We start from the raw sequence: 115343 nt of genomic DNA, 5'->3' as shown, positions 1-115343 counted from the left end.
AGCCTTCATCCCGTCTTCATCTGTAAAATCAGCCTTCATATAGATTGCGTCTTTTTCTTGCATAACTTCAAAAAGTCTTTTGTGACCCATGATTACCACTTTTAACACTTCGTGCTCTTCAAACTCATAGTGATTTTGTTTTAAAACGGCAAGTCTTTCACCAGGCCCTAAATGAACATTACCTGTTTGCGCTTCAATCTCACCAGATAAGATTTTTAAGAACGTAGATTTACCGGCACCGTTTGCACCGATAAGTCCATAACAGTTACCAGGTGTAAACTTAATATTTACTTCATCAAATAATTTTCGGTCACCATATCTTAAACCAACATCAGTTACTGTAATCATTTTTATCCTCCAAAAAAGCAATATGTTTCGATTATAACATTTACAAGACATGAAAGGGAATGTTTTTAATACCAGTACTAGTAATTCAAGACAACATATTCGAATATAATATTTATATATTATTTTCGGAAAATTTTAATTTTTTAACAAGGAAAATTGAAACGAGGTAGAGAATTACTAAATTACATAAGGGGGTTAGAAAAGCGAATGGAAGTATTAATAGAAAAACGTAAGAAAAAAAGAAATGTAAAAAAAATAGCCGTGTGGACATCGGTTTCAATTTTAGTATTACTATTAATTGCAGTTATCGTTGTAAGCGCATACATAACGCGGTCACTTCCAAATATCGACGGTGAAGTGGACTTAGGGGTGTTAATTGAGCCAGTTACCGTAATAAGAGACGAAATTGGCGTGCCACACATTAAAGCTGAAAATGAACATGATCTATACATTGCACAAGGGTATACGCAAGCTCAGGACCGCTTATTTCAAATGGACCTTAGCAGAAGGCAGGCTTCCGGTCGTTTAAGTGAAGTAGTAGGTGAAGCTGCTGTTGATCGAGATAAATACTTCCGCACACTAGGGTTGAGACGAGCAGCAGAAAAGTCATACGCTGCTTATTCCGAGGAAGCGAAGAAAGTAATGGAATTATTTGCACAAGGCGTTAACTTGTATATGGATGAGCTAAGGGAAAATGGGAAATGGCCAATCGAGTTTACGATTCTTGGCTATGAACCAGAGGAATGGACACCTGTTGATTCCTTAACAATCGGAAAATTCATGGCATATGATTTAGGTGGGCATTGGGAGAGTCAAGCCTTCCGTCATTATTTACTACAGAACTTCCCAGAAGACAAAGCTTATGATCTATTCCCATCCTACCCGAAGGATGCACCATATATCATTAGCAAGGAAGACTTAAATATTGAAAAAAGTTTCGCTACTGTCATTACTCCACACGAGTTTAATGGGAGTAACAACTGGGTTGTCTCAGGGGAAAAGACCAAATCTGGAAAGCCTATATTAGCAGATGATCCACATTTATCTTTGGCAACTCCATCTATTTGGTACCAAATGCATCTGCAAGCCCCAACGGTTAATGTAAGTGGAGTTATTTTTGCAGGAATTCCTGGAATTATCCTCGGACATAACGAGCATATCGCTTGGGGAGTAACCAATACAGGACCGGACGTACAGGATTTATATATTGAAAAAAGAAATCCAGATGCCAAGGATGAGTTTTTATATAATGATAATTGGGAAAAAGCAGAAGTCATCAAAGAACCGATTAAAGTCAAGGACAAAGAAACCATTGATTATGAGGTCGTAATCACTCGTCACGGACCAATTGTATCAGAGTTTGCAGCTGAAAGTGGACAGGACACAGCCTTATCATTGCAATGGACAGCTCTACAACCTTCTAATGAACTTGAAGCAGTTTTAAACATGAACAAAGCAACAAACTGGACTGAATTCGAAAAAGCTCTTGAACAATTCCATACACCTGCACAAAATTTTGTTTTTGCATCTACAGATGGAACCATTGCTTATAAGGCAAATGGAAAGATTCCTATCCGTAAAAAAGGGGATGGACTTCTACCTGTTCCTGGTTGGACGGATGAATACGAGTGGATTGGCTACGTACCTTACGATGAATTGCCTAGAACCGTGAATCCAAAAGAAGGCTTTATCTCAACAGCTAATAACAAGGTCATTAACGACGAATATCCTTACCATATTAGTCACAACTGGGCACAGCCTTATCGTCAAATGCGAATCCAAGAGTTCTTAAAAGAACACAATGATATTACAGTAGAAGATATGCAAAAGTTACAAATGGATCAAATGAACCTACAAGCTCGTGAGTTTGTTCCTATTTTCTTAGATCAATTAGAAGCTAGTGATAACAAGAGAGTAAAAGAGGCATTATCCCTACTTGATGAATGGGATTATAAAGATGACAAAGATTCTCCTGAAGCTCTCATTTTTAATATTTGGATGAGAAACATACCGAAGATTCTTTTTGATGATCAAATATCCGTTGAAATGCTTGACTTATTTAAAGGGCAAAAACAAGTCATTGATGAACTCATAAGAAGAGCAGATGAGGGAAATCCTGGTCCATGGATAGAAGATAAGGGTGGTTTAGTAAAAGTATTAGAAAACGCTTTGACGCTTACTTTAACTGAGATTGAGTCTAGCCAAGGAAACAAAATGTCTAGTTGGAAATGGGGAGATTATCACCAGGTAGCATTTGCGCACCCTTTAGCTGGTGTAAAACCACTCAATTACTTGTTTAACCACAAGGGGCCTATCGCTGTTGGAGGAAGTAGCGTAACGGTTCAAGCAGCAGCTTATCGAGCAGACGGAACGGTTAATCACGGCGGCTCCTGGAGATTTGTCATCGATACAAATGACATGAACACGGGATACCATCTTGTTGGTCCAGGGCAATCTGGTCATGCACTAAGTAAATGGTATGATAACCAAATGGACGATTGGGTGAATGGAGACTACCATATGACGAAACTAAGTGAATATAACGGAAAAACTCTTACACTAACTCCTTAAAAAATTATTAAATGTGAAAAAATTCATAGTTTTTTCACATTTATCATGTAGAATAGAGTTAAATAGTTAGTAGAGAAGGAGTTTTAGTCATGGCTAAGAAACAATTAATTGATTTAGTAAATCGTCTTAAAAATTCCGGCATTAAAGTTAGCTTTACAAAACCAAGACCTAAATCCTTAATCGCTCTTCAACAACATGAAAAGTTAACATCTTCTACAAACTAGATTTTATAAATAAAGGAAGCGGTTTTTATACCGCTTCCTTTATTTAATTTCCTTCATAATCGTATCGAAAGCTTCATTACGATCAAACTCTTCTCCCATAGGAAACTTTTTAATAAATTTATTATTTTCATCAACTAAAAAAATGAATGATGAATGGACAAAGAATCCGTCTCCTGGGTCACGATATTGGAATTGAAAGGTTCCTGCAAGCTCTGCAATTTCCTGCTGGTCCTCCTTCAATGTAGCGTGGTCACCAGTAATATATATCCAATTTCCATCATCTTCAACTTCGAATTTATCCATGTACTCTTTCAACACCTCTGGAGTATCACGGTAAGGGTCGATGGTGATGGTTAAAAATTGAATATCCTTTCCAAAAACACCCTCTTTTTGTAGATCCTTTTTCAACATATTCATTTTTAAGGTAGTGGTTGGACATATATCAGGACAATGAGTATAGATAAATTCAACTAACTTTAATTTTTCATCAGACTTACTAAAATCATATTCTTCCTTATTCATGGTAATAAGCTTAATATCATCTGGAATGGTTGCATTTGCGTCTCGAATAATAAAGAATGAAATACCTGCAGTTATGCCAAAAACAACTAAAAGTGTACAAATCAAGTAGATTTTTTTCATTATGTTCGGTTCCCTCCTAAACTAGGCTGCCTCGTTGTCCTTGTTCCGTAATCAATTACTAATAAATCTTTACTTTTACGAAATAAGCCTAATATTAAGATAATGAATCTTGGAGGAAATTCCTATGGACATATTGTGAACATATTTAAATCAACGATTTTTATTTTAGAAAAAATGCCCGTATTACAAACACCCAAAATTACTTATTATCATGATGGTTAACTATACTCATAAACTTTTCTAGAATAGGATGTTAAAGAGTAAAAAGTAAAGGAGGTTTTTTAATGAGTGGTGGATATGGTGCAGGCTTTGCTTTAATCGTTGTTCTGTTTATCCTTCTAATTATCGTAGGTGCTGGCGGATTTGTAGGTGGCGCTGGATACGGTGGAGGATACGGCGGTGGCGGTGGATTTTACTAAAATCCTATAATTTAAAAAGCTTTTCAACTTGTGATTTCCCTCTAATATCATAATGAAGTTTTTGAAAAGCTTAGTTTGTTTAAAAACAAAAGCGAGAGTGCGCTTAGGCATACTCTCGCCTTTTTTTTGGATAATGTTTTTAGCTCATCGCGATCCAAACGCTCTTAACTTCTGTATAGTTGCTTAGAGCATAAGATCCCATTTCACGTCCGATACCGGATTGCTTATAGCCACCGAATGGGGATGCCGCATCAAAAGCATTGTAGCAGTTCACCCAAACTGTTCCAGCACGAAGATTGTTTGCGATATAATGTGCTTTTGCAACATCCCTAGTCCAAACTCCAGCAGCTAGACCATACTCACTATTGTTTGCACGAGCAATTAACTCATCTAGATCTTCATATGGCATTGCAGAAATAACTGGACCAAAGATCTCTTCCTTCGCGATTGTCATTTCATCATTTACATTTGCAAAGATAGTAGGGGAGACAAAGTAGCCTTCTTCATATGGCTTAGTTCCACCAACTAAAAGCTCAGCACCTTCGTTTAATCCTTTTTCAATATAGCCAAGAACGCGCTTTTGTTGTTCTGTCGAAACAAGCGGTCCAATTTCAGTATCCGCATGAATTCCTGAACCCTGTTTGATTTTTGAAGCATGGCTTACCATGTCTGCCACAACATTATCAAACTGTTTCTTTTGAATGAATACACGAGATCCAGCACAGCATACTTGACCTTGGTTGAACATAACTCCATTTAAAGCACCTGGAATCGCTTGTGATAAATCAGCATCAGGTAGAATAATGTTCGGAGATTTCCCGCCTAGTTCAAGCGTTACACGTTTTAGTGACTTTGAAGCTCTTTCCATAATTAACTTTCCAACTTCAGTTGATCCAGTAAATGCAACTTTATCAACTTGAGGGTGGTCAACAAGTGGTTGGCCCGCCGTTTCACCAAAGCCAGGGACAATGTTTACAACACCTTCCGGGAATCCAGCTTCTTGAATTAATTCTGCTAAATATAAAGCGGAAAGTGGCGTTTGCTCAGCAGGTTTTAAAACGACTGTACAACCAGTTGCTAGAGCTGCTCCTAGCTTCCACATTGCCATAAGTAATGGGAAGTTCCAAGGAATAATTTGTCCAACAACGCCAACCGCTTCATGGCGAGTATAGTTGAAGAAAGGACCATTTACAGGGATGGTTTGACCTACGATTTTCGTAGACCAACCAGCGTAATAACGCATATGTTCAACAGCTAGAGGAATATCTGCATTCATAGTTTCACGGATTGGCTTACCATTATCAAGTGTTTCTAATTGAGCTAAGTCTGCTCCGTGTTCTTCCATTAGGTCAGCTAGTTTGTACATAAGGCGACTTCTTTCAGCCGTCCCCATTTTAGACCAAGGACCTTCATCAAATGCTTTACGAGCTGCTTTAACAGCAAGGTCTATGTCATTAGCATTAGCTTCATAAACAGTTGCTAGTACTTCACCAGTAGCAGGGTTATATGTGTCAAATGTCTTTTGAGAGGTACTTTCTACAAATTCACCATTAATAAAAAGCATTTTTTTACCATTTAGAAAGTTTTGAACTCTTTCTCTTAATTGGACCGTTAATTGACTCATAAAATTCCTCCTCATAAGTTTACTATGTACACTAGTCGACACAACAAAAATGTAAGCATATGATGATAACGCTTACATAGATAATGTTAACACTCTATAAATCTAGCAACAACCAAATGTTGTCCCAATTTTCTGATATTTTATGACAGCAATTTTCGACTCTCTTTGAATCTAATTGATTTATATAAAAAAAGAAACCCCCAATCCTTGTGGACGGGGGAGTGTTGAGAGTTTATTCAATATTGCAAAACTCAATAGGGCAGTTTTCACAATCAATCTCTTTTTTTATAAAATCAATATTATGAACGGTGATAATCTTTTTATTTACTGAGATCACGTTAGCTTTTCGTAAATCAGCAAGCATACGACTTACGCTTTCTCTAGCAGTACCACAAAAATTGGCTAAATCTTGGTTTGTTAGAGGAATGTTTATTTGGATTCCATCTTCTCTAACTACCCCGTAACTATGACAAAGTCGAATAAGAGTGGAATATAAGGCACCTTTTTTCCCGTTTAAGACAAGATCTCTAAATTTAGTAACCGTTTTTCTAATATGGTCATTCATCCATTTGAGAAATTCAGCAGCTAGTTTTGCATTTTTAAAAAGAGCTCTCTCTAAATCTTGTAAATTCATCACGGCAACTTCCCCATTTTCGATTACCTTAGCATTAAAAATGTACCTAGGATCTTGAGTAAAGAGGGTAAGCTCACCAACAATATCATTACTACTACATAGCCTAAGACTCAGTTCATTACCTTCTGCGTTCGTTTTAGAAATTTGTACTTTTCCAGACAAAACAATGTACATCTCTTTCGCCGGTTGTCCTTCTTGAAACAGATAGCTACCTTTTTTTATGGTTATGACTTTTTCTGCTGAATTTAGCAATTCACTAAGTTCGTAAGATAAATCATCCTTGTATTTAGTGAAAACCATCTAATCAACTCCCAACCCAGCTGAACTTAATTTATTCTATATTAACACTAGGAACATAGAGAAAAATTCCTTCTTCTTTAACATTCTGTGACAAATTTCACTTCATCTATGAGTAAAAGAGTGTAGTAAAAATGAATTGACAAGAGGGTCCCATATAACATAATCTAGAAGAGTAAATAATTAACAGGCATTTTAAAGGAGTATGTTTTATGTTAGGTGTTGTTCTTAACTAAACCGTAACTTTATACGGTCATTCCAAGACCCTTCCAAAGAAAATTATTCTATTGGAGGTCTATTTCGCATTGTCTTTTTTGGAATGGTGTTAAGAACAATGGTCATAGCAAGCATACAGTTAAGATAACTGCTATAGCTGTGTTTATGCACGGCTTTTATTTTGCAGTTTATTAGTTGCTTCCTACCTTCAAGACCGTGATGACATTGTTCATTGTGGTCTTTTTTGTTTTCCAAATAACCTTTCCTATAACATTGCGTCCTGAGTGGCCAGTAATTTTCGGTTTAGTTCAATGTAAAGTGTCAAATTTTAAAAAAACATATTATTGGAGGATAAAACATTGAATTTAGAAACCATACAAGGACTTGAATTTACTCATATTAAAGAAAGAATCGCCCAATTCGCCTTATCTGAATTTGGAAGAAAAAAGGTGTTTGAGCTCGCTCCTTCATTCAACCAGAAACAAATCCAATCATGGCTAGATGAGGTTACGGAAGGGGTTCAAATCTTAAAGAAAAGTTCAAGTGTTCCTGTTCACGGTCTTGACGGAATTGAAATAGTCCTTAAGACGATTAACAAAGGAGTTCCCTTAAAGCCCGAATTATTATCAAAGCTAAATGAATTTCTAGATTGCTGCGAAAAAATGAGAAGGTTTATGAAGGATAAGGAGTTCCTAGCACCACGTGTAACATCTTATATCTATTCAACTGAGTCCTTGCCTCAGCTTTCATCAGAAATCAATCGTTGTATTCGAAACGGGCAAGTAGATGATTACGCAAGTAAAGAACTATCAAAAATACGAAAGCAAATCAGCATCCAAGAAGAGCGCTTAAAAGAAAAATTAAATCAAATGATAAAATCATCTAAATATAAATCCTATCTTCAAGAAAGTGTGATCAGTCAAAGGGATGGAAGATTTGTAATTCCAGTTAAAAAGGAATATAAAGCTAAGATAAAAGGGGCCATTTTAGATCAATCGGCATCAGGGTCAACCGTTTATATTGAACCCGAGGAAATCACTAGCTACCAAGAGCAGCTTTCATGGTTAAGATCTAGTGAAGAAGCTGAAGTGGATCAGATATTGTTTTATTTAACCGGTTTAGTTGAAGCAAATCAAAAAGAAATAAATCTGGCAGTGGAAATTATGGTTCACTACGATGTCCTTTTTGCAAAGGCTAAATATAGCAAACTGATTAATGGAAAGAGCGTCAACCTTAATCAATCACACTATATCCACTTAATTAAGGCAAAGCATCCCCTCTTAGGCGAAAGTGCAGTCCCACTAACCATTGAGTTAGGACGTAACGATCAACACGCCCTTGTTATTACGGGACCCAACACTGGCGGTAAAACCGTGACCCTAAAAACAGTAGGCCTTTTAACATTAATGATACAATCTGGAATTCATATCCCTGTTGAAGATGGAAGTTCAGTTAGTATCTTTCAAAATATCCTTTTGGATATTGGTGACGGACAGAGTATTGAACAAAATTTAAGCACGTTTAGTTCGAGAATTAAAAATATCATTAACATTCTAACAGAGACAAATGACCGTTCCCTAGTTTTGTTAGATGAGTTAGGTTCAGGTACGGACCCAGCAGAGGGAATGGGGCTTGCAACCGCCATTTTAGAGCAAATCTATGATAAAGGCTCTACACTACTTGCCACCACACACTATAGTGAGATTAAAGAATTTGCCAATCAACATAGTGGTTTTGTAAATGGCTCCATGGAGTTTGATCTTGAAACCTTAAAACCAACGTATCGATTGATTATAGGAAAGGGTGGTGAAAGCCAAGCCTTTGCGATAGCCTTAAAACTTGGCATGCATCCGAAAATCCTGGAAAAGGCACATTTCATCACCTACAAAGAACAGAAGAGCTATCAGCTAGATGAATTCATACCAACTAAGGAATTGGAAAAGCAAATTATTATTAATAAACACCTAAAGAGAAAACAAGAAGTTGAAAAAGAACGAAATGAAAGTATTACTTTGTTTAACAAAGGCGATAATGTCGTTATCACTCAATCTGGTGAATATGGTATCGTCTATAAGGGGCCTGATTCCAAAGGATTCTATGTCGTACAGGTGAAAGGTGAAAAGCAAACTTACAATCATAAAAGACTAAAGCTAAATATACCGGCAGCTGAATTATATCCTGAAGACTACGACTTTGATATAATTTTCGAATCAAAAGAAAATCGAAAAATTGATCATGCCTTAAAAAGAAAACATATTGAAGGTCTGACCATTAATCGAACTGAAGAAATATAAAAAGTTAGATCCCTTTTGGACAATACCAAAAGGGATTTTCTATTTATTTACCATATTCAATCGTTACATAATTAAGGACCACTATTGAAAACGCTTTATAAACTGTCAAATTTCGTTCATATGTGAATGCTTAACAAACGGGGTATACAGGTATATGATTACACTATACTTCACTTTGTGAAAAACATCACATAAAACATCCGGGATGCAATCTAATGGAAAAGAGGGAATAGAATGATTGGTCAGCCTAAGCCACTTGATGAGGCCATACAAATGGCATTAAATAAGCGAGATATCTTATCAGAGTCCAGAATAAAATATCTTCTGAAATCTGCACTAGCAGGGATTTACATTGGATTTGGAATCATGATTTCGTTCAGATTAGGGGAATATTTTCACGATGGAACTTCGCCAGCAACCATGATGATGGTAGCGATCTTCTTTGGAATTGCATTAGTGTTAATCATGTACGGAAAAGCAGAGCTATTCACAGGAAATACCATGACTTTTACAATGAGTTCGTTAAAAAGAGCAACTTCTTGGAAGGACACCTTAGAAAATTGGTTATACTGCTATTTTGGAAATTTAATGGGGGCCTTTTTCTTTGCCATCATTATTCTACTAACCGGATTATTTTCATCACCAGATAAATCTCAGCTTTTGATGGAAGTAGCCAGCTATAAAATGAATACGAGTATCATAGAAGTTTTTTTCCGCGCCATACTATGTAACTGGCTCGTTTGTTTAGCGGTTTGGATTCCGATGCATGTAAAAGGGGACGGCGCTAACATAGCTGTAATGATGCTATTGGTGTTTGGATTTGTTATTTCTGGATATGAGCATAGTGTTGCGAATATGGTTCTTTTTTCGATTTCTTTAGTTGTATCTCATCCGGAATCTGTGACGCTCCTAGGCGCTATACATAATCTTATTCCTGTTACGTTAGGAAATATTATTGGGGGTAGCCTATTTGTTGGTGCTTTATACGTTTATATAGATACTCTTCCAAATAAAAAAAATACTACCGTTGAACCACCATTAGAACAAGAGGTGTCCACTAGAATCATAACTAGATTAAAATAAAGTAATTAAAATAAGTAAAATTATTACAACGTTCCAGAGGATTAGTGGTACAATAAGGTTTGTTTTTTAATGCTAGGGCGAACCGCATCTTATAAGAGTAATGATCACGGGTTACTCTATTAATAGGTGTCGCAATCATTTGGGGGATACATAAGTGGGAAAAGAAGTTAAGAAAAATATAAAGACCTTGCAATTTTTTTACTTATTGGTCTTTTTTGCTATGGGGGGCCTATATCCTCTTCTAAGTGTTTACTTAAGTGAAGTGGAAGGATTAAACGGTTATCAAATTGGGATGATTATGTCGGTTGGTCCAATTATGATGATTTTCTTTCAACCACTTTGGGGAATTTTTTCAGATGCATCGAATTCCCCAACAAAAGTATTGTCTGCTACAACTTTGATAGCAGGGGCAAGTGCTATAGGATATATTGTATTTGATCAGTATTATTTGTTTTTAGCCGTCGCGATTATGGTGGCAATTTTTCAAAGTGCTATTATACCAATATCCGATAGTATCTCTTTGAAATACTCAACAAAAGTTAAATACAATTACGGCAATATTCGGTTATTTGGATCACTCGGTTTTGGGGTTGCTGTCTTTGTGATGGGACGCGTATCTGAAAATAATCCAAGTTTCATTTTTTACGCATTTTTTATTTTTTTAGCAGGAGCCTCTCTTTTAGCGATTAAGTTGCCAAAAGAAAAAGCATCTGGACCAAAAAAGTTATTATCAGGAGTAAAAGAGATTATTACATTAAAGAAGTTTTTGTTCTTTTTAGCAATTACCTTATTAATTTTTGGCCCTAATTTAGCAAATAACACTTATTTCGGCTTGTTTGTTGAAGATAACGGTGGAACATACACAGGAATCGGCATTGCCTTTTTAGTGGCGGTCTTATCAGAAATTCCGTTTATGAGATTTGCGAGTAGTTGGATTCATCGACTCGGTTTACTTCAAGTCTCTGCGATTGCTGGAATCGTTTCACTCGCTCGCTGGCTTTTTTATTTTACAGAACCTAGTATTACTTTAGTTTATGCAACAGCAATTCTACAAGGCTTTTCGATTGGACTATTTATTCCTGCAGGCCTTCAATATATACGGGATATCACCACTCCACACTTAGTGGCAACGGCCATCACTTTATATTCTGCTATTGGGAATGGATTAGGAAACTGGTTTTGTACATTTGTTGGCGGTATTATTTATGAGGAATTTTCGATATTTAGTGTTTATTTGTTTTTTGCAATCCTTTCTGCTATAGGGGTTACATTAAACCTATTGCTTATCAAAGAGGAAAAGAGCAAAGCTAGCCTCGAACATGCACATGCAAGGTAGTATATGTGGCACACCCTAAATGGTATTAATGGGTGTGCTTTTTTTATGTTCTGAAAACTTCATTGCTTGTAGCACCGGGCGTAATGTTGATAACTGTTTGAATTTTTTATAGTCTACACAGTTCAATTTTTAGAACTTCCTTGAAAAAGAAATTCCACTTATGCCCTCAACGTTTGTCCATTCGTTTCCCATTAGACAAACATACAATGGTAATGGACAACAGCATGGAGGTGAACCGAATGAATTACTATAGAATGTGTTGCGACGGAATTGGAAGACCGGTGAGAATTAGAACGCATGATGGAAGAATGCATGTCGGAATTATCGATCGAGTAACTCCTTCAAGAGTTTTTTTAAGACCAATGGGTGGAGCACGAAGAAACTATGGTGGTGCAGGTTATAATGGCGCAGCTTATCCTTATGGTGGATGGGGATTAGGCTGGGGCTTTGCTGCTGGTATCGCTATAGGAGCAATCGTGTCTCTAGCGTTCTTTTGGTGGTAAGATTAAAAAACTCTCTTTTCTAAGTTGTTTATAAATAGACAAGGATTTTTTTGAAAAACATGGAAAAAGCTTTTATGCTGTTTTCCATGTTTTTTCTATACATACATCATTTCTTTTTACTAAGTTTTTCAAAAAACTTTTACATTCGCCCATGCGAAACAATCTATGCCTTCATAAAATACCCATAGATGTCATAGGAGGTGGAGTTAAATGAGCGGTGGAGCTTATGGTGGCGGTTTTGCTTTAATCGTCGTATTGTTTATCCTATTGATTATCGTAGGTGCTGCTTACGTTGGTTGGGGTTATTAATTAGTGAATAAAGCGTAATGAAAGGAAGTGTTAGAATGGGTTACGGCTATGGTGGCTTTGGTGGCTGCGGATATGCTGCGCCTGTTGGAGGAGCTGGATATGGCTACGGTGGAGGCTTTGTACTAATCGTAGTATTATTCATCCTATTAATCATTGTAGGTGCCGCTTGGTTATAAAAAGCAATGGAAAAACCTGTTTCAGAAAAGAAACAGGTTTTTCTTTTTTAAAGCATGGAATGATTTAATTTCTTTAGTAAAAAATAAACAAAGAGCCAAAAGAAAGGGGACTACATATGGATCAGAAATCAAATAAGGACAACCTTAAAGTCGCTAACCGTTATTATCAGCCTGAAGATTATAAAAAGAAGGATGAGTTGTCATCAGGTCTAGCAACCACACACGAACAAGTAAGCGACACTTGGACTGAGGGAGAAATCCAACCAGTTATTGATGATGTTAATGGAGAAGACATTCCTATTGAGCGTAAAGGTTACGACAAATAAATTAAAAGGGAGGAACCCAAATGTCACCAAAAGAAGCACAACATGATATGGATCAGTATAAGATGCCCAATGCACTAAAACAGAAAAGGACAGAGTCTTATAGAGTTGGCTATACTGCATCAACAGGGAACCAAACAGATGGAGAACCTGAGTTAGGGAAAAGATCTGATTATAAAAATTAAACCAAAAAAGAAGTTGCTACTAAGGCAACTTCTTTATTTTGCTCTCGCTATTACCCCGTTATGAACTTTAATGTACCCGTGTTTTAATATATCCAAGCCATTTTCATACATATAAAGGCCCATTTGTTCGATAGTCATCAGCTCGCGATACGTATGGTTCATGACATCTGCCATGATTTCATAATAGATTTTCGATCTAAGTTGAACCCTTGGTGTTGTCATAATAATATACCCAGAAGGTTTTAAAAACTTTCTATGCCAATCAACCACTTCTGATTTTAATTCATCTGGAAAATGTTCCAATAATCCTACACTAATAACAATATCAAAATCATTACCAAACGGAAGTTTTCGAATATCTTCAACTATGTAATCAATCTCAAAATCACTTTTATAATAAACCTTATGGCCACCCGTCTGAGGATTGGTACCTAAAAATGGGTACGATTCTGGAAAATCACCAAATCGTGTATCTTTACAAAACGGATCATAATCGACCATCACAATTTCTCCGCCAGGATACATAGCGGACAATTGCATCGCTTCATAACCTTCTGCAGCACCAAGGAAAAGAATCTTTGGCTTTTGAACATCCAATCCTTCAAATAATGCTCGTTTACCACGTGGATCCCAAATTCCATCTTCAACACGATGAGCATAGTTCCAAAGGTGAATTCTCACCATCTCGCCAAGAGCGGATTTCGTTTCATTTAGCTTAAATTTTTTAAGACTATTCATAAATTCTTTTTTGGAGCGATCCATTTCTGTAGGAACATCCTTAACAAACCAATCATGAAACGACTTATTAAACATAGTCCAAGATGTATGCGCAGGAAGGGGTTCATTGTTTTTTTGTTCCCATTCCTTCTTTTCTTTTGCAAATGATTTAACCTCAAAAGGTCTCCCGACATCTTTCCATGAGAGCTGCGACCAATCATTTACTGTATTAAGCTTAACAAATTTGTTATATTCTTTTTCTGAAAAGCGAGTTCGAAGATCTACACGAAAAGAAGGCTGTAATCTAGTTTCCTCCATCGTTAATTCTTCAAGGTTTGGAGCCAATTCCAAAGTTAAATCACCTCTATTGAAAGCGTTATCATTTATGTATTCACCAAAGGTAAGGTATATACCTGCAAATTAGTATTAATTTTCTTAATTTTCTATAAAAAATTCTAAAATAGTATGGTATCTATAGCGTGAGATTATAGCTTTCTGGGTTTCGGATAAGAGTTGGAAAACGTGGTAGGTGTGTATGGAGTTGGGCTATGTTCTGACTCGGGCAAGGGGAAAGAGGTGGGTTGTTGTCAGAAGTGGGGTCTTGTTCTGACTTGAGCAGCTGGATTTGCAAGGGTCCTGTCAGAAGTGGGGGCTTGTTCTAACTCGAGCAGCTAAATTTGGAAGATTATTGTCAGAAGTTGGACCTTGTTCTGACTCGAGCAGCTGAAGTTGCAATGATTCCTGTCAGAAGTTGAGTCTGTTCTGACTCAACCAGAAGAATTTGCTTGCTTACTGTCAGAAAGTGGACCTTGTTCTGACTCGAGCAGCTGAATTTGCAAGGGGTCCTGTCAGAAGTTGAGTCTTGTTCTGACTCAAGCAGAAGAATTTGCTTGCTTACTGTCAGAGGTTGGACCTTGTTCTGACTTGAGCAGTTGAATTTGCAAGGGTTCCTGTCAGAAGTTGAGTCTTGTTCTGACTCAAGCAGAAGAATTTGCTTGCTTACTGTCAGAAGTTGGACCTTGTTCTGACTCAAGCAGAAGAATTTGCGTGCTTACTGTCAGAAGTTGGACCTTGTTCTGACTCGAGCAGCTGAAGTTGCAATGATTCCTGTCAGAAGTTGGGTCTTGTTCTGACACAAACAGATTGAATTTGCTTGCTTCCTGTCAGAAGTTGGTCCTTGTTCTGACTCGATCAGCTGAATCTGCAAGGGTTCCTGTCAGAAGTGGAGTCTTGTTCTGACTCGAGCAACTGAATCTGCAAGGGGTCTTGTCAGAAGTTGAGTCTTGTTCTGACTAAAGCAGAAGAATTTGCTTGCTTACTGTCAGAAGTTAGACCTTGTTCTGACTCGATCAGCTGAAGTTGCAATGATTCCTGTCAGAAGTTGGTCCTTGTTCTGACTCGATCAGCTAAATCTGCAAGGGTTCCTGTCAGAAGTGGAGTCTTGTTCTGACTCGAGCAACTGAATCTGCAAGGGGTCTTGTCAGAAGTTGAGTCTTGTTCTGACTAAAGCAGAAGAATTTGCTTGCTTACTGTCAGAAGTTAGACCTTGTTCTGACTCGATCAGCTGAAGTTGCAATGATTCCTGTCAGAAGTTGGGTCTTGTTCTGACTCGAGCAGTAGAATTTGCTTGCTTACTGTCAGAAGTTGGACCTTGTTCTGACTCGAGCAGCTGAATTTGCAAGGGTTCCTGTCAGAAGTTGAGTCTTGTTCTGACTCGAGCAAAAGAATTCGCTGGCTTACTGTCGGAAGTTATTTCTTAATCTAACTTGTACAGAAAAGATTAAAGAAGCCTCTTTGTCTATAATTTAACGTGTTTTCAGACAAAATAGCATACCAGTTAGATCCCAGATTGGTACGCTACTTTATCTACACAAAACTACTATTTCCAAAAATCTAACTCTTCTCTTTTAACATTTTCCTAGCAAGTAATTGCTTAACCTCGTTATAACTTAGCCCAGAATTAGCGTTTAATTTTTTCACTTCTTCAATATCTGTTCCCGCCACTGTGTATTTTTTATTTTCGTTCTGCTTCATAACCATCATCACACTCCTATTGTTAATATCAACTTTGAGGATATAAATGTATACATAGTCCCACTTATTACTATGTGAACTAGTAGTACCCTAGTAAAATAAATGAATTACCACCAGAAAAATGTTTTTTTAAAAGAAGGCTATAGAATTAGAAACAATTGCCCATACTAATAAAAAAAGGGGGCGGTTCCAATTTTTTTTAACCGAAAAGCACAAGAAGAAAAACCAGAAGATATCATGATGGAAATAGAGGTGTATACATGCAGTGATGATGCATGTATCGGTTGGATGAGAAAGGATTTTGCTAGCTCTGATTTAAAATGTCCTTTATGTGGAAACGAAACTGCACTTGAGGTTCGTGAGTTACCAAAAATCTAATTTTAATAACAAGCGTACAAACAAGGCTTACTCATTATGGTAAGCCTTGTTTCGTTATTCCATATTTTGATCTCCATAAAAATTATCAAATGCATTCATGGCTTCTAGCTCAGAAGTAAATAACGCATCATCATCTTCAATAACGTGAAATGTTTCATTCAAAAAAAGTGCTACACGGTTCGGATCCTTAGGATGCTGCACAATCTCCGCTGCTTTCACGTTAGACACAGAAGGGGTATGGGGATTATTGTAAATCACGTAAACTTCATCTCCAATTTTTACATCTTTCGGATCTATTGTTTCCACTTTGATCACCTTTCTTTGTAACCTCTATAGATTCTCTCTTTGCTGCCCTATTTCTCCTTCAGCAATAATCGCATTAGCTGTTTCTAGTTGTTCATGTTCATTTACAGAGTCTCCTGGATAATTCTTTTGATTTGGAAATCTCCCATCATTTTCTATCGTAAATTGTTCTTGTTTTGGTGCTTGTGTTAAATAATCCTCACTCGTCTTCTTCTTCATGAAAATCATCTCCTTACGTTAAAGTTTCTCTCTAATGATGAAGCTTATTCATTGAATAAATCTTGTTCCCAACATGAAATATTAATCCTCCTTGTGGTAAAAATAAAACGACCATTCCGGTAAAACGAAGAAGGAGCACATTCAAAAATGAATAATACGTTGATACAAAATATCGAAAAATATGCACTACCTTTTAAGAATAAAGAAGATTTACAAGCGATTGTAGATTCAGTTGGGGATTCAAAGTATGTCCTACTAGGTGAAGCCTCTCATGGGACATCTGAATTCTATACAATTCGTGCAGAACTATCTAAGATGCTGATTGAACAGAAAGGCTTTAATGTAATCGCTGTTGAGGGAGATTGGCCTTCATGCTTTTCCATTAATGAATATATTAAAAGCTACAAACAAACCACATCTATGGACGCATTAAAAGAATTTAACCGATGGCCTACATGGATGTGGGCCAATGATGAAATTAAAACCTTTATTGAATGGTTACACGATTATAATAAAAAAGCTCAATCAAACGTCGGCTTTTATGGAGTTGATGTTTATAGTCTTTGGGAGTCGATGGATGAGATATTACACCTTCTTGAAAAAAATGAATCTGCGGATTTGGAAGCTGCGAAAAAAGCATTTTCTTGTTTCGAAGCTTTTGATCGAAAGCCAGAATATTATGGTGTTTCTGCAGCTTTTTACGGCGAAGACTGTACGGATGAAGTTGTAGAACTGTTACTAAAGATAAGAAATAATCGCCATCAATATAAAGAGGGACCCGAGACTTCGCTTAATTTAGCTGTCAATAGCTTAGTAACAGTCAATGCTGAAGCATACTATCGCTCGATGGTAAAAGGTGGGCCAGAAGATTGGAATATTAGAGATCATCATATGGTGAGCACCATTGATGAGTTAACTAATTTTTACGGACCTGAAACAAAAGTAATTGTTTGGGAGCATAACACGCATATTGGTGATGCAAGGGCCACAGACATGGAGAAAGAGGGACTTGTAAATGTGGGGCAAATATTAAGAGAAAAATACGGGGAAGAAAAAGTATTTGCTGTTGGATTTGGCACTTATAAAGGGACAGTTACTGCGGCAAGGGAATGGGGGAAGACAGTTGAAGTTATGAAAGTTCCAGAAGGGCAGAGCGGCAGTTGGGAGGATTATCTTCACCAAGCTGAAGGCATAGATAAGATACTTATCTTCAATAACGAGAATAAAGAACTATTCAGAGACTGGATAGGCCACCGAGCTATTGGTGTAGTATACAATCCTGAATACGAACAGTATGGCAACTATGTACCTTCCCGTATTTCAGAACGATATGATGCATTTGTATTTGTTGATGAAACGAAAGCCTTATCACCAATTGAAATGGGACAGCCAGTTATATAAAATGTTTTAAGACATGATATCAACCTCAGATACATGTCTTTTTTTATTAAAAATGCATTCATATTAACGGTAAATCATGGTACGTTAGTGTAAGTACAATTAAGTGAGGTGCTGGAGAGATGGAGAACACGAAATTGGTATTAGGCAGGTCTATTTCTTCATGGATGGAAGAACACCCCCTATTAGTGGACATGATTGAAACGAAGGAAGTCCTTTGGGAGAATGAGTGCCTTCAAGCTTTTGTTGAAGGAGATATAACCTATGATCATATCACTGAAGCAGCGGAAAGATTAAACCGTTTTGCACCATTGCTAAAAGAGGCTTTTCCGGAAACAATGAAAAATGACGGGATTATCGAGTCATTCCTTATCCCAGTAGAAAACATGAAGAATAAGATTACCGAGGAATATAGCCCGATTGTTGGAAAGGTATATTTAAAAGGGGATCATGATTTACCCATTGCCGGATCGGTAAAAGCACGTGGAGGAATATATGAGGTCCTAAAACTTGCAGAAAATCTAGCAATGGACAATGGACTATCTGTTTCAGATGATTATAGTGTGTTATTAACAAAAAGATATAAAGAGCTATTCTCAACCTACTCCATCTCAGTGGGATCAACAGGAAATTTAGGCTTAAGCATCGGTATTATTAGTGCAAAGCTAGGGTTTAACGTCACTGTACATATGTCCCACGATGCTAAACAATGGAAAAAGGATTTGTTAAGAGATAACGGAGTACAAGTGGTGGAACATGCTTCAGATTATAGCAAAGCTGTAGAATTGGGAAGAGTGGCATGTCAAAAGGACCACAAATGTTTTTTTATCGATGATGAAAATTCTATTGATTTATTTCTAGGATATTCTGTCGCAGCCATGAGACTTAAAAAGCAGTTAACGGAAAAGAATATTCTCGTTGATGAGGATCATCCTTTATTTGTATATCTACCTTGTGGTGTGGGAGGGGCTCCTGGAGGCATTGCCTATGGGTTAAAAATGTTTTTAGGAAATCATGTTCATGTCTTTTTTGCTGAACCCACACACTCTCCATGTATGCTGCTGGGACTTATGACAAAGCAGTACGAAAAAATTAGTGTACAAGATTTTGGAATTGATAATTTGACGGATGCAGATGGTTTAGCAGTTGGAAGACCTTCCTCTTTTGTGGGAAAAACGGTGGGACCCTTTTTAACTGGTATATTTACGGTACAGGACGAACAACTTTATAAATTGCTATTTTTACTTTCTCAAACTGAACAAATCAATCTTGAACCTTCCGCTTTAGCTGGAATGTATGGACCAATCCTATTAAATAGATCAAACTGGTATGATGCGAACTTTTCAAGAGAACAGTTACAGAATAGCACTCATATCGTTTGGGCAACAGGTGGTAGTTTAGTCCCGAATAAAATGATGATTCAGTATATTGAGCAAGGAAAATCCATATTTTCAAATCAATAAATGTTAGCAGAGAGAGCTGTTTGCTTCTCTGTTTTTCTTTTTTGTGAAAACGTTCACAAAATGATCAAATTCATTCCGTGTATTCAGTTACCATGGTGATATACTAAGAGTGTAAAGGAAATACAATAAAGAGAGAAAGAAAAGTTAACATCTTAGGAGACTCAACCATATAGTGTTCGTTCCGAAAAAGCTGAAAAGTTAGCGTGAACGAAGAAACTATAAATTCCTTTACAACGGAAGCGAATAAAGAGAAAGGAGAGAGCCGTTACTCTGTTAATCAAATTTGTAAGGTGAATGAAACGAATGTAATAACGCTTTAAGTTCAAAATGCTGTATCTCTTCTAATACCCAATAATCCAGAGGGAAGAGAAAAGCTCTTCAGCCTACATGAGAATATTAAAGTCGAATCGTACGCTGTAGAATAATTCTCAACCAAAAGATCTTCCTTCAGAGTTAGAAAAAATAGAAGAATTGGGATTATTTAAAAACGAGCAATTGAATGTGACTATAAACATTTGTGTAATAAAATCTAAAATTGGTGCAATTTTTACAGCAGATAACGCTCACAATATCCTTTAATAGTCTAAGTAGAGCTTCCAGATAGGAATGTGTGTGGAAATAGAGTCAAATTAAAATTGAATATGTTTGTTTGAATGAAGGAATTACCTCTCACAATGGTATGAGGGCATCCAACGTAATCCTTTAATATGTCGGAACAAACGCACATTAGCTAAAGAATAGTCATACAGGCAGTAAATAACCTTGGTGTAGTAAGAAAGTAAGAAAATGATTGTAGCTAATGTCATGGTTGAGTCCCCTAAGGTGTTAATACTAACTCTCTACTAAGGTAGAGGGTTATTTTTTTAACTTTATAAAAAAGAAATATGAAATTTTTAAATTTTCCTTTAAAATAGACAGGAATATCATGGAGATAATGGAGGAAAATATGACGATTCATACGATTAAAACAGAAAATAAACATATACATGGTTCATTTAGTAAAGACTACGAGCCTATTTTGACGATTAAATCGGGAGATACCATTCGCTTTAACTCCCTTGATATTGGATGGGGCTATTCCTCTAATAAAAAGGAAGAGAGAAAACGTTATCAATCTAGAGAAATGGAAGAGGAGTGGGGACATCCCATCATTGGCCCTTTTAAAATTGAGGGAGCCAAGCCTAACATGACTTTAGAAGTTAAAATTAATGATTTAGTGCCTGGATGGTATGGTTGGAACTGTGCTGGAGGTTCAGTTAACTGGCATAATACGAAGCTTGGCTTAACGGATGTGGAACAAGTTACTTTAAATTGGGAATTGGATCGTGAGAAGAAAATTGGAAGGACCGTTCTTAATGATCAAACTTTAAGTGTACCTCTACAGCCTTTCCTTGGTCTCATGGGAAATGCCTTTGAAGTAGAAGGAGTGCACTCAACTATTCCGCCACGAAATGTCGGTGGGAATATCGATTGCAAAGAATTAGTTAGAGGTAGTAACTTATATTTACCAATTAAAGTAGATGGAGCGCTTTTCTCAGCAGGAGATGGTCACGCCATGCAAGGTGATGGAGAAGTATCTGGGCAGGCGATTGAATGTCCCATGGATTTAGTTGATTTAACTCTAGTCGTTCATGAAAATTTCTCTCTACAGTCACCAAGAGCAAACACACCTTCAGGATGGATTACATTTGGATTTCATGAGGATTTAAACGAAGCGATGTTGCTTGCACTAGAGGACATGATCGTTCTTATACAGGAGCAGTATAACGTAAATAAAACAGAAGCAACGGCATTAGCAAGTGTCGTAGTAGATTTAAGAATTACGCAAATCGTAAATAGAGTAAAGGGTGTTCATGCCATTCTCCCTCATGGAGCCATTAGATAAATAGAAAAAACCCGACTAAAATTAGTCGGGTTTTCATGATTATTCGTAGCTCTTTTCTAATTCATCTACTAATGAACCAACATAAGCAACAGCCTTGCGGATAGGTTCGGGTTGAGACATATCAATACCAGCCATTTTAAGTAGTTCTAGAGGCTTCATTGTTCCACCAGCCTTTAAAACATCTAACCAACGGTCCACTGCTGGTTGGCCTTCTTCTTTAATGTTCTGAGCCATTGCGGTAGAAGCTGTTAAGCCTGCTGAATAGGTGTATGGATATAATCCCATGTAGTAATGAGGTTGTCTCATCCAAGTAAGGCTCGCACCTTCATCCATCTCAACCGTGTCTCCCCAGAATTCAGAAAGAACATTTCCTTTTAGCTCACAAAGTAGTTTTGCTGTAAGAGGTACGTTTTTGTCAGCCAAGTCATATACTCTTCTTTGGAATTCACCTTCTAATAGGTGAGTAACAAAGTTGTGATAGTACGTACCTAAAAGTTGTAATACGACCCAACGCTTCATTTGCTTATCATCTGTATTAGACAACAAGTAATCGCCTAATAGCATTTCGTTCATTGTTGACGGTGCTTCGACGAAGTAAGTAGAAGGTCTTGTGTTCACAATTCGTTGGTATTTATTTGCAAGATAGAAATGGCCTGCATGACCAAGCTCATGTGTAAGGACAAATGCACCCCTCATTGTATCTGTCCAAGTAATTAAAATGAATGGGTGAGAACCATAAGGACTTGAACAGAATGCACCTGTTGACTTTCCTACGTTATCAGCTAAGTCAACCCATCTTTCTGCAAGGCCTTTTTCCATGATTTCCATATACTCAGGACCCATTACTTTTAAAGACTCAAGAATGACTTTACTCGCTTCTTCATATGTTGTGCTCGGATTGAATTCAGGGTCTAAAGGTGCTTTTAAGTCACAAAACGACATCTTATCAAGTCCAAGAACTTTTTTCTTAAGTTGAGCAAAACGGCGCATATGTGGAGCAAGTTCCTTTTGGATAATGTCTAATTGGTTATGATACATTTCAGTTGTTACCTGTTGAGGATGTAATAACATCTCTGTAACAGAATTATACTTCCTTAGACGAGAAATGGTAACTTGTTTTTTCACCTCAGTTGCGTACGTTGCTGCATACGTATTTTTATATTGCTTTAAGGTAGCTACGAAAGATTCGTATGCTTTACGACGAACGTTCGTGTCAGGTGAAAATTCATATCGATCTTCAAATAGTGCAAATGAGTTAGGTAATTCATTGCCTTTTTCATCTTCAAAAGAAGAAAATTGCATATCAGATGATTTGCTTGTTTGATAGATGTTATAAGGAGCACCATGAACTTCTCCTAGTGCTGCTAACACCTGCTCTGTTTCTGACGAAAGCTTATGTTTCTTAGTTTCTATAAGATCTGAAATATTCTTTTTATATACAACTAAACGGTTTTCCGAATTAACGCTTTGTAAAAGCTGTTCTTCAGGAATTGCTAAAATTTCTGAATCAATAAAAGAAAGCGCGGCTCCAACCTTTGCTGTAAGAGAACGGAACTTAGCAGCATTCGCTTGATTTTCAGGGTTTGTCCCATCCTCAGACTGACGAAGGGAACCATATGTAACAACCAGAATTAATTTTTCCATTAACTTTTCACGAGCCTCTAAGCAATCAGCCAGAATAGAAGGACTCTCTTGTAGTTTTCCTTCAAACGAAGAAAATTGAGGTAGCTGATTCTCGATATCTACTATAGCAGCTTCCCATTCCTCATTAGAACGAAATAAATCATCTAAATTCCAAGTTAAATTAACTGGGACTTCATCGCGGTTCAGACGTTTCTCAACTGTTTTTTCCACTTCAATTCCTCCTTAATAGTAAAAGGGCATTTATTTCGAAACCCTAATTAAATTTCATTATAAACGATTTTAATAGATTTTTCTAAATATTTTTAACAAAGATTTTTTAAAGCGGACTTACTGATAAAACGAGAAACTGTTATAAGACAGAAAAAGAGCAATGAGTACCGACCGCTCATTGCTCTTTACCTTTATTCTGATTTCTTAGATAGACAGTAATCACATTCCATTAAATAAGATTCTGCTTGTTCATTTACAGTCTGACCACACTCTGGACAAACCTTCTTAGGTAGATTTCTAAAAAACTCAACTGGACTTTGTAACATCATAATTCCTCCTTTTTATATTACAGTTATTATTTTGTTCATCTGTTATAGTACAGTATACACAATAAAATTAAAAAAGTGTACCTTTTTTTAAAAAAATATATAAATTTTTTATGTTTAACATTAGAGTAAATAAGAAATTAAAAAAAAGAGACGGATTTTACTTGAACTCGAAGAAAGGTAATTCAGGAAATATTCACCTGATTTTATAATTATTCTTCCATGTCTCGGAACTTTCCATTACAATCATAGGAGTAACACTCGTTAACAAAGGGGAGGCTTCAATTTATTAATGCAAGAAATTTTTGTGACTTATAATCCAGTCTTAATTGTATCTGCAATCCTTTTAACGATTATGTCGTCGTACACTGCCCTGGATCTATTTACGATTTTGAACACATCCAAAAGCAATAAGCGTTTTCTGTTTATTGGTGGTGTTTTCTCAATGGGGATTGGGATATGGGTGATGAACTTTATAGGAATGCTTGCGATTAACATTAACGGTTCTATCACTTACGATATTCCGATTACTCTGTTGTCCATCATGCTAGGCATTTGTTTTACTGCGATGGCCTTTTATTCAGTTATAAATAGAAGTATAACAAGAGCAAATTTATTCTTAGGTAGCTTCTTCTTAACATGTGCGGTTTTGTCTATACACTTAATTGGAATGCATGCCTTACACATGGTTGTTAAATATGATTTGCTCATTTTAACCGTATCGAGCGTTTTAATCTTTATTTCTTTCTTTTTCGTATTTTGGATCCTGTTTAATTCAAAAAGTTTCTTAAACACCAATCAAATATGGCTGAAACCATTAAGTGCTGTTATTGTTACTCTAGCCATTGTCGAAGGACATTTCTTATTAATAAAAGCAACTTCGTTCATAGAGCAAAAAGAAGGAACTTATCAACCTTTTCAGGAATCATTTCTGATTTATGTCGTCCTTTTTGTTTCGATTTTAATCTTGGCAGGCTTAATTAGTTCAAGTGCTCTTATTAGCAAAAAGTTGGCTATTTCAGACACTAACTTAAAAGATATTAAAGATGCGCTAGACGAATCATCGATTGTCGCGATTACTGACCCAAAGGGAAAAATCACCTATGTAAATGACAAATTTGTTGAGATTTCGAAATATGAAAGGGAAGAACTTATTGGTCAAGATCATCGTAGTCTAAACTCCCATTACCACTCGAAAGAATTCTTTAAGGAACTATGGAGTACGATTGGGGCAGGAAACGTTTGGAAGGGTGAGATCCGTAACAAGGCAAAGGACGGAAGCTTTTACTGGGTCCAAACAACCATCGTACCTTTTTTAAATCATAAGGGTAAACCGTATCAATATGTTGCAATTAGAACAGATATTACTAACCGAAAGGTAGCGGAAGAAAAGTTAAAGTCTAGCTTAAGAGAAGTAAATGATATTAATTTCGCTCTAGATCAATCGTCAATCGTTGCTTTTACAGATGCAAAAGGCGTTATAAAAAAAGTAAATGATAAATTCTGCGAAATCTCTAAGTACTCTCGAGAAGAGCTTATTGGTAGTGATCACCGCTTATTAAACTCTGGATTTCACTCTAAACAATTCTTTAAAGACCTATGGAAAACAATTGGTGAAGGTGACGTTTGGAAGGGTGAAATTAGAAATAAAGCAAAAGATGGTACGTATTATTGGGTAGACACCACCATTGTTCCATTCATTGGTGAGAATGGGAAACCCTACCAGTATTTAGCTATCCGAAATGATATTACGGAAAGAAAGAAAACGGAAGAGATTCTTCACAGACAAGATAAATTGGCAGCTGTAGGACATCTTGCAGCAGGTGTTGCTCATGAGATTAGAAATCCACTTACGTCCATGAAAGGCTATGCAGAGTTTTTACTAGAAGATGAAATGGATGATCAACGGAGAGAATTCATTGAAATTATACTCGATGAAATTGGCCGAGTGAATCATATCGTGGAAGACTTTATGGTCTTAGCAAAACCAAAAGCTGTTGATCTTAAGGAGAAAAATATTATCCCTATTATTAAGACCGTCCTTAATTTATTGGAGTTTGAAGCAAGAAAGAAAAATGTGCGGATGTGCTTTGAAGCAAATGAAGAGATCATTCAAATTGAATGCGACGAGGATCGACTTAAGCAGGTCTTCCTCAACTTCGTTAAAAATGGGATAGAAGCCATGCCAGATGGTGGGGAGATTCGTGTCAGAACGATGGTATCTGATGGTCAAGTTCAAATTTCCATTCAGGATACAGGCGTTGGAATTCCTCCAGATAAGCTTAAGAAAATTGGAGAGCCTTTTTATACAACAAAGAAAAACGGGAACGGTCTTGGGTTAATGGTAAGTTTCAAGATTATCGAAAGTCACAGTGGAAAAGTATATATCGAAAGTGAATTAAACAAAGGGACGACATTTAACATCGTTCTTCCAGCAAAAACTGCTTAACTGCATAGGACATGAAAAAGAACCCCAAAAATCTGGGGTTCTTCTTCTTTATACTTATTGTTACGCCCAAGCTGCGCCAACAATTATTAATAGGATGAATAGCACAACGATTAGAGCAAATCCTCCAACGCCTGCGCCACCTACAGGAGCACCGTATCCATATCCATAACCATATCCTGCACCATAGCCACAACCTAATCCATGATTAAACATAAAACATTCGCTCCTTTCAAAATTTTGAGTTATTTCTGGCATCATTATTGGTTTAAACAAATGCTGTACCGACAATGATCAACAAGATGAACAGTACAACGATTAATGCGAAACCACCGTTATAACCGTAACTCATTTGATAACACCTCCATATGTGTTATTCAATATTATCCTATGGCATAGGTAGGATGTCCGGATGGGCTATCGCCTAAATTAGTCGAAAATAGTGAAAGTGCCGTGACAAATATTAACTATTTAGGCAATTTTAATAAACCCTATGGTCCAGTTTTCAGTTACAATATAAGTATAGAAATAGACTGGAGGGGAAATCATGAGCGAGGCAAAACAGGTTAAGACGATTTGTGGCTATTGTGGTACAGGTTGTGGCTTAATTGTTGAAGTCCAAGATAACCACATTGTAAAAATTAGAGGGGACAAGGAAGCAACGGTAAACAAAGGGCAAACTTGTGTAAAAGGTGCATTTGCCTATAAGTATGTACACGCAAACAACAGACTAAAGCACCCACTTATTCGAAAAGGTGGAGAGCTCGTTCAAGCTACTTGGGAAGAGGCCTACTCCTTTATTGCGAGCAAACTATCGCACGTAAAAGAAAGATGGGGTCCTAATGCAATTTCACTATTTGCTTGTGCCCGTTCTACCAATGAATCTAACTATGTAACTCAAAAATTCATGAGAACTGTAATCGGTAGCAATAACATTGATGGATGTAACCGAACCTGACACGCTCCAAGTGTCGCCGGTCTGGCGACTGTTTTTGGAAGCGGTTTCCCTACCAATACGTTAGAAGATTTTGAAGAAGCAGATGTTTTATTATTAATGGGGTCAAATACGACCGAAGCCCATCCAATTATCGCCAATAAGATGAAAAAAGCGGTTAAGACCGGGTTAAAAATCATTGTCGTCGATCCTCGAAAAATTGATATGGTAAAAGTTTCGCATCGCCATCTCCAAATTGAAGTTGGAGCAGACATCGCATTAATGAACAGCATGATACACACCATCATTGAAGAAAAGCTTTATGATGAACAATGGGTACGTGAACATACAACAGATTTTGAGCAACTGAAAGAACAAGTGAGGAACTACACACCAGAATTCACGAGTCAAATTACTGGACTAAAGCCAGAAGAGATTGTCCAAACAGCTCGTGAATATGCAACGGCAAAAAATGCAATGATTGCTTATACTCTAGGGATAACCGAGCATCATTGTGGAGTCAATAATGTGTTTGACATCGCAAATCTAGCCTTGTTGACTGGCCACATTGGTAAAAAAGGGAACGGAATTATGCCATTACGCGGGCAAAATAATGTTCAAGGTGCAGGAGACATGGGATGTTTACCCAATATGTTAACTGGTTCTGTTTCAATCACAAATGATGAATACCGTGCTAGGTTTGAAAAATCATGGGGAGTTCCAATCGATCCAAATGTCGGGGATACTCAAACAAGGACCTTTGAAAAGATGGAAAATGGAGAGGTAAAAGCCCTTTATATTATAGGGGAGAATCCACTTCTTGCTGATGTCCATTTGAACCATACAAAAGAGCTATTCAAAAAATTAGATGTATTAATTGTTCAGGATATATTTTTGACTGAAACAGCTAAAGTAGCAGATGTTGTATTGCCAGCTAAATCATGGGGAGAGGTTGAAGGGACTTACACGAATACCGACAGGCGAATTCAACGAGTAAGAGAGGCTGTCAAAGCAGATCCTGATGTAAAAGAAGACTGGGAAATTTTATGTGAACTTTCTACACGACTCGGGTATCCGATGGCCTATAAAAATAGTGAAGAAATCTGGGATGAGGTTCGGACCTTAGCATGGGAAATGTATGGCGGGATCTCCTATCAGCGCTTAGAAAATGAATATTCTGTTCATTATCCATGTCCAACTGAAGATCATCCAGGCACATTTATCTTACATGAAAGGTTCCATATCCCTTCAAACAATAATGAAAATAGGGCTCCATTTGTACCAGTTTCGTACACCCCGCCTGTAGAACCAGCAGATGAAGATTACCCCTTTATTTTAACAACGGGAAGAAGGTACGAATCCTACAATACTCATACACAGACGAGATTTTATGCAGACGGTGTAAAAGTGAAACAAACGGAAGAAACCATTGATATACATCCTGATGATGCTCAACAACTCAGAATCGAGGACGGACAAATGGTGGAAGTTTCTTCGAGAAGAGGCTCCTTACAAGTAAAAGCAAAAATAACGGATCAGGTTGTTCCAGGTCTAGTCTTTATGAGCTTTCATTGGAGTGAAGTTCCTACGAATGTACTTACCATTAATGAATATGACCCTATTTCGGGTACTGCTGAGTATAAAGCATGTGCAGTTAAATTAGTGAAGATATAGTGGAGGAGTACTACTGATGGAAAGAAAGATAATGCTGAATATTTTTACAAAAGAATTGAGAAAAGATATTCATTACCCGGGTTGGAAGAGAGAAGAAACGCCTTATACAGTGAGACATATTTCAGAGCATAACGAGCATGGGTTTGTCCTTTTTTCCAATTTGAATAAACAAAATATTCATAGCGTTATTCAAGATGAATTAAACTTCTTTAACTCCATCAACCAGCCCTTTGAATGGAAGGTATTTGATTACGACCAGCCAGAAAATTTAATCGAGGCGCTAACAGAATACGGATTTGAGGTTGAAAATAAGGAAGCGTTAATGGTATTAGATATTGAAGAATCAACAGAATTGCTTAGCTATGAATTTTCTCCGAACATTTTCCAGATTACTGATGAAAAGGGTATCAGAGATCTTATGGAGCTTGAAGGGAAGATTTGGAAAACGGACCATCAAGAGTTAGGCGATAGACTTATAAGAGATCTGAAGGCTAACGACGGGAACCTATATATATATGCTTCTTATGTAGATGGCAAAGCTGTTAGCGGAGCATGGATGTACCTTGAGAGAGGAACTTCTTTTGGCAGCCTTTGGGGCGGTTCCACTCTACCAGAATTTCGTGGAAAAGGCCTCTACACCTCTTTAATTGCAATCAGAGCACAAAAAGCTAGGGAATTAGGGTATAGATTTTTAACAGTAGACGCAAGTCCTATGAGTCAACCGATATTGGAGAATAAAGGATTTAAATGTTTAGCCTATTCAACCCCTTGTCAATCTCCGAAGTAAACAAAGAAATCCCCCTAAAAATTATAAAGGGGGATTCTTTTTTTGCTTTTACTTTTTAACCTTATCTCGATCTTCTTTCTGGACAAAAAATCTTTGTACAGGCTTACTAATCTTCCCAAAGCCTTCTTCAAACTTATCAACTATATGACTTGCCCTCTCAAAGATGACCGAGCGAAGATGTTCTAGCTGTCGAGCTATTTTTTGAGTTAGAGCTTCTTGTTGCTCTAAGCGTTCCATAACCGTATTATGGAATACTTCTTGAAGCTCCATCTTTTGCGATAATTCTTTATATAATTCCTCTTGATTGGAAAGCTGATCAGAGAAATCCTTTGAGAAAACCTCATGATTATCAATTTTTTCAGTTAGTTTATTAAGAGAGGTGTCCTGAAAAGAAAGTTGCTCTAAAATTGCTTGGTTCATTAAACCTTCACTTTCGAGATTTTGCAGAAGAAGATTATTGGTTTTCTCCAACTTTTCAAGCCTATTTGCAATCAAAGTGTTTGCTTCTTCTTGTTTACTGAAAGCTTCCAAAAATCCTTTTGTCATTTCTTCATGTTGGTGCATTTTCATTAGTAAATTCTCAAATTGATTGTTCTGTACATGGGCTGAATGTTTCATTATATCTTGAACAGTTTGGACCGAGTGCGAGAGGGAATTGTTCACCTCATCTTGTTTTTGCAGTACATTCTCAAGGTAGTTATACCGATATGAATGCTGGTTTGGCAATTTAATCGAAGGGTAAGATTTATATATTTTTGGCTCTAGGTTCTTGTTTGTAAAAACCGTCATATAGTCACTCCTTTTTCTAAACAAGTGGGTGTAGGGCATGGTGCTATATTATCGTATGAGTGACTAGAAGTAATTGTCGATAAACGGTTACTAAATTTTATCTTCAAACCCTAGTAAATAAGCCCATTCTGTAGAATAGATGCAACCAAGCAGGACAAAATACTTTTAAAAAAGGGAGTTGAAAAATGTGGCCAAAAAAAGAGTAGATGAAGATACAAAAATAGCACCTGGAATGGATGACCAGGAAGAGTTAGAGCAGAGTGCAACAGATGAAGAAATTGAAAAAGGGGAATACACAAGCGTTACAACCTTGTCATATGATGAGGTCGACCCAAGTTAAAGTTAAAAAAAGTCAGGTGCAAGTACCTGACTTTTTTTGTTATTCTTTATACTCAGCATCATAGGAATTCTCACCCGCATGAACAGACAACAAAGTGTCAGCATAACCAACAAGCCTGTTAATGATTTCATCTGAAATAGCATAGACAAGAGGGGATATAGTAGGTGAAAATAACTCCGGATCATCAAAAATAATCGTTGTATTTATAAAAATTTCTCGATTTCCAAGAAGGTTGTAATGGATGATCACTTTTCCGGCAGCACCATTCGTTCTAGGGTCCTTAAACCCTGGTAAAAAAACATACCATTCCTCAGCAGATGGAGAACGAAAATTTTTTGTAAATGTCATCCCACCGATTACTTCTTGAATTCTCTGTTGGTGTTCCCCCTGAACTAAGTCGAGAAGTTTTTTCCTCATTTTCTAATACACCAAATTAATCGGCAGGAGCTTCTTGAACGGCAATTTGATATGCATCCAAAATAGAGTCCTTCTCAGTAGGATCCGTAACACTAACTAAGTATTGTTGTTCCCCCTCATCTTCTATACGCATAAGTAAGGTCTCATCCCCAAACCTTAATAGAGCATAAGACTGATCTCCCATATCAAATAGAGCCTCTACCGCATATTCTTTTTCTTGTCCATTTTCATCCTCAACTAAAATATGATCTCTTGCACCAATATTATCCAAAACTATTCACCTCCAACTATTCATAAAATTACTTTAACCTCTTTAGACCTGTCTTATTACAATAATAGAGTCAAAATTATTCTAGTAAAACAACAATTTCATACTAATTACATTGTTTTATCTGAATTTAGATAATTTTTAGAAATATTAAATTTATTTCGGTATACGAAAAAACTCTTGAAATCTGTTCGAAAAGTAGGTAAATTATAAATTGTCAGAAAAACATTTTTCGTTTTTAAAAGAAAACGGAAAAAGGGGTCAAGGGCTGTTTTCTCTAAAAAAATAAAAAAAAGGGGAGAGGACAAAACATGAAAAAATATTTATCATTTTTATTAGCAGGATCACTTGTAGTTGCTCTAGGAGCTTGCTCAGCTCAAGAGGAGACTAAACAAGAAGAGAAAGTTGAAGAAACGGCTGGTCAAACAGAAGATAATGCAAAAGCTGTTCGTTCAAGTCTTCTTAGCTACCAAGGTGAAGTTACAAAAGTTATCCGTTCTGTAGAAGGAACTTTAGCTGACCCAGAACAAGATCCAACAGCAGCAGTAGCAACATTTGGCGACGACGTTAAAGCAATTGCTATTCCAGAAGAATTAAAAGACTATACTACTGATATTGAAGCAGCACTTGAGAACCTGACACAATATTATACTAAAAAAGCAGAATTACTAAAGGCTCAAGCTACAGATATGAGCGAAGCTGAGACTTTCAAAGAAGAATACATTACAAATATGACTAAAGTATTTGATGGAGTAGAACTTTCACCTCCAGTATTCAGCAGCTTATTCGGTTAATGCTACCAACCCGAGAATATACGTTTCTCGGGTTTTTCTTTTCTAAGGATTTGTTACAACCTGTTATAATGAAAACAACCGAGCTTATCTTTAAAGGAAGTGTTGAAATGATTGATTTAAGAAGCGATACCATCACGAAGCCAACAGAAGCCATGCGAAAAGCTGCTTACGAAGCGGAAGTAGGCGATGATGTGTATGGAGAAGATCCTACTGTATTAAAACTTGAAGAAAAAGCTGCTGAGATTTTAGGAAAAGAATCTGCTCTCTTCGTTACTAGTGGTACACAAGGTAATCAAATTGCTGTATTGACTCATTGTCGACCCGGAAACGAAATTTTACTAGAGTCAGAGTCTCATATATTCTACTACGAGTCTGGTGCTGTAGCAGCTCTTGCAGGAGTTCAAACAAGAACAATTGCTGGTGATAGAGGAGCTATGAATCCTATGGAAATTGAAGCATCCATTCGTTCTGTCGACCAGCACTTTCCAGAAACAGGTTTGATTTGTTTAGAGAATACTCATAATCGAGCAGGTGGGGCTGTACTCCCTGTAAGTAATATGGCAGTAATCTATTCTATTGGGCAAAAGCACCACATTCCTGTTCATGTTGACGGAGCAAGACTTTTTAATGCATCAGCAGCTATTAATCAGCCAGTAACTGCATTTACTAATTACTGTGATACAGTCCAAGTGTGCCTATCAAAAGGTCTTGGAGCTCCAGTTGGTTCTATCTTGGCTGGAGGTAAGGACTTTATTGCCTCAGCAAGAAAATGGCGTAAAAGACTAGGTGGAGGATTAAGACAGGTTGGAATCATTGCTGCACCTGCTTATGTTGCTTTAACTGAGATGAGAGAGAGATTATCTGAAGATCATGAAAAAGCGAAACAACTTGAAGATGGTTTGAACTCTGCTGGATTAAAAGTCATAAATAAAGTTGAGACAAACATTATTGTTGTGGATGTAAGTGAATTTAATATTACATCAGAACAATTCGTAGAAGATTTAAAGAACGAGGGAGTATTGGCTGTAACATTTGGACCAACATTGGTCCGCTTTACAACTCATTATGACGTGAATCCACAGGAAATTGAACAAACAATTGTGCTAGTTAACAAATTAGTTTCTTCTTACTAATATGTTGTGTTAAGTTTATTTTTTATCCGGAACCAAAACTAAAAATTTGGACTATAAGGATGGACTCAGCGGTTCATCCTTTTTTGTGTTTACTCGTGTATGTTTTAGGCCCACTTACTCATAATATACGTGTAAAATAAACTTGAGCAAATGAGGCGTAATTATGGGTGCAATAGATCGCGGTGAATATCGATTCCAACCAGAATTTAGTGTAATAAAACAGAACGGTGCTATTCATGTTTATCACAAAGGTGAATTTGTAGAAGAGTTAAAATTCGAATTCAAAGGCAGTTTCCCTAAACACGATCAAATCGAGGAAATAGTTGATGATTATTGTGATAAGAGAGAAATTTAATGAGACGGTCAATTATTTGACCGTCTTTTATGTAGTTTTACTGGATAAAATGCATACTTTTCGTTTTTACCTCCATAATATGGGTGAGGTGAAAATAATTGAAAAAAATGTTTTTAAGCACACTCCTAGTCTTAACCTTGTTTACTTTTACATACAACTACAGTTTTGCAAAAAAGCCAGAGCTTACTGAAGAATGCAAACAAAATATAGAAGAAACTAGAAAAGAATATTCAAGGATAGTTATGCAAGACCTTTTACATAGTTTTGATCCATTTAAGGAAAAAAATGAGGATGAGTATCTTTATTTTACAGCAAGAGAGTTATGGAAAAGTCAGTTACTGGTTGGGAATAACGAAGCATTTGATTCCTTAAAAAAGTTAATGTCAGGTAGCTTCCGAGGTGAAAAGAGATTATACTTTGTCACCAACGAACCAAACACGGGGTATATCCTATACAAAAACATTGATAGTCAAAATGTAATGGAAACAATCAATCGAAAAAATTCTGGCTGGGTTCTATCTAAAAAAGAGATAAAACAAGGAAGAGACATCTCGATGGAACCTGTTAAGTGTACAGATGAACATTTTATGCAAAAAATGTTTGACAATCTATATCCTTAATGATGGTTTTAATCACATTGGAAAAATGATTGCTTACTTAGTTGAGTATCAACCGGCAGAACTTTTCCACTAAATGGTTTATACGAAAATGCTTTTGAAGGACATAATAGGAACGATAACCTGGAAAGGAAGGGATACTTATGTCATTAGAGTGGTTTGACCGAGTAAGTGGAGAGCTACAGGACCATTTAGAATCGATTTGCGAAAAATATGATCAGATTGGGCATATGTCTGTCGACAGAGGGGCAAAGCATCCACGTATGGAATTTTATGTTGACACAGAGGATGATGATCGAGAGTACTTCTGCACTTTATATTTCGATCCTCATAATGAAGAATTTTATATCGAATCCATCGATGTGGATCTAGGACAAACCTCCAAAACAATCCTTTCTGATATTGAAGATATAATTGATGCTGTTCACGAAAGCTTGCATGATTTCTTAAACGATGAAGATTTTGATGATGAAGATATTTACGATGATATGGAAGTAGAATATAGCGCAGAATTTGACGACGATGACTACGTTGACGATAGCGAGGAATATTATATCGCCGGTGAAATTGATGATGATGACGATGTATTTGAAGAAATTGATGTAGAGTGGGAAACACCTGAGGTAACTGCTTTTATTTATGAAGATGAAGTTGAGGTTACCTATCAATTTGGAATTGTCGGAGAAACAGGTGACGGTGTATTAAGACGAGTGAACCGGATATGGACAGAAGATGATGAACTAATTAAAGACGAAACAAACTTTATCTTTAGCAAGGAAGAGGCCGGCACTATCATTTCATTAATTGCAAGTCATATGGATTCCATGACTGAGTATAGAGAATAGATGTAACAGGCAGATCACTTTAGTGGTCTGTTTTTTTTGAACTGAACAAGATAAACAACTAGAAATTTAACGACATTTACCACCTATTTAAAACGCTAAAACAGATAAATATAAAAATGTAGTATGAGTTTTAATTGACTAAAGGAGGAACAAAATCTTGTTTACTTATAAAAAACTCAATATATTTTTGGGGTTATTACTTGTTCTTACATTAAGCGCTTGTAATGCCGAAAATAATCAAGCATTTGAAACCCAAAACACGTACGACGAGTCCTTACTCGTACCAGGGCGTGGAGACGCTATTCGCAAACAATACTCAGACTATGGAAGACAATTTCAATATGGCGTTAATAATTTTGATCGCACTAGAAGAAACACGAACCAAACGAATATGAATAGATCTACCACTAATGGTGAGCAACAAAAACAAGGAGCATCTATAAATAGTGCTGGTCAGAATGATTTACCTGCGGAAGCTGTACAGGAAATAAATCATGGTTTTATCACGATTGACCCAAACTCTTATAGTACTTCAACACCAAGTAATAAGTACCCACATAGTAAATATATTTCAAAAAGACAGTTTATCTTCTATGGTGGGGTTTTCCCAGGACAAGGAAAGGAACAAGCTGGACAACCGGGCCAGGGACAAGCTAAGCAACCAGGACAGGCTCAACCCGAACAACAACAACCGAACGCGGCACCTACTCAACCACAGCAGCAACAGCCGGAAGCAGCACCTGCTCAGCCACAACAGCAACAGCCGGAAGCAGCACCTGCTCAGCCACAGCAACAACCGAAAGAAACTGCACCAACACAGAAAGAAGAACAACAAGCAGCACCAACTGGTCAAGGAATTACATCAATCGAATCTAGAGTTATTCAACTAACAAATGATGAAAGAAGAAAAAATGGATTACCTGATTTAAAACCTGATACTGCATTAAGTAATGTTGCAAGAGAAAAATCTAATGATATGCAGAAGAATAATTATTTCTCACATACGAGTCCGACATATGGTTCACCATTTGATATGATGAGGGACTTCGGAATTTCCTATAAGTCAGCAGGAGAAAATATCGCACAAGGACAACGTTCCCCAGAAGAAGTTGTACAAGCTTGGATGAATAGTGAAGGACACCGCAAAAACATCCTTAGTCCAAACTACACACATATTGGTGTAGGCCACGTAGCAAACGGAAACTACTGGACACAGATGTTTATTAGTAAATAAACCGAGAGAGAGTGATCAGTAATCTGATTACTCTCTTTTTTTCATGAAAAATTGATCGACTTATACTTGGTGAATATAAAATACAAAATATTCAGAATAAAGGAGGAGATTCCACTATCTTTCTAGAAGAAATCTGTTAAGTCATATCAAGAGTTCTTTTTATCTAATATGTGTAAATATAATAATCATATAATTTAATAGGAGGCTTAATTTTATGAATTTTAATTTCTCAGAAGAACAACAAATGGTAAGGAAGGTTGTTAGAAGCTTTGTAGATAAAGAGATTATGCCCTATATTGGTGAATGGGACCAAAATGCACATTTTGAAACAAGTATCATGAAACGTTTAGCTCAACTAGATTTAATGGGAGTGTGTATTCCAGAAGAGTACGGTGGGAGTGGAATGGATTACAATTCATTAGCAATTGTATGTGAGGAATTAGAGAGAGGAGATACTGCCTTTCGTACTGCTGTTTCCGTTCATACTGGTCTTAATAGCTTAACATTACTACAATGGGGGAACGAATTTCAAAAAGAAAAGTACCTAGTTCCTCAAGCCAAGGGAGATAAAATAGGTGCATTTGGCCTCACAGAACCAGGTGCGGGTTCTGACGTAGCAGCTATGAACTCTACTGCTGTAAAAGATGGTGACCACTACATACTGAACGGTCAGAAGACGTGGATTTCTCTATGTGATGTTGCCGATCATTTTCTAGTATTTGCTTATACGGATAAAAGTAAAAAGCATAAAGGAATATCAGCTTTTATTGTAGAACGTACGATGCCTGGATTCTCATCTAAAGCTATTAAAGGAAAGCTAGGAATTAGAGCTGGGAATACTGGAGAATTATTTTTCGACAATGTTAAAGTTCCGAAGGAGAATCTATTAGGAGAAGAGGGCGAAGGATTTAAAATTGCCATGTCAGCACTTGATAATGGAAGGTTCACCGTTGCTGCTGGTGCTTGCGGTCAAATATTAGCATGCTTAGAAGCTAGTGTTCAATATTGCCATGAACGCAGTACGTTTGGAAAAGAAATTGGAAAACATCAGTTAGTTCAACAAATGATCGCTAAAATGGAAGCTGGATTACAAATGTCTAGATTGCTAGTTTATCGTGCAGGATGCTTGAAAAATGAAGGAAAACGAAATACTCGTGAAACATCCCTAGCAAAATGGCAGGCTTGTGATTTTGCAAATGAAGCTGCAAATGATGCTGTTCAAATACATGGTGCATATGGGTACTCGAGTGAATATCCAGTAGAAAGATATTTAAGAAACTCAAAGGCTCCAGTCATTTATGAAGGAACTCGTGAGATTCATACGGTTATGCAAGCTGAATATGTACTTGGCTATCGTGAAGACAAACCATTAAATAAAACATTACCAGCGTGGCCTTTTACAAGCACCGTAAATAATGTCTAACCGCTATGGAACGGAAACAGCTGTAATTTTGTTGTTGCATTTTTTTGATTTTCTAACAATCTCATCTTATTGGTATGAGGAGTGAACTTATGAAAGTTACAATCGTAGGAGCAGGTTCAGTAGGTGGCTTTTATGGAGCATTATTAAAAAGGTCTGGTCAAGATGTTACTTTTATTGCTAGAGGTAAGCACTTAGAAGCGATGAAGGAAAATGGTTTGAATGTTAAATCTTCTTCAGAACAGTTTTCAATTGACGCTGAGTTTTCAGGTGATTTCGAAGACTTAAAGGATACTGACCTTATCATTTTTACAGTTAAATCTACCGATACTACACAAACGATTCAGAAAATCAAACCCAATATATCAAGTAATGTAAAAGTTTTAACCCTACAAAACGGTGTAGATAATGAGGAAGTTCTGGCTCATGAATTCGGGGTTGAAAATGTGTTTGCAGGTGCTGCCTATTTATCGGCTAAAGTAGATAAACCAGGAAGTATTGTTCAACTCGGAAAACATGCACTTGTCATTGGAGGGCTTCACGAGTCACAAGACGAATTTGTGCAACAAGTGGCTAACATGTTCCAAGATGCAGGAGTTACCTGTTTCGTCTCCGATGAAATTATGGCTAAGAAGTGGGAAAAGCTACTTTGGAATGTAACATTTAATCCATTATCGGCCGTAACAGAAGCAACTGTAGGTGAGATACTGGATGATTATGAACTCAAAGGTTTAGCAGAGCATGTACTTGAAGAAGCTTTAACAATTGCTAAAAGATCTAAAATAAATGTACATGATGATATTGCAAATCGTGTATTTATTGATGCAGGATCAGTTCGTGGCCATCAAACCTCCATGCTTCAGGACAAATTAAAAGGGAAGCCGATGGAGGTTGAATCGCTTTGTGGTTTTTTCGTTCGGAGAGGTAGGGAACTAGGTGTAGATGTGCCTGCGTTAAGCACGATATATTCCGTCCTTTCTTTTATGGATAAAAAGAGGTGTAAAGAATGATTGATGAAAAGGTTCGTTTAGCACCTTTTAATCAAATGATTACGGATGAGAAAGGTTATGTAAGAGACTTCCTGTTTAAAGAAAACTTTAGCCTAATGAATGATTGTTTAAGCAAGAACATTATTGATCTATTTGAGCACTGGGAGGTCCAAGGAGATGGCACCGTTTTAGCCACAAAAGAAGATAATAAATATATGCTTCTTTCTAGTGATTTTGAGGAAAATGGAAAGAAGCTCCGAATGTACATGATTTTTGATGGGACTCTACTGTTTGAACTTAAGGATCGCGTGAAGGAATTGGATAAATATAACCGAGAATTAGACGCTATCATAGAAAGCTCTTATGATGGGATTTACATTACAGACAGTGAAGGCAATACGTTAAAAACCAATTCAGCTATCGAACGGATTACCGGGATCCCAAAACATTATTATGTAGGAAAGAACATCCATGATTTGCTTAAAAGAGGGATTCTTCAAGAATCCGTTTCGCTGAAGGTAATGGAACAAAAGAAAACCGTCACACTTGTACAAAAGAACTTTAATCAGAAGGAAACATTGTTAACAGGAAACCCTATTTTTAATGACAATGGGGAAATTGAAAAAATTGTTACCAACATACGAGACTTATCAGAACTTAATCAGCTGAATGCAGAACTAAAGAAAGTGCAGCTTCTGAATGAGAAATACAAGGAAGAATTAGAACGATTAAAAGCAACTTCGCTTCATGATCCAGAGATTATTTTAAAAAGCCAGAAGATGGTTGAAATTTACGATATGATTGTTCGAATCGCAAACTTTGATACCACAATTTTAGTACTTGGAGAAACCGGGGTAGGGAAAGACGTACTTGTCCGTCACTTATATGCATCAAGTACAAGGTACAACCAGGGACAATTTATTAAAGTAAACTGCGGAGCAATACCGAAGGATCTTTTAGAGTCTGAGTTGTTTGGGTATGAAGGAGGAGCTTTTTCCGGAGCTAACCGTACCGGAAAGGCTGGAATGTTCGAACTTGCGGATAAAGGAATCTTATTTTTGGATGAAATAGGGGAACTTCCATTGAGTCTTCAAGTAAAATTACTTAGAGTGATTCAAGAAAAAGAAATTATCCGTGTCGGTGGCACAAAAGTTAAGAAAGTAGATGTACAGCTGATTGCCGCAACCAATAGAAACCTAAAGGAAATGGTTGAAAAAGGGGACTTCCGTGAGGATTTATACTACCGCCTAAATGTTCTTCCTGTTTCAGTTCCACCTTTAAGAGAGAGAAAAGATGACGTCATTGCGTTAGCACACCATTTTCTCGACAAATACAATAAAAAATACCACGTAGCTAAAGTCATTGACAGAGAATTGCAAGACTTTTTCTATGATTACGAGTGGCCCGGAAATGTAAGGGAGCTATCGAATCTTGTTGAACGATTAATTTTGACAGCTCCGACCGAAGTGTTATCCGTAACAGACTTACCAGAAGACTATAAAAAGCTAAAGAAGATCGAAGTTGCTTCAAAGCAAGAAGAATTATCGTTAAAGGACGCTGTAGAAACGGCTGAAAAAACAGTCCTAATAAAAGCTCTACAGCAATATAAAACCACGTATGAAATTGCTAGAAGCTTAAAAACAAGTCAAGCCACCATTGTGAGAAAGCTACAAAAGTATAACCTTTCTACAGAATAACTCACAGTAATTCAAAAATGAATTATCCGATTCAAAAATAAATTAACAGACAACCATTGAATAGTCTGAAAATATTGAAAAATATAATACAAAAATGAATTAAGTGACAAATTAGTGAACTTTTTATGTACTAATTGTCGCTTATTTTTTTTGGCACGGAACTTGCATTATTAAAAGTAGCATTGCATGAGTTTTTTAGCAAAAAGAGTTAAGGAGGGGAGATACATTGGAAAGACCATGGTTTAAACATATAGTTGAAGGAAATCCACAGGAGATTGATATTCCCGAAATTTCTTTAACTCAACTATTTAACCAATCAGTAGAGAAATTTAGAAACCATACCGCCATTACATTCTTTAATAAAAGATATACTTATGGAGAGCTAGATTCGCTCGTAAAAAGGGCAGCTAGTGGACTGAAAAAGTTAGGGGTCGAAAAAGGGGATCGAGTAGCTCTGATGCTTCCGAATTGTCCTCAGTATCCCATCAGTTATTTTGCCTCACTCATGTGTGGAGCAACCATTGTACAAATTAATCCGATGTATAAGTCATCCGAATTATTACATGTATTAAATGACTCACAAGCAAAAGTACTAATTGTTCTCGATCAGCTTTTACCCATTGCGGAGTCAATCTTAGATGATACACCAGTATCAATAACCATTGACGTTTCTTTTGAAAGCGGTTGCAAGTTTAATCAATTACTTCAGGACCCTGGCGACGATGTTCCATCTACCAAGATTAACCCAAAAGAGGATGTGGCTGTTCTACAGTATACAGGTGGAACCACAGGCAGATCAAAAGGAGCAATGCTAACACATTACAACTTAGTGGCAAATACGTTGCAAAGCTCCGCAACCTCACAAGTAAAAACTCGCCCTGGAGAGGAACGGGTGTTAACGATATCTCCTTTATTCCACGTATACGGGATGACAAGTGGCATGAATTTAACATTTTATAACGGTGGGAATCTTATCCTCGTACCTAAGTTTGAAGTAGAACAAGTGGTTAATATCATTGAGCAAACCAAACCTACAGTGTTCCCAGGTGTACCTACCATGTATATCGCTTTACTTCAATATTATAAGACGAAGAAATTCGATTTAAGCTGCTTAAATACTTGCATTAGTGGCTCTGCACCATTACCGGTTCAAGTATTAAATCTTTTTAACAAAGTCAGTGGCTCAACCGTAGCAGAAGGGTATGGCTTATCAGAAGCGGCACCTGTTACACATCGGAATCCTATTTCAGGCTTACAGAAACCTGGAAGTATAGGAATCCCTATCCCAAACACAGATGCAAGAATTGTTGATATTGGAACAGGTGAACATACATTACCTATTGGAGAAGTAGGAGAGCTGATTATTAAAGGACCTCAAATAATGAAGGGGTACTTGGGAATGCCAGAAGAAACGGCACAAGCTATTCGGAACGGTTGGTTGTATACAGGAGACCTTGCAAAAATGGATGATGATGGTTTCTTCTATATTGTCGGCAGAAAAAAGGAAATGATTCTGGCAAGTGGCTTTAATGTCTATCCAATAGAGGTAGAGGACGTCATTTACAGTCATCCGAAGGTGTTAGAGGCCGCAGTCATTGGTGTACCCGATGAGTATCGAGGAGAAACCGTCAAAGCAGTGGTCGTACTTAAAGAAAATGAAACACTAGAAGAAAATGAATTAATTAGTTTCTGCCGTGAAAGACTAGCAGCTTACAAAGTTCCAAGTATCATATCTTTCGTTGATGAGTTGCCAAAAACGGCAGTAGGGAAAATTTTAAAAAGGAAATTACAAGAACACTATTCTAAATCATGAAATGAGGGGGTAAAAGATGGATATCTTAATTCAGCAAATATTTAATGGACTAACAATTGGAAGCGTTTACAGTCTTGTTGCTTTAGGATTAACACTTGTTTATGGAATCTTGCATATTCCGAACTTTGCCCATGGAGCGTTATACATGGTGGGTGGCTATATTACCTTAACAATGATGACATCTTTAGGTGTTCATTATTGGGTGGCTATATTTGCTTCCGTAATCGTAATTGGTTTGTTAGCAGTACTAATGGAGCGTATTGTGTTCCACCCTTTACGTCATGCTCCACCTATCCATGACAAAATTGCAGCTATTGGTGTACTTCTTTTCTTAGAGGCGTTAGTCCAACTAGTTTGGGGAGCAGAATATCGTCCAATGCCAACACCTTATGGTCAGGTTGTAGAATTCTTAGGTCTAACGGTTACGATGCAAAGGATTCTAATCATTGTAACTGCTGTAGTGGTTATGATTCTTCTACATCTTTTCTTAAGAAAAACAATGATTGGTTCCGCTATTATTGCGATGTCTCAAAATCGTGAAGGAGCTTTTCTAGTAGGGATTAACGCAAATAAAGTAGCGATGATTACATTCTTTATTTCTGGCGGATTAGCTGCCATCGCTTCATCTATTTCATCACCAATTAATCTAGTATTTCCAGGAATGGGACACTTAGTTATATTAAAAGCTTTCGTTATTATTATCATTGGCGGAATGGGAAGTATTCCTGGAGCGATTATTGGAGGTTATATACTAGGCTTTTCAGAAAGTTTAGGGGCAACCTTTATTTCCAATGATTATAAGGATTTAATTGCCTTCCTACTTCTTGTTGTCATTTTAACAGTTAGACCAAAAGGGTTATTTGTTAAGGGGGTTCAGTAATGTCAAAACTATTGACCCAAAAAAACGGTATGTTAGTTGCCCTGCTAGTTGCGGTTATCTTTCCTCTAGTTATAGATAATCAGTATTACCTACACGTCTTTTCATTAGCGTTTATTTGGACGATTGCGGTTTATGGATTAAACCTCATAGGCGGATTTACTGGTCAACTTTCTTTAGCACATGCGGGTTTCTTTGCTATCGGAGCATACTCTGTTGGAGTATTAACGGTAAAAGTAGGGATTAATTTTTGGCTGGCACTTGTGTTAGCATGTCTAATTACAACATTTATTGGAATGTTGATCGGACTCATAGCACTACGGACAAAAGAGCATTTCTTTGCCATCTACACACTTTGTGTTGGTTACATCATTTACCTAATTATTTATAAGTGGGAAGCCGTAACGGAAGGGGTTCGTGGATTGATCGGGATCCCCACACCGGCACCAATTGGTCCGATTACTTTTGAAACTCCACGCTCCTTATATTATTTGATTCTATTTTTCTTAGTTCTTGTCATTTTCTTAATAAGAAGAATCATTAATTCACTTACGGGTAGAACCTATATTGCAATTCGAAACAGTGAAGAATTAGCACAAACCATCGGAATACCGACAATGAGACATAAACTAGTATCGTTCGTATTATCTACATTCTTTGCTGGACTTGGTGGAGCACTTTACGCTGCGTTTATCCGTTTTTTAGGCCCAGATATCTCTTATATTAATGTAACTTTTGATATGCTTACGTATCTTCTAGTTGGGGGAATCGGTACACTCTCTGGACCTCTAATTGGAACACTACTAGTAGTATGGGTTTCTCAATATTTGCAATTCCTGCAAGATTACCGAATGCTTATTTTTGGACCATTGCTAGTTATTCTAATTATCTTTTATCCACGAGGAATCGTCGGTGGATTCCAGATGTGGAGTGCTAAACGCAAATTAAAAAGGGCCCAGAAGATAATTATTGACCAACAAATGAAGCCTTTAGCAGTAGAGGAGGAGAAGTAATGCTATTACAAACGGAGGGACTAACCAAGTCATTTGGAGGACTTACGGCTGTAGACCAAGTCGATTTTGGAATTGAAAAAGGAAAAATTACAGCCATTATTGGCCCCAACGGAGCAGGAAAATCCACTTTTTTCAACTTGATTAGCGGATTTCACCCACCTTCACAAGGAAAAATCGTTTATAACGGTACAGATATTACAAAAATGAAGTCCTATGAAATTGCAAAGCTTGGGATTGCCAGAACCTTTCAAACTACTCATCTGTTTGAACAATCTACTGTTCTAGAAAACGTAATTATTGGTCATAGACTACGTACAAAATCTGGCTTATTTGATGCTATTTTTAGAACTCCGCGCCTGAAGCGTGAAGAAGCGGCATGTAGGGAAAAAGCAAGTGAAGTAATAGAATTTGTTGGCCTAAAAGATGTTGAAAATCAGCTTGTTTCTGATATTTCCCAAGAGGCTAAGAAAAGAACTGCCTTTGCATTGGCATTAGCAACTGATCCAGAAATTGTATTTCTGGATGAACCAGCAGCAGGCGTAAACCCGGAAGAAACAGATGGGTTAGCTGATCTAATGAGAAAGATGGTTGATAAGGGCATAACGGTTTGTATCATTGAGCACAAAATGCAAATGATTATGAGCCTTGCTGATAAAATTATGGTTTTAAATTACGGGAAGAAAATTGCAGAAGGAACACCTGAAGAAATCCGAAACAATAAAGCGGTAATCCAAGCTTATTTAGGAGGTGGTGATGATGCTACAGCTGACTGAAGTATCGGTAAACTACGGACATTTTCAAGCCTTAAGAAATGTTAATCTCACTGTTAATGAAGGGGAATTAGTCGTTTTACTAGGAGCTAATGGGGCTGGTAAAAGTACCATTTTCCGAACGATTAGTGGTCTTAGCAAACCAACAAATGGATCCATTCAGTTCATGGGAAAAGATATAGGAGGCTTGTCAGCAGATAAACTTGTGCAGATGGGGATTGTCCAGTGTGCTGAAGGAAGAAAGCTTTTTCCTCAGATGTCTGTTTACGAGAATTTAATTCTAGGTGGATTTGTTGATAGAAGACATAAGGATAAAATCAAGCAATCTCTCGAAAAAGTGTTTGATATGTTCCCAATCTTAAGAGACAAGAAGGATGATGCAGCCGGAAGTTTAAGTGGTGGACAACAACAAATGTTAGCGATAGGAAGAGCATTAATGTCGAATCCAAAAATGATTCTATTAGATGAGCCATCCATTGGATTAGCACCACTGATCGTAGAGCAGGTATTCGGTGTCATTCAAGAGATTAATAGAAATGGCACGACTGTCCTCTTAGCCGAACAAAATGCTAATGCTGCCTTAAAAATAGCTGACCGAGGATATGTTATCGAGAGTGGAAAAATCGTCCTTGAAGGACAAAGTAAAGAATTGTTCGCAAACGATGAAATTCGCAAGGCTTATATTGGTGCTTAAAAACCCGACCAAATGTCTTAAAGGAGGTGAGCCTCTTTACTAAGAACTTACCTGGAGAAGCAAGATGGTTTCTTTGGAAAATTTAATTAAGGGGGAAAAACAATGAGTCAACTGAAAAAAGGTTTATTCTTTATGTTTCTTTCATTTGTTCTTTTACTAGCTGCTTGTAACAGTAGTACACCTTCTTCACAGCCAGAGGAAGACGATAAAGGAAATGACAATGATGCTACAACTGAAGAGCCTGCTAAAGAAACAAAAACGGTCAATATTGGATATAGCGGGCCTCTAAGTGGACCTGCTGCTTATTATGGCCAGAATACTCTTAGCGGTGTTGAGATGGCGGTAGAAGAAATCAACGGCAGCGGTGGTTTCGAGGTAGATGGTCAAAAATATACGTTAAACCTTGTTTCTCTTGATGACAAATACTTACCGAATGAAACTGGATCAAATGCTAAGCGTCTAGTACAAGAAGATAAAACTCCTATCATCTTTGTCCCTCATAGCGGTGGTATTTTTGCTACTCAAGTATTTAATATGCAGGATAAGTTCCTTATTGGTGCCTATTCAAGTGAACCGAAAATTACGGAAGCTGGAAATAATTTAACCGTCCGTATCCCTCCTAAATATGATGCATATATCGAGCCATTCTCTAAATATCAAATGGAGCGATTTGGTAAAAAGATTGCATTCCTACCAACTGCAACACAATACGGTAAAGATTGGGCAGCTGTGTTAGAGCCAGGTTGGAAAGAACTAGGTGGAGAAATCGTTTATAAAGGATCAATTGACTTCAGTAAAGACACTGACTTCTTTACAATCGTAACAAATGCGCTGAAAGAAAAGCCTGACGTATTATTCGTAGGTGGACCTTCTGAGCCGACTGCTCTTGTTATAAAGCAAGCAAGAGAGCTTGGATTCAAAGGTGGATTCTTAATCATGGACCAAGCAAAGCTTGATGAAATTGAAACAGTATTAGGTGGATCAGATCTCATTGAAGGATCTGTTGGGGTTCTACCACTTATCCACTCTAGATATGAAGGTAATGAAAAGTTTATTGATGATTATAAAGCAAAACATAGCAAGAACCCAGGGTCTGAGGCTGGTTACCATTACCTAGCGACTTACATGTTTGTAGAAGCAATGAAAGCTGCAGGTTCTGTAGATGATGCTGAAGCTATCAGAGCTCATATTGAAGAAGGATTAGCTAACGTGCCGAAAGATAAAATGATTTATGAAATTACTGAGGTAGAAGAGAACGGTGGATTAATGACAGAGCTTCGTATGGCTGTTGTTGAAGATGGAAAAATCGTTGATAAATCAGTGGAATAGTTAGGTAATTAGTTCATCACATAGATGGTCGCAAAGTCAACGCGATCATCTATGTTTTTAAATTTATTGTAGCTACATAGTAGACAAAAGATACCTTACGAAAGGGGAAAGTCATGACTACCAATCAAGATTCAACCGCTTTTAAAAGTAGTTCCTTTTGGGATTACTTAGGATTTAAAACCCTTCAGTTTGAAAAGGAAAATGTCGTCATTGAATTGGATATTCAAGAACATCATCTCAATGCTATAAACACTCTTCATGGTGGAGTACACGCTGCTATGATTGATAATATTATCGGTGCTACTATTAATTCGGTAACCAAATTACCTTCCACGACGATTAATTTAAGTATTAATTACTTTGCTCCCGTTGAAACAGGCATAATTACGGCAAGAGCTAATCTCTTACAAATTGGCTACCGTATTGTCACTGGAGAAGGCGTTATTACAGACAGTAATGGGAAAATCATCGCAAAAGGAACAGGAACATTTAAAATACTTCGACCAAAAAACGACTCCCCTAATTCATAAGTGAATTAAAGAATTCAAAATTGACTCAAAAAACCTTCAAAAATTTAAAAATATCATTCTATTAATTCAAATATGAATCAATCGAATGTTTTGATATAAACAATAACCGAATCCTTAAGTTTCCTTTAATTGGCATGCTTTTTGCATATTTAAATAAGTGTGATAGTAAATCATGTTTGTTTACTTTTAACTTTACGAAAATCTCTTAAATAGCTATACCTCGTTAGACGATAACCCCTTGAAAGGATGAGAAAACATGACTGAAGTTGTCATTGTATCAGCTGTTAGAACTCCAATTGCAAAAAAAGGTGGAGCACTAGCATCCCTTGACCCATCTATTTATGGCGGCATAGTAATTAAAGAAGCACTAGAAAGAGTAGGTTTAAATGGAGAAGATGTTGACGATGTTATTCTTGGAAATTGCTTATCTGGTGGTGGGAATACTGCTAGACTTTCCTTACTTCAAGCAGGGCTCCCATACACCGTTCCAGGAATAACGATTGACCGCCAGTGCGGTTCAGGAATCAATAGTGTAGCACTAGCTGCTGAAGCCATTCTAGCTGGGAAAGCAAATATTGTAGTTGCTGGCGGAACAGAAAGTATGTCCAGAACTCCATACCTTCTTGCTCCACAAGAACGAGCATATGATCGCATGCCTCCTCAATTTGTTCAACGAAGACTTTCACCCGATCATATCGGAGATCCTCCTATGGGAATCACCGCAGAAAATCTAGTAGAAAAATACTCAATTTCAAGAGAAGAGCAAGATGCATTTGCTTTAGCTAGCCAGCAAAAAATGGCTGCTGCACTGGAGCAAAACTTATTTGCAGAACAAATTGTCCCAATTCCAATTCAAACAAGGAAAGGCGAAGTTCTATTTACAAAAGACGAACACCCTCGACCAACTATTACTGAAGAAGATTTAAAAAGACTTCAGCCCGTGTTTAAAAAGGGAGGATCTGTCACGGCAGGGAATTCTTCAGGTGTTAACGATGGAGCATCTGCACTAGTATTAATGTCCGCTAAGGAAGCAAGTGAAAGAGGGTTAGAACCTTTAGCATATGTTACAAACTGGGCAGTTGCAGGAGTAGACCCGAATATTATGGGAATTGGTCCGGTACCGGCTGTACAAAAAATACTTGCACAAACCGGAGAGCAACTAGATGATTATGATTTAATCGAAATCAACGAAGCGTTTGCTGCACAAGTATTAGCGTGCCACCGAGAGTTATCATTCAACATGGAAAAAGTAAATGTTAATGGTGGAGCAATCTCTCACGGTCATCCGATTGCTGCTACTGGTGGAATGCTGGTGACAAAGCTCGCATACGAAATGAAGCGCCGAGGTGTAAAAAAGGGATTGGTAACAGCGTGTATCGGTGGAGGTCAAGGAATTGCACTGACACTTGAGAGAAAATAAACACCATGTTCGTGTATACCCGAGCAAATGGAGGTTTCTGATGAATTTTCAATTAGATGAAGACATTCTCATGATTAAAAGAAATATAAAAGAATTTATTTCTAATGAAATTGAACCTTATGCAATGGAAATAGAAGAAACAGATCATATCCCTGAAAAAGTAATTGCACTGTCCAAGGAAATGGGGTTATTCGGACTTAGTATACCAGAGGAGTACGGTGGTCTTGGAGTTGGGATGGTCGGCAAATGTGCTATCTACGAAGAGATTGGCAAAACTCATAATGGCTACACGACGCTAATCGGTGCCCATACTGGAATCGGTTCAGTCGGAATCGTTGAAATGGGCAATGAAGAGCAAAAACAAAGATATCTCCCAGAAATGGCAAAGGGGAACTTATTAGGTGCATTCGCATTGACGGAGCCCTCAGCAGGATCACACGCCACAAATATTAAAACGTCAGCTGTAAAAAAAGGCGATAAATATATCTTAAACGGCACTAAACACTACATTACGAACGCTACTGTTGCAGATGTATTCACCGTAATGGCAGTGACAGACCCTAGTAAAGGTAGCAAAGGTATTACATCTTTTATCGTTGAAAAAGGGTTTCCTGGTTTAAAGGTCGGAACCGTTGAGCGAAAAATGGGGTTGCGTGGATCTCACTCAGCTGAGCTCATTTTTGAAGACTGTGAAGTCCCTGTTGAAAATGTTCTTGGTGAAAAAGGTCAAGGATATGTAAACGCTTTAAAAATATTAGCGAATGGCAGAGCAGGGTTAGCAGCTAGAAATCTAGGATCCTCTCAAAAGCTTCTTGATATGTCAATGGCATACGTTCAAGAGAGAGAGCAGTTTAATGTGCCTATCATTGAGCATCAAGCTGTTGCACATATGGTAGCTGAAATGGCTCTCGATATCGAGACATTACGTTCCTTTACGTATAGAGTAGCGTGGATGGTAGACCAAGGCGAAAAGGTCATTAAGGAAGCGGCTATGCTAAAGCTTTTTGGGTCAGAAGTTTATAACCGAGTAGCTGATAAAGCCGTTCAGGTTCACGGTGGAATCGGATATATTAAGGATTTCCCTATCGAGCGATATTTCCGTGATGCGCGTATAACAAGGATTTACGAGGGGACTTCAGAAATTCAAAAGAACATTATTGCTGCACAGCTACGAAAGGAATATTCAAGGTAACGAGGGAGGAGGTTGAAGAGGATTGAATGAGGAAATCGTTATTGTTAGTGCTGTTCGGACGCCGATCGGGCGATTCGGAGGGGCATTAAAAAACATCAGTTCAGGTCACCTCGGTGCTCTAGTGGTCAAGGAAGCTGTTAGCCGAGCACAGCTAACTCCTGAACAAATTGATGAAGTCATTCTAGGTGAGGTAAGACAATCTACCGAATCGTCAAACGTTGCTAGAGTATCTGCACTAAGAGCTGGTATCCCTGAAACAGCCCCAGCCTTTACAATCAACCGGTTGTGTGCCTCAGGAATGCAAGCAGTCGCTTCGGCTGTTCAGCAGATCTTCTTTGGTCAAGGGGAGATCATTGTAGCGGGCGGAACCGAGAATATGAGCAGATCGCCTATCTATCTAAGAAACTCTAGATTTGGTGAAGGATATCCTTATCTAGTTGACTCAAACACAGAAAATGGTCAACAGCCTAATGAGACTTACGGTTCACACTTAGGAATGGGAATGACTGCTGAGAACGTTGCGGAACTCTATAGCATTTCGAGAGAAGACCAAGATCAATTCGCTCTTGAAAGTCAACAAAAAGCTGCTCGAGCCATTCAAGAGGAAAAGTTTACTGAAGAGATTGTTCCGGTACAAATTCAGGAACGAAAGAATATGTTTCTCTTTGAAAAGGATGAGCATCCTAGGCCAGATACAACCATCGAAAATCTTGAAAGACTAAAACCCGCATTCAAGGAGACTGGTACTGTAACAGCCGGTAATGCATGTGGAAGGAATGACGGGGCTGCTGCTATGGTCTTAATGACTGCATCAAAGGCAAAATCACTTAGTTTAAAGCCACTAGCTAAAATAGTCGATTGGTCAACAGCAGGCGTTTCACCTAAATTAATGGGAATTGGGCCTGTTCCAGCAATCGAAAAATTGCTTAAAAGAACAAATAAATCTTTACATGATATTGGTCTCATTGAATTAAATGAGGCATTCGCCGCCCAAGCACTTGGTGTTATTAGAAATGCGAATCTAGACCCCGAAAAGGTAAATGTAAACGGCGGCGCAATTGCATTAGGTCATCCACTAGGAGCAACCGGATGTAGGATCATGACTACTCTCTTACATGAAATGAAGAGAAGACAAGAGCAATTCGGAATTGCCACTCTATGTGTAGGTGGAGGTCAAGGGATGGCGGTCATGCTAGAATTGGTATAATCTTTATTGAATATTTAGAAAATACTATTATTTCTACTTCAATTTGTTATAAAATTTAGAGGTCCACCAATCAATGTACATGAGTAATCTCAATTTTCAAGGAGGATACAAATGTATCATACAATTATTGAACCTCGAGTTTCCGAAACAGATGGAGTAGGTCATATTAATAACACTACTATTCCAGTATGGCTAGAGGCTGGGAGAAATCAAATCTTTAAGCTTTTTACACCTGATGATTCTTTTGAAAATTGGAGAATGATTATTCTTAATATGAATGTAGATTATGTAAGCCAAATTTATTTTGGTAGAAAAGTAGAAGTATACACATGGATTAAGAGAATTGGAAATTCTAGTCTCGAATTGTATGAAGAAATTCACCAAGATCAAAAGCTATGTGTAAAAGGAACTGTCACGTATGTTAATTACAACACGAAACAGAAACAATCTGAGAGAATTCCTGATGAAATTCGCTTAGAGTTAGAAAGACATCTTTATCAATCACATTAAAAGAAAAGTATATTTCAAAATTTTCACAATACCAACCGTTTAGTACATTAATCATTGATTGGAGTGGATTTTATGTATTTACGTTTAACAGATGAGCAAAGAATGGTACAAAAAACGATAAGAAAATTCGTGGAAAAAGAGTTAATTCCACTAGAAAATGATGTTTTGAGAAACGAGAGAGAAGGCAAACCAAGTTTACCACCTGGGAAGTTGAAGGAACTTCAACTAAAGGCTAAGGAAGCTGGTTTTTGGGGGATCAATACGCCTGAAGAATATGGCGGAGCAGACCTTGGACAAATGATGATGGCCATCGTATTGATGGAGGTTTCAAAAACTTTTGTTCCTTTCAGCTTTGGTGGGTCTGCAGATAATATTCTGTATTACGGAAATGAGGAGCAAAAGAAGAAATACTTAATTCCTACTATTAATGGTGAGAAAAAATCATGCTTTGCGATGACAGAACCTGGTGCAGGATCTGATACTCGCAATATTAAAATGACTGCGGTTAAGGATGGCAATGAATGGGTTCTTAACGGTGAAAAGACATTCATTACAGGTGGAAATGAAGCAGACTTCGTGATGGTTATCGCGATTACGGATAAGGAGAAACACCAAGCCACTGGCCGTGATGGTGTAACGTGCTTCATCGTTGACCGCGACATGGGCTGGAAGTCAGAGTACATTCACACAATGGGTGAGTGGGGGCCAGCAGCGTTAGTATTTGATAATGTTCGAGTTCCAGAGGAGAACATCCTAGGTGAAGTAGATGGCGGATACAATCTAGGGTTAGAATGGATTGGATTTGCTCGTTGGGTAGTAGGGGCAAGAGCAGTAGGGGCAGCAGAGCGCCTATTACAAATGGCGATTGATTATTCGCAAGAACGTGAGACATTTGGTAAGCCAATCGCAACCAGACAGGCAATTCAGTGGCAAATTGCTGATTCTGCCGTAGAAATTGAAGCAGCAAGATGGCTAGTGTTAAATGCAGCATTCACACTTGACGAAGGAGAAGATAACCGTCACTTAGCATCTATGGCAAAGCTATACGGAGCAAATATGGGTAACAATGTAGTCGACCGTGTTCTTCAAATCCATGGAGGCATGGGCTATACAAGAGAGCTGCCTATCGAGCGCTGGTACCGTGAAGCAAGACTATGGAGAATTTACGACGGTACAGATGAAATTCAACGCTTAATTATTTCTAGAAATCTATTAAAAGGACATGTTAAGTTAGGTCAGTTTATATAATTTATAGATAACTAATTAAAAATGCATTTAGGATGGGGCTCTTGAATACTCGTAGTGAGGCAAAAGAGATTGCGTCACAACATAAAGAGCCCTAGTAAAAGGAGGATTCATAATGGCAGGAAGATTTGAAGGTAGAGTTGCTTTTGTTACTGGTGGTAGTAGAGGGATTGGAAAAGGAATTGTTCAACTTTTTGCTGAAGAAGGAGCAAAAGTAGCTATTATCGATGTAAACGAAGAAGCTCTAAGTGAAACTGCGAATGAGTTTAAGGATAAAGGCTATGAAATTTTTACGAAAGTGGCTAATGTAGTAAACTCTGAGCAGGTAGACGCTGCTGTAAAGGAAGCTCATGATGCTTTTGGTTCTATAGACATTCTTGTTAATAATGCTGGTGTAATCCGCGATAACCTCTTATTTAAAATGACAGAATCTGATTGGAACACCGTTATGGATGTCCATTTAAAAGGTTCCTTTAACGCAGCAAAAGCTGTTCAACAATACATGGTTGAACAGAAATATGGGCGTATTATAAACATTTCATCGACTTCAGCATTAGGAAACAGAGGTCAAGCGAATTATGCAACTGCGAAAGCTGGTTTACAGGGCTTTACAAAAACGCTAGCCATTGAGTTAGGCAAATTCGGTATTACAGCGAACTCAGTAGCACCTGGTTTTATTGAAACAGAGATGACGAAGGAAACGGCTGCTCGAATTGGAATTTCTTTCGACCAATTAATTGCCGCTAGCGTTGCCAACATTCCAGTAGGAAGAAGCGGAAAACCAGAGGATATCGCGAACGCAGTAGCGTTCTTCGCTGATGAAAAGTCCTCTTTTGTGAACGGGCAGGTCATCTATGTTGCTGGTGGACCGAAAAACTAAGGGGTGATGAATATGTTTTTAGAAAGTATCGGAAAAAGATCTAACAAGGTAAAAAATCAAGTAGAACGCGGCGCAGTGAAAAGATTCGCTGATTCAATTGGAGATTCTCATCCTATTTTTATCGATGAAGAAGTAGGAAAGAATTCAAGATATAAAAACAATATAGCTCCACCCACCTTCCCTAGAGTATTCGATTATGGATCGATTGAAGGGTTGAATCTTCCTAACAAAGGGCTTATTCATGGTGAACAAACCTATCATTATGAAAGACCTCTTTTAGTAGGCGAGGATGTATTATGTTATTCAGAAATAAAAGATTACTACGAAAAAGAAGGGAAAGCTGGCAAAATGGGATTCCTTGTTTTAATGAACAATGGGGAAGATCTTGAAGGGAATACCATTTTCACCTCAGAATCAGTAGTCATTATCACTGAGGCTGTAAGAAAGGGGTTGTCGGTTTGAGTATTTTAACACAATTAAAAGTGGGGGACTCTCTTGAAAAAGTAGAGCTTGCACCTGTATCTAGAATTGACCTAATTAAGTATGCTGGTGCATCTGGCGATTACAATCCAATCCATACGATTGATGAAGAAGCAGCTAAAGCTGGCTTACCTGGTATCATTGCTCATGGCATGTGGACAATGGGAAATCTCGCAAAACTATTTACCCCTTTTTATGAAGAGGGTTTTATCCAGGATTACTCCATTCGTTTCAAAGGGATGGTCTTTATTAACGATGTTGTAACATTACAAGGAACATTAGAGGAAGAGAATGAGAAAAATCTCACCTTTAACGTTGCAGCGGTTAATCAACATGGAAAAGATGTTCTACAAGGTAAAGTAGTGTTTGCAAAATATGACTGAAGTTATTTAGAGTAAAGTAGTTTCTACTTTACTCTTTTATAAAAACTTAATGTAAGCGCTTACCGTATTCTTATAAAATTGATTTGGAGGGAATTTTTATGAGTCTACACCCACAGGCAAAAGCTTTATTACAAATGTTTGAAGCGAGAAATGCTCCTTCACTTGAAGAGGTTTCCCTACAAGAAGCGAGGGGAATGTTTGAACAATCAGCTAAACTATTAAATAAAGCGGAAGATATTTTCCATGTTGAGGACCGAAAAATACAAGGCTACCAAAGAGAAATGAAGGTTAGAATATACACACCTAGCGATAATGATCGGTTACCTGTACTCGTTTATTTTCACGGAGGAGGATGGGTAATTGGAAATTTAGAGACTCATGATTCCCTATGTCGTTCACTTGCCAACCAGTCAAACTGTAAGGTTGTTTCCGTAGATTATGGCTTAGCTCCAGAAAACAAATTTCCTGTCGCGGTTGAAGATGCTTATTTAGCAACAAAGTGGGTAAGTGAACATGCTGATGAGTTAAATGTTGATAAGAACAATATTGCTGTTGGCGGGGATAGTGCGGGTGGAAATTTAGCAGCTGTTGTGTGTTATCTAGCTAATGAAAGAAAGGGACCTTCGATTAGTCAGCAATTATTATTTTACCCATCAACAGGATTTGAATATACTGAATCTTACGAAAAATATGGTGAAGGTTATTACTTAACAAAGTCTCAAATGAAATGGTTTAGAGAGCAATATTTAAATGATGAAACAGATACATTAAACCCTCTAGCAGCTCCAATGCTTTTATCTGACGAGGACACTGCTTTGTTACCAACCGCTTATATTGTTACAGCTGAGTTTGATCCACTTTGTGATGGTGGTGAAAACTATTCTAGAAAGCTCACTAATGCAGGAGTACAAACAACCTACATTTGCTATCCTGGAATGATTCATGGCTTTATCTCTATGGCTGGAGTTTTAGATGACGGGAAGAAGGCCATAACAGAGGCTGCACTATACTTAAAAGAACAATTTGCTAATAAAGTGAAATAATATTCTTGGAATGAGGTGGTTGCCTGGATGTGCAACCATCTTTTTTATTTTGTAATTTTCTTAAAAATCATTAATTTCGGATTGCGAAATACTTATCTTCGATATAAAATGAATCATAGGCTTACACTCTATAAAAACGATTGTGATCATACAGATAATAGGCTGGTGTCATGGTGGGCTGGATACTTAAAGTTTTTTCAAGGTTGGGTGCCAGTGTTGGGTCTGTCCATCTATGTGCACTCCAAGCATCTTGACCTTGTCGAGGACTGTAAAGATGTTTAGATCACTCCGACCATGTTCAAATCAATTATGTCGCGGCACGAAAAGGTGGTTGCTTACCGCGAACAGAGTCATCACCCTTATACCGCCGCACGAAAAAGGTGGTTGCTTACCGCGAACAGAGACATCACCCTTATACCGCCGCACGAAAAAGGTGGTTACTTACCGCGAACAGAGACATCACCCCTATAACGCGGCACGAAAAAGGGTGTTACTTACCACGAACAGAGACATCACCCTTATACCGCGGCACGAAAAAGGTGGTTGCTTACCGCGAACAGAGACATCACCCCTATAACGCGGCACGAAAAAGGGTGTTACTTACCGCGAACAGAGACATCACCATTATACCGCGGCACGAAAAAGGGTGTTACTTACCGCGAACAGAGACATCACCCCTTTACCGCGGCACGAAAAAGGTGGTTGCTTACCGCGAACAGAGACATCACCCCTATAACGCGGCATGAAAAAGGTGGTTGCTTACCGCGAACAGAGACATCACCCCTTTACCGCGGCACGAAAAAGGGTGTTCCTTACCGCGAACAGAGTCATCACCCCTTTACCGCGGCACGAAAAAGGGTGTTACTTACCGCGAACAGAGACATCACCCTATACCGCGGTACGAAAAGGGGAGTTCCTTCCGCGACTAGAGTCAATACCCTTATGTCGCGGCACGAAAAGGGGATTTTTCTACCGCAATTATCGCATAATTCTTCAACTCGCGGTTATAACCCTAACCCAACCGCTGACTGATATAAACAAATACATATATATTGGAGACCAACAATGAATCGCAAACTCTTTTTATACGTAAAGGCACTTTCAGATTTTGGAATGTTTATGGACTTAATCGTTCTAAATGTGGTGATTTATGCTGCAACCGGAAGTACCGCCTGGCTCGCGGCAACAATGGCTGCCCGAACATTTGGTGGAGTATTATCAAGCTTATTCTCAGGGGTGCTTGCTGACCGATTTAACAGAAGAAAGATCATGATTATTAGTGATATTCTGCGTGCTGCTATCATTCTAGTGCTTATTCCTTTTCCAGACCCGACCATTATCATTATCGTTTCGTTTTTAATAGGATTTGTGAATAGTAGTTTTGCAGTCAGCTTCAGCGCAGAAATTCCACAGATTTTTGGCGAAAAGAATATCTTACAAATCAATTCTCTTATATCTCGACTAACGTCATTAAGTTTAGTTACTGGGTTTCTAGCTGCTGGTTTGATTACAGACTTTCTTGGCTATGAAATGACTTTAATGATTGACGCGGGTACCTACATTTTGTCGGCAATCGTTCTCATTAAACTAAAATGGGACTCAAATTCAGTGAATACAACTACACAAATCAGTAGCGGAGTTATGTCAAAATTAAAATCAGTTTGGACAGATATAAAAGAAGTGAACTCTTATTTGTTGTTAGCACCTATGCTTATGTTCGTAAACATCGTATTTTTAGTAGGAGCATTTGCTGGAAGTTCACATAATTTAGGAATCCCGCTCTTAGCTGAACAGCTCAACCCAGATAGGCAAAGTTTCTATTATGGAATGATTTGGGGTGTATGGGGGATTGGATCTGTTGCTGCGACTTTAATTTTACCAAAACTGAAATGGTTAAAGGATCAAAAAATTTATGTTGCATGCTTCATTTCCGCACTCCTGATGTCGACAGGATTTATTATCTTTTTATCTAATAGCAATGTTTGGATTATTTTTGCCTTTGCTATGTTTACAGGGGTCTTTGATGCAACCTTTACCACCTTACATGCTACAATTCTACAAAAAACCGAGAACCATATAAGAGGCAGAATTTTCGGAGTAGGAATGCTGTTGAAATCTCTTGGGTTTGCAGGTGGATTTGTAATAGCACCTATCCTATTAGAATATATGGCGATGCCCAAGATGGTTTTGGTTTTACACGGAACCCTTATTACTACCACTTTAATCGTTGTTACAATTGTTATGATGAATATTTTTAGAGGAAAAAAGATTACATTGACGAAGAGTGCCTAATTTATTTGAAAAATGACTCTGTTCACCCGGAGTCATTTTTTATTGTTCATTTAAGCTTAGGGGCCCTCATATATATCATTTAAAAATGATTAACGAGGGAGATATAATGGCGATTTTAGTATTGGGTGGAGCAGGGTATATTGGGTCACATGCTGTGCATGAACTAATTGAGCAAAATGTCAAAGTGGTTGTAATGGATAACCTTGAAACGGGCCACAAAAAGGCGATTCACCCTAAGGCAAAATTCTATAAAGGGGATATTAGAGACCGTGATCAGTTGGTGGAAGTTTTTAACCAAGAAGAAATTGAAGGGGTTCTTCACTTTGCTGCTTCCTCGCTTGTGTGGGAGTCTATGATCAAACCAGTAAAGTATTTTGATAACAATGTATACGGAATGATGGTTTTATTAGATGTTATGAACCAATTTAATGTAAAGAATATCGTGTTTTCTTCCACTGCTGCCACATACGGTGAATCAGATGTCGTTCCCATTCATGAAGATGTATCTACACGTCCAACCAACCCTTATGGAGAATCAAAACGAATGATGGAGCAAATTATGAAGTGGTGTGAACTGGCACATGGGATTAAATATGTTTCTCTTCGCTATTTTAATGTAGCGGGAGCGATGCGGGACGGAATCATTGGGGAGGACCATGATCCTGAGACACATCTTATACCGATTGTCCTTGAGACTGCTCTAGGAAAAAGAAAGCATGTCACCATTTTTGGATGTGATTACGATACGAAAGATGGAACGTGTATAAGGGATTATGTCCATGTTGATGATTTAATTCAAGCCCATATTTTGGCACTTCAATACTTGATAGCAGGGAACGAAAGCACTGTTTTTAATCTTGGTAGTAATGAAGGGTATTCTGTAAAGGAGATTATTGAAACAGCAGAAATAGTCACCGGTAAAAAGATTCAAACCGTCCTAGGAGATCGAAGACTAGGAGATCCTCCTATATTAGTGGCATCTTCCCAAAAAGCCAAAAACATTTTAGGTTGGGAACCAAAGAAATCAAACATTGAACAAATCATTTATGATGCTTGGATATGGCATTCCAAAAACCCGAATGGATATAGAGAGTAGTATACGCCTTCCAAAAAGGAAGGCTTTTATTATTTCTTTCGAAGGTGGAATATATTTCTTCCATTTGTAAACCTTAATAACAAGTTTCGTCTATGAGGTGTACATATTGTTTTTACAAAAAAGAGATGAAAAAAAACTAATTATTTTTGCACTAATCTTGATTGCTCTTTATTTATCTCCATTGTTCGTATTAGGTGAGAATGCCCATATCCGAGTGCACGATAATCTTGACTCAAATCTCGCTTGGTATAAAGTGCTCTCAAATAGTGGGGAAATATTTGGCTCATTAGATTCAACCATTCCGCAAGTTATCAATGGTGTTCCTAGAAATACGTATGGTACGGAACTGAGCGGAATTGTGTGGCTTTACCACCTTTTCCCTACAATGATTGCTTATGCACTAAGCCAGGCTATTACCAGATTCGTAGCATTCCTAGGAATGTATGTACTTTTAAAAAAGCATTTCCTCCAAGAGAATAAATGGGCACTTATCCGTGTTGGTGTCTCCTTAACATTTGCCCTAACCCCTTTTTGGCCGTCTGGAATGCTTAGTACATTAGGAATGCCACTAGCGCTATGGGCATTTTTAAACATTCGACAGGGTGAAAAACATTGGAAGAATTATTTAGCCTTAACGCTACTGCCCCTTTACTCTAGCCTTGTTTTAGGGTTTTTCTTTTTTTTAACGGCCATGGGATTCTTTTGGCTATGGGAGGTCATTAGAGGTAAGGGCTGGAATTTAAGCTTTTTTGTTTCTATTATCTACATGACCTTTCTGTATTTAATCGTTGAGTATCGATTAGTAGGTTCGTTTTTATTTTCTTCAGAACCAAATAGTAGAGATGAATATTTTCATGCACGGCTTTCATTTTGGCATTCGGTCCGACTGAGCTTTAAGAATTTTGCGCTTGGGCACACCCATGTTATGACTGTTCATGGATTGATTATCCTACCTGTATTATTCTTAGCTCTCTATTTAATCATTAGGAAAGGCTTATGGAAAAAGGAAAAGCGCTTTACCTTTTTACTAGGTCTTAATTTTGTGTTATCGGTATGGTATGCCTTTTGGTTTTATAAAGGTTGGTTACCTTTAACAAAGAAATTTCATTTTATGGACACGTTTAACTTTGCACGGTTTCATTTTCTAAGACCTCTTGTCATATATGTTGGATTCGCTCTCGCACTGAAGATTATCGTTGAAAATACAAAGAAATGGCGACCTGTAGCTACGTTTTTGATCGTTGCACAAATCCTCGTTTTATTTGCATTCAACGATGAGTTTATTCATCGAAAGAAGCCGTCTGTAAAAGAGTTTTATGCCGTTGAATTATTTCAAGATATTGAAGACTATATTAAGCTTCCTAAAGAGAATTACCGTGTTGCTAGCATCGGGATACACCCAGCAATAGCACAGTACAATGGATTTTACACACTCGATACGTATAATAATTTTTACCCATTAAACTATAAATACCAATTTAGAAAAATAATTGAAAGAGAATTAGAAAAAAATAAGACCATTCGAACCTATTTTGATGAGTGGGGGGGACGCTGCTATATTTTTACAGATGAGTTAGGAAAGCATTATATGTTTAAAAAGAATTCGAAAAAGCAGTTGAAGAATCTCGAACTTAATATTCAAGCCTTTAAAGAAATCGGTGGAAGATATATTTTTTCTGCCATCCCAATCCTGAACGCGGAGGATAACAAGCTTTTCCTAGAAAAAACATTCACTTCTGAAGAAGCTGCTTGGAAAATCTATTTATATAGGGCTATTTAGGTTCGGACAAGTTTTTTACATCAGGGAGGAACACAATGAACCAACCAATCCTAACCATTGTAGTGCCTTGTTACAACGAGGAAGAAGTATTAACATACACATTTTCTCAACTCTCAGGCCTACTGAAAGAAATGATTAATGACAAAATCGTTTCCAATAGGAGCAAAATCCTTTTTGTCGATGATGGTAGTAAGGATCATACTTGGCCAATTATTTATAAAGAAAGTCTTAAAAATGATTTGGTTCGCGGATTAAAACTATCAAGGAATGTAGGTCACCAAAACGCTTTGCTTGCTGGGCTTTATACCGCAAAGTCCGCTTCAGATTGTCTTATTTCAATCGATGCCGATTTGCAGGACGATATTGAAGTCATAAAGGATTTTGTAGAAAAATTTAGTCAAGGCTACGAAGTTGTTTACGGGGTAAGGAATGATCGAAGTAGCGACTCATTTTTCAAACGCTCAACGGCGCAAGGCTTTTATAAACTCATGAAAACCATGGGTGTTGATTTAGTTTATAATCATGCGGATTTCAGATTGTTGAGTAAAAGGGCTGTAGAGGAGTTGGAGCGATTCGATGAAGTGAATATGTTTTTACGGGGAATCGTCCCATTAATCGGTTTTAAATCTACCTCGGTTTATTATGAAAGAAAAGAACGGACAGCAGGGGAAACCAAGTATCCCTTAAAAAAGATGTTATCATTTGCTTTTGACGGAATTACGTCCTTTTCAGTAACTCCGATCCGATTTGTTATGTTTGTTGGATTGACATCATTTTTTGTAAGCATGTTTTTTGCACTATATTTCTTATCATTAAAATTTTTCGGCAACACCGAACTAGGATGGACTTCTCTTATTACATCTATATGGTTAATTGGGGGATTACAGCTAATTGCCATTGGCTTAGTAGGGGAGTATATAGGAAAAATATATAAGGAGTCTAAAAGACGCCCTAAATATATCGTGGATATTGATTCATTTAATCTACCCATTAGGGAACACCGTAACCCAGGGAGTGAAATCACACGTAATAATACAGGTGTAATCACTGCAAAAGAAGGTTAAAGGTCTCGTATGAATCAAATCAGCCTAATATTAGAAAAAACATTCATTCGATTTTTACTAGTAGGTGTCATTAATACTTGTGTCGGGCTCTCAGCGATATTCCTCTTCATGAATGTGATTCATTGGAATTATTGGACTTCCACCCTATTGGGCAACGGAGTAGGAGCCATTGTTAGCTTTTTGCTTAACCGAGGGATTACGTTTAACAGTAAGATATCTTACTTAGAAGGCGGAATTCGATTTTTTATGGTTGTATTATCTAGCTATTTTGTTGCATATAAATGTAGCGAGTATGCAGCAAAAATTATTTTTAGTTCGATTTACTTAAGTGACTTTATTTCTGAAAAAGAACTAGCCGTTCTGCTTGGAACGGGCCTATATACGATACTCAATTACTTTGGTCAAAAATACGTAGTTTTTAAAAAAGAATAACCTACCAATTTTTCACAGAAATGTTTTCCTGAAAATGTGGTGAAAATAGTTTTGCAGTACACCATTTTGAAGCGAGGGAAAATGATGAGAGAGGTATTACAGCATGTCAAAGTTGTTTTAGAGCAGGCTTTTGATCATCCAGAAGGTCATCACTTAGACCAATGTATACGGGAACTAGAAGAAGTTCAAAAGATGGCAGGCCCTAAAGCACAGATGATTGGTGATGTGATTAACGCTGTTACAAATGCCCGCAATGCTCAGAACCAGCTGTTTTATACAGGAGACATTTCCTCTACAAATGCCTTTGGAGAAGCTTATCGTGCTATCGATCAAGCAATCGAATCTTATCTAGACGAGCAGGATCAATATAACTAACACACATAAAAATAACCACTACTCAGTGGTTATTTTTATGTATTCTGACAAATGCCTCTTGAACAGCTTCCTCAATAAATTCATCTGTTCCCTTTAAATCAGGAACTTTCTTTTCCCCACTAAGCAAGCTTTCCGTGATTTCATGAATATCTTCTGCAATGGAGAGAGGGATTCGCTCCTCATTAATCATCTTTTTTAACTCATTAGCTAACAGAATTTCCTGTTCCATCGTTCACACTCCTTTATTACTAGTGTGCCACGAAGGGATGAATATAGACGTTGATTTTGTTTGTTAGAAGTCGATTTGATTTAGAAGGGAGGATTCATTTCGGGTCATTTTTGGGAAAGTTAGAGGGAGCTAGGCTTACGCGTTTCAAGGTTGGGGAAAATTCGGACTCTTATGCTCTTGGCTGTTCTTGGCCTGTCCGAAACTAGAGCAACTTCGGACTCTAACACTCTTGGTTCTCCTTGGCCTGTCCGAACCAGGAGCAACTTCGGACTCTAGCGCATTTGTTTTCTCCTTGCCCTGTCCGAACATAGAGCAACTTCGGACTCTAACGCTCTTGGTTCTCCTGTCCTGTCCGAACCAGGAGCAACTTCGGACTCTAGCGCATTTGTTTTCTCCTTGCCCTGTCCGAACATAGAGCAACTTCGGACTCTAACGCTCTTGGTTCTCCTGTCCTGTCCGAACCTGGAGCAACTTCGGACTCTAGCGCTCTTGTTCTCCTTGATCTATCTTAAGAAAACAAATCTTCTAGGCATCCATACCAAAAATTCACACTTCAAGTAAATAATAGTGTAATTTTACACTAACAAACAATATAATACTCATAGGAAATATAAAATATGAAATTATCGGAGTGAATTTTATGATCAATAGAGCAACAAAAGCTTCAATTGGTTTCGTTATCGGGGCATTTATAGGAATCCTAATGGGGTTCCATACAGGAACCAACTTAGGGGGAAATTACTTCGCTGACTTTATTTTTCATGGGTTACGAGGATATGAAGCGACAGGGTTTATTGGGGCGATCCTCGGGGCATTACTTGGTGGAACTTGTGGTTTAGTAATATCACTCACTATAGGTTTAGAAAAAGTTAAAAAACACGATAGTTCCCAGTTCTTTATTTTTATGTAAGGTGGAGGGAAGAGTCCCTCTCTTTTCCGCAAAATATATCTCCAACTAAAATATCTCGAATTAAAGACTTTTTGTTTGCATTTTATGATTTCATCGTACAAAATGAACTTATACAACGAAAAACAAAAAAGGAGTGATTCGTTTGTTAAAACCAATCAAAGGACAGCATCATGTGTCCGCCATTACTGCCGATGCAAAAAGAAATTATGATTTTTATACAAAAACACTAGGTCTTAGACTCGTGAAAAAGACCGTTAACCAAGATGATACTTCTGTATATCATTTATTTTATGCGGATGAAAGAGGGAATCCAGGAACGGATTTAACGTTTTTTGAAATACCACGCGCTGGACAAACACGTTATGGCACGAATAGCATTTCAACTACCTCTTTGCGTGTCCCTAATGACGAAGCTCTACAATACTGGAAAAAGCGTTTTGAAGAAAACGGGGTAGAGCATGAGGATATTTTAACCCATAGTGGTCGTGCTACACTTGCTTTTAAGGATTTCGAAGGACAACGCCTAATGCTGGTTTCTGATGAGCATAATGAAGGGGTAGCTGGTGGAACACCATGGGACAAGAGCCCCGTACCAGTTGAGCACGCTATTATTGGACTTGGTCCAGTCATGTTAACAGTTGCTAAGCTAGATAATACGGCTAAGATTTTAACACATGTATTAGGCTTTCGTGAAAAAAGAACCTATAAAAATGGAGATCATGAGCTTGTGGTATTTGAAACGGGTGAAGGAGGCACTGGTGCTGAAATTCACGTTGAAGAACGGCCCGACCTCCCAGTGGAGAGACCTGGTCGTGGAAGCGTTCATCACGTTGCATTTAGAGTTGAAAGTCAAGAAGAGCTTAATAAGTGGGTAGATTATCTAAAAGAACTACGAATTCCTAATTCAGGTTTTGTGGAGCGTTATTACTTCAAGTCCTTATACTTTAGAGAACCGAATGGAATACTATACGAACTCGCAACAGATGGCCCTGGCTTTGAGGGAGATGAACCTTTTGAACATTTAGGTGAAGGCCTCGCCTTACCACCATACTTCGAAAGCCAACGTGAAAGTATTGAAGCAAAATTAAAGCCTTTAGATACAAAAGAATAATTCCTCGAGGAGCAGCACGAATTAGGTGCTGTTCTTTTTTGTTCTTCAACAGAAGGAGGGAGTCTCAATGGAAATAGCGTTTGGCATTTAAACATTTAGGTAAGCGTCAAAAAAAAGAACTATCCATTTGCTATCAATGTGATATCATCATGTTAGGAGGTGTAGAAAAATGTCGGAATCCCATAAAGTACAATTTAACGTTAGACTATCTGAAGATACCGTTAGCAAACTAGACGAAATTGTTGAATATTATCAGGAAAACACAAAAATTGGCCGAGTATATAAAGGGGATGTATTGACGGATATAATTGATAAATCCTACGAGGTTATGAATAAGCAAAAAGCAAATAAAAAATTCTAAGCAGATATTCTATGTATGAAGAAGGTGTATAAAATACATCCTGTCTTCAACTTGAAAGCGCCAGTCTTTTAACCTTTTTAATCAGGTGTTCATCTAAAATCATAATTCTGGATGAGTGCACATTATGTTCATTGTATGAAAACGTTAATTCATGGTAGTATTCTGTTAGATTGCGGACAGACTTAATTAACTCAGGACAAAAGCTTGATGATCGATTCATTAAAATATTTTCATATTTCTCAACGAGTCTTTGCGTTTTTTTAATAATAGTGTGTCCGTCCTTCATTTTATACATATCCTTAAGCTCTTTTACATAGTTGTCTATGTCCTTTTGAAGAGTTATTCTTACATGAGCATTCAATTCCGTATTATCATTCGGAACGGTATCAAGAATGAATTGTTGAAGCATAATAAGATCAGATTTCATAGGCCTTTTCAAAAAGTTCAAATAAATGACTAAGGTGTTGTATGCGTCATACATAGGATTATGCTTTTCACCAATGAAAGGTAAGTCATATAATTTCAGAGCATTCTCAACTGAAAACTGCGTCTTTGTCACTCTTTTTGTAAAGATAGCTTGAAAATCAACATAACGTTTTTGAATTTTATCAATTGTAGTGGTGGATATTTGATGAGCTTTCCCATCCAACTCTAACCGTGTTATGTCACTTTTAGACCAGGAAAAGAATCTCGAACGTTTTATTCCACCAACCCATGTTAGGAAATCCGCAAACACTTCTTTAAACAGGTGTGCATCAACCAAATCCTCATCCTGAATTCCAGTAAGCTTTTTGCAGAAGTTACTCAAAGGTTGAAGATTTCTAGGACGGATATAACGGTCAAAGTATGAAATTTGTTCCGTTTCAATATCGTACTTAACGGCACCTAACCGTATTGCTTCCATATCTTCGAACAGCATTCCTCTATTAGAACAAAGCATTTCAAAGTCAAAAAATACAAGCTGTTTTAGATCTGCCATTAATCTTTTTCGCCTCCTTTCCTCAACAGGAAATTATAAAGGAGGAAAGAAAAATAATAAAGGCAAAATATTTACCATAGATGCAGAGAATGTCGATTACCGTGAAGTTTTTGTCCTTTTTTGCGCTTGCCAGGGAAATTATTTAAAAAATCAGGAATCTCCCTAAAAAGAAAAAACATCACATCTAGTTGATGTCATGTGGATTTTAAGGTTTATCTATATTTCTTAAACACATTTTTGTAGAATTAAAAACCAAAGAAAGTAGTTACTAACTTTTTCTTTTTTCTTTTCGGCTGTTCAACATGTTCTGTTATAAGGGGAATAGAAGAAGTTTTCTTTGTTTCTAGCTTAGCTAAGCGTTCTGTTAATTCTTTAATTTGATTTTGCATTTCTTCGATCTCCCTACGGTGGTGTAGCAGTTGATAGGTTACAGAAGAATCAGCCTTCCTCTCCAAACGCTCTTCAATATACTCAACCTTGCTCATTAAGTTTTCAACCTTCTTATCCTTTGCCCTTATGGTAACAATTCCTTTTCTTAAGGCTCTTCCATCTACGGTTATACTTCTCTTAGGACTATCCAGTTGAACCTCACTCTGGAAAGAAACCAAACGCTGAATATCGCCTTCATTGTAAATGAAGTGGCCAAACTCATTTTTTTCCAATCTTAAGCCTAGTTGTTTAACCCAACGTTTAACAGTACTTGAAGATACACCAAGAAGCTGAGCAACACCATTTGTATTCACCCTTCATCAACCTCCTTGAAAAAGAAGATTCTGTCTTTATTCAAAAAATCCTATCTGGGTGACAAAAGAAGTTATGTTTCTACAAAGAAAGTGAAAATACTACTTCATCTGCTAATTGTCGCCCTAAACTATTTTTAAAAAATGACTCACATAATCAGAATCTTCAGGAGGCGATAGCATTTAAATCAGTACGGTTTATTTAGCTGTAACTCACCATAATACATCTAAAACTTCATCGTTAAATAAATTCGTATCAATATTACAGGTTTGAGCATCGATCCCGTATTGCCAGCCAGCAACTAATGCGTTATTAGGAGTTTCTGGTTGAAATTGTGGAGCATTCGATTGGGTTGTAATCCCGATGTTAGGAGAAGCTGTCCAAATGAACGTATTTTCTAGTATTTCAGAATTACTGTCTGCTGCTGCCTCATAAGCTGAAGTTAAATTTCGGTCACCATCAAATATACCGTAAATACCCGGTTCAAATTCAGATTGATTAATAGTCTCGTACCAACCTTGTATAAAGCCTGAGTCAACTGGGTAGGTAGGCTCAATGTCTGCAAATATCGCGACCCCTGCTGGAATACTTAGTTCCCTAGCTAAATTAATCGCAGCATTTGCCTCATTTTGTCCATTTTCATAACCCGTTGCATCACTAAATTGATTCCAAATCACAAGAATCTCAATACCATTTCCTTGAAGCAGTTCAACCTCCTCTGAAGTTAGACCCGCAGACACACCTTCTTTATCTCCAAGATATCTCCCCCAGACTTGAGGGTCTCCAAAGTTATTTCTCACACAAGCAAGCAAGTCGTCTGTGGTGAGACTCGCTGAGTCTACACCCCAAACGACTTCATCGCCATTTTCATCGGAATCTCCGTTATCATTATTTTGACCATTGTTCTCTTCATTACTGTTTTGGTCATTGCTATTACTGTTGGTACTTTCGGTGTTTTGTTTCTTCTGTTCATCTATTGAATTGGTGATATTATTAGTCACGTTGACATCGACCTTTACATCGATATGATTGGTTATGTTATTTTCAACCTGATTACTGTTGCCTTTTACATCATTCTCAACTGAATTATTAACTTCAGACTGATCTCCATTTATCTGGTTTTGGACGTTATTAATGATGTTACTTTCTCCAACTACCCCGTTGTCTTGTGTAGTTTCATTTGCTCGTTCATCAGCTTGGGTAGTTCCTGTAGTAGGTTCGGAGTTACTAGAGTCCATGAAGAAAAAAGTAAAAGCGAGTATCGCTACAGCAGAGATTGCTGTTGCAATATAGGGAATGATCCTTTCTCTCATTATCCGATAACCTCCTTGTCTATTCGTAGCATCGTATGCAACAAGGCGGTAACTCGTGAAAATGGTTGGATTTTTTGAAGTTAAAGAGGGTTTAAAAGGAGGGTAAAAATTAGTTTATAATAGGGTTATTTTGTATAACGATTAGCGTAGCTAGATGCAACAAATGCATCGGGTTTTATTTTCGGTTCAATTCCCATTGACTCTAACCTAGTAACCATTTCGTTCACAAATGCGCGAGTCTTATTTCTTGGACCTGCTCCTATATCAATATGTCCTTCCATAGCAAAGGTGGCTCCTTGATAAATATAAGGGAGGACGATATCAATCATTCGAGTTTTTCTCTCCTCCGTAAAGAGGGATACAATTTCCTCAGTCAGGGACGTTTCATAAGAAATCCTTTCATGAAGATGCTCCATTTTTCTTGGAACGGTGATCTTTCGAATACACGCCCAAGCACCTTTTCCTTCATTCAGAATCACAATCCCAGTTATAAAGACAGTGTGTTTTGCGTGTACCTGCGAATCGGTTCCTACCATTAAACGGAAATTACCGCTTGGTTTTAATTTCATAAATTTAATAATTCGATTAAACACTTCGTTAAATGACATGTTGTGTTCTTGCAAGTTTTGAAACATCATCCCATGATTGTCATTACAACTCACATCATCACCTACAATTCTCATTTTAAAGTAATTTAATTTTTTCTTCTTACAACCATTATATTTAGACGTTGTACTATTGTTGTTAGAAAAATTGTAAAATTAAAAATGTCATTATGTAATAAAACTTAACATAGTATTATCTTCTGTCATCTGGAGATAACTCCCGTTTAATATTGCTGAAATACAAGAAAAACTCTGAAAACCCTTACAATAAAAGCTTTTTAAAAATTATTAGAAAATTTAAAAAAGATGTTGACAGTTGGAAATAATTCCTTCAGAATAAACATCAATAACACATGTTATATTTTCTAACATATAAAAGTAAGAGTATATAACATGAAAAATAGGAGGGAGATTGAAAATGGATCCGATTTATTTAATGAACAGCTTGTGGGTCATGGTAGCAGCAGTTTTAGTTATTTTTATGTTAGGTGGATTCATCCTACTTGAAGCTGGTTCTACAAGAATGAAGAACGCAGGTCACATTGCTGGTAAAACGATTTTCACGTTTGGTCTTGCATCACTTGTCTTTTGGGCAGTGGGGTATGGATTTATTTTTGGAGGGAACGGTAATTTCCTTGTAGGAATGACTGATTTCTTTTATTCAGGACAGGAAGCTGAAGGAGCAAGTCTTAATTCATCGGTATTTTTCTTATTCCAATTAGCGTTTGCAGGAATCGCTATTACGATTGCTTTAGGAGGATTTGCTGAGAGAGCAAAACTATCCGTATATCTTGTCTTTACCTTATTATTTTCCGCATTAGTTTACCCTGTCGTTGCTCACTGGATCTGGGGTGGCGGTTGGTTAGCCGAACACGGAAAACAAGACTTCGCTGGTTCAACAGTTGTACATTTAACTGGAGCGATGGCTGCATTAGCAGCAACTATACTCCTTAAGCCGCGGATTGGTAAATACAATAAGGATGGTTCTCCAAACAACATTGCAGGACATAACCAAGTTTTCACTGCTCTAGGGGTGCTGATCTTGTGGGTTGGCTGGTTTGGTTTTAACGCAGGGAGTACAGTAGCTGTAGATGCAGGATTCTTCGGATTTGTTGCTTTAAATACTAACTTAGCAGCAGGAGCTGGTGCGGTTGCAGCACTCATCATATCTTGGGTAGTACTTGGTAAATCTGATGTTCCAACGATGTTAAACGGAGCATTGGCCGGACTTGTTGCAATAACAGCATCTTGTGCATTCGTTGAGACTTGGGCAGCAGCGATCATTGGATTCGTTGCTGGAATTCTAGTATTCTATAGCGCAAGATTTTTTGAAAAAAGAAAAATTGATGATCCCATCTTCGCATTATCTGTTCACGGGGCAGCTGGGGTCTGGGGAACCATCTCGACTGGATTCTTTGCAGCACCAGAGTTAGCGACAGTTGGGTTACCAGGTCTATTCTACGGTGGTGGATTTACACAACTAGGCGTTCAAGTAATGGGGGTTGTCGCTTCAGGAGCATATGCATTCATCGTTTCTTTCGTAATCCTATTTGTAGCTAAGAAAGTAATGAACGGTTTACGTGTAACAGAAGAAGAAGAGATTATGGGATTAGATATGAGTGAGCACGGAAGCTATGGGTATCCTGAACAATTCTCACCATCTAGCCAAGCAAAATTAAGCTCATAATAAGTCGAAAGCCTCTGCAAGGGGGCTTTTGCTTTTTACTCATATTGGGTTTGAGCTAGAGGTTCCATGCTCTTTTCCTATATAATAATATCAATTTATTATAGTTTGTCTGCAAAAGGGAAGTGTTAGCATGACTATTAAATTTAACTCGTATGAGTCTCTAAAAGAATGGAAAAATAAAAATCTTTCTAACTCTCTGTCTAATACACACTCATTAAACAACTTTCATGATGAGGTGATGAAGGAAGTATATAAACTAGCATTAACTCGTTTGGAAAAAGAGTTGCCGCCCTGTAAAAGCACTTGGTTTATCACAGGAAGTGGAGGAAGATACGAACAAGGTGTAATAAGCGATCAAGACCAAGGCATTGTCTATGAAGAGACCAACCCTAACTCGGAGAATTTTTATAAGCTCTTAGGAGAGGAATTGTCATTTGGATTAAATGAGGTTGGGTATCCTTACTGTCAGGGGAACGTCATGAGCTCAAACTCACTATGGTGTAAATCAGTAGAGGCATGGAAACAACAGCTTTTCGAATGGATGGAAGAGGGAAGTTTGAATTCTATTAGAAACCTCCAAATCTTCTATGATGCTCGGATGTTAACAGGGCAAAATGAGTATATATATGAGCTGAAATCTCTAATTCATGAATACTGTAAAGCTAACCCGATCCTATTAAAGCGATTTATGGAAAGTGTTATGCACATAAAGAACGCAATTGGGCCACTCGGTCAAATTATCGTGGAAACAAACGGAATACACCAAGGATCTATAGATTTAAAATACTCTGCATTTATCCCTTATGTAAACGCTATTCGAATTCTTTCCATAAAAGAAGGAATTCATGAAACATCGACCATAGATCGAATCAATTGTTTAATAAGCATGAATAAATACAAGGAAGAATTACAGACATATAAAAATCATTTTGAACAATTATTGGAATACCGCCTATCACTTTATCAAATTGATACTTATGAAGATACACACTATTTGAACATTAAAACACTAACCAAAGAGCAAAGAAAAGAAATCAAAAAGATTTTAAAAGAAGGACGAAAACTCCATCAATACGTAAACAGGATTATTGAAAAAGGGTGTTCATAATGGCATTTGAACCGTTTATTCATTTTATGAGAGGGCTCCAAGGGAAAATATCTTCGAACGGCATGGGTGGAATGCAAGGGCAGAATTCTCACCATATCGCTTTTCTAAGACAATTGCAAAAAGAATTGAATTTAGAAACACAAATGAAAGTTCCCTTACATGAATTGAATGTCGTTGTCTTTGATATTGAAACCACTGGTTTTTTCCCAGACAAAGGTGATGAAATTATCTCCATAGGGGCTGTTAAAGTGACCAACGGGAACATAAACAAAGAAGATATATTCTATTCTCTAGCTCACTGTGAAAAGGATCTTTCAAAAGAATTGGTACACTTAACAGGTATAACCAATGATCAATTAAAAACCGCACCACCACTTTCTGAGGTGCTTGTAAACTTCTTTAATTTCGCCAAAAACAATACTTTGATTGCCCATCATGCCAACCATGAAAAAAGCTTTCTCCAGAACGCATGTTGGAAACTTTATCGCTCCCCCTTTAAGCATCGAATTGTTGATACATCCTTTCTTTATCGGATAGCCGAACCTGATCTACGATTAGTTTCTTTAGAAGAAATATGCGAACACAATGGGATACCCATTAAAGACCGCCACCATGCATTGGGGGATGCGAAACTAACCGCAGAACTTTGGTGTAAATACATCGCAAAGGTTCAGGCTATTGGTTGCAACACATTGACAGATGTGTACGAACGTTTAGCTAGACTGTAGTAAATCCAATAAGGCGAACGAGATTCTCCTGCATCGGCAGGAGATTTTTATTTAAAATTCTTAAGTTATGTCATAAAAAAAAGCCTTATTTTTACTAACAACCGAATAGCATATCATTAGACTAAGTAGAAAAATCTGTTAAGTAGGGGGTTACTAATGGATATTAAGAAAGATGTTCAAAAGCAATTTGGTCGAAGTGCACACTCTTATGTTACAAGCTCCATCCATAAAGATGGAGATGATTTACAGAAGCTTATTCACCTAGCAAATACGAATGGGACAGAAGCTCTCTTAGACATCGCAACAGGTGGAGGTCATACGGCAAATATTTTTGCCCCACTAGTGAAGAACGTAACCGCTCTAGATTTAACTCAAGAAATGCTTTCAGCCGCTGAGACATTTATAAAAGAAAATGGACATCAAAATGTTCAGTTTGTATTAGGAGATGCAGAAAAGCTTCCTTTTAACAAAAATAGCTTTGATATGGTAACTTGTCGAATTGCTCCACACCATTTTCCAAATATAATAAATTTTATTAAAGAGGTTAACCGTGTGTTAAAGCCTGGAGGTCAATTTTTGCTTGACGATAACGTTGTTCCTGAAGAGGATGAATTGGATAAATTTTACAATACTATTGAAAAAATTAGAGACTATAGCCATTTTCGAGCATGGAAAAAGTCAGAATGGATCCAAATGCTTGAAACAAATAACTTTGAAGTTCGTGAATGGTTCCAATTCAAAAAGACCTTTACATTTGATTCCTGGTTTGACCGAATGAACGCAGGGGCTGATAAAAAGGAACAATTGTGCAAACTAATCCTTGGGGCATCCAATCAAGCAAAAGAGCGATTTAATATCATCATCTCCGATGGAAAAGTACAATCCTTTCAAGGAGAAGCAATCGTCATGAAAGCAGTTAAGCAAGTTTAAATTCTGAACCTAAATCAATTTAGGAAAAAACTGAGTAAATCTATTCAGTTTTAGTAAAACTAAGAAAGGTTTATGTATAAAGTTTTAGCTAATTTTATGTGTATCAGTTTTTCGACACTATACGAAACTAACTTACAGACATGAAAGGCATGATATCATGAAAATCTTCAGGTTTCAGATTGATCCCAAATTTAAAGCTCAGTATCTTGCAGAAGACTTAAAGCTTCAATTAGAAGTGAATCGCCATAATAATGTAAGCATTTCCTCCAACAATCATACAAACGAAATTGTCGTTGGAGTTCCGGATGATGGTGGAGAAACTGGCGAGATTGTTGGAAGCTTTATGGAAAGCTATCAAACTGGGGTTATCCTAGAATAACTATTTCTAAGCTCTTCTACCTATTGAAGAGCTTTTTTGCTACTATTAAAAGCAAGATTCGAAAGTAAAGGAGAATTTATCATGGATCGGTTAGAAGCCCTCTATCAAGAGGCAATTGAACATACAAAAGATAAGGTAATCGAAGATATGATGTTTTACCTTGGAAGTCAAGAACACATGCCTTCTATTCACGAATACTTGAGAGAGAGAGGCCAGTATATTGAGCAAATTTGGATAAATGTTTGGTTAAATAAAGCTACAGGCAAGGTGCCCCGAAAGGATAAGAAGCTTTATTTAAGTGAAAAAGGCCACGAAGTTGAGGGAGTAGATAAGAAGATTATTAACCATCTCTTTAGAGAAGAAATTAGGACGTACCAACCCTTCCCAGTAGAAGATTGGATCATTGAAACGTTTTCTGATGAACATGATTGGCACGAGTTATACGAAGATGCAAGGGTTGATTTCTTAAAGCACGAAGAAGAAAAAGAACTTTTAGCAGAGAAGAAAAAAGTCTACTTTGAATTAGAGGTTGCTGTAAAAGATATCGTTGAAGAAAATTATGAGCATTTTTATTACCATGTTCGCCATGTTGTAGCAAAATCATTGGATTATCATCTTAAACATTCAATCAAATATAAAAAGCTAGATGTATTTGCACTAGAAGAAAAACTAATCGAAGAAGGTCACTTTTCACCTGATGATTATTCAACGATTGAGACATTCCTTGAGGAGTTAACAGGGGATATCCATAAAACTTCCCATTGGGGGAGAAGTTATTATACATATGAAACGTATTATTTTATCTATGAAAAAATTATTAATGATGCAATATGGGATTTCGTCCCGAAAAAGGTGCTTGAAAACCTAACTTCAAAAATCGTTGAGGCTTATGAACATTTTTCTAATGAAGAGTTAACTGATAAGACATTAAAAAAACTGTTTCCTCAACAATTTTCTTATTTGAATAATGAGTTTATGAGGGAAATCCAAGATGAATATATCGTTGATCTTTTACCTTTAGCCACTATTCCTTTTGAATATGAAGTACATAGAGAGCTTTATGAACAGGCGGTTACCGAAAGAGAAAAGAGAAAAGCTGAAGAATTAGCGGAACTTAAGCGGAAGAAGGAAGAAGAGGAGCGAATGCTCGAGGATATATTCGGGCGCGAATATAGTCCTTCTTTAGGTAGAAATATCAAGTATGTTCTTCATATTGGCGAAACCAATACAGGCAAAACTCATCACGCCTTAGAGCAAATGAAGAAAGCAGCTAGCGGCCTATATTTAGCCCCACTTCGCTTATTAGCTCTTGAAGTATACGACAAATTAAACGCTGAGAGTGTCCCTTGCTCGTTAAAGACTGGGGAGGAAGAGAAGATTGCCCCAAATAGTGAGCATATTTCATGTACAGTTGAAATGTTCCATGAGAAAGACTTCTACGAAGTTGTCGTGATTGATGAAGCGCAAATGATTACTGACAAAGACCGTGGCTTTTCTTGGTATAAAGCAATTACAAAAGCGAATGCACATGAAGTCCATATAATCGGAAGCCGAAATGCAAAAACTATGATGCTACAACTATTAGGGAACTCAGATATAGAAATTCGCGAATACAAAAGAGATATTCCTTTGGAGGTAGAGCCGAAAACTTTTTCGATAAGAGATACGAAAAAGGGCGATGCTTTGGTTTGTTTTTCAAGAAGAAGGGTTCTTGAAACAGCTTCAAAGCTTCAAAATGATGGCCACACGGTGAGCATGATCTATGGAAGCATGCCACCAGAAACAAGAAAAAAGCAAATGCAGCGCTTTATTAATGGGGAATCAAGAGTGATTGTCGCAACTGATGCAATTGGGATGGGTCTTAATTTACCGATTCGTCGAATTGTGTTTCTTGAAAACGAAAAATTTGATGGGACGAAGAGAAGAAGATTAACCTCACAGGAAGTTAAACAAATTGCAGGCCGTGCAGGTAGAAAGGGTATATATAATGTAGGGAAGGTAGCCTTTACCCAAGATATTAAAATGATGAATCGTCTGCTAGAGAAAGAAGACGAGCCTGTTCATACATTTGCAATTGCCCCTACGAACTCGGTTTTTGAACGATTTCAGAAATATTCCCATGATCTCGGCTACTTCTTTGAATTATGGGATAAGTTTGAGAGTCCGAAGGGTACGAAGAAAGCTACTCTTTATGAAGAACGTGACCTATATGAGCTGATTCGGGGTACGGAAATTGAAGCACGTCTAAATATGATGGACTTGTATGGTTATTTACACTTACCATTTTCCAGTAAAGAACCGAGTTTGACTGAACAATGGAAGAACACAGTGATTGCAATCGTTAAAGGCTCCGAGCTTCCTGAACCACAAATCAAAAGACAAAGTCTAGAAGAACTTGAGCTATCTTACAAGGCTCTTGGTCTTCACCTTTTATTTTTATACCGACTAGGTGAACGAACTGAAGCTGTTTATTGGGAGAGAGTAAGAGAGGAAATTAGTGATGAAGTTCATGAAAAATTAAAAACGGATATTAGAAAAATGGTCAAGAAATGTAAACGATGTGACAAGAATCTTCAGTGGGATTATGATTTTCAGATTTGTGATGAATGTCATCAACTGCGTTATAGAAGATACTAAAAAGAGCAGCCTGTATATGTACCCCAAAAGTAATAACTATTACTATTCGGTGATCGTACATTAAAGGCTGCTCTTCTCTCTTATTTTTGGTTAAAGGAATCTGTTGCATCTCCATCTTTTAACGGAACTAGATTCTCAAATGTTTGGTTGTCATGGTTGGACCGGCTTCCAACCATGTCTTTAAATTCAGATGCATCTGAAGCAACTTCTTTTCCGATATCATTCTTAATCGCATTTGGTAAATATGGATCATTCTTTGGCATTGCTTTTCACCTCCATATTTATTGTGTGAAAAGGGACCAAGAATATCCAAGGTATACGCATTATATGGTAGACCCATTATGTCCTCTAAGCACTATTTTAATCGGGATACATACTCCTTAACCATATCAGGTGTTACTAATTTACGAGTAGGAAGAGTAGCGACCTTCCCGCGCTTTGATAGTTCATTCATTCGCTTTGTTACCTCATTAATTTTATCAGTGGTAAAAGGTGATCCTTGCTTACATAGAGTTACTGCTTCTTCAATAAAATATTCCCGTTTTTCATCTAGAGATATGAATTGTGTGATCGTTTCATTTTGATTTCCTACATGTTGACTAATTGCTTTATGTACACTCATGGTATTCACTCCTGATTGATGTATTGTTTATTCAAGTCTATCAAACATTTTAACAAGTTTTTTGTCTTTCGTTAATCTTTTACCATAAACTTTATCATAGTTTGAGCAAATACAAATAATATTATTGTATTTGAAGGATATATACATCATTGAACCGTATTTAGACATATAAGGAATTATGGAGAGGATGTATGAGATGACAGAACAAATCGCAATCGTTACAGGCTCCTCTAGCGGGTTCGGATTATTAACTTGCATAGAGCTAGCAAAAAAGGGATTTCAAGTCATAGCGACGATGAGAAACCTTGCTAAAGGAGATACTTTATTACAACTTGCTAAGCAAGAAGGAGTCTCGGGTCAAATAACCTTACAAGAGCTAGATGTAACACACGATGCTTCCATCACTCAATTGAAGTCGTATCTAGAAGGGGTTGGCCGTGTGGATGTGCTAGTAAACAACGCAGGTTATGCCGGTGCAGGCTTTGTGGAAGAAGTACCTATCGAAGAATATCGAGAACAATTCGAAACGAATGTGTTTGGGGTAATTGCTGTCACCCAAGCAATCTTACCGATCATGAGAACGCAAGGTTCTGGGAAAATCATTAATGTAAGTAGCATTAGTGGCAGAATTGGTTTCCCTGGACTTTCACCTTATGTCGCTTCAAAACATGCGCTTGAAGGCTTAAGTGAATGTTTACGATTAGAAATGCAACCATATGGAGTAGAAGTAGTCCTTGTAGAACCAGGTTCCTATAAAACTAATATCTGGTCAACCGGAAAACAAGTCACAGAGAAATCTTTACAGGAAAGTTCTCCTTACTATACATATATGAGAAAGATTGAAAATCAGCTAGAAAAAGGGGAGGCTTCATTTGGTAATCCAGAAGAAGTAGCCACTAAAATTGCTGAAATTGCTCAAGCAAAAGGATCCACTCTTCGTTACCCGCTTGGAAAAGGAGTCAAACTCAGTGTATTTTTAAAGACCAATCTAGCCTGGAAGAGATGGGAGAGTATCTTTCTGAAGAAATTGAACTAAATCATTGTTAGATCCTTACTTAGATAGTTGCACCATTTGTACCCTCCTTTCGCAAGATGTTTTAAACATATAACAACCTTTTTCCCATAAGATGGTATAAAGTAATTTCAAAAAAGAAATTGGGAGTCAAAAATTTCTTTAATGTTGGAAAAGGTGTGATGATATGGCGATACATGTTGTAAAACGAGGAGACACATTGTGGGCTATTTCAAAACTTTATAATACGTCGATTCAAACCATCGTACAGGTTAATGGGTTAGAGTCTATTAATCAGCTTGTTCCAGGTGTTGCTTTATATATTCCAGATGAAGTCGTAACCAATCGACTCTATAGTGTGAAACCAGGCGATACACTATGGAGGATATCGGTTCAATTTAATACGAATATTTCTGCTATCATAGCAGCAAACCCAGGGCTCGATCCGAATCGATTGTTTATTGGTCAGTCGATTAATATTCCTTCCCCAACAAGACTAGAAGTGGCCACTCTTGGATTTGTTCTTCCTTATTATCCTCAGACGGTTCTTGCAAATATTGAACAATTAGCAGGAAATCTAACCTACTTAGCCATTGTGTCTTACACTATGACAGACCAAGGCTATGCCTATGTTTTATTGGAGGATCGAGAAATCGTTGCGAGGAGTAAGGAATTAAATATATCACCCTTGCTAATGATTAGAAACTATCGAAACGGAGATTTTAGCGCAGAATTGATAGGTAAAGTCCTGGAGAATCCTACCTATCGTAGAAATTTAATTTTAAGTTTGGTGAATTTAGCAAGACAAAGAGGGTACGATGGCGTCAGTATTGATTTTGAATTTATTCCACCGGCTAGGCGAAATGATTTTAATACATTTCTCGCAGATCTAAAGAGAGAGTTAGGCAATCTGATCCTACATGTAAATGTTCATGCAAAAACGCAAGATATTCCGACAAATCGAATTATTGGCGCGTATGACTATCGTACCATCGGAGCTATTGCCGATATCGTAGCGGTTATGACTATAGATTACGGCTATCCAACGGGTCCTCCTGATCCAGTTGCACCTTATTGGTGGATTGAAGAGGTTATTCGGTATTCTTTAACAGAAATTAATCCGAGAAAACTGCAAATATCCCTTCCGTTATACGGCTATGAAAAAATCGTTCCACCAACCTCAACTGGAATTTACACAACAAAGTCATTTTCCGTATTGGCTGCACAAAACTTGGCCATATCCACAGGCGTTAGCATTCAGTTCGACACAAGAGCCGCATCTCCTTGGTATCGATACTGGAGCAACTCCACAGAGCATGTGATATGGTTTGAAGATATTAGAAGCTACTCAGAAAAGCTTAAGCTAATAGATTACTACCAGTTACTAGGGGTTACATTCTGGCAACTAAGCTTACCGTCTCCACAACTATGGACTTATATGAGCAAAAATATTAATCCTATAAAAATTAGAAAATAGAAAAATGAACTATATATCAAGTGTCTAAACGTAGCCATTGATCGAGAATATAGGGAATTCAAACTTCATGAATAAGAAGGTGTAAAAGATTAAGCACATTCATCTTAAAATTATTATTAGTTTATTGATTATAGTAGCTCTAGCAATGATTCCTTATACTCGAGTAAAAGCACCTGAAGTTCTTGCAACAAATGATAGGGGAACGCTAGAAGAACAAATCAGTCATATTTTAAACCATGACCCTAATTTGCATGGTTCCATTTCTGGAATAAGTATTCGCTCAGCCAATACAGGTGAAATTCTCTATGAACACAATGGGGAAATTCGATTAAGACCTGCATCCAATATGAAGATCTTAACTGCTGCCGGCTCTTTATCAGTTTTAGGTAAAGATTACACGTTCTCTACAGAGGTCCTATCAAACGGAAAAATTAGAGGCAATACACTAGCAGGCGATCTCTTTCTAAAAGGAAAAGGTGATCCCACACTTTTGATATCAGACTTTGATAAGATGGCTAAAGATTTAAAGGAATCTGGTTTAAAACTAATTGTTGGAGATCTTATTGGAGACGATTCTTGGTATGATGATATACGATATTCTAGTGACCTAATTTGGAGTGACGAGCATACGTATTACGGAGCGCAAGTATCTGCTTTAACCGCGTCTCCCAATGAGGATTATGACGCAGGAACGGTCATTGTAGAAGTAAGTCCGGGAAGGAAAGTGAACGATAAAGCTAGCATAACCATTACTCCAAATAACGAATATGTTAGTGTCGTGAACACTTCCAAAACCGTTGAACATGGAGAAAACCAGGATATCACCATTACTCGTGACCATGGAAATAATACGATTAGGATTGAAGGGACTATTCCTTTGAAAAATGGATATGAAAAAGACTGGATTTCTGTTTGGGAACCAACAGACTACGCTTTAGATTTATTCAGACACGCACTAGAAGAACAAGGAATTAAGATTGCTGGAAAAGTAGAAAGAGGGATGACTCCATCTGACGCAACACTTCTAACCTCACACCAATCCATGCCTTTATCGGAGTTACTCATCCCATTCATGAAATTAAGTAATAACGGTCATGCTGAAACACTTATTAAAGAGATGGGAAAAAAAGTTGCAGATGAGGGAAGCTGGGAAAAAGGGTTAGAAACCTTAAATACAGAGCTCGCTAAATACGGTGTTAATCCAGATACAATGATCCTCAGAGATGGCTCAGGGATTTCTCATGTAAGTTTAATTCCTGCAAATGAAATATCTAAGCTACTCTACACCATTCAACAGAAGGATTGGTTTGACGAATTTTTATATTCCTTGCCAGTTGCAGGGGTTAAAGATCGGATGGTTGGTGGAACATTGAGAAATAGAATGAAAACAGAGCTTCTAGCTGGAAATGTTCAAGCAAAAACAGGTACGATTTCAACGGTAAGCTCCCTTTCTGGTTATGTTAAAACGAAAAATGGTAAAACACTTATTTTTTCCATTCTCCTCAATAACCTAATGGACGATTCAAAGGGGAGAGCTGTGGAGGATCAGATTGTTGAAATCTTGGCAAACACTTAAGAATTCAGATCGGAGAACTTACTAGACCAAGTAAGTTCTCTTTATTTTATTTTTATAATGTAAACTTTTTGGAACCTTTTACAGTACTTATTGGTCTAATGGTCGAAAGGGGGAATGGTAATGGTCTCTGAAAACGATGTACTTCTTGCGCAAAGAGGAGACAAGAGAGCATTTGTACGATTAATTGATAGTTGCGAACAGTCCCTATATCGTGTATCTAAAGGAATATTAAAAGAAGATTCAGATTGTGCAGATGCCATTCAAGAAACGATTCTTAAAAGCTATAAATCTATAACCAAACTAAAGAAACCAACTTATTTTAAAACATGGATAACCCGAATATTGATCAATGAGTGTTACGACCTACTTCGAAAACGAAGTAAGGTAATTCCCATGGAGTCATTAGAAGAACAATTACCTGATACTGGATATAACGACAGCTATTTCTTAGAGTTATCTGATTCATTAAGTAAGATAGATTATAAACATCGAGTAGTGCTGACGCTATTCTACTTTGAGGATTTTAGCATAAAAGAAATCTCAACTATTCTTAAGATTAGAGAAGGTACTGTGAAGTCAAGATTAAACCGTGCAAGGACCAAACTCTCATCACTTCTGGAGATGGAAGAAAGGAGACTGGAAAATGGAGAATAAAAACTTTGATCATCACCTTAAAAGGAAAGTAAAGGCAGATGAAGTGGAAGTACCTGATATGGTTAGAAATCGTATTAATATCACTTTAAATGAGCTACCGGAACGAACTGAACATCGTCGTGCTCCTTCCTCCATGATGAAATATGTCCTAAGTGGAGCTATTTGTTTACTCATTACATTCCTGTCAATATCCTATATCCTAGATCGTAACTTCATTTTCCCTGGTTCAAGTGGTGGGGCTCCTAACGAGAAGGAGGATGCTGTCATTTATGACTTTACTTTTTCAGGTAAAAGCGAGCATTGGAAAGGCACTTATGAATTTTATGGGAAAGGAGTATTCTATCCAGATGGAGATACCACGGCCTATGATAGTGAGTCAGAAGACACCTTTACTTTAGAATTTAAAGGAAACCTTGACGAATTAAGGAATACAACGGTAACCTACACCTATAAAGTTAACGCTAGTGAATCTGGAGGCTCGGTTGAAAACCCAACATCAAGAGTATTTCAACATCATTCTTCTGCAAAAGGTGGCTCCATGGTTGAGGGAAATCAGATTATTGAAGTTACGATTGAATGGGCTGGACAAAAGGAGAAACTATATTTAGAACGAGTACAGCCATAATCATTGGACACAGCTTTTAGTTGTGTCTATTTTTGTTTAGATACTACTGTTTTAGAAGGATTTCTCCTTTTCTTGTAGAAGAAGTCTTAACTACTGTCCGTTAAGCGGAATGTCTTTCATAGAATTGCTGAAGGACAATACCAACTGGTGCCTTAAGCAAATTGTCTTTCATACAGGGGATGAAGGACAAGGCGGAATGGTGCACGAAGTAAAGTGTCTTTCATCAATTAAATATTTTATCATACACAATCTGGAGGTAGCCATGAATCGATTAGCTTGCAATCTCTCAACCATTTTTACAGAAGTACCTTTATTAGAACGGTTTGAAAAAGCAAAAAAAGCTGGATTTTCACATGTAGAATGTCAATTCCCATATGCTATTTCAACAGAATTAATCATTAAAGAGATGAATACTTATAATCTGAAAATGGCACTAATCAATTTCCCTCCCGGTAATTGGGAAGCGGGGGAACGTGGAATTGCTATTTTTCCTGATAGAGTAAATGAGTTTAAAAAATCAGTTGAATTAGCTATAGAGTATGCAACGAGTTTGGAGGTTACGAACATTCATTGTATGGCAGGGATTTTACCATCATCTCTAGATGAAAGTATAGCTAGAAATGTGTTTATTAAGAATATAGAATATGCGGCTGAAAAATTAGCTCAGCACCATATGAATCTACTACTTGAACCGATTAATCGTATGGACATGCCCAATTACTTTCTGTCTAATATTCATGAAGCAGTTGGAATCATTAAAGAAATAGGCTTACCAAATATCAAGTTACAGTTCGACTTTTATCATATAAAGAGATTACAAGAGGATCTTTTTTCCTCATTTGAAGATAACTTTACATTCATTGGCCATGTACAAATTGCCGATTCACCCGGTCGGAATGAACCTGGTACAGGAGAGATTCCTTATGATCAAGTCTTTCAATTACTAGAAAGAATAGGATATAACGGGTTAATTGGTCTAGAGTACACACCTAAAGAGAGAAGCGAAGACAGCTTTAACTGGGTTAGTGGTCTGAAAAAAGGAGGCATTCTATTGTGAAGATCGGGTTTATTGGATTAGGAGTAATGGGTTCAAGGATGGTAAAGAGATTAATAGAGGCTGGGTACCATGTAACGGTCTTTAATCGAACTGCTGCAAAAGCTGCACCTTTAGAAAAGCTAGGTGCTTTAAGAACTGACAGTATCGCTGATTTATCAAAAGATGTTGATGTTATATGCAGTTGTCTGTCTATGCCATCAGACTGCCTAGATGTATACCTAGGAAAAGAGGGTGTCATCGAGAATGCTAGTCAAGGAGCTATCTGTCTTGATTTTTCAACCGTTGGGGTAGAAACAAGTCGTCAAATCGCCACTCAAGCTCACGAAAAAGGGATTCAATACCTAGATGCGCCGGTAAGTGGTGGACCTGAGGGTGCGGAACAAGGTTCCTTAACCATAATGGTTGGTGGAGAAAAATCTTCATTTGAAAGTGTTTTGCCTGTACTTAGAAAGATTGGCAGAACGATTGAATATCTAGGACCTACAGGTTCAGGAAGTATAGCAAAACTTATTAATCAGTATCTTGTCGCCGTCCATTCAATTGCTGCCTCAGAAGCAATGGTAGCAGGAGCTGCATTCGGGCTCAAAAGTGAGCAACTCTACAATATATTAAAAGTAAGCTATGGTGAAAGTCGAATTTTGAGAAGACATATGGAACAATACGTGTTAGACCGTCAATTCGATCCTGGTGGAGCTTTAAAATATGTTCATAAGGATATAGCTCTAGCAAACCCCTTGTTCAATAAGGCAGGGATAACGGAGTATTTGGGAATGTTTGCTGAAAAATCATTCTCAAGTGCCATTGAACAAGGTTTGGGAGATCTTGATATGTCTTCTGTGATACTGCCTCTAGAAAAGGAATGTCGTGTAACAGTTAAGAGAAGCGACAACTAACAAAATTGCCCCAAGCTCTCGGGGCAATTTTTATACAGATTTCTTTTCATATTTATTTAAATAAAGTGGAGAATCTTCTCGCCATTCTGCGTACAGAACCTCTTTATATTCTGTAACCCCCTGTTTAGATAACTGCTTTTTCAACCAATTCTCATCAAATCCCACTTCCTTTAAATTATCGTATAATACCTCTCCATCTAGAATTAACGTAATAGGTAAATGCGCGGGTTGTGTGGGTAAATTTAAATCACTCATCTTTGGTGTATCATTTTCAGGCTTAGGAAGTACACTAACCATTCCGTTTGTTTCAAGAATGGCGTACTCTACATCTTGAAGTGAAAAATACCCCTGTTGTCGAATTAGACTTTGGAGTTGGTTAATGTCCAATCTACTACTTTTTAAGGTATCATATTTTATTTGTCCCTTATGAATGACAATATTAGGTTCGCCTTCAAGTACCTTCCTAGTTTTTCTATACTTCTGTGTAATTAATTCAGTGAAATAAATTAAAACTCCCCAAAGAACAACTGCAAATAATATCTCTAAGATTTTCACTTCATGATCATACACGGCATTTCCTACAAGTTCTCCTAAAACTAATGCAGAAATAAAATCAAATGGGGTAATTTGTGAAAACTGTGTTTTCCCCAGGGACTTAGTAACAATAAATAAAATGATGAATCCAAAAATTAATTCACTTGCAGTCATAAGATAGTGATTCATATTATGTTAGTCACCTACTTCTCTTTAGTTCCTTAACCATTATTGCCCTCATTTTTGTAGCTATATACTTTTCAAATTCTATTCATTAAAAAGAGAATTAGCCAAAAAATAAAGCTTGCCAAAATATTCATATTCTATTATTATAAATCTCATAAAACTATATATTGAAACTATATTTTATTTCATTACTATATATTGTGTTTTGCCTTAAAGATTAGATGCCATTAGGCTTAATAGGGAATCTGGTGAATTTCCAGAACTGCCCCCGCAACTGTAAATGCAGACGAAATAAGCAATCCACTGTACAAGCAAGCTTATTGTGAAAATAGGTACTTGTATGGGAAGGGCTTAAAGTAGGATGAAGCATAAGTCAGGAGACCTGTCTATCTTAAGTGTGTTTCACTTTCTCGGGGATTGGGAAGATGAAACGGTGGCGACAAAAGGGGTTTTCCACGTTTCCTTCTCCTTCTTGCTGTTATCGTTTGATCCGCTCAATAACCTTGAGCGGATTTTTTTTATGCAAATGAAACAAGCGAACAAGGTTGACTAAAGAAGGTAAACTCGTGTCGTCCCTTTTGCATAATACATAATGGAATCTACTATTGGAGGGAATTACTATGAGTACAGAGATTCAAGCAAATTATGAATATGTGCTTAAAACGATTAACCTTGCATCAGCTAAATTTGGAATTGATGCAACGGAACTGAAAAAACGATTGAATGAATTGAAAGGTAGAGAGAACGAAGCGAATCAGCAGGCTCTTTTCTATGCACTCAACCGTATTGCAATGGATGAACCAAATTGGACGTTTGTTGCTGCTCATTTATATTTAAATGAACTTTATGAAAAAGCCGCTCTAAACAGAAACTATGAGAGTTCATTAAAATATGGTAACTTCTATCAGCTTATTAATTTGCTAACTCAAAAAGGAATCTATTCCCCTGATATTATAAAGAACTATTCAGAACAGGAAATAAACGAATTGGCTGAAGCAATAGACCCGGATCGTGACACTTTATTTAATTATATTGGCTTGTTTTTATTTGCTGATCGCTATCTTGCGAGAGATCATGCTCGCAATTTATTTGAACTTCCACAAGAGCGCTTGATGATCATCGCCATGACTATAATGGCGAATGAAGATCGTAGTAACCGCTTAGAGCATGTAAAGGAAGCCTATTGGGCGTTAAGTCATTTATACATGACCGTCGCAACCCCAACTCTATCAAATGCCGGTAAAAGCTTTGGCCAGCTGTCATCATGCTTTATAGATACGGTAGATGATTCTTTAGACGGAATCTACTTAAACAATTGGGACATTGCTAGATTAAGTAAAGATGGTGGAGGAATTGGCATCTATTATGGAAAAGTCCGGGCACTTGGCTCAGATATAAAAAAATTTAAAGGGAACTCTTCAGGAGTTGTTCCTTGGATCCGTCTCATTAATGATACGGCTGTGAGTGTGGATCAACTAGGCCAAAGACAAGGAGCTGTAGCCATCTATTTAGATGTATTCCATAAAGATATTATGAATGGCTTCTTAGATTTAAAAACAAATAACGGGGATGAGAGGAGAAAGGCACATGACATTTTTACAGGTGTCACCATCCCAGACTTATTTATGAAAAAACTAGAAGAGGTAGATGAAGACGGAAGAAGTGTAGGGGAGTGGCATACATTCTGCCCTCATCAAGTGAAACAAACAATGGGTTGGAAAGATGAAAACGGAAACCCATTAGGGCTAGAAGATTTTTACGATGAAACTAACATAAAGCAATTCACAGAGAAATACCTAGAAGCTGTAGATAACCCTCTTTTACCTCGTAAGACCTATCGTGCTATGGAGATTATGGCTAGAATCATGGTGTCTCAGCTAGAAACAGGAACACCATATATGTTTTATCGAGATGAAGTTAATCGTCAAAATCCGAATAAGCATTTATTAGGAAAAGGACGCACAAGCGTGTACTGCAGTAATTTGTGTACGGAAATTACTCAAAACATGTCACCAACAACCATTGTGAAGGAATACGAAGATGGAGAAGGAAATATTGTCATTGTTAGAAAACCAGGAGATTTTGTCGTTTGTAATTTATCTTCTATCAATCTAGCTAAGGCTGTTCCAGCAGATGTACTCGAGCGCTTAATTCGTGTTCAAGTAAGAATGCTCGATAATGTCATTGATTTAAATACCATATCAGTTGGACAAGCTCAAAGAACCAATAAAAAATATAGAGCTGTTGGGTTGGGTACGTTCGGCTGGCACCATTTATTAGCATTACAAGGTATTCACTGGGAGACAGATGATGCTGTGTCATATGCAGATCATTTATATGAGGAAATTGCTTATTACACGATTCGCTCTTCCATGGAGCTAGCTAAGGAAAAAGGATCTTATCAGCAATTTAACGGTTCAGAGTGGCAAACGGGAGAGTACTTTGACCGCAAAGGGTATGTTTCTAACCGTTGGAACGAATTAAGAGAGGAAATTGCTACGAATGGAATCAGAAACGGATGGCTAATGGCAATTGCTCCAAATTCTTCAACTGCTAAAATTGGCGGTTCGACTGACGGAATAGACCCTCTTTATGCAGTTGAATACGCAGAAGAGAAGAAAAACTTTAAGTTTAAAGTGACTGCACCTGATCTTAATCATATTACTTATAACTATTACCGAAGAGCTAGACATGAACTTGACCAGCTATGGAGTATTAAACAAAATGCTGCTCGCCAAAGACATATTGATCAATCTATTAGTTTTAACTTATACGTTAGGCACGACATCAAAGCCAAAGAACTGTTGAACCTTCATTTAGAAGCGTGGAAACAAGGATTAAAAACAACTTATTATGTGAGAAGTACTTCTCAATCAGAAATCGAAGAATGTGAAGCATGTCATAGCTAATATCAAACAGGAGGTTCCTATATTATGACGGTCCATACCCCTTTAAGAAAAATTAAACTATTAAATCCAGAATATCCAAATAAATCGACCGGTTTAATTAATGGACAGTGTTCTGGTCTTTTAAATTGGAACGATATTGCCTATCCACAAATGTATGACCTATATCAAACGTTGCTATCTAACTTTTGGAAAGCACAAGAGATTAATATGCAGGATGACATTAAACAGTGGGACTCTTTAAGTTCTACCGAGAAGGACGTTTTCTTACGGATAAATACACAGCTTGCTTCGTTAGACAGTTTACAAACACCTACGATGAGTCAAGTGATGGATTATGTAACAGATTCTAGTTTTAAAGCGATTTTTGCCGTTATTGCACAACAAGAGGCAGTACATAACGAGTCCTATTCATATGTGCTCAGTTCATTGGTGCCAACTGGTGAGCAAAACATAAGATTTAATGAAGCCAAAAATGATCCGATTGTGCAAAAGCGGAACCAGTTAATTTTAGATGCATATGAACAATTTAGGCAGAACCCTACACCCATAAATCTATTTAAGCTTTGTGTGAACTCTATTAATCTCGAAGGAATATATTTCTATGCTGGTTTTGCATTCTTTTATCATCTTGCAAGACAGCAAAAAATGCTAAAGACGAGCACGATGATAAGTTATATCCAGAGGGATGAAATGCAACATGCGTATTTTATCGCCCAGGTTATTAGAATTCTTTTAACAGAAAATCCTGAGCTTCATACAGCGGAACATATTGATTATGTATATAAAACTATTCAGCAAGCTGTAAAGTTAGAGATTGAGTGGGCACATTATATCTTAAAAGATATTAAGGGCATTGATTTGAAGGAATTTGAAGGGTACGTAGAATATTTAGCCAATAAACGCCTTCGTCAGCTTGGATTGAACAACCTATTTGAAGAACGAGAAAATCCAATGCCATGGATTCAGGTATTTAGCGATGAGATGATTAATGAAACAAAGTCTGACTTCTTTGAACAAAAATCAAGAACATATAGTAAAGTAACCCACTCAAATGGGTTTGATGAGTTATAAAATGAAAGTCGCAATCATTTATACGTCCGTAACTGGCAATACTAGAGATCTCGTAGACACCATTAATCAAATTTTTCTAAGACATTCTTTCAATGTTGAAGTTTTTTCGGTAACTCAATTTCCTTATTTAAACCAATTAAATCGGTTTGATGCTATTGTCGTTGGTACGTATACATGGGGAGATGGAGATGTTCCGATGGAAATGAAAGAACTTTTTCACGCATTTGAAAAACAGGATGTAAAAAGTGTGACGACTGGAATAGTCGGTACAGGTGACTCTTTTTACCCTAAGTTCTGCGGAGCCGTTGATGAATTTAGAGATATGTTATATGTGCAGACAAATTTAGCTGCAACTCTCAAAATAGAATTAGTTCCACAGTTACTCGATTTAAGTCGATGTGAACGCTTTGTAATGTCTATGATTCTTCGCATTGAAAGGATGCAGGAAGAACGGAAAAAGCAAGATAGGTTCCTCTATTCATAAATATAAGAGTGAAACGTGATGCGGGTGTTAGAGAGATCAATTTACACCGTCAAAATCTAAAAGTTAAATGAAGGGTTTATACCCAAAATACGCGTGGTGATTTTTAAAAATCACCACACATTTTTCTCTGAAAAATTAGAAACTTTCGATTGGTACAACCGTTTGACTGTGTTATATTTTTACTAAGCTTAAGATGAAAAGGATGGTCATAGATGAAAAACATCATAACGAATGAAATCGAGAGACTACGTGACGATTTTTATGCCGTAAGTACATACATAGGTGAAAACCCTGAGCTAGGTCATGAAGAGTTTAAAGCGAGTAAGATATTGACACAAACTCTGGAGAAACATGGTTTCATAGTAGAGATGGGGACTTGTAATCTACCAACTGCATTTACAGCAACTTTTGATAGCGGCAAGGAAGGTCCAACAATCGGATTTATGGCCGAATACGATGCTTTACCAGAGGTCGGCCATGCGTGTGGGCATAATTTGATTGGAACGATGGCGATTGCAGCAGGGATTGGCTTAAGTAAAGCAGTAGGAGAAACTGGGGGAAAAGTCATCGTATTTGGTACACCTGCTGAGGAAACAAAAGGCGGAAAAGTAACGATGGCGGAAGAGGGCATTTTTGATTCTTTAGATGTTGCTCTTATGGTTCACCCGCTTGATCGTTATATGAAAAGTGGTTCCTCATTAGCTATGGATGCAATTCAATTTGAGTTTTTTGGAAAATCAACTCATGCAGCGGCAAGTCCACATTTAGGTATTAACGCATTAGACGCTGTTATACAAACATTTAATAGCACTAACGCTTTAAGACAGCATATTACTCCTGATGCTAGAATCCACGGCATCATCACAGAAGGTGGGAAAGCAGCCAATGTCGTCCCCGATTATGCAGTAGCACAATTTTACGTTCGTGCTGCAAAAAGAGAGTATGTTAATGAGCTTGTTGAAAAAGTGACGCGTTGTGCAGAGGGAGCTGCTCTACAAACAGGTGCGACAATGAAATCTTCATACTATGAGCTTTCATACGATGATATGATTACAAACAATCATCTTTCGGACGCTTTTACGAAAGAATTAATATCATTAGGAATAGAAGAGAAGGAAATCCTAACCCAAAGAGATGGATCAGGATCACTTGATATGGGAAACGTTAGCCAAGTGGTTCCGTCAATTCATCCATATATCAAAATTTGTAATGAAGCTTATTCATGTCATACTCATGAATTCCGTGAAGCCGCTATGAGTGAGCAAGGGAAAGAGGCTATGATTTTAGGCGCGAAAGCAATGGCTTTAACTGGCTATGAAGTTTTAACAAATGGGCAGCTTTTAGCTGCTATCAAAGATGAGTTTGAAAAACAGAAAGCTGTTTTTGCTTAAGGAACTTGCTTTCAGTAATATGGGAAACCACAAAAACACAAGTCCCGAGAAGGATTTGTGTTTTTTGTATGACCCCAAGTGTTATAAAGCAACTAATGAAGGGAAGACTGAATAAAAAAACAAAGTCTAGGTGAAATAATGAAAATACTGTGTATTGATGGGGGCGGAATTCGCGGCGTTTTTGCAGTAAGTATTTTAAAAGCATTAGAAGAGGAGCTGCAGCAACCGATTGGGGGACTTTTTGACATCGTCGCAGGCACTAGTACCGGCTCAATTATTGCGGCATCCATTTGTTTGGAAAAAGACATGAGCGACGTCCTAGAAAGTTATAAAAACTATGGGGAAAAAATTTTTGTTCGTCAAGCAAAGGTAGGACTCTTTAAGAGTGTATACAGCGACAAATATTTAAGGCGCTTTTTTAGAAAAGCATTTGGAGAACTTACCCTTGAAGATATAACTAAGCCTTTATTAATCCCCGCTGTAGACATTACCCATGGTAAGCCTTACGTGCATCGCTCTAACTATGGATATAGTGAGGAAGATGATGATTTATCGGTGAAGCTTTGGGATGCAGTTCTATCTTCATGCTCCGCACCGGTTTATTTTCCCCCTAACAACATGAATAATAAGTACTTGTCCATTGATGGAGGGCTCTGGGCTAATAACCCATCATTAGTTTGCATGACAGAAGCGTTACATCACTTTGAAAAGAAGATGGAAGATATACAGATTTTCTCAATTGGGACTGGGCTACAAACCATTAACTTTTCAACCGAGGAAGAAAAGTATTGGGGAGTGAAGCAGTGGCTTCCATTTCATTTACCTTCAATGAAGGTGACACCAAAACTGCTAGACTTAGCATTGCATTTATCATCAGAGTCTGTTTCTTATCATTGTAAGCTTTTACTCGGTAAGAACTATTTCCGCTTAAATGGAGAATTAGGAGAAGAAGTTCCATTCGATGAAATAAAGTACATAAGTCGGCTAGAGGAATTAGGAAAAGAGGTAATTAAAGAGAAAAAAGATGAAGTTTTGGATTTTTTAAAACGCTAACTACTTCAAAATCCAGTAGTAGGACAACATATCAAACAAAAAAACGTTTTTATGCAACAAATTTGCAGGAATATGATACAAAAACCAAATTATATGCACAAATTTTTAAAGATATCGATTATTCGACAAACACAAATGTACATCCTAAAGGAGAAATCAACATGGAGATAGCAAATCAGCCAAGTTTTTATTTCACTCTTGAAGATCAAAACGGAAACACTGAGGTTACGGGGAATTTTACAGGAAAGTATATCCTAGAAAGTGGGGATGACTTAAGATTTAAAGCCATACTTGCACTTCTAAACTCCATTGATCGAGCAAACTTTAATAACACAGGTCATCAGGATTTATTTTCTCAATATATCAAGGAAATTGAGGAAACATTAAATGAAATGAAACAGCATGAGCGGTTTCAGGGTAAAACTAATGGATAGTACAAAAAGACTCAGGCCATTCTCAGGTCTGAGTTCTTAAGTTATTTGATCAATGTGGCTTTAAGACAACTTTGATACAGTTATCTGTTTTTGTATCAAACATCTCATACCCACGCTTTGCTTGATCTAGTGGAAGTTTATGCGTAACCACATCTGCCAAGTTGACTTTCCCTTCGCTCACCAGGTTATAGAGATGTGGAATGATTGGAATTACATGGGCTTGTCCCATTTTTAATTCAACATTTCTTTGAAAAATATCCCCCAGTGGAAATGCGTTATATCTCATCCCATAAATTCCTGTTAGTTGAATAGTTCCGCATTTTCGAACTGCTTGAGAGGCAATTACAATTGCACCCATTGCACCACCTTGTAACTTCATACCGGTCGCTAGAAACTCTAGAGGGGTCATCTTGCCATCCATTCCAACACAATCTATAACAACATCTGCTCCACCCTGAGTAATTTCTTTTAAATACGTACCGATATTTTCTTCTTGCTCAAAATTAACGATTTCAACGTTGTTTGTCTTTTTGGCATGCTGTAATCGATAATCCACATAGTCAACTGCAATTACTCTCTTGGCGCCTTTTAACCAAGCAAACTTTTGAGCTAATAATCCAACGGGCCCACAACCTAGAATGATAACCGTATCTCCATTTTTAACACCTGCATTATCAACACTCCAGTAGGCAGTAGAGGCAGCATCTGATAGTAGGACCAATTGATCATCATCTACTTCACAGTCATCGGGAAGCTTAAATGGGGTAAAGTTCGCATAAGGTACTCGCAAATACTCAGCTTGACCACCAGCATACCCACCTGTTGTTTCAGAATACCCAAAGTAAGCTCCCATATCTCCATGGGGATTTGCTTCGTCACATTGACTTGTGAAATCGTGTTGGCAATACCAGCACTTACCGCAGCCAATATTAAACGGGACAATCACACGATCGCCTTTTTTGAGGTTTGCAACTTCAGGGCCAACTTCCTCAACAATGCCCATTGGCTCATGTCCAATGATAAAGTTCTCTGGCATGTTAGGAATCATTCCATGTATAAGATGAAGATCAGACCCACAAATCGCAGAGGATGTTATTTTCACGATAATGTCATCTGCTTTTTGGATTCTCGGATCTTCTACCTCTTTAACGGCTACATCTTTGATGCCTTGGTAGGTTACTGCTCGCATGTTATAAACTCCTTTTTAGTAAGCTTTTATTTGTCAGGTGTTGCGAAAGTTCCTAGACGATCCGTATCAATAGGGAAAAGATTCATGTCAGCAATGGCAATCGCCATATCTGCTGACTTTATATCCAATTCAATTTGTTTTTCGACATCATGTGGGTATAACCAGCCTTTACTTAGCATTAAATCAACCGTTTCACCATATAGGTGAATCGCATTGTCTTGTTGTCTGTATAGGGCGTCACGTAATTCGGGACTGGTCGTTTCTGTCAAAGCAACGCCATAATATCTAATTCCTGTTTTAATGGATAGTAAAAAGTCCAAAGCGATGGCAGCATCGGCCATTTTCGGCATCCCTTCCGCATACTTTGGATCTAAATAATCTTGATTCATAACCATCACCACCTATTGTAAAGGGTTCGTCCGTGCACCAGTATATAGCTGTTTAAGCTCCTGAATAGCCGCCCGTGAGTGCTGCACATCTTTTTCCATTAGAGCTTTTAATTCATTATCAAAACATACGCCTTGCATCAGCTTTGATTTCATTAAACAGACCGTTTTAAAATTAAGAATCTCATGGGTGTCCATCGTTTCATGAAAAGCTAAAGTTTTATTCTCCATAAGCTCCTCCTTATTATTCTAACAAGGATAATTTCCCCATCCTTACAAAGTGTTTATACTGTGCAAGATAGAAAAGTAAATCCCTTTTAAGGCAAAAATAAACAAATGCCTTCGGGAATTTAAATGGCAGAATAGTAAACGCTATGAACGTAAATTTTATCCCTAGGAGGGGAAATATGACCAAATACTTAGGACTTCATGAAACACTTGAGATTAACGAAATCCTTACTTTTAAGAATTTGTGCTTAACAAAGTCAACGATGATGACTGGATTGGCTCAAGACCCGGAATTAAAGCAAATTCTTTCAACGGATGCAGATAATAGTGCACGTTTTATCAAAACGCTCCAAGAATTCTTAATCGATAGGAGTCATTAGAATGAACAATTTATTAAAAAGTATGATGGGAATGGGGGGCATGACCGACCAAGTTATTGCCACTGATTTCTTAATCTCAGCAAAAGCTGCCATTAAAAATTTGTCTTTTGCTGTGACCGAGACCGCTACCCCTGAATTAAGAGAAGCATTAAGGCAGGAGTTAAAAACTGCCATTCGAACTCACGAAGATATTTCCAATTTTATGATTTCACGAGGAATGTATTATCCAGATGACCTAAGTAAACAACTGGAGCTAGAATATAAAATAACAGATACTGCCCTAAACCTTGCCCAAAAACAATAATGGAAAATCAGTGCCTTACAGATTTGTAAGGCTTTTATTATTTTGCTAATAGGTAATGATTAACAAATGATACGAATAGGTATGAATCAAACGAAAGGGAGGGATGAAGTTGATGCACACCCCGTTTGGTTTACCAGAAATCTTTAAAGAAGAAGCAAAAGGCGATCTAAAGCTCGTTTATGAGGATATTGAGTATGTATTGAAGGTTCCTATTGTAAATTTTATCTTTCGGACCCTCGGACACTATGAACAATTTCTACAAATAGGTTGGCGTCAGATTAGACCGAACATGTTAACCATAAACATCGAGAACGCCGCTGAAGCACTAAGATATCCTAATACTTCCTTCCGAGCCCCGACGATCTCATGGAATCGCTATTATTCTAAGGAAACATTAGAAACCATTCAAAAAATCATCTTTACTTTTAACTATGTAAATACAAAGCTCCTCATCATATCCACTGCATGGGAGGAAAGTCTAGGATATCGTTCGATTGAGGGGGGCAAACCGATCAATGGACTTATTCAACCAGGGATCATCTCAGGGCTCCCTCCCATTAAACTAGTTCACATTCCCCAAGCTCCTCCCTTGGTTCAAAACCTTCTAATCCGGATCATGAAAAAGAAACATGCGTACGATGCAGCGAGCGATTATCGTGCCTTAGCGGTTTATCCAGATTTTCTAGATATTACGTGGAATCACATTGAAAGCTATATTGGATCAGACGAATATGTTTTGGCTGCAAATAAAGTTAAATCCAAAGCGATTAAAATGGTTCATCAACAAATGCCTTATCCAGTATCGATTACTCCGGAATTTTTATATACCATGTATACTCCTCGAGAAGTAGCCGGAATTATGGGAATCATCTCGATGTTTTCGTCATTTATTGCAAATCTAGTTGTGAATGGCGAACTTTTTAGAAAATTTCTTTAGGAGACCTTCGAAGCTAAGGGGTCTATTATTTTTTTACCAGATTTCTCCTACCAACTGTGTTATTTTATAAGTAAGAGTCAACCGCCGGGGAGGAACGTATGAACGATTCTAAGAAACAGAAGTTAGAAGAATATGTGGTAAACGTAATGAACGAGAATCATATTCCAGGTGCAGCAATTGCAATCTCACAAAATGGGAAATTGTTTTTTCAAAAAGGGTTCGGTTACCGTGATATAGAAAAGAAGGAACTTGTAACACCTGACACGATCTTTGGGGTTGCTTCTGTTACAAAGTCATTTACAGCGATGGCAATTCTGATGCTTGAACAGGAGGGGAAGTTATCTGTCCAAGATCCAGTGATTAAATACTTACCGGAGTTCACGTTAAAAAACGTGTCAGATATAAAACAAATCAAAATTCATCATCTTCTATCTCATACAACAGGTCTACCACCAATGAACCGACGAGAGGACTTGAATAAACTTAATGATCATTTAAATTATCTTGCCGAGGAAGACGTCGAGATGTTGGGGTTGCCAGGAGAATATTTTAGCTACTGCAACGATACATTTCTTCTTTTAGGATTAATCATTGAACGATTAACTGGGATTCTTTATAGAAGGTACATAACCGAACAGATTTTAAATCCCGGTAAAATGTATCGTTCAACATTCAGTTTAGAAGAAGTGGCAAAGTATGATAATGTCTCTGTTCCATATGTATATAACAAAAAGACAGGTAGATACGAAAAGCAAGATTGGCCTACTCTAGGAAATTATGAGGTTGGTGGGGGAATACGCTCCAATGTATTAGATTTGTTGAAGTACGGGCAATTATTTATTGGGGATTTAGCCCGTATCTCTAAATCACTTCTAGAAAAGATGTGGGAACCAGTCTATCAAACGAGCGACAATACTTTTTATGGGTATGCACTATCCGTTACTCCAAACTATTCGGGAGTAACATTAGTAGAGCATAGTGGGGGACAGCCTGGTGTGTCATCTAACTTTGGCTTTATCCCCGAAGAAAACATTGTCGTTTCTGTACTGACAAATGTTTCAGGAGCACCTAGCTCTGATATTTGGCTTGCAGCCGTTAATGCCGCTTTAAATCTACCACTTGATCAAAAAAGAGTGGAGGAACCTGCATATCAGAATGCTCATGAAGATTTTACTCGATTTAAAGGGGATTACTATTCTGCAGAAGGATATTCTGTTTCCATTGTTGAAAAAGAAGGCGAACTTCAAGCTCTTATAGATGAAGAACTCATCGGACTTAAACAAACAGGTCCAGAAACATTCAGTTCACATACTGGACAAAAGCTGAGGTTTTATTTTGAGCAACAAGAGCAAGCTTGGGCTGTGTTGTTTGGTTCGAGAATGTTAAGGCGAAGATAAGAAAAGATGACGTCTTTGGCGTCATCTTTTGTTGTTGATTGTTATTTCCCTAAATCTTTCTTCGTCATTTCACTGCGGATATTAATATCCTTTGAAAATTCCGCATCGTTCTTTTTGTTATTTGGATATTTGTTTTTACGCTCACGATTATCATTTTTATTTGTCATGGTAACAACTCCTTTCATTTGGAATCAGAATTATTATGTACATGGCACGTAAAAATATGATGCTGGATTTTGCATGAAGAATCTAAGGACAGTTCTGTCGAATAATCGATAAATCCGAAAGTTCGAACATAAAATCGGCAAATTCGAAGAAAAAAGTCTATTTTCGAACATAAATCTTTGGAAATCGAACATAAGGTTGTTGCAAAACTCAGATTGAACTTAGAAATTAGCTTTTTGGTTGTGAAAACTAGAATAAATCGATATATTCTATACTTAGGATAAATTTTCACAAAAAAACAATGATATTTTATATAGCTTAAAGGAGACATCAATGAAACTAGTATCATGGAATGTTAACGGTTTGAGAGCCTGTGTTCGTAAAGGGTTCTTGGAATATTTTGAAGAGATGAAAGCAGATATTTTTTGTGTTCAAGAGACAAAACTCCAGGAGGGACAGATTTCTCTTGAGTTAGAAGGCTATCATCAGTATTGGAATTATGCCTTAAAGAAGGGATATTCTGGTACAGCTATTTTCACGAAAAAGGAACCCATCTCAGTAAAATATGGAGTTGGAGAGAACGAAACAGAAGATGAGGGACGAATCATTACGTTAGAATTTGAAGACTTTTATCTCGTAAATGTCTATACGCCAAACTCTCAAAGAGACTTAGCTAGAATTGATTTTCGTTTAGAATGGGAAGATAAAAAACGTGCTTACCTTTTAGAGTTGGACAAGCATAAGCCCGTCGTTCTATGCGGGGATTTAAACGTAGCTCACCAGGAAATCGACTTAAAAAATCCAAAATCAAATAAAGGGAACTCTGGATTTACGGATGAAGAGCGAGGGAAAATGACAACTTTACTTGAAAGCGGATTTGTAGATTCATTCCGTTATTTTTATCCAGACAGAGAAGAAGTTTATACTTGGTGGTCCTACATGAGTAAAGTCCGCGAGAGAAATATTGGCTGGAGAATTGACTATTTTATTGTATCCGAACGCCTTGCTACTAAACTAATAGAATCTGAGATTCATTGTGATGTTTTAGGTAGTGATCATTGTCCGGTTCTAATTGACATCGATTTATAAGAGATGATTTTACTTTTTCAATAAACGTGACATACTGATAGTAAGAACTAAAGAATAGTCGGAGGACAAATTATGTTAAAAGAAGCTATAACAAAATATTTATCGGATGCTTTAAAGGATTCAAGTGAACTTCAATTATATAAAGAGGAAAAAGAGTATGTTGAACGACACGGGTTGGGAAATGCTCCAATCGTAGAGGTAGATACACATTCTCGATTCTCTGATGCCTATATGGAAAGACTTGATAAAGAAACAGAAAAAGTACTAAAAGAAGAAAATGCAGCATTTTTATCCCAACCTCTAGCGTATTTTAAAACGAATAAAAATGAATTTCTTTATTTAGAATCTGATTGGTTTGACCTAATTAGTGTCGATGCTGTCTCGCTAGAAATGGATGATGTTTTTGGGACATATGATGTGATGCTTGGACTAAAACTACAAAAGAAATACGGACCACAAATAAAAGAATACTTAAATAGCTCGTTACAAGGTGAAGGGGTAAAATTCGACTTGATGTTTGATCAACAAGATGGGCTATGGAGCCTAAACTTTACACTTGACCAGGTAGAAGGATTTAGAGAAGACATGACTGTAGGTGAGTCCTATCAACTCATTTACAGCCTGTTGTTCAACCTTGTTGCAGCGGTAGAAGAGGGAAGATAATAAAGAGAGAACGGCCGCTAACACCGTTCTCTCTTTTCATTTTATTTATTTTTACCTTTCTGCTTACCTTTACCTTTGCCTTTGCCTTTTGTTTTATCCTTCTTACCAGGAATCTTATGATCCTTTAGTTCGTTCCAGATGACTTCACTAGCTTTCATTTGTTGGCTAGCAATTCCTATATATTCTACCCCTAAATATTGTGGACCTCCCGGCCAAGTGTGACCACCGTTCTCAACCGTATACAAGATTACCTCTGTTCCATGTTTCCCATCGCCATAAGCATCACGACGGATTCTCGTTCCGTCATTCACAATTTGAGGCAAATAGGTTGTTTGTGCTTTGTTCACCGTTTTGTTGTTATTAATCCAATAAGAAACGGAATCAGTCACAGACAAGATGAAATTAGGTCGTCCAGCAGGGGGAACTGTTGGGTCTTTATCTCCCATTACATATACCGTCGTAACAGGTCGACTTGGACTCTCCTTTGAAGTGCTAAAAGCCATTTGTCCGGTCACCGCTCCAATTCCAGCAATACGATCTGACATATGAACCGCTAAATGGTTAGAGAAAAAGCCCCCATATGACATACCAGTAGCGTAGACTCTTCTCTCATCAATGTTATATTCTTGGTTAAAATGATCGATTAATGCAGCAGTAAACCCTACATCATTGACAGTCGAGAGTGTACCAGGTTCAGCTCCAATGTTCCATCGTCTTGTAAGCTTTGAAGTCGGATCATAAACATCACTAGCATTCGTTACAAATTTTCCAGCTTCGTCAATAACTGTACTATCAGGAAACACAACAATAAAACCTTCTTTCTCCGCCACTTTTTGATAATCTGTTAACAGAATCTGTCCAGCTGCAGAACTACCTGATCCATGAAAAGAAAGCATGAGTGGTACCGATTTTTTTTTAGTATAAGTAGTTGGAATATAGTACTTGTAGGTTCGGTCAAGCCCATCAAACTTCATAGTACCTTGTTTAATGTCATATGTAACCTCAGAAGCTGATACACTAGAAAACATGGTAAGCACAAGAATGATAGCTAGGGGGATAGAGACCAATTGTTTAAGACTTTTCATCATAAAAATACTCCTCACCTCATTTGATTTGTTTTCAAAACTTTACAGCCTAACCCTTAGACAGACCTTATTGTAATTATTGAAAATTCAAAAATTTAATACAATAAGTGAGATTAACTATTCTTCTGACAAAATTCCTCAAGTAATGTAGGTAAATTTCCTCTTAGGTTTTATATACATTTTAGGTATAAGGATTGAAGGGAGTTTTGAAATCACAAAAATATCATTTTATGGATTGAAGTAACAATTTTAATTTACAGACTATTCTAAATAGACTTGAAAATTATTGAGAATTCCTGTAAATTTATACTAACCGGTTGGTATATACGGAGGGAGGAAAATCCATTGACCGAACTGAAAACACATTTTCGGACGTGTCCGCTTTGTGAGGCAACATGCGGGCTTGAAATACAAACTCGTGGGGATGAAGTGGTATCAATTCGTGGTGACAAACTTGATCCATTTAGTAAGGGTCATATATGCCCAAAGGGGTTCAGTTTGAAAGAATTACATGACGATCCTGATCGAATCCGAAAACCAATGATTCGTAAAGGCGATGAATGGAATGAGGTCTCCTGGGATGAAGCGTTTGAAGAAGTTAGGGCGGGATTACAAAAGGTCTTAACAAAGTACGGGCGTGATGGAGTCGGAGTTTATCTAGGAAATCCAAATGTTCATAATTTAGCAGGTTTGTTGTACGTTCCCATTTTTTTACGAGCATTAGGAAGCCGTTATCGATTTTCAGCGAGTACGTTGGACCAAATCCCAAAACAACTAGTATCTGAAATGATGTATGGAAGTGACTTTAGTGTTCCAATCGCGGATATTGACCATACTGATTATTTTATGATAATTGGAGCAAATCCCTATGTTTCTAATGGGAGTATGATGACAGCTCCGGATATGAAGCATCGACTTCAACAACTCAGAAAAAGAGGTGGAAAATTCATTGTTATTGATCCGGTAAAAACCGCTACCGCCCATGCTGCTAATGACTATTATTCTATTCATCCAGGGACGGATGCATTTTTCCTGTTTGGTTTAATACATACCCTATTTGAAGAAGGCCTCGTCAACTCAAGACACCTACAAGAATATATACATGGGCTTGATGTGATAGAAAAACTTGCAAAACCATTTACACCTGAGGTCGTCCAAAACAAATGTGGAATCCATGCATCGGCTATAAGGAAGCTAGCAAGAGATTTAGCTCATGCTCCTTCAGCTGCAGTCTACGGACGCATGGGAACATGTACACAAGAGTTTGGAACGATGAATAGCTGGTTGATTGATCTTTTAAATATATTAACAGGAAACTTGGATCGAAAAGGTGGAGTTCTTTTTCCGAAACCTGCAGCTGGCGGTCGTAATATTGGTAAAACTCCAAGAAAAAAAGAAACATACCGGTTTGGACGATTTTCAGGTGAAGTTCGGGGATTGCCAGAGGTATTAGGTGAGCTTCCAACTTCGTGTATGGCGGATGAAATCGAGGGATCTGATACACTTAAAGCTTTTATTACAATAGCCGGAAATCCGATTCTATCTTCCCCGAATGGTAACCGCTTACAACAGGCGTTTGATAAATTAGATTTCTTTGTCAGTGTAGATTGTTATTTAAACGAAACTACTAGACATGCAAATGTGATTTTGCCTGTACCTTCACCACTGGAGCGTTCCCATTATGATTTGTCTTTTTATCATTTATCCGTTCGAAACATCGCTCATTATTCCAAGCAAGTGTTTAAGCTTCCTAATGATCAGCTAGACGAATGGGAGATTCTCCTTCATTTGACTGAGATTGTAAGTGGGCAAGAGTTAGGAAACGATCCCGTTAAGGCATTAGATGATTATTCAGTCATGAAGCTTGTTCAATCTGAAACACAAAATAAGCAATCACGAATTTTTGAGCGTAGTGAAAAAGATATATTAAAAGAATTACAGGTACACCGAGGCCCCGAGAGAATGCTTGATTTTCTCATTCGGGTAGGTCCGTACGGTGATCATTTCGGAAAAGTGGAAAATGGTTTAACACTATCCAGACTAATGGAGCATGAACATGGAATTGACCTCGGTGCTCTAGAGCCTAGAATTCCAGAAGTATTACTCACTTCCACTAAAAAAATTGAGCTTGCTCCAACACCACTAGTGAAAGATGTTGAGCGGCTCAAAGCTAAAATTGTTTCAGAAGATTCGAACCAACTTGTCTTGATAGGCAGGCGTGATTTACGCTCCAATAACTCCTGGATGCATAACTTACCTGTGCTTATAAAAGGCAAAGAGCGATGCGTTCTTTACCTTCATCCGTTGGACGCAGTGAATGAGGGAATTGAAACTGGTGATTACGTAAAGATTACTTCTCGTGTAGGTAGCCTCGTAGTTCCAGTAGTATTAAATGAAGAAATTAAACAAGGGGTAATTAGTTTGCCACATGGCTGGGGACATCACTTTTCTGATACACGACTATCGGTAGCAAGTAAACACGAGGGCAAAAATACCAATCTACTTTCTGATGAACAAGTGGTAGATGAAGTTTCAGGGAATGCTGTGTTTAACGGAATACCTGTTACGATACAAAAAACAAATGAAACAGAGGGAGAGAATGTAGATGGCAGTATACGCATTGAATCTATTTAATTTAAAGGATAAGCAAAGCTATGCAACTTACTCAAAAGAGGCTGACAAAGCTTTAGCCAGACATGGTGGGAAAGTAGTGGCAGTTGGAAATCTTGATTCAAGTCCAGTAGGAGACATCGATCCAAGACAGGTATTGCTGCTTGTAGAGTGGGAATCAAAAAAATCAATATCAGCCTTCTTAAGCGACCCAGAAATGGAAGAGTATCATCAATATCGAGAGAAAGGATTAGACAACTTTGTATGGCACCTATTTGAGAAACTAGAGGACTTAAGGCCAGTTTTAAAATCATAAAACACGACAACGGTTAGGGATCTAACCGTTGTTTTTTATAGAAGCACAGATTATTAAAGGTGAAATAAAACTGTACGAATGAATAATTAAACATTAAAGACTTGTATATAGAATGAACAGACAGGTATATACTTTAAAACAACTTATGAACTCAACTATTAACCACATTCGGAAAAAATACTAAAATATGATTGTTTACAGGAGCAGATACTCACGGTAAGCTAGTTGTTATAAAATAATGCACGATATGCATCTAGTAGAAAGGTTGATTTGCGTTGTTTAAGGATATCATGATTGAAGACCTATTGAATTTCCATGACAAGGAAAATCTTGTATTGATTGATGTCCGCTCACCATCGGAGTACGAGGATATGACCATCCCAGGAAGCTTAAATATTCCGCTGTTTAATGATGAGGAACGAGCAGAAGTTGGAACACTGTACAAACAAGTAAGTGTAGACGCTGCAAAAGAACGCGGACTAGAGATTGTATCAGCGAAACTTCCTAATTTTATTAAGCAGTTCAAAGAAATCGATGGGGAAAAAGTCATCTTTTGTTGGCGGGGAGGAATGCGCAGTAAAACTTCAGCTACCGTCCTTGAACTAATGGGCATACAATCATTTCGATTACATGGGGGAGTCAAAGCCTACCGGCAGTGGGTCATGGAACATCTTGAAGCATTGAAGATTTCTCCAAAAGCTTATATCCTAAATGGCTGCACAGGGATAGGGAAGACAACCATCCTAAGACGTCTAAAAGAAAAGGGGCATTCTACCCTCGATATAGAAGGGATTGCGAATCATCGAGGCTCGATATTTGGTCAAATCGGTTTAAAACCAAATAATCAAAAAATGTTTGAATCTCTACTTGTTCAAGAAATCATTCAATTACAATCGTCACCATATATATTATTTGAAGCAGAAAGTAAGCGGATTGGAAAGATCATTATACCGGATTTTGTTATGGAAAAAAAAGAACAAGGAACTCATCTTTTTATTGAATTGCCCTTTGAAGAAAGGGTTCGTCATATCCTAGAAGAGTATCGCCCTTGGAATTTTCATGAGGATTGTTTAAATGCCTTTAAGAAAATAAAAAAACACATTCATACTCCCATTGCTCATGAAATTGAAAGCAGCATTCTTTCATACAATTACGAAACAGCCATAGAACTTTTACTGGAATACTATTACGACCCAAAGTATGTGTACACAACTCGAGCCTACCCAGAACACCAAAGAATCAACATTACAGCAAAAAATATTGACGAGGCAGTTCATACCATTGAACAGATTCTAATTTCACAGTCTTCAACGTTAAGATCATAAAACAAATAAAAATGCCTGAAACCGTCAGGCATTTTTTTCCTACCTATACTCCTGAATAACACGATACATATGCCGATAATTTCTCCACCTAAAGCTCTTTAGACCGGGGTGGGAATTCACCTCAATAATAAATATTGCACCAAACTCATCAACCCCGATATCGAATCCCCAGATTCTGTGGCCTTTAAATTCTTCTCCTAACCATTCAGAAGCTAAAAGGAGAACCCTCTCAATATTCCTTTTGACCTCTTCAACGTTTTCAATTCCAGACCCTTCAAACGCTTGTTCTACTGTATAATGTCGTCCACCCATCTTTAAATTAGTAACAAACCTATCTACTAGTGCTCTCTTAGCTTGCATGGCAGTGACAACCCATTCATTCGAACTTCTTTTACGTTGTACAATATAACGTATGTCAAAAATCTTTCCATCCACTTTTGCTAGGGGAATACAATATTGAACAATATACGAATGTTTCTTTTCCTGAAGTTTTTCCTCAAAATATTGGCAAAGAGAATCAATCCCATTAATGATAAATTTATGATCTTTTATCTGAACTTTGTATTCGTCTTCACGTACCTTACTGATTTTTGTGATGCCTATTCCTTTGGCACCATGCTTTGGTTTTATAATAATCTCCATATATTTCGTTAACATTTTTCTGAGGTCTTCTTCTGAGTAGGTATAAGTTTCTGGAATATACTGACTAAGTTCTGGGTTTTCTTTAAGCTTTTCATTTTTATAAAACTTATCCTTCAGTTTTTCCATATTTAATCATCCTCATAGATTATTCCTTTTTAATATATGATAGGTTTTGAGAAGTGCCTGTACCATTGACATATATGTAAAAAATAATCTATTGTCCCACGAGATAAATGGTAAAAGATATTGGTAGGGTTCTATATACATAACTTTTATAAGAACTTAAGAAGGAAACGGGGGAATATATGTAGCGGAATATATCAGTTTGAATACGCTAAATTTCTTCTTCAACTACTTCTTCTTCATCTTCTTTTTCTTCAGTCTCAATGTCTGTAGCCTCTTGATTCTCTTCTTTTATTTTTCCTAATTTCTCAAAAGCTGATGCTAGTTTTAAGGCAGCACCAACGATTTCATCAATGATTTCTAAAAAGCTGTCAAAGACGACGTCATTTTCAGAGCACTCTTTAATGGCTGACATGATATCGTTGTAAAAGCGCTTATATTCTTTCTCATATTTTTCATTATCCATCTCTCTAATCGTTGTTCCCCCTACAGTTATTGCATGAAAAATAAGACTAGAGATTTGGTCAATCGTTCCAGCTGTTTTGGTTTTCTCATCTTCAGAGCTGCTCTGTGAGACATGGTAGAAATAAATGTCACACAGCGTGATGTAATAGCTTTCAAGGTTGTCATCAATTTGTAAATACTTTAGTTCTGCCATTTTTTAACCTCCATATTTATTTTTCTCTATTAGTAGGATTAGCATGTGAATTAATTATTTCAATTATGTTCTGAGCATGATGTGTGACAAAACGATATATTTTCGTAATAATTGATGCAAACTGTTTAAATAGAAGGATTTTACCATTCATGATTCTACATACAAAGGATGAACACAATGAACATAGTATTAGCAACTCCTAATTTCCACCAACCCCGTGGAAATACGGTGACGGTCCAACGAATCGCTGATGGGCTAAAGCAATCTGGACATACAACTGAAATAATCTCGATGACCGAAGATAGCACCATTACCTCTCTACCGAAAGCAGATCTAGTTCATGGATTTCATGCCTATCGATTTTTTAAGTTTAAGGAAAGATTAAACCATGACATTCATCCGTATGTGGTGACTATTACGGGTACAGATCTAAATCATGATTTATTTAACGAAGACAAACGAGAACATGTAATCCTTTCTCTTACTGAAGCTTCTGCCATTCATGTGTTTGATGAGGAAGCTCGGCAAGTACTTGTTAAAGAAATACCATCAACAGAACCAAAATTATTCACTATTCCTCAAGGTATCGTTGCGTTTCCTCCATCTCAATTGGCTTTTCAAAAGGAGAAAGGAACCTTCTTATTTGTTCTTCCGGCTGGAATTAGAAAAGTGAAAAATGTTTCGTTTGCCATCAATATGCTTAGACTATTACATGAGAAACAACCTCATATCCGTCTTTGTATAGTCGGCCCGGTCATTGAAGAAGAGGAAGGTCGACACATTTCATACCTGGTAGAAGAAAACAATGAGTGGGTAACTTATCTAGGATCCATCCCTCATGTAGATATGGGTACTATATATTCTCAAACAGATGCTTTATTAAATACATCTATTTCTGAAGGGCAATCTTCCGCGATTCTCGAGGCAATGGGACACGGACTTCCTGTGTTAGTCTCTGATAATCAAGGAAACCGAAATATCGTTCATCATAATCAGACGGGTCTAGTATACCGAAGCCAACACGAATTTCTTGATTATGCTGAGAATCTAGTGAATAATAACGAAATGAGGATAAAACTTGGCCAATCAGCACAATCATACATTGACTCCTACCATTCTGGAAAATTTGAAGTTGAGTCTATTTTAAAGATGTATGAATTTGTATTTAGGAATCAGAAATGATTCAAGTTAGTAGCCATTATCCTTAATTTTATAAAAAATTATTCGTCCAAATATGGACAATTTCATGATAAGGAGAGAGAGAAATGTCAAAAGAAGAAATCATCAAATTAACTTCTTTATCAACAAAAGGTGGCTGAGGATGCAAAATTGGTCCTGAAGACCTGGCGCAGGTTCTGCGTCATTTACCAAAGTCTGTTCCCGATCCTAATTTACTTGTAGGTTTAGATACATCTGATGATGCAGGTGTATACAAAATTAACGAAGATACAGCTTTAGTTCAAACGTTAGATTATTTTACTCCGATTGTTGATGATCCTTATATGTTTGGTCAAATAGCTGCAGCGAACGCACTAAGTGATGTATACGCGATGGGTGGAAAACCGATTACAGTGATGAACATAGTAGGATTTCCGATTAGTAAATTAGATAAATCCATTTTAGCTTCTATATTAGCAGGTGCATCCGACAAGGTGACTGAGTCTGGTGCAGTATTAGTAGGTGGGCATTCAATCGATGATCAAGAGCCTAAATTTGGATTATCCGTTACAGGTACGGTTCACCCTGATCGAATTAGAACAAATGCTGGCGCAAAACCAGGCGACTGTCTTATTTTAACGAAACCAATCGGGGTCGGTATCTTAACAACAGCAATCAAAAGAGATTTACTTAACCAAGAAGAATTAGATAATGTAATGAATTTAATGGCTACATTAAACAAAGACGCGGCTGATGCTATGGAAGACTTTAATGTAAATGCTTGTACAGATGTAACTGGTTTTGGTTTACTTGGTCATACTCTTGAAATTGCTGAGGGTAGCAAAGTTGGAATAACGATCAACAGCAAGGCCGTGCCTGTTTTACCGAGAACTAGAGAGTTAGCTGAACAAAATATTATCCCTGGTGGTTCTAAAAAAAATCACAAGTGGCTTGGAGATCGAATTGAATATGCTTCAACGATCGATGAAGTTGAACAGTTTATTTTATGTGACGCTATTACATCAGGTGGTTTGTTAATTTCTTTACCGAAGTCTGAAGCCGAAGCTTTACAGCTTGCACTGCAAACTAAAAATGTATCATCAGCTATTATTGGTGAAGTAACAAGTGATAATGCTGGAAAAATTAAAGTGGTATAGGGTATATTTCTAGGATTTATTAATGGAAAAAGGATTAGGACTCAAGTTTCGAGTCCTTTTAACATTCTAAGAAATTAGACTTTATCATTAAACACCAAAGAATTTTCAAAAATGAAAGGAATCATGCACATGAAAGTGCTTGTTACAGGTGGGGCAGGCTTCATCGGAAAACATGTAGTAGCTCAATTACTCCAGCAAAAATACAAGGTGGCCGTTATTGATAAGCAAAAAAATCCTTTCAAAAAAGCACCTATATCCTATTACCCCATGAACATCAAAGAGAACTTGGAGGATATTTTTGCGAAAGAAAAACCGGATTATGTGATTCATTTAGCAGCACAAATCGACGTAAACCAGTCTGTTAAAAACCCTCTGATAGATGCATCCACAAATATAGTAGGCACCATTAATGTATTGGAAAGTTGCAGAAAATTCGGCGTAAAAAAAATAATTTATGCTTCATCTGCAGCTGTTTATGGAGAGCCGAAATTTTTAGGGATCAATGAAAGCCATGAAACAAATCCTGTTTCCTTTTATGGATTATCAAAACTCACTGGGGAGCAGTACGTTTCTCTGTATTCAGAGCAATTTGGCTTTAACTTTTCAATTCTAAGGTATGCTAATGTTTACGGTCATGATTTGAAAAGAACAAAGGATAATGACGTTATTTCCATCTTTATCAAACAAATAATGGCTAATAAGCGACCAATTATCTTTGGAGATGGGAATCAGACAAGAGATTTTATTTATGTTAAAGATGTGGCTTGCGCAAACATTGCAGCGATTCAGGAAGGGAATAATAGCATCTATAATATTGGGACAAATCATGGCATTCAATTAAATACGCTGGTTCGAAAGTTAAATAATATTTTAGGTACTTATATGAAACCTGAATATATGCATTTTCGTGCAGGAGAAATCTTACATAGTTACTTAAATAATGAAAAGGCGTTGAAAGAACTCAACTGGCAAACCAAGTATTCCCTAGACGAGGGATTAATAGAAACAATAATTCAGTTCAATCTATCATCTACTACTAAAGAGGTGCACCAATGAAAAAATGGACATTTATGGCATTTGGATTTGTTATGCTACTAACAATCTTAACTGCTTGTGGAAATACAGAAGATCAGAATTCAAACAACACCAATGAAAATAAAACAGAAACCTTCACAATCGGTGTCATTCCTGCCCAAACAGAAGGGGCGATGGAAGGGGCAATGGATAAGCTTCAATCTCTCCTATCTGAAAAATTAGACCGTGAAGTTACTGTTGAAGTCTACCCAGACTATAACGGAGTAGTTGAAGCAATGAACTACAATAAAATTGATATGGCTTATTTCGGACCTTTAACTTATGTGGTTGCACACCATAAAAGCGGGGCAAAAGCCATTATCACACAATTAATAGATGGCGAGCCCTTTTATTACTCCTACATCATTACGCACAAGGACCAACCATACAACAGTATAGAAGAATTACTGAAAAATTCACAGGATGTAGATTTTGCTTTTGGTGACCCTAACTCAACATCGGGTTCATTGATTCCCTCCATTGAATTAAAAGATAGAGGAGCTTACAAGAGTGAAGACGACCATAGCTTCAAATCTGTAAGGTACACAGGGTCTCACGATGCCACTTCACTAGCCGTTCAAAACAAGCAAGTAACAGCTGGTGCTGTAGATAGCGCGATATATAACCAGTTAGTAGAATCAGGTAAAGTAGATGGAAGTCAACTTAAAACCATCTGGCAATCAGAGGAACTGTTCCAATATCCTTGGGCTGTTCACAAAGATACAGACGATATAACAGTAAAAACACTACAGACAGCGTTTTTGGATATTAAAGATCAAGAAATTCTTGATGCGTTTGGTGCCTCAGCATTTATTGAAGCAAGTGACGAGGATTATGAGAGCATCAGGCAGGCAGCATTGAAGGAAGGAATTATTGAGGAGTAATTAACTTAATAATCACCTTAATTGCAGTAAACAAAACCACTCTTCTCAATGGTAAATCCGTTGAGAAGAGTTTAAGAATAAGAATGGGCTGATTGACTGTGTGGTTCAAAAGAAGAAGTCTTCTTACCTTTTTGGTATTAGCGATCTTGCTTTACATTAGCATGAAGCTAACAGAATTCGATTTATCCAAATTTAGAGATTTTCGAAACATGATTGATTTTTTATCGCATTGGTTTCCTATGGATTTCACAGCACTTCCATTGATGCTGATGGACAGCATGGAAACACTTGCGATGGCCTTTCTAGGTAGTTTCCTAGGCCTTATTTTTGCTTTACCACTAAGCTTTATGGCAGCTAGGAATACGGCTCCATCATCAATCATTTTTCATGTTTTAAGAGTGGTTCTAAGTTTTGTTCGTTCGATCCCAGAGATCGTCTTTGGTTTAATCCTATTAACAGCTCTAGGACTTGGACCATTCCCTGCTGTGCTTGCGATTATGTTTCATAATGTTGGAGTCCTAGGAAAACTAATATCAGAGCTTATTGAGGCATCCGACCCTGGACCGCAGGAAGCGATGAAAGCGGTTGGGGCTAAAAGCTGGTTTGCTTCGTTATTTAGCATCCTTCCACAAATATGGCCAAATGTTTTATCGAACTTTTTCTATCGTTTTGAAGTTGCTATTCGTACCTCTTTAATCCTTGGTTTTATCGGTGGTGGGGGAATTGGGCAAAGGCTCTTTAACGATTTTAAAACCTTCCAATATACTTCCGTTTCCCTAGATGTGTTAATTATTATGATTATTGTCATCATGGTTGACTTTCTAGGAAGCTATGTTAGAAAAAAAGTAATTTAAGGTGGGGAAAGATGATGTTGGAAGTCAATAATTTAGTTGTTCGTTATCCTGGGTCCCATCACAATGCATTATCATCCATTAATCTTACCTTTGACCAAGGTGACTTTATTTGTGTTTTAGGCAAAAGCGGGGCGGGTAAATCCACGTTTATCCGTTGCCTAAATGGTCTTCAATTGCCAACTAGCGGGGAAGTCATTTGGGATGGACAAACACTTTCAAATCGAAATGAGGAACAGTTACGGAAAATCAGAAGAGAAATGGGCATGATTTTTCAGCACTTTAATCTTGTTCCCCGTCTTTCTGTTTTGCAAAATGTCCTTAGTGGCATGTTTGGGTATCGTAGTTCTTTAAAGAATTTAATAGGGTGGTTTTCAGAGGAAGAATTGAATCAAGCAAAGCAAATGATAGACGAGGTTGGACTGAAGGACTTTATGAATCGCCGTGTAGAACACTTAAGTGGAGGACAAAAACAACGAGTTGGAATTGCTCGTGCACTTGTTCAAAATCCTCGTGTGTTACTCGGGGACGAACCGGTAGCAAGCTTAGATCCGGGAACATCCAACCGCATTTTTACACTATTAAAAGAAATGCATAACCGCCATAATTTGTTAACGGTGATTAATGTTCATGACGTTACACTTGCAAAAAGATACGCAACTAGAGTCATTGCATTTAAAGATGGAGAAGTCATTTTTGACGGGAAGCCTGAATATTTTTCTAATAAAGAATACGAAGAGACCTACGAAGCAACCCATTATGAGCCCGATTATGAATTCGTTTAAAGTAAAACAATCCTCTTCTAAGTTTAGGAGCTAATAAAATGAAAAGTCCATGAGTAGTAGACAGTTCAAGGGTCGTGTACGACTCTAAAGATATAGGTGTAATCACATCGATAGAACCAAAGAAAGCAAAATCGGTCGTCTTAACCTTTGATGACGGACCAAGTAGAGTTCTTCCAGAAATCCTTGATGTACTAAGAGAGGAGAAGGTTCGAGCTGTTTTCTTTTGGCAAACTCGATTGCTATATTCAAAAAGACCTTGGACAAGGGTTTTAGAAGAAGGGCATCTAATTGGCACTCATTCATGCAAGCATCGTAATTTAGTAAAACTTTCGTTCAATGATCAATTTCAAGATTTGTATAGCAGCATATTAAAATTAGAGGATGTTACTGGGATTGAAGTGAAATATTTTCGTCCACCATTCGGTCAGTATAACCAAGATACACTTTTAGCTGCCGAAAAACTACACTTAACTCCAGTCATGTGGAAAATTGCGTCTATGGACTGGGAACTTAAACAAGATCCTAATAGAATCATTACAAATGTAGTTGAACACCTAGAAGATGGTGCAATCATACTTTTACACGAACTCCCGCAAACATTAGAGGTGTTAAAAGAGTTAATTAGGGAGATTAGGAGCAGAGGTTTTGAATTTTCTTTGCTATAGACTAGTGTTCATGGAGGGGTTTTCCCCCTCCATTTTTTTGTTCTCTATTTAGAAGGGATTTCACTTTAGTTGTAGAACTTTTTACATATTATGGGGATAGTGAAATATAATTTTTAACAAGGCTGTATTCTAAACGATTCATGGAATCCGTATAACAATCACCTATTCAAAATACTCTAAAAAGAGTTTTCAAACAAAGGAGGTAGAGGCATATCACTAAAATCATTCCTCTCCCTATTGAAACGCCATTTGCTTCTGGATATGTCAATGCCTATGTGATCATTGGGAAAACCGTTACACTTGTTGACACAGGAAACCCTGGCAAAAAATCCTTCGAACAATTAATCTTCCAACTTAGCAAACTAGATTTGAAGTTGTCTGACCTAGACCATATTGTTTTAACTCACATGCATACCGACCATTCAGGAGGTATGGACTTAATTCAACAAGAAATTCGAGTTCCAGTCTATGTGCATCAACTGGCAAAACCCCTCATAACGAATGTAAAGAAAGAAAAAAAACGTATAGAAGACTTTTTTGATGACTTTGTTAAGCTGTGTGGAGCCAACCCTTTAAAACACCAGAGTAGAGATAAATTTCTACAAGGACCGTGGCAAGATGTACATTACCTAAAAGATGGTGATACCGTCCCCTTAGGAGGAAAGCCATTCAAAGTTGAATATGTTCCCGGTCATAGCCAGACTGATTTATTACTATGGGATCCAGAAACAGGAGACACCCTAGCAGGAGACCATTTAATGGCGGAACTGTCCGTCAACGCTTTCATAGAACCTCCAATCCGTGAAGGTCTCGATAGACCAAAACCACTTCTCCAATATCGAAAATCCTTGCAAAAAGTTAGAGAACTACCATTAAAGCAGATGTATCCTGGACATGGTAAACCGTTTGTAAATCATACTTATTTCATTGATAAGAAGTTTTCAGAACAAGAAAAACGTTGTGAATACATAACAAACATTTTATCAACTGGAGAAAAGAGTATATTTGAGATTTGCCAAAAGCTCTACCCACAACTAAAAGGAAGAGCCATTTTCCTTGGTCTATCACAAATCCAAGGTCATTTAGATCTAATGGAGACACAGCAAAAGGTAGCATGTCGGGAGCAGCTAGGTATTAATTTTTATAGATTAACAAAATAATAAGGCAGGTGATGAGTAGATAAATACGTTATATTGCTACTTCTAGTTCCTTGTTTCATAGTTTAACTTCATATAAGGAGAGGGTTTAATGAAGCTTAAAGATGTACTAGAAACGAATATAGAGAAGTTTGGTGAGTACCCGTTTATCTATTACTACGGAAAACAATTCACGAATATTGAAACGAGAAAGTATTCCAATCAACTTGCAAATGGGTTGAAGCATTTAGGTATTAAAAAGGGAGACCGAGTAATCGTTTGTATGCCGAACTGTCCTGAAGTTTTATTTGCTTATCAAGGAATTACTAGAGCTGGTGCTATCATTGTTCCCATCATGTTTATGCTTCATCCAAAAGAAATTCACTACATCGCCCTTAACTCTGGAGCAAAAGCAATTATAACATCTTCATATGTAATTGGAAATGTAGAAAAAGCAATAGATGCTCTGGAAGAAAAGCCACTTCTTATCACAACAGATATGCCTACAAATGAAAGGGCTTACAATTTTTATGATGTGATGAAAAAAGAAGTTCCTCCTCTTGAGCACGCTGAAAATGAAGTGAGTGAAGACGATATTGCCGTTATCCTTTACACATCTGGTACAACAGGTAATCCGAAAGGTGTCTTGTTAACCCATAAAAATCTTGTAACGAATGCTGCAAGCTCCGCCAAGCATAATGAAACAGAGCAAGGAAATACCATTGGAGTATTGCCTTTAGCACATGTTTACGGACTTACGATTTCGAATACATGCTACTTAACCGGGAGTTCCATTGTAGTTTTTGCGAAGTTTGACCCAAAGGAAGTATTTGCAGCAATTGAGAGATACCAGGTCAAAGGCTTTTCAGCTGTACCTGCTATGATTTATGCGATGTACTCTTTTCCTAATGCGGATCAGTATGACCTTTCATGCCTGGAATGGGTAGGCTCAGGTTCGGCACCATTGCCTGTGTCATTATTGCATGCGTTTCAACAGAAATTTAAATGCGATGTTTTAGAGGGGTATGGACTTTCTGAAGCAGCCCCAGTGGTAACGGCTCATATTAGAAATAAAACGATTAAACCTGGTTCCGTTGGAGTTCCTTTACCAGGAGTAGAGATTAAAATTGTTGATGAACATGATCAAGAACTGCCAGTAGGTGAAGTCGGCGAACTCATTGTACGAGGTGATAGTGTAACTCCAGGCTACTTCCAAAATGAAAAGGAGACGAACAAAGTCCTTAGGAACAATTGGCTGTATACCGGTGATATGGCAAAAGTTGATGAAGACGGCTTTCTTTATATCGTGGACCGAAAAAAAGACCTAATTATAAGAGGTGGTTTCAATTTATACCCACGGGACGTAGAGGAGCTTTTAAATGCTCATAATCAAGTGCAGGAAGCTTCCGTTATTGGAGTTCCAGATGAACGAATGGGTGAAGAGATGGTAGCATGTGTAGTTAAAAAGCCAGATTCCTTGGTTTCGGAGGTTGAACTCATCCAATATTGTCAGCA

At 37.5% G+C, this 115343-nt stretch carries 120 protein-coding genes, 1 pseudogene and 1 riboswitch (2 of these 122 cut by a window edge); of the genes and pseudogenes, 91 read left to right on the top strand and 30 right to left on the bottom strand.

Annotation, left to right across the window (positions count from 1 at the left end; genetic code table 11):
* On the bottom strand, positions 1-348 hold the 5' portion of the coding sequence (locus ACFYKX_RS02480) for an ABC-F family ATP-binding cassette domain-containing protein (RefSeq protein WP_389357719.1). 1272 nt of this gene lie to the left of the window's left edge; only the first 348 of its 1620 coding nucleotides appear in the window; the start codon lies at positions 346-348; the stop codon falls past the left edge of the window.
* A 207-nt stretch (positions 349-555) separates the two neighbouring features.
* Between ACFYKX_RS02480 and ACFYKX_RS02475 the strand changes: the two genes are divergently transcribed.
* Both ACFYKX_RS02475 and ACFYKX_RS02470 read left to right on the top strand, forming a co-directional pair.
* Complete coding sequence (locus tag ACFYKX_RS02475) at positions 556-2919, top strand: penicillin acylase family protein (RefSeq protein ID WP_389357717.1); 2364 nt, start codon at positions 556-558, stop codon at positions 2917-2919.
* 89 nt (positions 2920-3008) lie between these two features.
* Positions 3009-3143, top strand: a complete 135-nt coding sequence (locus ACFYKX_RS02470; protein WP_389357715.1) for a hypothetical protein — start codon at positions 3009-3011, stop codon at positions 3141-3143.
* A gap of 39 nt (positions 3144-3182) precedes the next feature.
* Here ACFYKX_RS02470 and ACFYKX_RS02465 read toward each other — a convergent pair whose 3' ends face one another.
* Positions 3183-3785: an SCO family protein gene (locus ACFYKX_RS02465; RefSeq protein ID WP_389357713.1), complete on the bottom strand. Its 603-nt coding sequence runs from the start codon at positions 3783-3785 to the stop codon at positions 3183-3185.
* A gap of 284 nt (positions 3786-4069) precedes the next feature.
* Between ACFYKX_RS02465 and ACFYKX_RS02460 the strand changes: the two are divergent.
* A pseudogene (locus ACFYKX_RS02460) lies at positions 4070-4141 on the top strand (YjcZ family sporulation protein); the annotation flags it as partial.
* Between the two features lie 202 nt (positions 4142-4343).
* Here the strand turns inward: ACFYKX_RS02460 and ACFYKX_RS02455 are convergent.
* Together ACFYKX_RS02455 and ACFYKX_RS02450 are read right to left on the bottom strand one after the other, a co-directional pair.
* Positions 4344-5828, bottom strand: coding sequence for an aldehyde dehydrogenase family protein (locus ACFYKX_RS02455; protein WP_389357711.1), 1485 nt, complete (start codon positions 5826-5828; stop codon positions 4344-4346).
* Positions 5829-6060: 232 nt separating this feature from the next.
* Positions 6061-6762 carry a Crp/Fnr family transcriptional regulator gene (locus ACFYKX_RS02450; protein WP_389357709.1) on the bottom strand — a complete coding sequence of 234 codons (702 nt, stop codon included), beginning with the start codon at positions 6760-6762 and terminating at the stop codon, positions 6061-6063.
* 572 nt (positions 6763-7334) lie between these two features.
* Here ACFYKX_RS02450 and ACFYKX_RS02445 point away from each other — a divergent pair.
* The 8 genes from ACFYKX_RS02445 to ACFYKX_RS02410 all read left to right on the top strand — a co-directional run bounded on the left by ACFYKX_RS02445 (position 7335) and on the right by ACFYKX_RS02410 (position 13184).
* A complete protein-coding gene (locus tag ACFYKX_RS02445) occupies positions 7335-9269 on the top strand; it encodes an endonuclease MutS2 (protein ID WP_389357707.1) in 1935 nt (644 codons plus the stop codon).
* A 234-nt stretch (positions 9270-9503) separates the two neighbouring features.
* Complete coding sequence (locus ACFYKX_RS02440) at positions 9504-10352, top strand: formate/nitrite transporter family protein (RefSeq protein WP_389357705.1); 849 nt, start codon at positions 9504-9506, stop codon at positions 10350-10352.
* A gap of 154 nt (positions 10353-10506) precedes the next feature.
* Positions 10507-11688, top strand: coding sequence for an MFS transporter (locus ACFYKX_RS02435; protein WP_389357703.1), 1182 nt, complete (start codon positions 10507-10509; stop codon positions 11686-11688).
* A gap of 239 nt (positions 11689-11927) precedes the next feature.
* On the top strand, positions 11928-12191 hold the full coding sequence (locus ACFYKX_RS02430) for a hypothetical protein (protein WP_389357701.1): 264 nt from the start codon (positions 11928-11930) through the stop codon (positions 12189-12191).
* 210 nt (positions 12192-12401) lie between these two features.
* Positions 12402-12500, top strand: a complete 99-nt coding sequence (locus ACFYKX_RS02425) for a YjcZ family sporulation protein (protein ID WP_389357699.1) — start codon at positions 12402-12404, stop codon at positions 12498-12500.
* A 35-nt stretch (positions 12501-12535) separates the two neighbouring features.
* Positions 12536-12676: a YjcZ family sporulation protein gene (locus ACFYKX_RS02420; RefSeq protein ID WP_389357697.1), complete on the top strand. Its 141-nt coding sequence runs from the start codon at positions 12536-12538 to the stop codon at positions 12674-12676.
* Positions 12677-12792: 116 nt separating this feature from the next.
* Entirely contained in the window at positions 12793-13002 is a 210-nt protein-coding gene (locus tag ACFYKX_RS02415; protein WP_389357695.1) for a YozQ family protein, read from the top strand.
* Between the two features lie 20 nt (positions 13003-13022).
* On the top strand, positions 13023-13184 hold the full coding sequence (locus ACFYKX_RS02410) for a hypothetical protein (RefSeq protein ID WP_389357693.1): 162 nt from the start codon (positions 13023-13025) through the stop codon (positions 13182-13184).
* A gap of 33 nt (positions 13185-13217) precedes the next feature.
* On the opposite strand, the gene ACFYKX_RS02405 is transcribed toward ACFYKX_RS02410, so the two are convergent.
* Both ACFYKX_RS02405 and ACFYKX_RS02400 read right to left on the bottom strand, forming a co-directional pair.
* Positions 13218-14252, bottom strand: coding sequence for a class I SAM-dependent methyltransferase (locus tag ACFYKX_RS02405; RefSeq protein ID WP_389357691.1), 1035 nt, complete (start codon positions 14250-14252; stop codon positions 13218-13220).
* A gap of 1542 nt (positions 14253-15794) precedes the next feature.
* Positions 15795-15935: a hypothetical protein gene (locus ACFYKX_RS02400; RefSeq protein ID WP_389357689.1), complete on the bottom strand. Its 141-nt coding sequence runs from the start codon at positions 15933-15935 to the stop codon at positions 15795-15797.
* A 192-nt stretch (positions 15936-16127) separates the two neighbouring features.
* On the opposite strand from ACFYKX_RS02400, the gene ACFYKX_RS02395 reads away from it, so the two are divergent.
* Complete coding sequence (locus ACFYKX_RS02395; RefSeq protein ID WP_389359012.1) at positions 16128-16313, top strand: cold-inducible protein YdjO-related protein; 186 nt, start codon at positions 16128-16130, stop codon at positions 16311-16313.
* A 54-nt stretch (positions 16314-16367) separates the two neighbouring features.
* Here ACFYKX_RS02395 and ACFYKX_RS02390 read toward each other — a convergent pair whose 3' ends face one another.
* Together ACFYKX_RS02390 and ACFYKX_RS02385 are read right to left on the bottom strand one after the other, a co-directional pair.
* Positions 16368-16619 (bottom strand): transcriptional regulator SplA domain-containing protein, encoded by a 252-nt coding sequence (locus ACFYKX_RS02390; RefSeq protein WP_389357687.1) that lies wholly within the window; start codon positions 16617-16619, stop codon positions 16368-16370.
* A 24-nt stretch (positions 16620-16643) separates the two neighbouring features.
* A complete protein-coding gene (locus ACFYKX_RS02385; RefSeq protein WP_389357685.1) occupies positions 16644-16835 on the bottom strand; it encodes a hypothetical protein in 192 nt (63 codons plus the stop codon).
* Positions 16836-16982: 147 nt separating this feature from the next.
* Here ACFYKX_RS02385 and ACFYKX_RS02380 point away from each other — a divergent pair, with 147 nt between their 5' ends.
* The 3 genes from ACFYKX_RS02380 (at position 16983) to ACFYKX_RS02370 (ending at position 21581) form a co-directional block, all read left to right on the top strand.
* Positions 16983-18236, top strand: coding sequence for an erythromycin esterase family protein (locus ACFYKX_RS02380; protein ID WP_389357683.1), 1254 nt, complete (start codon positions 16983-16985; stop codon positions 18234-18236).
* 119 nt (positions 18237-18355) lie between these two features.
* On the top strand, positions 18356-19696 hold the full coding sequence (locus ACFYKX_RS02375) for a D-serine ammonia-lyase (RefSeq protein ID WP_389357681.1): 1341 nt from the start codon (positions 18356-18358) through the stop codon (positions 19694-19696).
* 946 nt (positions 19697-20642) lie between these two features.
* Entirely contained in the window at positions 20643-21581 is a 939-nt protein-coding gene (locus ACFYKX_RS02370) for an acetamidase/formamidase family protein (protein WP_389357679.1), read from the top strand.
* 39 nt (positions 21582-21620) lie between these two features.
* Here the strand turns inward: ACFYKX_RS02370 and pepF are convergent, their stop codons facing one another.
* A complete protein-coding gene (pepF, locus tag ACFYKX_RS02365; RefSeq protein ID WP_389357677.1) occupies positions 21621-23435 on the bottom strand; it encodes an oligoendopeptidase F in 1815 nt (604 codons plus the stop codon).
* Positions 23436-23626: 191 nt separating this feature from the next.
* Positions 23627-23761: a protein YhfH gene (gene yhfH / locus ACFYKX_RS02360; RefSeq protein WP_389359010.1), complete on the bottom strand. Its 135-nt coding sequence runs from the start codon at positions 23759-23761 to the stop codon at positions 23627-23629.
* Between the two features lie 292 nt (positions 23762-24053).
* On the opposite strand from yhfH, the gene ACFYKX_RS02355 reads away from it, so the two are divergent.
* A complete protein-coding gene (locus ACFYKX_RS02355) occupies positions 24054-26210 on the top strand; it encodes a PAS domain S-box protein (protein ID WP_389357675.1) in 2157 nt (718 codons plus the stop codon).
* Positions 26211-26270: 60 nt separating this feature from the next.
* On the opposite strand, the gene ACFYKX_RS02350 is transcribed toward ACFYKX_RS02355, so the two are convergent.
* Both ACFYKX_RS02350 and ACFYKX_RS02345 read right to left on the bottom strand, forming a co-directional pair.
* Positions 26271-26423 carry a YjcZ family sporulation protein gene (locus ACFYKX_RS02350; RefSeq protein ID WP_389357673.1) on the bottom strand — a complete coding sequence of 51 codons (153 nt, stop codon included), beginning with the start codon at positions 26421-26423 and terminating at the stop codon, positions 26271-26273.
* A 52-nt stretch (positions 26424-26475) separates the two neighbouring features.
* Positions 26476-26559: a YjcZ family sporulation protein gene (locus ACFYKX_RS02345; protein ID WP_389359008.1), complete on the bottom strand. Its 84-nt coding sequence runs from the start codon at positions 26557-26559 to the stop codon at positions 26476-26478.
* A gap of 195 nt (positions 26560-26754) precedes the next feature.
* Between ACFYKX_RS02345 and fdhF the strand changes: the two genes are divergently transcribed.
* Positions 26755-28815: a formate dehydrogenase subunit alpha gene (gene fdhF, locus ACFYKX_RS02340; RefSeq protein WP_389357671.1), complete on the top strand. Its 2061-nt coding sequence runs from the start codon at positions 26755-26757 to the stop codon at positions 28813-28815.
* 16 nt (positions 28816-28831) lie between these two features.
* A complete protein-coding gene (locus ACFYKX_RS02335) occupies positions 28832-29602 on the top strand; it encodes a GNAT family N-acetyltransferase (protein WP_389357669.1) in 771 nt (256 codons plus the stop codon).
* 48 nt (positions 29603-29650) lie between these two features.
* Here the strand turns inward: ACFYKX_RS02335 and ACFYKX_RS02330 are convergent, their stop codons facing one another.
* Positions 29651-30391, bottom strand: a complete 741-nt coding sequence (locus ACFYKX_RS02330) for a hypothetical protein (protein ID WP_389357667.1) — start codon at positions 30389-30391, stop codon at positions 29651-29653.
* A gap of 187 nt (positions 30392-30578) precedes the next feature.
* On the opposite strand from ACFYKX_RS02330, the gene ACFYKX_RS02325 reads away from it, so the two are divergent.
* A complete protein-coding gene (locus ACFYKX_RS02325) occupies positions 30579-30731 on the top strand; it encodes a hypothetical protein (protein ID WP_389359073.1) in 153 nt (50 codons plus the stop codon).
* Between the two features lie 39 nt (positions 30732-30770).
* Here the strand turns inward: ACFYKX_RS02325 and ACFYKX_RS02320 are convergent, their stop codons facing one another.
* Positions 30771-31148: a hypothetical protein gene (locus tag ACFYKX_RS02320; protein ID WP_389357665.1), complete on the bottom strand. Its 378-nt coding sequence runs from the start codon at positions 31146-31148 to the stop codon at positions 30771-30773.
* Positions 31149-31164: 16 nt separating this feature from the next.
* Complete coding sequence (locus tag ACFYKX_RS02315; protein ID WP_389357663.1) at positions 31165-31419, bottom strand: DUF1292 domain-containing protein; 255 nt, start codon at positions 31417-31419, stop codon at positions 31165-31167.
* 308 nt (positions 31420-31727) lie between these two features.
* On the opposite strand from ACFYKX_RS02315, the gene ACFYKX_RS02310 reads away from it, so the two are divergent.
* From ACFYKX_RS02310 to ACFYKX_RS02160, 31 genes are all read left to right on the top strand, one after another.
* Positions 31728-32210, top strand: coding sequence for a hypothetical protein (locus tag ACFYKX_RS02310; RefSeq protein WP_389357661.1), 483 nt, complete (start codon positions 31728-31730; stop codon positions 32208-32210).
* Positions 32211-32317: 107 nt separating this feature from the next.
* Complete coding sequence (gene ltaE, locus ACFYKX_RS02305; RefSeq protein ID WP_389357659.1) at positions 32318-33343, top strand: low-specificity L-threonine aldolase; 1026 nt, start codon at positions 32318-32320, stop codon at positions 33341-33343.
* A 163-nt stretch (positions 33344-33506) separates the two neighbouring features.
* Complete coding sequence (locus ACFYKX_RS02300; RefSeq protein ID WP_389357657.1) at positions 33507-33698, top strand: YbxH family protein; 192 nt, start codon at positions 33507-33509, stop codon at positions 33696-33698.
* A gap of 98 nt (positions 33699-33796) precedes the next feature.
* The gene (locus ACFYKX_RS02295) at positions 33797-34318 is read left to right on the top strand and encodes a hypothetical protein (protein WP_389357655.1); all 522 of its coding nucleotides are present in this window, start codon (positions 33797-33799) and stop codon (positions 34316-34318) included.
* Positions 34319-34458: 140 nt separating this feature from the next.
* Positions 34459-35160 (top strand): hypothetical protein, encoded by a 702-nt coding sequence (locus ACFYKX_RS02290; RefSeq protein ID WP_389357653.1) that lies wholly within the window; start codon positions 34459-34461, stop codon positions 35158-35160.
* A gap of 439 nt (positions 35161-35599) precedes the next feature.
* On the top strand, positions 35600-36394 hold the full coding sequence (locus ACFYKX_RS02285) for a CAP domain-containing protein (RefSeq protein ID WP_389359006.1): 795 nt from the start codon (positions 35600-35602) through the stop codon (positions 36392-36394).
* 214 nt (positions 36395-36608) lie between these two features.
* Positions 36609-37817 carry an acyl-CoA dehydrogenase family protein gene (locus tag ACFYKX_RS02280; RefSeq protein WP_389357652.1) on the top strand — a complete coding sequence of 403 codons (1209 nt, stop codon included), beginning with the start codon at positions 36609-36611 and terminating at the stop codon, positions 37815-37817.
* Between the two features lie 89 nt (positions 37818-37906).
* Positions 37907-38824 (top strand): ketopantoate reductase family protein, encoded by a 918-nt coding sequence (locus tag ACFYKX_RS02275; RefSeq protein WP_389357650.1) that lies wholly within the window; start codon positions 37907-37909, stop codon positions 38822-38824.
* Entirely contained in the window at positions 38821-40500 is a 1680-nt protein-coding gene (locus tag ACFYKX_RS02270) for a sigma-54 interaction domain-containing protein (protein WP_389357648.1), read from the top strand. Before ACFYKX_RS02275 ends, ACFYKX_RS02270 begins: the two co-directional genes overlap by 4 nt.
* A gap of 226 nt (positions 40501-40726) precedes the next feature.
* Entirely contained in the window at positions 40727-42313 is a 1587-nt protein-coding gene (locus ACFYKX_RS02265) for a long-chain-fatty-acid--CoA ligase (RefSeq protein WP_389357646.1), read from the top strand.
* 16 nt (positions 42314-42329) lie between these two features.
* Positions 42330-43193, top strand: a complete 864-nt coding sequence (locus ACFYKX_RS02260; RefSeq protein ID WP_389357644.1) for a branched-chain amino acid ABC transporter permease — start codon at positions 42330-42332, stop codon at positions 43191-43193.
* Positions 43193-44203 (top strand): branched-chain amino acid ABC transporter permease, encoded by a 1011-nt coding sequence (locus ACFYKX_RS02255; RefSeq protein WP_389357642.1) that lies wholly within the window; start codon positions 43193-43195, stop codon positions 44201-44203. Before ACFYKX_RS02260 ends, ACFYKX_RS02255 begins: the two co-directional genes overlap by 1 nt.
* The gene (locus ACFYKX_RS02250) at positions 44203-44976 is read left to right on the top strand and encodes an ABC transporter ATP-binding protein (protein ID WP_389357640.1); all 774 of its coding nucleotides are present in this window, start codon (positions 44203-44205) and stop codon (positions 44974-44976) included. The genes ACFYKX_RS02255 and ACFYKX_RS02250 overlap by 1 nt, the downstream gene beginning before the upstream one ends.
* Positions 44960-45667, top strand: a complete 708-nt coding sequence (locus ACFYKX_RS02245) for an ABC transporter ATP-binding protein (RefSeq protein WP_389359004.1) — start codon at positions 44960-44962, stop codon at positions 45665-45667. Before ACFYKX_RS02250 ends, ACFYKX_RS02245 begins: the two co-directional genes overlap by 17 nt.
* Before the next feature lie 102 nt (positions 45668-45769).
* Positions 45770-46996: an ABC transporter substrate-binding protein gene (locus tag ACFYKX_RS02240; RefSeq protein WP_389357638.1), complete on the top strand. Its 1227-nt coding sequence runs from the start codon at positions 45770-45772 to the stop codon at positions 46994-46996.
* 113 nt (positions 46997-47109) lie between these two features.
* Entirely contained in the window at positions 47110-47526 is a 417-nt protein-coding gene (locus ACFYKX_RS02235; RefSeq protein ID WP_389357636.1) for a PaaI family thioesterase, read from the top strand.
* A 256-nt stretch (positions 47527-47782) separates the two neighbouring features.
* A complete protein-coding gene (locus tag ACFYKX_RS02230; RefSeq protein ID WP_389357634.1) occupies positions 47783-48946 on the top strand; it encodes a thiolase family protein in 1164 nt (387 codons plus the stop codon).
* A gap of 40 nt (positions 48947-48986) precedes the next feature.
* Entirely contained in the window at positions 48987-50138 is a 1152-nt protein-coding gene (locus ACFYKX_RS02225; protein WP_389357632.1) for an acyl-CoA dehydrogenase family protein, read from the top strand.
* A 22-nt stretch (positions 50139-50160) separates the two neighbouring features.
* Positions 50161-51345 carry a thiolase family protein gene (locus tag ACFYKX_RS02220; protein WP_389357630.1) on the top strand — a complete coding sequence of 395 codons (1185 nt, stop codon included), beginning with the start codon at positions 50161-50163 and terminating at the stop codon, positions 51343-51345.
* 111 nt (positions 51346-51456) lie between these two features.
* A complete protein-coding gene (locus ACFYKX_RS02215) occupies positions 51457-51855 on the top strand; it encodes an acyl-CoA thioesterase (protein WP_389357628.1) in 399 nt (132 codons plus the stop codon).
* Positions 51856-51927: 72 nt separating this feature from the next.
* The gene (locus ACFYKX_RS02210) at positions 51928-53103 is read left to right on the top strand and encodes an acyl-CoA dehydrogenase family protein (protein ID WP_389357626.1); all 1176 of its coding nucleotides are present in this window, start codon (positions 51928-51930) and stop codon (positions 53101-53103) included.
* A gap of 112 nt (positions 53104-53215) precedes the next feature.
* Positions 53216-53980 carry a 3-oxoacyl-ACP reductase FabG gene (gene fabG, locus ACFYKX_RS02205; protein ID WP_389357624.1) on the top strand — a complete coding sequence of 255 codons (765 nt, stop codon included), beginning with the start codon at positions 53216-53218 and terminating at the stop codon, positions 53978-53980.
* Between the two features lie 12 nt (positions 53981-53992).
* Positions 53993-54442, top strand: a complete 450-nt coding sequence (locus tag ACFYKX_RS02200) for a MaoC family dehydratase N-terminal domain-containing protein (protein WP_389357622.1) — start codon at positions 53993-53995, stop codon at positions 54440-54442.
* Positions 54439-54843, top strand: a complete 405-nt coding sequence (locus ACFYKX_RS02195; protein WP_389357620.1) for a MaoC/PaaZ C-terminal domain-containing protein — start codon at positions 54439-54441, stop codon at positions 54841-54843. The genes ACFYKX_RS02200 and ACFYKX_RS02195 overlap by 4 nt, the downstream gene beginning before the upstream one ends.
* A 98-nt stretch (positions 54844-54941) precedes the next feature.
* Positions 54942-55886, top strand: a complete 945-nt coding sequence (locus ACFYKX_RS02190; RefSeq protein ID WP_389357618.1) for an alpha/beta hydrolase — start codon at positions 54942-54944, stop codon at positions 55884-55886.
* A 1065-nt stretch (positions 55887-56951) separates the two neighbouring features.
* The gene (locus ACFYKX_RS02185; protein WP_389357616.1) at positions 56952-58178 is read left to right on the top strand and encodes an MFS transporter; all 1227 of its coding nucleotides are present in this window, start codon (positions 56952-56954) and stop codon (positions 58176-58178) included.
* A 106-nt stretch (positions 58179-58284) separates the two neighbouring features.
* Positions 58285-59274, top strand: coding sequence for a UDP-glucose 4-epimerase GalE (galE, locus tag ACFYKX_RS02180; protein ID WP_389357614.1), 990 nt, complete (start codon positions 58285-58287; stop codon positions 59272-59274).
* Positions 59275-59380: 106 nt separating this feature from the next.
* On the top strand, positions 59381-61054 hold the full coding sequence (locus tag ACFYKX_RS02175) for a DUF6044 family protein (RefSeq protein WP_389357612.1): 1674 nt from the start codon (positions 59381-59383) through the stop codon (positions 61052-61054).
* Between the two features lie 35 nt (positions 61055-61089).
* Positions 61090-62118, top strand: coding sequence for a glycosyltransferase family 2 protein (locus ACFYKX_RS02170; protein ID WP_389357610.1), 1029 nt, complete (start codon positions 61090-61092; stop codon positions 62116-62118).
* A 9-nt stretch (positions 62119-62127) separates the two neighbouring features.
* Positions 62128-62550 (top strand): GtrA family protein, encoded by a 423-nt coding sequence (locus tag ACFYKX_RS02165; RefSeq protein ID WP_389357608.1) that lies wholly within the window; start codon positions 62128-62130, stop codon positions 62548-62550.
* An 84-nt stretch (positions 62551-62634) separates the two neighbouring features.
* On the top strand, positions 62635-62925 hold the full coding sequence (locus tag ACFYKX_RS02160) for a hypothetical protein (RefSeq protein WP_389357606.1): 291 nt from the start codon (positions 62635-62637) through the stop codon (positions 62923-62925).
* 22 nt (positions 62926-62947) lie between these two features.
* On the opposite strand, the gene ACFYKX_RS02155 is transcribed toward ACFYKX_RS02160, so the two are convergent.
* Positions 62948-63154 (bottom strand): hypothetical protein, encoded by a 207-nt coding sequence (locus tag ACFYKX_RS02155; RefSeq protein WP_389357604.1) that lies wholly within the window; start codon positions 63152-63154, stop codon positions 62948-62950.
* Positions 63155-63794: 640 nt separating this feature from the next.
* Between ACFYKX_RS02155 and ACFYKX_RS02150 the strand changes: the two genes are divergently transcribed.
* The 3 genes from ACFYKX_RS02150 to ACFYKX_RS02140 all read left to right on the top strand — a co-directional run bounded on the left by ACFYKX_RS02150 (position 63795) and on the right by ACFYKX_RS02140 (position 65536).
* Entirely contained in the window at positions 63795-64064 is a 270-nt protein-coding gene (locus ACFYKX_RS02150) for a hypothetical protein (RefSeq protein WP_389357602.1), read from the top strand.
* 142 nt (positions 64065-64206) lie between these two features.
* Entirely contained in the window at positions 64207-65175 is a 969-nt protein-coding gene (locus tag ACFYKX_RS02145; RefSeq protein WP_389357600.1) for a ring-cleaving dioxygenase, read from the top strand.
* 169 nt (positions 65176-65344) lie between these two features.
* On the top strand, positions 65345-65536 hold the full coding sequence (locus ACFYKX_RS02140; protein WP_389357598.1) for a hypothetical protein: 192 nt from the start codon (positions 65345-65347) through the stop codon (positions 65534-65536).
* Between the two features lie 46 nt (positions 65537-65582).
* Here the strand turns inward: ACFYKX_RS02140 and ACFYKX_RS02135 are convergent, their stop codons facing one another.
* The 4 genes from ACFYKX_RS02135 to ACFYKX_RS02120 all read right to left on the bottom strand — a co-directional run bounded on the left by ACFYKX_RS02135 (position 65583) and on the right by ACFYKX_RS02120 (position 69207).
* Complete coding sequence (locus ACFYKX_RS02135; protein WP_389357596.1) at positions 65583-66515, bottom strand: exonuclease domain-containing protein; 933 nt, start codon at positions 66513-66515, stop codon at positions 65583-65585.
* Positions 66516-66760: 245 nt separating this feature from the next.
* Positions 66761-67258, bottom strand: a complete 498-nt coding sequence (locus ACFYKX_RS02130) for a MerR family transcriptional regulator (RefSeq protein WP_389357594.1) — start codon at positions 67256-67258, stop codon at positions 66761-66763.
* Between the two features lie 210 nt (positions 67259-67468).
* Positions 67469-68569 carry a glycoside hydrolase domain-containing protein gene (locus ACFYKX_RS02125; protein WP_389357592.1) on the bottom strand — a complete coding sequence of 367 codons (1101 nt, stop codon included), beginning with the start codon at positions 68567-68569 and terminating at the stop codon, positions 67469-67471.
* Between the two features lie 125 nt (positions 68570-68694).
* On the bottom strand, positions 68695-69207 hold the full coding sequence (locus ACFYKX_RS02120) for a ribonuclease H-like YkuK family protein (protein WP_389359002.1): 513 nt from the start codon (positions 69205-69207) through the stop codon (positions 68695-68697).
* A 385-nt stretch (positions 69208-69592) separates the two neighbouring features.
* Between ACFYKX_RS02120 and ACFYKX_RS02115 the strand changes: the two genes are divergently transcribed.
* From ACFYKX_RS02115 to ACFYKX_RS02090, 6 genes are all read left to right on the top strand, one after another.
* Positions 69593-70861, top strand: a complete 1269-nt coding sequence (locus ACFYKX_RS02115) for an ammonium transporter (RefSeq protein WP_389357590.1) — start codon at positions 69593-69595, stop codon at positions 70859-70861.
* Between the two features lie 130 nt (positions 70862-70991).
* Positions 70992-71969 carry a DUF294 nucleotidyltransferase-like domain-containing protein gene (locus ACFYKX_RS02110; RefSeq protein ID WP_389357588.1) on the top strand — a complete coding sequence of 326 codons (978 nt, stop codon included), beginning with the start codon at positions 70992-70994 and terminating at the stop codon, positions 71967-71969.
* Entirely contained in the window at positions 71969-72697 is a 729-nt protein-coding gene (locus ACFYKX_RS02105; protein ID WP_389357586.1) for an exonuclease domain-containing protein, read from the top strand. The genes ACFYKX_RS02110 and ACFYKX_RS02105 overlap by 1 nt, the downstream gene beginning before the upstream one ends.
* 156 nt (positions 72698-72853) lie before the next feature.
* A complete protein-coding gene (locus tag ACFYKX_RS02100) occupies positions 72854-73627 on the top strand; it encodes a class I SAM-dependent methyltransferase (protein WP_389357584.1) in 774 nt (257 codons plus the stop codon).
* Positions 73628-73784: 157 nt separating this feature from the next.
* Complete coding sequence (locus tag ACFYKX_RS02095) at positions 73785-74006, top strand: hypothetical protein (RefSeq protein ID WP_389357582.1); 222 nt, start codon at positions 73785-73787, stop codon at positions 74004-74006.
* Positions 74007-74087: 81 nt separating this feature from the next.
* Positions 74088-76643, top strand: coding sequence for a helicase-related protein (locus tag ACFYKX_RS02090; protein WP_389357580.1), 2556 nt, complete (start codon positions 74088-74090; stop codon positions 76641-76643).
* An 80-nt stretch (positions 76644-76723) separates the two neighbouring features.
* Here ACFYKX_RS02090 and ACFYKX_RS02085 read toward each other — a convergent pair whose 3' ends face one another.
* Positions 76724-76906 (bottom strand): hypothetical protein, encoded by a 183-nt coding sequence (locus tag ACFYKX_RS02085; protein WP_389357578.1) that lies wholly within the window; start codon positions 76904-76906, stop codon positions 76724-76726.
* A gap of 92 nt (positions 76907-76998) precedes the next feature.
* Positions 76999-77265, bottom strand: coding sequence for a YpbS family protein (locus ACFYKX_RS02080; RefSeq protein WP_389357576.1), 267 nt, complete (start codon positions 77263-77265; stop codon positions 76999-77001).
* Between the two features lie 196 nt (positions 77266-77461).
* Here ACFYKX_RS02080 and ACFYKX_RS02075 point away from each other — a divergent pair, with 196 nt between their 5' ends.
* From ACFYKX_RS02075 to ACFYKX_RS02045, 7 genes are all read left to right on the top strand, one after another.
* Complete coding sequence (locus ACFYKX_RS02075) at positions 77462-78301, top strand: oxidoreductase (protein ID WP_389357574.1); 840 nt, start codon at positions 77462-77464, stop codon at positions 78299-78301.
* Between the two features lie 163 nt (positions 78302-78464).
* A complete protein-coding gene (locus ACFYKX_RS02070) occupies positions 78465-79754 on the top strand; it encodes a LysM peptidoglycan-binding domain-containing protein (protein ID WP_389357572.1) in 1290 nt (429 codons plus the stop codon).
* Between the two features lie 145 nt (positions 79755-79899).
* Positions 79900-81330 (top strand): D-alanyl-D-alanine carboxypeptidase/D-alanyl-D-alanine endopeptidase, encoded by a 1431-nt coding sequence (gene dacB / locus ACFYKX_RS02065; protein WP_389357570.1) that lies wholly within the window; start codon positions 79900-79902, stop codon positions 81328-81330.
* A gap of 120 nt (positions 81331-81450) precedes the next feature.
* Positions 81451-81984, top strand: a complete 534-nt coding sequence (locus tag ACFYKX_RS02060) for a sigma-70 family RNA polymerase sigma factor (protein ID WP_389357568.1) — start codon at positions 81451-81453, stop codon at positions 81982-81984.
* On the top strand, positions 81974-82609 hold the full coding sequence (locus ACFYKX_RS02055) for a hypothetical protein (protein WP_389357566.1): 636 nt from the start codon (positions 81974-81976) through the stop codon (positions 82607-82609). The genes ACFYKX_RS02060 and ACFYKX_RS02055 overlap by 11 nt, the downstream gene beginning before the upstream one ends.
* A 262-nt stretch (positions 82610-82871) precedes the next feature.
* A complete protein-coding gene (locus tag ACFYKX_RS02050; RefSeq protein WP_389357565.1) occupies positions 82872-83666 on the top strand; it encodes a hydroxypyruvate isomerase family protein in 795 nt (264 codons plus the stop codon).
* Positions 83663-84559 carry an NAD(P)-dependent oxidoreductase gene (locus tag ACFYKX_RS02045; RefSeq protein ID WP_389357563.1) on the top strand — a complete coding sequence of 299 codons (897 nt, stop codon included), beginning with the start codon at positions 83663-83665 and terminating at the stop codon, positions 84557-84559. Before ACFYKX_RS02050 ends, ACFYKX_RS02045 begins: the two co-directional genes overlap by 4 nt.
* Before the next feature lie 30 nt (positions 84560-84589).
* Here ACFYKX_RS02045 and ACFYKX_RS02040 read toward each other — a convergent pair whose 3' ends face one another.
* The gene (locus ACFYKX_RS02040; RefSeq protein ID WP_389357561.1) at positions 84590-85282 is read right to left on the bottom strand and encodes a YetF domain-containing protein; all 693 of its coding nucleotides are present in this window, start codon (positions 85280-85282) and stop codon (positions 84590-84592) included.
* Between the two features lie 198 nt (positions 85283-85480).
* A riboswitch (cobalamin riboswitch) is annotated at positions 85481-85683 on the top strand.
* Between ACFYKX_RS02040 and ACFYKX_RS02035 the strand changes: the two genes are divergently transcribed.
* From ACFYKX_RS02035 to ACFYKX_RS02005, 7 genes are all read left to right on the top strand, one after another.
* Positions 85641-85832: a hypothetical protein gene (locus tag ACFYKX_RS02035; RefSeq protein ID WP_389357559.1), complete on the top strand. Its 192-nt coding sequence runs from the start codon at positions 85641-85643 to the stop codon at positions 85830-85832. (Overlaps the previous riboswitch by 43 nt.)
* A gap of 67 nt (positions 85833-85899) precedes the next feature.
* Positions 85900-88188 (top strand): ribonucleoside-diphosphate reductase subunit alpha, encoded by a 2289-nt coding sequence (locus ACFYKX_RS02030; RefSeq protein ID WP_389357557.1) that lies wholly within the window; start codon positions 85900-85902, stop codon positions 88186-88188.
* Between the two features lie 24 nt (positions 88189-88212).
* A complete protein-coding gene (locus ACFYKX_RS02025; protein ID WP_389357555.1) occupies positions 88213-89259 on the top strand; it encodes a ribonucleotide-diphosphate reductase subunit beta in 1047 nt (348 codons plus the stop codon).
* A gap of 1 nt (position 89260) precedes the next feature.
* On the top strand, positions 89261-89743 hold the full coding sequence (locus ACFYKX_RS02020) for a flavodoxin domain-containing protein (protein ID WP_389357553.1): 483 nt from the start codon (positions 89261-89263) through the stop codon (positions 89741-89743).
* Between the two features lie 212 nt (positions 89744-89955).
* Entirely contained in the window at positions 89956-91134 is a 1179-nt protein-coding gene (locus ACFYKX_RS02015; RefSeq protein WP_389357551.1) for a M20 family metallopeptidase, read from the top strand.
* Positions 91135-91272: 138 nt separating this feature from the next.
* Entirely contained in the window at positions 91273-92187 is a 915-nt protein-coding gene (locus tag ACFYKX_RS02010; protein WP_389357549.1) for a CBASS cGAMP-activated phospholipase, read from the top strand.
* A 161-nt stretch (positions 92188-92348) separates the two neighbouring features.
* Entirely contained in the window at positions 92349-92621 is a 273-nt protein-coding gene (locus tag ACFYKX_RS02005; RefSeq protein WP_389357547.1) for a hypothetical protein, read from the top strand.
* A gap of 49 nt (positions 92622-92670) precedes the next feature.
* On the opposite strand, the gene ACFYKX_RS02000 is transcribed toward ACFYKX_RS02005, so the two are convergent.
* The 3 genes from ACFYKX_RS02000 to ACFYKX_RS01990 are packed head-to-tail and all read right to left on the bottom strand — an operon-like array spanning position 92671 to position 94427.
* The gene (locus tag ACFYKX_RS02000) at positions 92671-93810 is read right to left on the bottom strand and encodes a zinc-dependent alcohol dehydrogenase (protein ID WP_389357545.1); all 1140 of its coding nucleotides are present in this window, start codon (positions 93808-93810) and stop codon (positions 92671-92673) included.
* Positions 93811-93836: 26 nt separating this feature from the next.
* Positions 93837-94199 carry a spore coat protein gene (locus ACFYKX_RS01995; RefSeq protein WP_389357543.1) on the bottom strand — a complete coding sequence of 121 codons (363 nt, stop codon included), beginning with the start codon at positions 94197-94199 and terminating at the stop codon, positions 93837-93839.
* A 12-nt stretch (positions 94200-94211) separates the two neighbouring features.
* The gene (locus tag ACFYKX_RS01990; protein ID WP_389357542.1) at positions 94212-94427 is read right to left on the bottom strand and encodes a spore coat protein; all 216 of its coding nucleotides are present in this window, start codon (positions 94425-94427) and stop codon (positions 94212-94214) included.
* A 176-nt stretch (positions 94428-94603) separates the two neighbouring features.
* Between ACFYKX_RS01990 and ACFYKX_RS01985 the strand changes: the two genes are divergently transcribed.
* The 4 genes from ACFYKX_RS01985 (at position 94604) to ACFYKX_RS01970 (ending at position 97442) form a co-directional block, all read left to right on the top strand.
* Positions 94604-94804, top strand: coding sequence for a hypothetical protein (locus ACFYKX_RS01985; RefSeq protein ID WP_389357540.1), 201 nt, complete (start codon positions 94604-94606; stop codon positions 94802-94804).
* 1 nt (position 94805) lies between these two features.
* A complete protein-coding gene (locus tag ACFYKX_RS01980; protein WP_389357538.1) occupies positions 94806-95108 on the top strand; it encodes a spore coat protein in 303 nt (100 codons plus the stop codon).
* A 112-nt stretch (positions 95109-95220) separates the two neighbouring features.
* On the top strand, positions 95221-96045 hold the full coding sequence (locus ACFYKX_RS01975; RefSeq protein ID WP_389359000.1) for a halocarboxylic acid dehydrogenase DehI family protein: 825 nt from the start codon (positions 95221-95223) through the stop codon (positions 96043-96045).
* Between the two features lie 98 nt (positions 96046-96143).
* Complete coding sequence (locus ACFYKX_RS01970) at positions 96144-97442, top strand: serine hydrolase domain-containing protein (RefSeq protein WP_389357536.1); 1299 nt, start codon at positions 96144-96146, stop codon at positions 97440-97442.
* A gap of 41 nt (positions 97443-97483) precedes the next feature.
* Here ACFYKX_RS01970 and ACFYKX_RS01965 read toward each other — a convergent pair whose 3' ends face one another.
* On the bottom strand, positions 97484-97609 hold the full coding sequence (locus ACFYKX_RS01965; RefSeq protein ID WP_389357534.1) for a hypothetical protein: 126 nt from the start codon (positions 97607-97609) through the stop codon (positions 97484-97486).
* A gap of 331 nt (positions 97610-97940) precedes the next feature.
* On the opposite strand from ACFYKX_RS01965, the gene ACFYKX_RS01960 reads away from it, so the two are divergent.
* Together ACFYKX_RS01960 and ACFYKX_RS01955 are read left to right on the top strand one after the other, a co-directional pair.
* Positions 97941-98696, top strand: coding sequence for an exodeoxyribonuclease III (locus ACFYKX_RS01960; RefSeq protein WP_389357532.1), 756 nt, complete (start codon positions 97941-97943; stop codon positions 98694-98696).
* Between the two features lie 72 nt (positions 98697-98768).
* The gene (locus ACFYKX_RS01955; protein WP_389357530.1) at positions 98769-99359 is read left to right on the top strand and encodes a branched-chain amino acid aminotransferase; all 591 of its coding nucleotides are present in this window, start codon (positions 98769-98771) and stop codon (positions 99357-99359) included.
* 41 nt (positions 99360-99400) lie between these two features.
* Here the strand turns inward: ACFYKX_RS01955 and ACFYKX_RS01950 are convergent, their stop codons facing one another.
* Positions 99401-100447 carry an alpha/beta hydrolase family esterase gene (locus ACFYKX_RS01950; protein WP_389357528.1) on the bottom strand — a complete coding sequence of 349 codons (1047 nt, stop codon included), beginning with the start codon at positions 100445-100447 and terminating at the stop codon, positions 99401-99403.
* A gap of 342 nt (positions 100448-100789) precedes the next feature.
* On the opposite strand from ACFYKX_RS01950, the gene ACFYKX_RS01945 reads away from it, so the two are divergent.
* The 3 genes from ACFYKX_RS01945 (at position 100790) to mnmH (ending at position 104695) form a co-directional block, all read left to right on the top strand.
* Complete coding sequence (locus ACFYKX_RS01945) at positions 100790-103078, top strand: molybdopterin-dependent oxidoreductase (RefSeq protein ID WP_389357526.1); 2289 nt, start codon at positions 100790-100792, stop codon at positions 103076-103078.
* Positions 103050-103370: a DUF1330 domain-containing protein gene (locus ACFYKX_RS01940; RefSeq protein WP_389357524.1), complete on the top strand. Its 321-nt coding sequence runs from the start codon at positions 103050-103052 to the stop codon at positions 103368-103370. Before ACFYKX_RS01945 ends, ACFYKX_RS01940 begins: the two co-directional genes overlap by 29 nt.
* 275 nt (positions 103371-103645) lie before the next feature.
* The gene (gene mnmH / locus ACFYKX_RS01935; protein WP_389357522.1) at positions 103646-104695 is read left to right on the top strand and encodes a tRNA 2-selenouridine(34) synthase MnmH; all 1050 of its coding nucleotides are present in this window, start codon (positions 103646-103648) and stop codon (positions 104693-104695) included.
* Between the two features lie 39 nt (positions 104696-104734).
* Here the strand turns inward: mnmH and ACFYKX_RS01930 are convergent, their stop codons facing one another.
* Complete coding sequence (locus tag ACFYKX_RS01930) at positions 104735-105463, bottom strand: YheC/YheD family protein (RefSeq protein ID WP_389357520.1); 729 nt, start codon at positions 105461-105463, stop codon at positions 104735-104737.
* A gap of 208 nt (positions 105464-105671) precedes the next feature.
* Positions 105672-106118 (bottom strand): hypothetical protein, encoded by a 447-nt coding sequence (locus tag ACFYKX_RS01925; protein ID WP_389357518.1) that lies wholly within the window; start codon positions 106116-106118, stop codon positions 105672-105674.
* A 177-nt stretch (positions 106119-106295) separates the two neighbouring features.
* Here ACFYKX_RS01925 and ACFYKX_RS01920 point away from each other — a divergent pair, with 177 nt between their 5' ends.
* The 9 genes from ACFYKX_RS01920 to ACFYKX_RS01880 all read left to right on the top strand — a co-directional run.
* Positions 106296-107300, top strand: coding sequence for a glycosyltransferase (locus tag ACFYKX_RS01920; RefSeq protein WP_389357516.1), 1005 nt, complete (start codon positions 106296-106298; stop codon positions 107298-107300).
* A gap of 83 nt (positions 107301-107383) precedes the next feature.
* Positions 107384-108433 (top strand): selenide, water dikinase SelD, encoded by a 1050-nt coding sequence (gene selD / locus ACFYKX_RS01915; protein WP_389357514.1) that lies wholly within the window; start codon positions 107384-107386, stop codon positions 108431-108433.
* Positions 108434-108562: 129 nt separating this feature from the next.
* The gene (locus ACFYKX_RS01910) at positions 108563-109489 is read left to right on the top strand and encodes an NAD-dependent epimerase/dehydratase family protein (RefSeq protein ID WP_389357512.1); all 927 of its coding nucleotides are present in this window, start codon (positions 108563-108565) and stop codon (positions 109487-109489) included.
* Complete coding sequence (gene phnD / locus ACFYKX_RS01905; protein WP_389357510.1) at positions 109486-110391, top strand: phosphate/phosphite/phosphonate ABC transporter substrate-binding protein; 906 nt, start codon at positions 109486-109488, stop codon at positions 110389-110391. Before ACFYKX_RS01910 ends, phnD begins: the two co-directional genes overlap by 4 nt.
* 98 nt (positions 110392-110489) lie before the next feature.
* Complete coding sequence (gene phnE, locus ACFYKX_RS01900; protein WP_389358999.1) at positions 110490-111245, top strand: phosphonate ABC transporter, permease protein PhnE; 756 nt, start codon at positions 110490-110492, stop codon at positions 111243-111245.
* Positions 111246-111259: 14 nt separating this feature from the next.
* Positions 111260-112027: a phosphonate ABC transporter ATP-binding protein gene (gene phnC / locus ACFYKX_RS01895; RefSeq protein ID WP_389358997.1), complete on the top strand. Its 768-nt coding sequence runs from the start codon at positions 111260-111262 to the stop codon at positions 112025-112027.
* A gap of 74 nt (positions 112028-112101) precedes the next feature.
* Positions 112102-112692, top strand: a complete 591-nt coding sequence (locus ACFYKX_RS01890) for a polysaccharide deacetylase family protein (RefSeq protein ID WP_389357508.1) — start codon at positions 112102-112104, stop codon at positions 112690-112692.
* 212 nt (positions 112693-112904) lie between these two features.
* Entirely contained in the window at positions 112905-113852 is a 948-nt protein-coding gene (locus ACFYKX_RS01885; protein WP_389358995.1) for an MBL fold metallo-hydrolase, read from the top strand.
* Between the two features lie 88 nt (positions 113853-113940).
* Positions 113941-115343: the 5' portion of a class I adenylate-forming enzyme family protein gene (locus tag ACFYKX_RS01880; RefSeq protein ID WP_389357506.1), read on the top strand. 139 nt of this gene lie beyond the right edge of the window; 1403 of the gene's 1542 nt are visible here — the first part of the coding sequence; the start codon lies at positions 113941-113943; the stop codon falls past the right edge of the window.

It is taken from the genome of Cytobacillus spartinae (assembly GCF_042865285.1).
GTDB classification, from domain to species: domain Bacteria; phylum Bacillota; class Bacilli; order Bacillales; family Cytobacillaceae; genus Robertmurraya_A; species Robertmurraya_A spartinae.
Note: the sequence above shows the minus strand (reverse complement) of the source record. Positions and strands in the feature narration are given on the sequence as shown.

Coding starts and splice junctions, on each gene's coding strand:
- ACFYKX_RS02420 (WP_389357697.1), top strand. CDS start 12,536: ATGGGTTACGGCTATGGTGGCTTTGGTGGCTGCGGATATGCTGCGCCT.
- ACFYKX_RS02400 (WP_389357689.1), bottom strand. CDS start 15,935: ATGAAGCAGAACGAAAATAAAAAATACACAGTGGCGGGAACAGATATT.
- dacB (WP_389357570.1), top strand. CDS start 79,900: ATGATTCCTTATACTCGAGTAAAAGCACCTGAAGTTCTTGCAACAAAT.
- ACFYKX_RS02165 (WP_389357608.1), top strand. CDS start 62,128: ATGAATCAAATCAGCCTAATATTAGAAAAAACATTCATTCGATTTTTA.
- ACFYKX_RS01960 (WP_389357532.1), top strand. CDS start 97,941: ATGAAACTAGTATCATGGAATGTTAACGGTTTGAGAGCCTGTGTTCGT.
- ACFYKX_RS02125 (WP_389357592.1), bottom strand. CDS start 68,569: ATGAGAGAAAGGATCATTCCCTATATTGCAACAGCAATCTCTGCTGTA.
- ACFYKX_RS01955 (WP_389357530.1), top strand. CDS start 98,769: ATGTTAAAAGAAGCTATAACAAAATATTTATCGGATGCTTTAAAGGAT.
- ACFYKX_RS02000 (WP_389357545.1), bottom strand. CDS start 93,810: ATGCGAGCAGTAACCTACCAAGGCATCAAAGATGTAGCCGTTAAAGAG.
- ACFYKX_RS02330 (WP_389357667.1), bottom strand. CDS start 30,391: ATGACGGTTTTTACAAACAAGAACCTAGAGCCAAAAATATATAAATCT.
- ACFYKX_RS02255 (WP_389357642.1), top strand. CDS start 43,193: ATGTCAAAACTATTGACCCAAAAAAACGGTATGTTAGTTGCCCTGCTA.
- ACFYKX_RS02465 (WP_389357713.1), bottom strand. CDS start 3,785: ATGAAAAAAATCTACTTGATTTGTACACTTTTAGTTGTTTTTGGCATA.
- ACFYKX_RS02060 (WP_389357568.1), top strand. CDS start 81,451: ATGGTCTCTGAAAACGATGTACTTCTTGCGCAAAGAGGAGACAAGAGA.
- ACFYKX_RS02440 (WP_389357705.1), top strand. CDS start 9,504: ATGATTGGTCAGCCTAAGCCACTTGATGAGGCCATACAAATGGCATTA.
- ACFYKX_RS02210 (WP_389357626.1), top strand. CDS start 51,928: ATGTATTTACGTTTAACAGATGAGCAAAGAATGGTACAAAAAACGATA.
- ACFYKX_RS02140 (WP_389357598.1), top strand. CDS start 65,345: ATGTCGGAATCCCATAAAGTACAATTTAACGTTAGACTATCTGAAGAT.
- ACFYKX_RS02090 (WP_389357580.1), top strand. CDS start 74,088: ATGGATCGGTTAGAAGCCCTCTATCAAGAGGCAATTGAACATACAAAA.
- galE (WP_389357614.1), top strand. CDS start 58,285: ATGGCGATTTTAGTATTGGGTGGAGCAGGGTATATTGGGTCACATGCT.
- ACFYKX_RS01980 (WP_389357538.1), top strand. CDS start 94,806: ATGAACAATTTATTAAAAAGTATGATGGGAATGGGGGGCATGACCGAC.
- ACFYKX_RS02025 (WP_389357555.1), top strand. CDS start 88,213: ATGACGGTCCATACCCCTTTAAGAAAAATTAAACTATTAAATCCAGAA.
- ACFYKX_RS02290 (WP_389357653.1), top strand. CDS start 34,459: ATGTCATTAGAGTGGTTTGACCGAGTAAGTGGAGAGCTACAGGACCAT.
- ACFYKX_RS02375 (WP_389357681.1), top strand. CDS start 18,356: ATGGAGAACACGAAATTGGTATTAGGCAGGTCTATTTCTTCATGGATG.
- ACFYKX_RS02170 (WP_389357610.1), top strand. CDS start 61,090: ATGAACCAACCAATCCTAACCATTGTAGTGCCTTGTTACAACGAGGAA.
- ACFYKX_RS02100 (WP_389357584.1), top strand. CDS start 72,854: ATGGATATTAAGAAAGATGTTCAAAAGCAATTTGGTCGAAGTGCACAC.
- ACFYKX_RS02320 (WP_389357665.1), bottom strand. CDS start 31,148: ATGAGGAAAAAACTTCTCGACTTAGTTCAGGGGGAACACCAACAGAGA.
- ACFYKX_RS02030 (WP_389357557.1), top strand. CDS start 85,900: ATGAGTACAGAGATTCAAGCAAATTATGAATATGTGCTTAAAACGATT.
- ACFYKX_RS01975 (WP_389359000.1), top strand. CDS start 95,221: ATGCACACCCCGTTTGGTTTACCAGAAATCTTTAAAGAAGAAGCAAAA.
- ACFYKX_RS01950 (WP_389357528.1), bottom strand. CDS start 100,447: ATGATGAAAAGTCTTAAACAATTGGTCTCTATCCCCCTAGCTATCATT.
- ACFYKX_RS01970 (WP_389357536.1), top strand. CDS start 96,144: ATGAACGATTCTAAGAAACAGAAGTTAGAAGAATATGTGGTAAACGTA.
- ACFYKX_RS02070 (WP_389357572.1), top strand. CDS start 78,465: ATGGCGATACATGTTGTAAAACGAGGAGACACATTGTGGGCTATTTCA.
- ACFYKX_RS02380 (WP_389357683.1), top strand. CDS start 16,983: ATGAATAATACGTTGATACAAAATATCGAAAAATATGCACTACCTTTT.
- ACFYKX_RS02005 (WP_389357547.1), top strand. CDS start 92,349: ATGGAGATAGCAAATCAGCCAAGTTTTTATTTCACTCTTGAAGATCAA.
- ACFYKX_RS02190 (WP_389357618.1), top strand. CDS start 54,942: ATGAGTCTACACCCACAGGCAAAAGCTTTATTACAAATGTTTGAAGCG.
- ACFYKX_RS02230 (WP_389357634.1), top strand. CDS start 47,783: ATGACTGAAGTTGTCATTGTATCAGCTGTTAGAACTCCAATTGCAAAA.
- ACFYKX_RS02450 (WP_389357709.1), bottom strand. CDS start 6,762: ATGGTTTTCACTAAATACAAGGATGATTTATCTTACGAACTTAGTGAA.
- ACFYKX_RS02355 (WP_389357675.1), top strand. CDS start 24,054: ATGCAAGAAATTTTTGTGACTTATAATCCAGTCTTAATTGTATCTGCA.
- ACFYKX_RS02410 (WP_389357693.1), top strand. CDS start 13,023: ATGTCACCAAAAGAAGCACAACATGATATGGATCAGTATAAGATGCCC.
- ACFYKX_RS02470 (WP_389357715.1), top strand. CDS start 3,009: ATGGCTAAGAAACAATTAATTGATTTAGTAAATCGTCTTAAAAATTCC.
- ACFYKX_RS02260 (WP_389357644.1), top strand. CDS start 42,330: ATGGATATCTTAATTCAGCAAATATTTAATGGACTAACAATTGGAAGC.
- fabG (WP_389357624.1), top strand. CDS start 53,216: ATGGCAGGAAGATTTGAAGGTAGAGTTGCTTTTGTTACTGGTGGTAGT.
- ACFYKX_RS02085 (WP_389357578.1), bottom strand. CDS start 76,906: ATGCCAAAGAATGATCCATATTTACCAAATGCGATTAAGAATGATATC.
- ACFYKX_RS02185 (WP_389357616.1), top strand. CDS start 56,952: ATGAATCGCAAACTCTTTTTATACGTAAAGGCACTTTCAGATTTTGGA.
- ACFYKX_RS02160 (WP_389357606.1), top strand. CDS start 62,635: ATGAGAGAGGTATTACAGCATGTCAAAGTTGTTTTAGAGCAGGCTTTT.
- ACFYKX_RS02475 (WP_389357717.1), top strand. CDS start 556: ATGGAAGTATTAATAGAAAAACGTAAGAAAAAAAGAAATGTAAAAAAA.
- ACFYKX_RS02050 (WP_389357565.1), top strand. CDS start 82,872: ATGAATCGATTAGCTTGCAATCTCTCAACCATTTTTACAGAAGTACCT.
- ACFYKX_RS02135 (WP_389357596.1), bottom strand. CDS start 66,515: ATGGCAGATCTAAAACAGCTTGTATTTTTTGACTTTGAAATGCTTTGT.
- ACFYKX_RS02370 (WP_389357679.1), top strand. CDS start 20,643: ATGACGATTCATACGATTAAAACAGAAAATAAACATATACATGGTTCA.
- ACFYKX_RS02385 (WP_389357685.1), bottom strand. CDS start 16,835: ATGAAGAAGAAGACGAGTGAGGATTATTTAACACAAGCACCAAAACAA.
- ACFYKX_RS02095 (WP_389357582.1), top strand. CDS start 73,785: ATGAAAATCTTCAGGTTTCAGATTGATCCCAAATTTAAAGCTCAGTAT.
- ACFYKX_RS02035 (WP_389357559.1), top strand. CDS start 85,641: ATGAAGCATAAGTCAGGAGACCTGTCTATCTTAAGTGTGTTTCACTTT.
- ACFYKX_RS02150 (WP_389357602.1), top strand. CDS start 63,795: ATGATCAATAGAGCAACAAAAGCTTCAATTGGTTTCGTTATCGGGGCA.
- ACFYKX_RS01990 (WP_389357542.1), bottom strand. CDS start 94,427: ATGGAGAATAAAACTTTAGCTTTTCATGAAACGATGGACACCCATGAG.
- ACFYKX_RS02415 (WP_389357695.1), top strand. CDS start 12,793: ATGGATCAGAAATCAAATAAGGACAACCTTAAAGTCGCTAACCGTTAT.
- ACFYKX_RS02310 (WP_389357661.1), top strand. CDS start 31,728: ATGAAAAAATATTTATCATTTTTATTAGCAGGATCACTTGTAGTTGCT.
- ACFYKX_RS02215 (WP_389357628.1), top strand. CDS start 51,457: ATGTATCATACAATTATTGAACCTCGAGTTTCCGAAACAGATGGAGTA.
- ACFYKX_RS02110 (WP_389357588.1), top strand. CDS start 70,992: ATGACTATTAAATTTAACTCGTATGAGTCTCTAAAAGAATGGAAAAAT.
- ACFYKX_RS02105 (WP_389357586.1), top strand. CDS start 71,969: ATGGCATTTGAACCGTTTATTCATTTTATGAGAGGGCTCCAAGGGAAA.
- phnC (WP_389358997.1), top strand. CDS start 111,260: ATGTTGGAAGTCAATAATTTAGTTGTTCGTTATCCTGGGTCCCATCAC.
- ACFYKX_RS02115 (WP_389357590.1), top strand. CDS start 69,593: ATGGATCCGATTTATTTAATGAACAGCTTGTGGGTCATGGTAGCAGCA.
- ACFYKX_RS02345 (WP_389359008.1), bottom strand. CDS start 26,559: ATGAGTTACGGTTATAACGGTGGTTTCGCATTAATCGTTGTACTGTTC.
- ACFYKX_RS02010 (WP_389357549.1), top strand. CDS start 91,273: ATGAAAATACTGTGTATTGATGGGGGCGGAATTCGCGGCGTTTTTGCA.
- ACFYKX_RS02080 (WP_389357576.1), bottom strand. CDS start 77,265: ATGAGTGTACATAAAGCAATTAGTCAACATGTAGGAAATCAAAATGAA.
- ACFYKX_RS02155 (WP_389357604.1), bottom strand. CDS start 63,154: ATGGAACAGGAAATTCTGTTAGCTAATGAGTTAAAAAAGATGATTAAT.
- ACFYKX_RS02020 (WP_389357553.1), top strand. CDS start 89,261: ATGAAAGTCGCAATCATTTATACGTCCGTAACTGGCAATACTAGAGAT.
- ACFYKX_RS01920 (WP_389357516.1), top strand. CDS start 106,296: ATGAACATAGTATTAGCAACTCCTAATTTCCACCAACCCCGTGGAAAT.
- ACFYKX_RS02055 (WP_389357566.1), top strand. CDS start 81,974: ATGGAGAATAAAAACTTTGATCATCACCTTAAAAGGAAAGTAAAGGCA.
- ACFYKX_RS02250 (WP_389357640.1), top strand. CDS start 44,203: ATGCTATTACAAACGGAGGGACTAACCAAGTCATTTGGAGGACTTACG.
- ACFYKX_RS02240 (WP_389357638.1), top strand. CDS start 45,770: ATGAGTCAACTGAAAAAAGGTTTATTCTTTATGTTTCTTTCATTTGTT.
- yhfH (WP_389359010.1), bottom strand. CDS start 23,761: ATGTTACAAAGTCCAGTTGAGTTTTTTAGAAATCTACCTAAGAAGGTT.
- ACFYKX_RS02300 (WP_389357657.1), top strand. CDS start 33,507: ATGGGTGCAATAGATCGCGGTGAATATCGATTCCAACCAGAATTTAGT.
- ACFYKX_RS02280 (WP_389357652.1), top strand. CDS start 36,609: ATGAATTTTAATTTCTCAGAAGAACAACAAATGGTAAGGAAGGTTGTT.
- ACFYKX_RS02270 (WP_389357648.1), top strand. CDS start 38,821: ATGATTGATGAAAAGGTTCGTTTAGCACCTTTTAATCAAATGATTACG.
- ACFYKX_RS01995 (WP_389357543.1), bottom strand. CDS start 94,199: ATGAATCAAGATTATTTAGATCCAAAGTATGCGGAAGGGATGCCGAAA.
- ACFYKX_RS01925 (WP_389357518.1), bottom strand. CDS start 106,118: ATGGCAGAACTAAAGTATTTACAAATTGATGACAACCTTGAAAGCTAT.
- ACFYKX_RS02350 (WP_389357673.1), bottom strand. CDS start 26,423: ATGTTTAATCATGGATTAGGTTGTGGCTATGGTGCAGGATATGGTTAT.
- ACFYKX_RS01910 (WP_389357512.1), top strand. CDS start 108,563: ATGAAAGTGCTTGTTACAGGTGGGGCAGGCTTCATCGGAAAACATGTA.
- ACFYKX_RS02200 (WP_389357622.1), top strand. CDS start 53,993: ATGTTTTTAGAAAGTATCGGAAAAAGATCTAACAAGGTAAAAAATCAA.
- ACFYKX_RS02075 (WP_389357574.1), top strand. CDS start 77,462: ATGACAGAACAAATCGCAATCGTTACAGGCTCCTCTAGCGGGTTCGGA.
- ACFYKX_RS02275 (WP_389357650.1), top strand. CDS start 37,907: ATGAAAGTTACAATCGTAGGAGCAGGTTCAGTAGGTGGCTTTTATGGA.
- ACFYKX_RS02015 (WP_389357551.1), top strand. CDS start 89,956: ATGAAAAACATCATAACGAATGAAATCGAGAGACTACGTGACGATTTT.
- ACFYKX_RS02120 (WP_389359002.1), bottom strand. CDS start 69,207: ATGATGTTTCAAAACTTGCAAGAACACAACATGTCATTTAACGAAGTG.
- ACFYKX_RS02455 (WP_389357711.1), bottom strand. CDS start 5,828: ATGAGTCAATTAACGGTCCAATTAAGAGAAAGAGTTCAAAACTTTCTA.
- ACFYKX_RS02245 (WP_389359004.1), top strand. CDS start 44,960: ATGCTACAGCTGACTGAAGTATCGGTAAACTACGGACATTTTCAAGCC.
- ACFYKX_RS02040 (WP_389357561.1), bottom strand. CDS start 85,282: ATGAATCACTATCTTATGACTGCAAGTGAATTAATTTTTGGATTCATC.
- ACFYKX_RS01930 (WP_389357520.1), bottom strand. CDS start 105,463: ATGGAAAAACTGAAGGATAAGTTTTATAAAAATGAAAAGCTTAAAGAA.
- phnD (WP_389357510.1), top strand. CDS start 109,486: ATGAAAAAATGGACATTTATGGCATTTGGATTTGTTATGCTACTAACA.
- ltaE (WP_389357659.1), top strand. CDS start 32,318: ATGATTGATTTAAGAAGCGATACCATCACGAAGCCAACAGAAGCCATG.
- ACFYKX_RS02430 (WP_389357701.1), top strand. CDS start 11,928: ATGAATTACTATAGAATGTGTTGCGACGGAATTGGAAGACCGGTGAGA.
- ACFYKX_RS02335 (WP_389357669.1), top strand. CDS start 28,832: ATGGAAAGAAAGATAATGCTGAATATTTTTACAAAAGAATTGAGAAAA.
- ACFYKX_RS02235 (WP_389357636.1), top strand. CDS start 47,110: ATGACTACCAATCAAGATTCAACCGCTTTTAAAAGTAGTTCCTTTTGG.
- ACFYKX_RS02225 (WP_389357632.1), top strand. CDS start 48,987: ATGAATTTTCAATTAGATGAAGACATTCTCATGATTAAAAGAAATATA.
- ACFYKX_RS01965 (WP_389357534.1), bottom strand. CDS start 97,609: ATGACAAATAAAAATGATAATCGTGAGCGTAAAAACAAATATCCAAAT.
- ACFYKX_RS01985 (WP_389357540.1), top strand. CDS start 94,604: ATGACCAAATACTTAGGACTTCATGAAACACTTGAGATTAACGAAATC.
- ACFYKX_RS01940 (WP_389357524.1), top strand. CDS start 103,050: ATGGCAGTATACGCATTGAATCTATTTAATTTAAAGGATAAGCAAAGC.
- ACFYKX_RS02425 (WP_389357699.1), top strand. CDS start 12,402: ATGAGCGGTGGAGCTTATGGTGGCGGTTTTGCTTTAATCGTCGTATTG.